The following is a 115,343-nucleotide window of genomic DNA, read 5'->3' as shown; positions in this document are numbered from 1 at the left end:
TGTATGATGCAAATGATAAAGAATCTTTTTGTTCAGGAATTGTTTTAAAAGGAATATTCGGTTCTTTAAACCTGTGCAAAATGGCTTTAGTACTATCGTTTCCTTCCAAAAGAATAGAGTCACCGTAGTTTGTAATCTTAGCAACATAATCTTTGGTAAGGTATTTTAAGGAATCATTTTCTATTTTATAAGGAAGCTTGAACCAGCCCACTTTCTGATTGTAGAAAACTACATTTTGCGAATCAATATCAAATTCGCTATATCCATTTGCTGTGGAAAACCGATGCCATTTTCCGATCAGTGATTTTTTATTTCCATCTATATTTTTAGGATTTGACGTATCGCAGGCGGCGAGGATAAAAATGAAACAAGCAAGGAAATAAAGTATGGATCTCATAGTAACTAATTGTAAAATAATATTAAAAGCATTATTAATCCAGGTAAGTGATCAGAATTACCTGCAGTACATACTGCCGGCAATAGCCGGACAGTATGTGGTTGTGACCTTTTTAAACAAATGTTTACTGTGCCCAAATGGTACAGTTGATATTGCCATTTGTATTAGAGCCCCATGTTTCTGAAACCATAATTGCAGGGATATTTAACTGACCAAGCGTATATCCGTAACTTTGCCATTTGTTGTAGTGGTTGGCAAAAGTAATAACGTGATTTTGTCCGGTAGAAGTTTTTGTAACCCTTGAACTATAAATCTGCCTGAAACCGTCACCACCGTCGATATTTTTACCTGTCATCCATCGGGTCCATACGTTATAAGCTGCACCATCGGAGTTAAATGTTCCCAGGAAAGTACCGCTATGAGGTGAAACCGAACCCCAGGTTTCATTCACATAATACTCATAATAAGGGCTTCTGCTCCATCCGTACCAGCCAAAAGTACCACCTCCGGAGTTTGAATAAGTGCTCAGGTTATAGCCTATCTTATAGGTTTTTGACCCGACCGAATAACCTTTACCGCTGGTAAAATTACCGTTAAACCCGTTCCAGTTAATGCTGTAATTTCCGGCGGCACCATTGGCGTAATTGACTGTGCCTGTTGCGCCATCACTCTTCCAAAGGGACCAAAAGAAGCCGTTATGTGTACCCGATTGGTAGGTTTCTACCGTTGCGCCTGGTTTGGTAGAAGCAATAACTGGCACTGGCGCCATCTTTTCGTCTTTTTTACAGCCTGTTAAACATGTAGAGCTTGCAAACACCAAGGTTGCAGCCATAACAAAAGTAACCTTCCTGGTTACACTTGTCAGTGAGTTTTGTTTTTTCATATAATGATATTGGTTAGGGAAGCAAAGTAAATGTATTTAGGTCTGATGAATGACTAATAATCGACAAATTTGTAATACAAATGTTCATACTTAGATTGTCTTCTTTGTTTTATAGCGCTGTGGCTGTGTTGTCTTGCCGTTACTTGTCATTGATGCAAGCAGATGTGAGCGTAAAATGATAAAAAAGCAAGATTGCTGTTCAAACCGTTGATTATAGGGAAGATTAGCACAAAAGACCAGGATGAAGATCGGTGGAGAGCTTTTAAATTTATACGTTGAAAAAAAAGCTGTACCCGGGTTATGGGTACAGCTTAATTACAAAATTTACTCCGAGAAATAATTTTAATCCAGCAATGTCCAGGTTTTTCTGGCTTGTACCTGTTGTACAACCTGCTGTTCGGCAACCACAATATTTTCTTTGCGCTGCCCGATATATTCTAAACCACTCAATTTATTCCAGAGGGCTACCAACACATTCATAAATTCGTTGGCCATTACCATGCTGTTGTTAATCTGTTTATGATCGTAAACCAATTCAATGGTTTTTGCTAAAAGCTCTTCAAAGTTTCCTGGAGTTACGTCTTTCCACTCGTAAAAATATTTAAGCAGCTCTTCCCGTTCACGAGGATCTATCAGTTTTATGGCTGTAAAAAAAATATGTGCCAAACTGGAAAAGTAACCAGCTAAAACTACAGGCGATTCGCGGTGTGCAATGTTTCGGTATTCGTAAAATAAACCTGCAATATAATCTACAATCTTTTCAGAAATCAGACGGATATTCTTGCCAAGAGGAGTAATATTATCGCGGCCTGCTGTTTTATCTATGATTTTAAAGGCAGCCAACTGCAAATCATTCAATAAAACACTGAATGACTCATAATACCTGATTAATGCTGGATGGCTTGTTATGGTTGAACTTGGCGGGATATAATTATTGTTGATTGATAATCTTCCGTTCTCATAATAAACCTGTCCAATTGTTAGAAAATAGCTGTCTGCTGTTTGCGAACTCATTTCACTTTCTGGCAAAACAACTATAGAATAGCTCTTAGTCAGTTCGGGATAGCGGATAGGGCTCTCTTCAGGATTTGGTGTGCCAGCGGGCGCCCGGTTAAACGGACTCACTACCAATAAAATAACATAGTTACGTGGCTCCGACTGCCCAAAATAGTGGTTGTGTACCAACGTATCCATATTATCTGACTGTACAATATCAATGTGGCAACCTTCGGGTGTAATGGCATTACAATACCTTACCCTTACCTCGATATGGTTAGTTGCTTTTTCGATAATTTCGATATCATGCGAACTTTTATAACCTGCAAAAGGGGGTAAAAATCCGTAATTGCTATTGTTTAAATGTAGAGAGGCGGCATCGCGTACAAAGTCCTGCAAGTAGAGATCACTCAAGGTAAAATGATCACTGGAGAGCTTCATGCCATTAATCCAGTTAATGGATTTATATTTTAGCGGCTTTATCATGGTAGATGTTTTTAATTATAGATTAGATAAAGATAGCACTTTCTCCAACTTCATTTGGTTTGTTTATGTTTTCAGATACCCGTTTAGCGTAAATCGTCATTTTTTCGGTAATGCCGTTTTCAATGATATCCAGATCCGGATCAATAAAGATATTCCGTTTAAAGAAGGAAGTTTTAATAAAGAAAATCCATTTATAATTTTCCATATCGTCGCTCCTGAATTCCACCGGACTTTTGGCAAACTTTAAATTATAATCATCGATAAACTTGTGGAACCAGATACCGAAGTTCATGTTTTCTACCGCTTTTACCTTTACTTTCAAAGGCTCCGGATCACTGCTTTTTTTATAAAGCTCAAGCTCCAATACCAATAAGCGGTTAAAGTCTACATGGTCCATGTTAATATCCAGTGGCGTATCAGGATATCTCCAGATTTTGTAAATTTCAGATGGAATCTCCAATAAGGAAACATAAGCCCACCAAAAAATAAGTGGCACAAAGAAACAGGCAATACTGCCCGCGCCGAACCACCCAAAATTTACTGCACTTAACCAGTTAAAGGCCAGTTGGAATAAATAAACAGATAAAATGGTCGAAATTAAGGTGGCAAAAAAGATAAAAACTTTACGCTCCAGCATATCCTTCGGGTAGTATTTGGTTAACAGGTAAACGAAAACCGTTCCCATTAAAAGGTAAAAGATACAGCAGATAATGTATCCCCAGGGCATAAAATTGAAGTTTAGAAAGCCTAAAAACCCCGGGATGGCCAAAATAATGCCAATTAACAGAACACTTACGATGAGTCGTTTGTTATTGAGAAACTGGTTCTTCTTGTTAATGATAGAAAGCACCGCTGTTGATACCATGAAAATCAGCGGGAATAAGAGAAAGCGGATAAAAAATGATTGAACGTCCATTAAATTTTTATAGATGTGATGTACTACAAATATAGTATCTTAGTATTTGATTATAATTGTTATTTTTTTGATAATTAAAATTTAACCTATAACAAAAATGAAGCCTTAAAGTTTAATGAAAAAAGAAACTTTGATTAATAACGAACTATTTACAGATTATAAGGCCGTTGCCCACGCTGCCGACCTGATAGAACGTAAGGTGGTTGATGCCGATCGGATCGAAATTATCCCATTGGGACCTGATAAACGTGCATTTGCGAAAGATATTGAGGTTGCCACGACCTATTATTCTGAAAAAAGAAGACACGAACGCATTCGTATTAATACCAACCGCGAAGGCTTGTATGATATGCTCCCTGAAGGACTTTTTCACCGTCCACCAACCGGTAGTGCAGGCATGGACGAAGAATCGATGATTAAAGACATCAGAGACAGGAGGGAGGAAGAAAAAGAGGCCAGGTTATTTTTTACGCCTTTTGATGCCGAGATCAATTATGTAAGAATTATGACCGAGCTATATGAGAATATGCTCGATAAAAAAACAACGTATTCCGATTTAAGTCAGATTTTTGAATTTGGTTGGGATGAGTTTACTCTGCTCAATAAAGAGCAAAGTATTATATGGATGCACCTGCTGCCCGAAATCCAGCAGAAAAGAAACAATATTGATTTTGTATCGAAGGTGCTAACTGCATTATTTAACCTGCCCCTTACTATTGTGGATGCCACCGCAAATATTGCCCCGGTAAAAATTGCAGAAGGAATGCAGATGCAGTTGGGCGGGAGTGCGCTGGGTATCGATACCATCATAGGCGATAGTTTTATGCCTGAAAATGAAGCGTATAACATTAATATTGGCCCTACTTTTCCACAGGAATTGATTAAATTTATCCCCGGACAGAAAAACAGGGCCATTCTGGATATGGCTATCAGTTATTTGATGCCTGTTGATGCCGAAGTAAATGTAGAGCTCCTTACCGCAGCCGATTATCAGGAAACAGTATTGAGCGAGGGTGGTGAAAGTGCTTATCTGGGTTATACGGTGTATCTTTAACTAAAGGCGAACTATCTGGATGCCGTCATTTCGAGCTGAGTAAAACGTAGTCGATAAATCTGTCTAGATAGATCTCTCCATTCCACTGCGTTCCAGTCGAGATGACGGTGTTAATTTTAAGTCCTATCATAAAACCTTAAACCACCTTGTATATCGTCGGCTTCAACAGCAAGCGGTAATGTATATTCATGGTACTTCTTAAATTTAATTTTGCCAGTGTCAAACTCAACAGTTCTTCCCAGTCCTGTGTGCTCAGGTTCAGCTGATCTGCAGGCTCGATCAGAATATCGGTAGTTTTAATAAAACCCGCATTCGGTTTATTATCCATAATCAAACCTTTGGCAAGCGTAATGCCCTTTAACTTGTTGCCCAGTTCGTAACGGCAAAAATTGATCACATCGGCCTTGGTAATAATCCTGTCGGCAGTGGTTAAGCCATATTTATAAGCCTGCACCCGGTTGGTGGAATTCAATCGTGACCGGCCGCCTTTTGTTTGGCTTAATAAAAAGATACTTTCAGCATTTACTCTATTGTTATCATATACCACTAAACGGCTACCGGCATTAATGTGGTTGGCTTCTTCGGCTTGGGTAACCCAAATATCCAGAAATAAAATGTCCGCATCATCAATCGGTTTTAATACAATATAGCTTGGTAACTCTTTAATATCTTTCAGCGCCGAACGGCTTTTTTGTTCAATCAGGGCAATATTCTGCTCCAGGTTTTTAAGGATGGTGCTTAAAAAATCAGGCCCATAGGCTGTAAAAGCTGCTTTTTCATCGCGTAAAAGCTCAAAAAGATAATCAACCAGTTCTTTTGCATTCCTGGTATCAAAACGCTCCGTTCCTCCGTAGCGGATCGAAAAAGAACCATCGCCTTTTTCATTCTCGTTGGTGTAGGGGATTTCGTTATAACTTTTCCCTTTATTATCCTTCAGGTTTTCTACCGCGAGCATCTGGTCAAGCGATTCCGTTTTAATCGGGATAATATTTTTCATTGTTTTAAGCCGGTGTTTAATCTGGCTTAACCGTTTATTAACTACGGGGAACGCATTGATATAAATATGAAGCTCGTTCAGCATTTCCTGGTTTATCGCTGCCGGAAAAATTACTTTAAGCCATTTTACCGAATTATCAATCTGGTTTAAAACCGCTGGCTGGAACAAGTTTGAAAATGCTGGAGGTAGTTCTCCGCTTTCGTCGATATTGAAATCGTTAAGATCGCCCAGGGTAATAAACCTATTGCTGTAAAACTGTAAAACATCTGCTTTAATCAGATTAAGCAATTGCTTGTGCTGAAAAGGTGCCTGTACCTTACCCGTTAAAGGCTCGTCCATAAAACGTTCAGTATAGGCCGCGAGTTCGTTATTTTTGTAGAACCATTTTCCCAGTGAGAGCAGGTCATAAGTGTTTTCAGGCACTGAATAGTTTTTCCAGTCGAAAAATAAGTTCAGTTTATTAAAATCCATCCAGTCTTTAATTCCACTAAAACCGATATACATCGTGTTTTTCTCTACCGAAGTACCGGAAAGTGTATTGTGAATGGGTTGTTTACCCAATTGTTCTACATTAAACAGGGTATTTCCCGTAACAATATATTTTATAGCTGCATTATTTACTTTTACGGTGTGCAGCGGACTAAAAAAAATATCGGTTTTTTTTGCCTTATCGTTTTCCTGAGGGATGTTTTTCTTAAATGCAAACTGCGAATAAGGAGAAAGATAATCCTGCTGCTCAATCGGTCTGGCATGCATAATGGCATGAGCAGGTAACGAAGAAGTTAAATGATCGGGGGCTAAAATACGGCTGATCTTATCAAAAATCCTGTTCTCTAAATTTTTAACATCATTGGCAACATTAAAAAGCTCGTTGCTCAAGGCTTCAATAATCAGTCTAACCAGCGGATCGAAGTCATTACTGTCTTTAACATTCCAAAAATCTTCGGCATTTTTTAAAATTCTATTGCGGATTTCATCTTTCGATGAGTAAAAAACTGGTTTCATGTGTAGGATATTTGGGGCGTTTTAGATTAGGTAGATAGCGGGCTGAGGAATAATGCTGTATTGAAAAAATATTTTTCACCTGTGGTTTTTATCAGTGCCCGTACACTAATATCAACCTTTTTTTTGATCTCTGTTATCTTACGCAAAGGATATACATTTTCTACTTCCGTAATGCGTACTTCGACCGAAGTATTATAGATTCTGAACTCATAATCGGTAATGGATTTAAGCAACGATTTGCGGAATTTTTCCTCCCACAGGCTTTCACTCACGATTAATTCGAAATCAAGGTCCCATATCTCACAGCCAAAATCGTTGCGGAACCGGTGCTCCCCATACCGTGTGAAAATGATCAGTTCGATATGGTGCGAAATCGATCTTCCAAGGTCAGTTGGCTGAAGCCCAGTACCTGAGAAAAGAGACTTAAATCTGAAGGGTTTGTTGTAAAAATTTTCAGACATAAAGGGTTTGGCTTAAAGTTTGCTAAATGTAAAAGAAATAAAATCGTTTTTATTATCAAACAACAAATATCAAAAATTGTTATAGACAATGTTAATTTGAAAAAGTTTGAGTGATTTAAGGTGAAAGAGATGTCAGATTAATACGATAACGAATACTATGTGAAAACTATTAATGCTCTATGAAACCAATTAATGCCATCGAAATCAGAACTTCTTATACGAGGTTTATTCTCAACTTTGTATTTCTAACGCTTTTCTCCATTCTCTGTATCTATCTCTTTTTTGCCGCATCCGACTATGAGTATACGCTGCTTGATAAAAAGGTAAAGGAAAGCGATAAACTGTCTTACCTAAGAAAAGATATCAATACAAATTTTGACCTTATTCAGGTCCGTTTCAAAGAACTTGCCCAATATCGCGATTATAATGCAAATGAAATGAGCAAGCAAAGTATCCTGCTTAGTGATATCCAGAGCGCTAATAATAAGATAAAAGAATTAATTTCTAAAAAAACAGAACCAAGTCCAAGTTTCGATCTGTACGGAAAACTAAACAATAATGTTGGTGCAATGGCCGATTTACAAGATTCGCTTTTCCAGTCAAGGAGTGATATACAGCGGTACAAAGAACGTATAAACGAGTGCCAAAAGGCAAACCAATCAGCAGCACAAAAAATTAGAAACGGTAGATACGGCAAGTAATTAAAGCATCATGATTAAAATAAGCATAAAAGAAAGACGTGAACAATTCTTGTTTTTTACAGCGTTGTTCGTTTTTACTGTTGGGCTTTTGAGCTTTGGGATTTTTTATAGCGATAAGTCGAAGTACGAAATTTCTAAAACAGAACTGGAAGTTAAGATTAACGAGAACGAAGCATTCGAAAATATGGTGAAAGAAACCATGCCAACTATTGATACTACGTTTAAACAGATCACACGTTATAACCCAAATGTGCAGGCCGTTTTTTTAAAGAACGATATCCAGCTTTCATTAGGTTCAATCAAAGCTGCGTTTGACCGCAAGGCATCAGATTCACGCTATAAAATCTTTGTTCACACTGCACAGTTATACGATAGATTATTTTACGATAGACAAGAACAAAACAGAAATATTTCAGATATTAAGCTGCATGAAAGACAGTTAGATGATTGTATTACCAACAGACGGCAATTACAGCAAACGATATCTGCAAGATAAAATACCAAAACAACCTATAAAAAACGCTACCTATGTCTGACACAAACACCAAGCAAGTTAATTCAAATTCGCAAGGCTATGTTATTCTCTACATCCTGCTGGCTGTACTGCTCTTAACAGGTCTGATCTTTTTATTTAAAAGTTCATTGTTCGAAAAAAGGACAATTGATGCGAGAATCCTTAAGGATGAAATTTATTTAAACGAAGATTTAGTTTTTACCGATAATACCCCAAAGGCCTCAAAATGGTTATGGGAATTTGGTAATGGCGAAAAGGCCACAACAAAAACAGGTTCGTACCATTACACCAAACCCGACACCTACATTGTACGCTTAACTGTTGATGGGGAACTCCGCCAGGAATTTCCGGTTACTGTACGCGATACCGTTCATACAGCGGCTGTAGATAGTGTGCTAACCATTAGTGGCCCCACCGCTGGTTTGGTTAACGAAGAGATCAGGCTTGAGGGGGATGGAGAAGGAAAAGACTTCGAATGGTCGTTCGGTGAAACCGGCCGTGTTGATGTAAAAGGAAAAACGGCCTTGTACACCTACCGCGCACCAGGGAAATACGTAGTTCGCCTTCGGTCGGATAAAGCGCGTAAGCCCGCTTTTTTAACCATTATAATTACTGATCCAAATGCCGAAATCGTAGATGACCTGGTTGCTCCTGGGGATGGAGAACGTAAAACCATCGATGATATCAGGGCACGACTTCAAGCCATTGCCAACGGAGCCGATTTTAACTCCAATTATTACTATCTCATTAATAAATACATGTGCAGCAACGAGAAGGTAACTGTAAATGTAGAAATGAATGGTAAGAAAAAACAGACTGATATTTATTCGTACTGTATGGGGCTGACTTTTGGAGGCGAAATAGCGGTGGATGAAGCACAATTGACCATTAAGCCCAACTCTACCTGTGCCAGTTTATTAAATATTAAACAACACTCAGGAACGGCCCAGCCTGCAGCAACAGCAACTACTGATGCTCCTGCAAAAACAAAATAGATTAACATCTTAACCTAATTTTAAGCTCATCTACAAAGAATATGAAAAAATATTATGCCTTAACTATCCTGTTTTTAGGAATATCGTTTGCCTATGCACAATCACCGGCATCCTTTGGCAAAAAAGTAAAATACATGCCTAAATCTTATGAAAGGCCAGCTGAAACCATAAATGTTAACGATAACACCCGCAGCAGCAGTTTGCCCTGGATTGTTTTTTCCGATCGTGAAGATAATTATACGACAACAGCGCCGGGTGGAAGCCTGATTATGAAAAAAATCAGCTTTATGGAACCTTTTTATGTTTCAAAAGAGCAAAATGGCTATCTGAAACTGATCAAGTATAAAGCCGGAATGATCAGGGGAAGAAAAATTAACGATAAAAAAAGCGCCATCAGTTATGGGTGGATTGCCAAATCCAAACTACTTTTATGGCAACGTGCGTTTTCTAACCAAAAAACGGGTTACGCTGAAAAGGCCATTGGTATAGTTAACGGAAAAAATGCGTTAACCGAGCCGAAATTCTATTTCGATACTACCGATTCAATTTTGGTTTACAACACGCCTGAACTTAAAGACAGACGCACCAAGGTGAGATTGCACGAAATTGCCTACATCTATAAAAAATCGGAAGATGGCAAAAAATACCTGATCGGTTCTGACGATCAGCTGGTTGCAGATACTGCCTTAAAAAGTATTTATGGATGGGTTTCTGCCGAGGCTATACATAGCTGGGGAGATCGTTTGTACATCACCTCCGTTAAACCAGGCGACTATGATACGGATGATTCAACAGCACTGGCCATTAAAAATGGCATGGATAAAGGAACAACTTTCGTAATAGATCCCTTACTGTCAAGAGAAAACATTATCCTGCGTAGTGTGCCTGTTGTTTCAAATGATGAGGGCGGCAACATGGTAGGTATTGCGGCAGATGTTTACAACAAAAAAGACAATAAGCTATTAACTATTAATGGTTCTTCACTTTCATATCAGGATTACCTGAAACTGCGCAAAAATAAAACAAAAGTAAATGTTGTGTTCGTAATGGATGGCGGAAGCCCGATGACCAAGTATTTCTCCGGAATGACCAATACTATCGCCTCTTTCGAAAATATTATGGGCGATTTTGGTAAAGGAACCAAAGTAAACTTTGGCGGTGTAGTGTATCGTGGTGAAAACGGATGTGGACAACAGGGTATTTTTGTTAGCCCGATCCAGGACGATTACAGGAAATTGATGACTTTCTTGTCAAACCAGGCAAAAAATACCTTAAGGTGTAACGGCGAAATTTCGGAAGAACCGGTTTTTAGCGCGTTAAAAGCAGGAATAAACTTATTTAAAGCGAAAAAGAACGAAACCAACTTAATTATATTGGTAGGTAGTACCGGAAATTCAGGTGGAACTAACAATTATCTAATTAATGAGCTGAGCGAACAGGTTGCCCTTGCCGATGCCCGCATTTTAGCTTTACAGGTGTACAGTGATTTTAACCAGTCGTTTAACGATTTTGTTATCCAATCGCGCAAACTTGTTTCGGAGTCTGCTATCCGTTCTGCAGAATACAGAAAAAACACGATGGTAAAAGGTGAAGGTTTAAAAAGTTTTCAGCCTTATAATACAAGTTTACAGGATTCTATTTCTTATTATTTGGATTATCCTAAAAACAGTTTAATCCAGGGCGGGGTGGTTTTCCCGACCAAAGGATCAGTAAATTCAAACCAGAGTATGACGATCGCCCTGCGCCGTTTTGTAAAAGAAACCAGTTCAGATATCTATAACCAGATCAGTTCGTTGGACAGTGCCTTCCGCTTAACCGGTATATCTCGTAAAAACTTATCTGCTGAGGTGGAAGCTTTATTGCCAGAGCCTGTTGGTGCAGAAGTAGCAGACCGCATGCCGCATAATGCTTTTAAATATTACACTACCGCTAACTTATCTGCTGATGTAGTAAAAAATAACCGCTCCAATTTACAATATGCCATTGTATTAAATAATATGGAGTACAAGCAGATTGTAGATGTATTTTCGATTATGCTGGGGCAAAACCTTCAGGCCGATCAATCTTCTTTTAGAAGGAAGCTGGTTAAAAACTATGTAAGAATGCCTAAACAGTTTTTGGGTATGAAAATACCATCCAGTGATATCAAGGCAATGACTTTAAGCAACTACATTAAACTGGTTACGGGTTTGCCTTTAAACAATGAGTTTTTAGCCAAATACAAGGTAAGTGATTTAAAGAACACTTCTAAAATGCCGCTGGATGAGTTTGAAACTTATATTAAATTATTAAATCAGTCAGTTCAGCAGATTAAAAGAGCTACGCAGATTGAACAACAGTTTATTTCAAACGGCAAAATATACTATTACATTACTGAAAATAATTTTAACCCGGCAGTATTGCCTACAACCAACTAAAGGCTATGGCAGTTACAAACTTAAGCGAATCGGTAAAAACAGCGTTGCACATTGCACAGTCGCTGGCAAAAGAATACAGAAACGAAGTGTTTTCTGCGGCTCATTTGCTTAAAGGATTAATGCATAAAGATGTTGGATTAAGATCATTTATTACTTCCATTGGGAAGGATGAGGAATACATAAGCGAGTGGGCTGAAGTTCGGATTGATGAGCAGCCGAAATCAGCAGGTCTTAGTGATATAGTTAACGGTGCACCAGAAATTGCGGTAATTTTCGAAGAATCGGATAATGTACGTATTAAGCTGGGGCTTGATTTAATTACACCGGTTTGTGTGTTAACCGCACTCGCAAAACCGGGTATCGGTTTTCAGCCTGATCAGCTAAAATCTTTTCCGATCAAAGAACGCGAAATTTTGGATCTCTATGTAAATGATGAAGAAATTTCGAGGGTAGTTTCACCAGATAAAACAACAGCTGGTGCCGAAAATAAAAGTACAGGCAATGCGCTGTATAAATATTGCATAGATCGCTTACAACTAGTTCGGGATGGTAAAACAGATCCCATAATTGGCCGCGATAAAGAAACAAGGCAAATGATGGAAATTCTTTGCCGCAGAACTAAGCCAAATGTAATTCTTACCGGCGATGCCGGCGTGGGCAAAACGGCTTTGGTAGATGGCTTTGCTATTGATATTGTGAATCAGAACGTTCCTGAAAGTTTAAAGCCAGTTCAGCTTTTCGAATTGGATTTAGGTTCGTTAATCGCGGGTGCATCTTACAAAGGAGAAATCGAAGACCGTTTAAAAAACATCATCAAAGAAATAAAGCAGTTTGAAAAAGCGGTGCTCTTTATTGATGAAATCCATACTTTATTAGATAGTAAAGGACCTTTGGGTGCTGGCATTGGCAATTTATTGAAACCAGAACTCGCCCGTGGCGAAATAACGGTAATCGGTGCCACAACTATTGATGAATACCGTAAGATCATTGAGCCGGAACAGGCTTTTAGCAGGCGTTTTGAAGTGCTTCAGGTAAATGAACCAAATGAAGAGAGCACCATTAAAATGTTGCAGAAACTGGCTGTAAAGTACGAAGAACACCATACTTTAAGCATCGAGCCTGATGCTTTGGGCGAATGTGTACGCCTGGCCAAACGTTATATGAAAGATAGAAGGCTCCCTGACTCAGCTTTTGATCTGTTAGACAGGACCATGGCAGCGATGAAAATGATGAATGATACCTCTGACCAGGTAATTGATAGTTTGGAAACAGAGCTGGAAACGCTGAATGCAAGCCTGGACCAATCAGAAGCTGATCGATTTGCAGATTATAAATGGCTTTTTTCATTACTTCAGAATAAGTTAAGCCCGGTTTTATTGGGTCGTTTAACTGATGAGACGCAGACCGATGCTTTCGAAACTGCAGATGAATACCAGGGTTATATCAATAGCAGCCTTCAGGAATTAAAAAAATATGCTGCGGAAAAAAGCGACCGTATAACCAAACAGGATATTGCGTCTATAGTAGCCTATAAAACAGGCATACCTATGGGTAAATTGCAAGCCGGTGAAAAAGAAAAATTGCTCAATATGGAGCAATACCTTAAAAAACGTGTGGTAGGGCAGGACCAGGCTTTAAAGGCTGTTTCTGATGCCATACTTGAATCGCGTAGCGGACTAAACAAAAAAGGACAGCCCATCGGATCATTCTTTTTACTGGGGCCAACCGGAACGGGAAAAACCGAATTGGCTAAATCAATTGCCGAATTCTTGTTTAACGACGAAAAGGCAATGATCAGGTTTGATATGTCCGAATTTAAAGAAGAGCACAGTGCCGCCCTGCTTTACGGGGCTCCTCCGGGATATGTAGGTTACGAAGAAGGTGGCTTGCTGGTAAATAAAATCAGGCAGCAGCCATATTCAGTACTATTGTTTGATGAAATTGAAAAAGCACACCCTTCGGTTTTCGACACCTTTCTGCAAATTTTGGATGAAGGCCACATGCACGACCGCTTGGGTAAGGAAGGTGATTTTAGCAATTCCTTAATACTTTTCACCTCGAACATTGGTAGTGAATGGATTGCCGAACAGATTGGAAAAGGTGTTATTCCCGCATCGAACCAATTGATGGAGGTAATGGCCGGACATTTCCGCCCTGAGTTTTTAGCCCGGATTTCTGAAATTGTTCCATTTGCACCGATTAACGAAAGCAATGTGGTACGCATCTTTGAAATTCAGCTGAACAGTTTAGTGCAATCGCTGAACAAATTGGGTATCGAATTTGAAATAGCAGATGATGCCAAGAAAATGATTGCTTTAGATGGTTTTACACCAAAATATGGCGCAAGGCAGTTATCTGCTGTTATCCGGAATCTTTTACGCCGCCCCATCTCCAAATACATCATTTCGGGCGAACTGAAAAAAGGATCGAGGATTGTGGTAAGCAAGCATCCTGAAGAAGATAAACTCCAATGGGATATTATTCAGCCAGAAGTCGTTACATTAGAACAAAAATTGAGTTAAAACGTTAACTATTATATTATTAAAACAAATTAAATCGTAAACCTAAATCTACATACTATGTTTAATTATGAAATTGGTGGTAACGAGCGGAAAATTGACACCTCAGAAGCTTTCGCAGAAATTGCCCACAACAAAACACTTTTTGTACAAAAACTTACCGATAACGATCCGATAAAGCCTGAAAAAGTTGAAGGATTAAAAACTGTAAAGGATGTATTCCAACATTACAAACCAAATGTAAAGGTTGCTTTCGAAAAGCAGGATGGCTCTACCGTTGGCGAAACCATAAACTTTAACGATCTGGGCGATTTTGGTGTGAAAAACATCATCAACCAAAGTAACTACCTCACCAATGTGAATATTGAGAGAGAAATGTCGCTTAACGTAATCAAACAGTTGAAATCGAACAAAACCTTAAAAGCTACACTTGATGATGAAGAAACTAAATCGGCCTTCATCAATGCTTTGAAGAACTTTGTTGATGAATTGGAGCAGAATAAATAATCTAAACGCTGAAAAAACATGTCAAATCCTCAAGAATTAAAAGCAGACGAAAGTACGTCCCAAGCAGGTTTTAAACCTGCAGAGAGTAAAACGATAGAAAAAACATCACTTAAGGATAACTTAGAAAAACTGGCCAGGGTTGGCGGTTTCGATTTGTTAGAAGCGACCGTTGATGGCCTTCAGAATTTAAATCCTGAAAGAAAAGCACGGAAGCAGATTTTTTTAACCGGCGATGAAAAAAAGAAAGAGCGCGAAGAACTGAAAAAGAAAATCCAGCTTTGGATAGATGTGCTTGAGTCTTCTACCTCTGTGGCTGATATGGTTGAAAAAAGTACAGAAAAACTGAACGCTGCAGAAGAAAACTTAAATAAAAATATTGGTACAGCGCTGGAAAGCACCAGGGAACTGGAGCAGGCCTACCGTTCCGTGCATTTGTTCTATAAAAATACCGAATCTGACAAACTTAAAAACGTAGTGCTCTTAAATGCATCGATGGATCAGATCAAAGATCTTGATAATCCTCGTTTTATAGATTATGTAGATGATGAGTTAAAACAGAATTACGACCGTTTGGATCTCCGTAATAACTATTCGTTAATGGTGGTGCCGGGTTACATGGGCTCTAATAAAGTGGTAGAAAGATGGGGTAAAATTGCGCATAACAACAAAGCCATGTTGGTAACCGATTTTGCAGATCTTGATCAGCCTGATGATGTACTTGATTTATTTACAGCAGCTAACTTTACAGGAGCTGATGCCTTTAGATCGAACGTAATTATGACATGTAACTGGCTTGTTGGCCGCGGTAAGGTTGCCGAAGTGGGCGAGGAGGATGATTTAACTGTACCTGGATCAGCTGCACTTGCAGGTAAAATGTACTATACCTTAATGTCGCAGGTTACTGCAGGTAAAAAACATGGTGCCATAAATGAGGTAGATGGTGTAAAATTTGATTTAAAGAAAAGTGAAATCTCTCATTTGGAAAGAGTAGGTTTGGTACCAATGGTTAATGAATATGGTAAAGTAATGGCTTTTTCTGCCAAAACCTTATTTAATGGCGATAACATCGGTTTACAGACCTATTCGGTTGTACGTGTATTCGATTACATTACCAAAGTATTATTCGATTTCCTAAACAGAAGGGCATTCGAAAACTGGACTTCTAAAACAGAACAGGATTTACGTGGCCAGATTGTGAAATTTTTAGATGGTATCCAGGGTGCTGACCGTTTGATCGAAAGATTTAAGATCATGCGTTTCGAAAGAGATGAACAACAAAAAGACAGAATCCACCTGGATATCCACATTACGCCATATTTTCCCGCCAAAAGTTTTGTGGTAAAACTGGATGGACATAAAGGTGAAGATGAAAGTACCACATGGAGTTCAGAGTATAATCAGCAATAGTTTTTGATAGCTGAAAATAAAAACCCAACCTTAGCGTTGGGTTTTTTTATGGGTTATGCATAACACTTAACAAATTCTTTATAATTTTGTAATGCATCGGCCTGATCAGATTAATCAAAAAAAATGAAGCAAGTACTTATTCTGAATGGGGATATTGAAAAAAACGCATCTACAAATTTCCTGATTAACGCCTATAAGCAAGGTGCAGAAAGTGTTGGCGCTACCGTAAGGGAGTTGGCCATTATCGATCTGATATTTAATTCGAACAAGCTGTTTAATAACAGACAGATTGCCGAGTTAGAACCCGATTTGCAGAAAGCCTTAACGGCGATCAGGCAAAGTAATCATATTGTGCTTTTTTGTCCGGTATACGTAGATCATATTCCCGCAAAAATTAAAGGCTTTTTCGATCGTTTATTTATGCCTGATCAGATTTTTACTACGCAGCAGCAAAATGTAAATAATAATTTTAGCGGCCGTTCGGGAAGAATTGTATCTATTTTAGATGAGGCAACCTTTAAAGAATGGAAAGCAAATAAGAAAACAACTTACCTTTCCATCAAAAAAGTTGTTTTTGAGAAATGCAGAATGAGTCCTGTACTCACCAATACAATTGGCGAATTGCATTCTCTTGAAAATCATTATAGTCAAAAATGGCTGGCCAAGATGGAAAAATTTGGATCACAGTTGATTTAAAGGCAAAATGGTCTGCGACCCTCGCAGACCATCATAGTGATTTAGTATCCAGCTTGTCCTAAAACGCTACACTTTGTGTATAATCTCTACAGTTTTATGAGACACTCTGCATTAATAATGTGTTTGTAATATTAAAGATAGGTTCAGATTTTTCCACATCTTTTCCACAAAAACACAATGTATAACTGCGTTTTTAGGCGATAAACATAAATTTTCTGTTTTTTACTATTTGTTTACCGCTTATTAATGAGCGTTATATCCCAGTTTTGGCCTGATATTTGGTTGAATCAATACAGTAGCAAAGGCTACAATAATCAATTTTTTAACCTTTAAATTTTAAAACTATGGCTTTCAAAGCTAGATTAAATTTTGCGGGCAAGGAGTACGATGTACTTCACTGTGCCTATGCGTTAAACCGTGATGTAGATGCTAAGGGAAGACCTTCTTCCGGAGTTTACGGCGGTACCATCGATATTGAGATCGAATCAACCGAAGACACCTCAATAATCGAGGCGATGGTAAACAACCAGTACAAACCTATTACAGGAACCCTTCTGATCAAGAAAACAGAGGAAGATGCCAAAATGAAAGAAGTTAACTTCGAAGATGGCTACATTGTTAAATATTCCGAAGGGATAAACATTGTTGGCGATCACGCGATGACACTCAAATTTCAGATTTCAGCAAGAAAGCTTAAATTAGGAAGCGCAGAGCATGTTAACGATTGGCCAAAAGCTTAGTTAGGTTTAAGGCCTGAGGTTTAGGGTTTAAGGTATTTAAACGCCAACCCCTATACGCTTAACGCCAAACTCCTCGCAATTAATTTATCTTTCACATTAAAACTTTACTACAATGGCATTCAAAACCCGTTTAAACTTAGGATCAAAAGAATTTGATGTACTACAGTGCAGCTTTTCATTAAATAGAGATGTTGACGCAAAAGGCCGTCCATCGTCTGGTGTTTATGGTGGTACCATCCACATCGAAATCGAATCAACTGAAGATACTTCAGTGATCGAATCAATGGTTAACAACCAATATAAGCCACTTTCTGGAACATTGGTTTTCAAAAAAGGCGAAGAAGATGCAAAAATGAAGGAATTGTCTTTCGAAGACGGTTACATCATTCAATATAATGAAGGTATTGCGGTAAACGACAATACACCGATGACATTAAGTTTCGTAGTATCTGCCCGTAAACTAAAACTGGGTAACGCAGAACACGAAAATGATTGGCCTAAAGCTTAGTCATCAGACATAATTAAACTGAAGCGACTGGTTTACACCGGTCGCTTTTAGTTCAATCCTATTTTTTATCTACCTAACATCTAAAATTAATACTTTTCGGTCCTGCGGCAATTTCCACATGGCATCTCAATTAAAGCTCAATTATGTCTAACCAACGCAAATATTTTGTAGTAAAACACGATTACCACCCAGGTAAAATGTTTGGTTCGGCAGCCACTCACAAAACTTATCTGAACATGCCTACATAAAATGGAATCATTTCCAGGTGTGCATTAAAAAAATCTAAAACTGGATTTAGTTTAGGGCATTTTTTGTGATCAAGATTAATTAATATGGAAAAGAAACTCATTGCAGAAATCAATATAGAGGATAAGGAAATTACCCACTTTGCTTCCTTTAGCCTCACACAGGCTTTTAACGAACACCATTATTTCGAGCTGCGTTTTAACCATGATCAAATGGGTGCGCCTGGCTTGATCAGTTTGGACGATAGCCGGGATTTTGTGGGTAAAACCTTAACCGCATCATTTGGTCATTCGCCGGAAGGCATGCAAAACTTTGTCGGTCTGATTTCTAAAGTCGAACTATCACAGAATCATGGTTATCACGGCATTGTAATCGTAAGCGGATATAGTCCCACCATTTTAATCGATCGCGGACCAGATCTGGGTTCATATCTGGATAAAGACCTGAATGAGATCGTAAAATTAGCAACAAAGGATACACCGGCCAACGATTTAAAAGTCGTGGCCAATGCTGCAAGAACCACACCGATCGATTACATCATTCAATATAGGGAAAGTGATTTTGCCTTTTTAAATCGGCTTTCTGCCGAATACCACGAATGGTTTTTCTATGATGGTAAACAGCTTAATTTTGGCAAGCCGGATGTACAAAAAGAAATCGGTTTATTTTACGGAAGAGATGTTCAGGAAATGCAATATGCAATGGAAATCGCCCCGATTAAAAATAAACGTTTTTCCTACAATCCAAAGCAAAATGAGATGTTGCTGAGCGAGAGTACAGGCAAAGTAGATGGTACTCCTGATTTATCGCATGCCATTAAAGCTTCCAACCTCACTTTCAGTAAAACCTTCAACCAGCCCTCCTTAATACGTGTAGATAATAACGGCGATATTAAAAGCCTGGTAGAAAATGAAGAAAAGGCTAATACCAGCGAGCTATTAAAAGTAACCGCAAGAGGAGACAATGCCGGTTTGAGCATAGGCAGCATTGCCGAAATTACGATGAGTTTAAGAAAAGAACTTTCTTTTTCGACAGAAAGCCTGGGTAAATTCCTCATTACAAGCATTAAACACCATATTGATGAGAATGGTAAATACCACAATACTTTTGAAGGAAAAGTAGCTACTACCGAGCGTATTCTGGTAAAAAATTTCCAAAAGCCTCAACCCGATATGCAATTGGCAGATGTGATCGATAACAACGATCCACAGGGGCAGGGTCGTATTAAAGTGAAATTTAAATGGGAATGTTTAACCAACGATGTGACCGAGTGGTTGCGAGTGGTTACACCAAGTGCCGGTGTAGGCGACAGGGGCAATAACCGTGGTTATTTTGCCATCCCAGAGATTGATGATCAGGTAATGATTGCTTTTGAAGAAGGAAATGTGGCCCGCCCGGTGGTAATGGGCAGTGTTTACCATAGCGCCAGCGTTGATAGCAGCCCTTTAATTAAAAACCACTTGAAGAGTATCATTACCAGAAGCGGGCATTTGCTGGAGTTTGATGATGATGCAAACAGTCAGGGGATAAAAATCACGGATATCCACAATAATATTATTCATATTGACACAAAAGGCAATAATATTACCATTACCGCTTTGGAGAACATGACCTTAAACTGTAAAAACATGCAGATTAATGTAGGGGAAAATATGGATGTGCAGGTGGGGCAAAATCAATCGACAAATGCAGGTAAGGATATTGCCACCACTGCCGGCAATAATTATTCGTTAAGTGCTGTTGGCGATGTTTCTGAAACATCAAACAACAGAACAGAGCTGGCTACAAAGGATTTTAAAAGAACTGCGGATACCTCAAACGAAATTGCTTCAGAGATCAGCATGTTTAGTGCAAAAGAAAACATGACCATGCAGAGCGGTAAAATTGTAGAGCTTAACAGTGCAGAAAAATCTAATCTTTTCTAGCTATGGCAATCATAAAACAGGCAAAGAATATCACGATAGAAGTGATTCAAAAATACGAATTGCGTGTTGGCGTTAAATTGGAAAAGATTGCTCAGGTAATGAATGTTGAAGCTACTTCGCAAAATTTATCATTGGCCAGCAGCAAGAAAATTGTATCAAGTGGTAACAAATCATGAGTTTTAAAAAAAACAGGTATTTATTGCTGGCGTTCATTTTACTGGCGATAACAAGTTGCAAAGGACAAAAAATGGAAGAAAAATTTGAGTGGACAGGTACGGTTTCAGCTCCCGAAGAATATCCGATGGAAGTTTATAAAGGAGCCATCATAGCCAAAGATTTTACCTATGGTTTTGATGCCATTTGGGGTACGCAGAACACTGGATGGGGAAACGATGGCGGTGTGATGAGCGTAACGACCAAACAGATGGAAGCACCGGATTCGTTAAGTTTTACCTGGCTATCGCTGATGGAAAAGAAATTTTATACCGGTAAATGGAAATTAGATAAGGCCCGCATTACCCAGTTATTCCATGACGGATTTAAGGATGACCTGACCAATAAAAAAGATAACTACACGTTGATCAAAATTGGTCTGGCGCCAAAAGGTAAAGTCGTGGTTTGGCTTAGCGGCCCAGGTTTCCAAACTGAAGTGGGTGCTTTTGAGGCCAATGAAACGACTATTTCAAAAGAACAGGCTTATCCCAATGCAAAGTACATGTTGGAACCGAATTTTATCACACTTACACTGGAAGATAAAATGATTATGAAGCCGGAAATTTTAGAACGCATTAAAACTGAAGGCATGCCAGATCCCGTTGTCTATGAACTTTACCGCAAAAAATACCCTTGGCATCCAGAAGTTCATTTACCCGTTGGAGATCAGTTGATATTATGCTATTACAACTTCCTTAACGGTGAAGAAGAAAATCGGTTTGGAGAAGATCTGACAGCTAATCCATACGTTTCCAGGGCCGTACCGAAATACATTACATTGGTTTGGAAAAAGGAAAACGGAACGAAATATGGGCTTGAAATAAAACCTTTTGATGAAAAAGAAACAATGACTTCTTTTGAGAAGCTGGGGAACTCTAGTGAGATAGACCTGGTTGTATCGCTGAATGCAGACGGAAAAGGAGCAAAAATATCGCTAAAAAATAGTACAGAAGAAATTCAGCTTAAAAGAGCGAAAATCGATATCAGTAAAGTAGATTAGTATGACGAGCGTTAAATTGGGCAATTATGTGCCGACAAACGATAAAGTAGAGTATTTAGATCTTTTTGTAGGGGTATTTTTTGATGGAACAAAAAACAATATGAATAATTCTCAAGAGCGTAGAGCCAATACACCTACTTACCAGCGTAACGGCACAGATAGCGATAGCAGCTATCAGAACGATTGGTCTAATGTCGCCAGACTATGGGATATTTATGATAAAAGTCATAGTATTTATTTGGAAGGTATTGGTACTGAAGATAGGCAAAAAGATAGTCAAATGGGCTATGCTTTCGGTACCGGAAGCACAGGGATAAGGGGAAAAGTGAGAAAGGCCTGTGAAAAAATTTTCACCGATAAACTGAAAGTCCCGATAAAAAGCAATGGGAAAAAGAAATTAAGAAGTATTACTTTCGATGTATTTGGTTTTAGCAGGGGTGCAGCAGCAGCAAGAAATTTTGTTTACGAGATTGGTAAAAATGAATATCGGTCAAGTACCATTACAGACCCACACACTGGAATCACGTCAAGATTTGATTCAGACGGGGAAGCAACAAGTTTAGAGGTAATGCCGGCTTGTGGGCATTTAGGCGAAATGTTTAGCGCTGCCGGACTGAAAATATCTCCCAACCAGATTAAAGTAAGGTTTTTAGGTATTTTTGATACCGTATCGTCGTATTCAAAATATTTTAGTGTATCCCCTAATTTCAACGATGTTGAAGAGTTACACCTCAACCAAATTGGTCGTGCACAAAATGTTGTCCATTTTGTAGCTGAAAATGAGCACCGTAAGAATTTTTCTTTAACACATACAAATGTAGGCAGGGAACGGGTTTTTCCTGGAGTACACAGTGATATTGGAGGAAGTTACGAAACAGATACAGAAGTAGTATCGGAATTGGCTACCTCGTGGACGCTTAAAGGCAATCTGGACGCCTTTAAAGCTAAACTTATAAAAGAGGCCTGGTATAAGGAAAATCAATTGAAAGTTACCGGCGGTAATATGTACTGGGCTCTTGAGGGAACGAGGTTTATTTACAAAGAGTATAGTTATATTCCCTTACAGTATATGGCAGAGCATAGTCAAAATCATAATTTGCCACTCGCTAAAAGTAAAACCGAAACAAAATATACCATTAATGGCAATCCCCTGTTGCTTAGAGTCAAAGCTACGCTTAGAGATTATGTAATGGCTAATGGATCACCTTATGTTTTTTCAGCAGAATTACCCAAGGATCCTGTACGAAGGCAACAGCAGGAAGACCTTCACAAATTGAGAAACCAGTATTTGCATTGGTCGGCAGATAGAAAAAGTTCTTACGGTGTCGTACAGCCTATGGCCCCCAATGCCGATGGTAATAGGGTTACTTATTAATACGCTCGGTTATGGAAAAAGTAAATAGCCTTTCAAATTCTGCAGCTCAGGGCAAAATTAAGCTCAATATCGATCATGCGATTGATTTTGCTCCTAGACCACGTTCTGCAAGGAGCTATGGCATTACCATTAAATATTATGACGATGGCAATCAAGAAGCGACAAAAAGATTAGATTACCAGATCCACCTCAAGGTGAACCAATTTAGGGATGAAAATAAAGTTTGGCAGTTATGCTTTGATAAAACGGACCTTTTTATAGACAGGCATGAGCCTGATTTTGTTGGGGAACAACTGGCCAATATGAGCATGGGTGCAATATATCCCCTAAAGGTTGATGTAAATTCCAGGAACGAAATATTTAGAGGGATTGTTAATCACCGAGAAATCCTAAACCGCTGGAAACAGGTAGCCGAAAAGATCTCTGATAAGTATGAAGGCAGATACGCCGAACTATATTTAGAAAAGATGGAGAAAAAGATATCGAATAGTTCTGAACTGGAATATGCACTAAGGGCAGATATGTTCTGGAGTGTATTTTTTCATCCGCAGTATCTGGCCTACGATAGTAACTTATCTCAGCAAAGCACCTTCTTTTTTCCGGTTATCGCTTACCATAGCCTTGCATTTGAAGGCGTTCAAACAGTTGAGCCGAACAATACCGATTATGGTACAATCAAGATGCATTTTTCTTCAGAAAGTGATGTTACTAAGGAACAAAGTACACTATTGAATCGTAAGGGTTCTCTTAAAATGAAGCTAAATGCGACTTTCGATTTAGATCAGGATGGAGGTTTGCTTAAGCACGTCCAAGTTGATTGGAACCTGTATAAAAAGGAAAACAGTGAAGAAATAAGTATAAAACGCATCTTTTTCTCTGCTTATGAAATTGAAAACAGCATTTCGGAAGCAAATCAGCAATCGTTAACTCAAGGGGAGACCGATCATTTTCCTGCTGAAAAGAAAAAGGGATTTTGGGCAAGAATATTGGGTTAAACAACGGAGAAGAGAAATGTCACAAAAAGAAATCATTGTACAAGGTGCCACCTGCCAATGCCAGTTTGGTACCACAACCGATAAATTGAAAGTACTTACCCAGCAAAAGCATTTTGTGAACGATAAAGATGGCGCACAAAAATTAATTGCGTCTCATGTAGATATCGGAATGACTTTTGAAAAAAACACCTTTGGCCAATGTAAACTTCAGCCAACCCCTGGTGGTTTTAAACCCTGTTTGCCTGCACTAACCGAATGGAAGGGCATGTATAAAGATATGGTATTAATTAACAGCGGACAGGTTTTGGTAGAAGATAGCAAAGGTGTTTGTACCATTAGTGGTTCGCCCTGTATCTTTTTTGCCAAAACAGGGCAGAAAGGGCAACCTTCTCAGCAAAATATTGATAATGCTGATGAAGAGCAACAATCGCAGATTAACCCATTGGTGAATATAAAGCAAATGAATGTGCCATCTCCTTATGAATACTTAAATGCTAAGTAAGATGAAAAAAATTAAAAGTTGCTATTACGAAGTAGATGGTAAGAAATTTGTCGTTGGTGATAATTCTTCAGTGCTGATGCTGATAGGAAAAGACCATAAATTTTTTGTGGATTTTGAAACCAATGAGAATTTTGAACCAAATTTTATCCCTACAAAAGAAACAGCTAGAACTCAATTAAAATGGGCATATATTTTAAGTTATTCCTTTTCTAAGCTTGAAACAAATAAAGCTAAACAAGACGTTTGGGGTTATTTCATTAAGGAAAATGGTACGGTTCCGATAAAGAAATACGGGATTGATAAAAACTATATCCAGGGAACCCAAATTTCATTTTCACCTGTTGCACAAGATAGTCCAATTTGGGAAGGTACAGGATATGTGATGCTTTTATTTATAGATGAGCCTGGTGATGGTATCGCTTTTCCTTTTATGGCGGTGAACCAAGCTCCTGAAATTAGGGGCCACTATTTTGACAGACAAAAGAATATCGAAAATAATCCCGAGGTAGGAATTAATGATGGTTTCTATAATTATAATACGACCATCAAGCTGTATTTCTCTACCCACATGCTCCCTATTAAAGGCCTCAATGGCAAAAATCTTATTTCAGCTGGCATTAATTTAGATCTTTCAGCCGAATGGAAAGATTTAAGCCTTACGATTGAACTATTAGATGAAGCTGGTGATGGCCAAACAACGGCAAGTACAATAGCAAGGGCATACAGCTGCGATCCTGAATATAAGTTCATATTAGACAAGCCATTGGTTGAATCAGAATTAAATAAATACGCTGAAGAACAATCGGGTGTTAGTACAAATGCAAATTGTAGTTTTGAAGTGCCTATTACTATAGAATTAGATTGGAAAGATAAATTTCATAAAAATCATAAGGCGGAACCCACAAAAAAATATTATGTGATGATCGTCATTAAAAATAAAAAGAGTGGGAAGATCTATACGTCTATGCCAAAAAACTCGCAATGGGTACAGACGGTCGATAATAAAATAGAGGAAATACCAAGCAGCCATTTTTTTGTCGTAAAGTATAATAGCCTTGATGTAATCTTAAAGGAACTTGAAGCAAAAAAGAACAACCAGATACAATACATTGGCGATGTACAATACACAAGGAAAGAATATGATCCTTGTGGATATTCTATGATCGAAATCAGTGATGTGGCAGATAAAGATAGAAAGCCGTTTGTTATTTTTGACGAAAATAAATTGGCCGATAGTGGAGATAAAACTTCACAAACATTTGATATTATTAGGGGCGATGCCAAAAAAGACGTATTAATTTCTTTAAAAGAATTACATAATAAGGGCGTAATGTGCATGGGGGTAATGTTGCCTAAAAACGAAAAGCACGATAGCAAAGAAAATGTTTTCCTGATGGATACCATATTGGCAGCTAAAAAGTTAGGAAACGATTACGAAAGAGTTGAAGATACAAAACATAAAAAGCAATTACGAAAATCGAACATTGATGTAACAGCAGAAAATGAAAACGATACCGATGTTATAGTTGACGAGCAGCAACCGGCATATGATGTTGAAAAAGTTCAAAATTTAATTTTTGGCACAGATTATGATTATGTAGGAGAGGATAAGTTAAAGCTAAAGCTTAAATATCTTTATAACAAAAGCTATGATAATGCCATCCTCAAAGCTATAGGCTACGAAATTGACGCACAATATTCTGCAGCCAATCTAAAAGTTAAAGAAATTGCATGGGTGGCAAGGTATATTTTTTGGAAAGATTATTTTGTTCAACAGTACTTTGTGCCTGTATCCACTTGCAGATATCCCAATCAATTAGTAAGGACAAGGGTTTTTCCTAATTTGGAATGGTGGATTAATGTGAAATACGAGACGAAAGAACCAGTATATGTAAGGCAAACTCCTAATTATAAATATAGAGAGTTTTTTACGGAAAAAGGTCAAAATAAGAAACTTAAAGAAAGTAGGCTAAAAGAAAAGGAAAAAAACTGGAAGATAAAAAAATATGAATTAGATTTTGAAGCTGGTTTTAAAATTGATGGTGAAGAGAATCCCCTAATTCCCGGAGATGGATTCCCGCTTTTAAATGCTATAAATTTTTTGTTGAAGGCCTACGAAATATTTAAAGAAATTACTTTTGCTGATGAAGCAAAAGAAGGAGAGGCCGCTATTGCAAGCGGAACTGCAAGAACTACAGATGGCTCGCCTTCTAGTAAAAAGATGGCGGCACGTTGGAAGCTGAGGAAAGGAAGGGGGCTTCCATTCAGAATAGAAGTATCCACACCTGCATTTAGTGGTGGAATACAAGGTAAGTTTGCTCAGAGTAAATCTAAACCGAATGAAATTGGGGCGTTTTATTTTTTAGAGTTTGCTGCAAAACCACTTTTCGGAATCAAAGGCGAATTAGATTTGTTATTCTTTGCTCAGTTTATTGGACCTATTGGCCAAGCGATGTATAGATTGTCACAAATAGTTAAAAAAGTAAATTATTTAACTTTAGGAGCTGTAAGGATTGATTATTATATAAATGTAGGGGCAAAAGTTGATTTTAATGTAGAAATTAAAGCATTAGAATACCATAGCGTTGATGGCTGGGATGGTGGTGAGGTGCAAATTTATATTCCTATTGAAATATATCTTAATGCAGGTGTTGATGTAAATGCAAGTATAGAGGGAATTGGTTCCGCTTCCGCCGACGCACGTATAGAAGGAAAAGCCAAATTCGAGGTTAGGGCAACTCATGATAAAAGAAATAATAAATGTCCAGCTTTGCTGAAATTTGAAGGACTGACGGGTAAAGTCTGGTTAAAATTTAGTATTAAAGATAAAACTAAACAAGATACAGGAGAACCGGAAGAGGAGCCTGATCATAAATTTTCAATAATAGACCCCAAAGATCCATGGAAAATAGATATTATATAAAAATTAGTTTAACCTTATTAGCAATTTTATTGATTTTTTGTAATTGCGAACAAAAATCACAAAATAGGAATAACCCTAACTCTGAAAAGATGAATAGACAAGAAAGCGCTCATTCAACAACAGGTAAAATAGGCTATATAGCTCACGTTAATGCACTATCTCCTTACGAACTTTATTTGGATGATATACTTATTGATTTCTACTATGGAAATAACATAAGTAATACAACTGAATTGAATCCTTACTTATTAGGGAATGGAAAACATACCTTAAAAATCAGATTTCTTCCTAAAGAAGATTCCGTCGATAAAATGGTATCGCCAAAAGATATCATTTTTAACGAAACCGCAAGATGGCACATTTATTTTTCCAAAATTGTTCCAAACAAAGATGTTCCTTTAGGCTATTCAAATGAAATAGACTATGCCAAAAGCGAGTTGAAGCTTTATGCCCCTTCAAAAAAAGTTCCCTTTTGGGAGCAAACTTGGGAGGTAGATGTTAAAGGGTTGCCTTACCGAGTAAAAGGTTGGAGTGAAAGTCAAGATTTGAAAAAAATAGATAAAGATATTTTGCAAAAAGAGGTAGTTGAATATTTTTCTTATTTAAAAGATTTGCTCAATGAGGGAAAAATTGATGAATTCCTTAAATTATGTAAAAAAGAAGATGAGGAATTGGACATTGTTACCTATACCATACCTGAAGATTCAAAGATTGATTATCAAAACAATAAGGAAAAAATGTTGAAACTATGTCCTGGAAATATGCAACCTTTTGATAATTATGAAATGAAAATCTATGGAAATGGCAAGTTAGTCACACTGGTTATACCCAATGGTAAGTACAAAAACTGGAATGCTTTGATGAGCAAAACACCTAAAGGAAGGATAACAACTTGGGGAGCAATATTACACAAACCTAAAGGTTCAAAAACTTTCGAAGTTATTAGAAAATAACATAAAAACAGAATTTGAATCAGCAAGTGCCTATCGAAAATTATCAAATAATATTTTTAGGTGGAGGAAAGTTAGTTGCAATTAGAATTCCAAATGAACCAATCGGATTAAAATTTATTTCTGATGATGAAACGGAAAGTGTAGTCTACGAACAGGCAATCTTTCATAGAAAAAATAAAGGGGGAAGCACTTTCTTTAATAAGATAAATTTATATTGTAGAATATGTTCTATAAAATTTATTTGGAAAACAACGATCTGATTATTGAAACATTCTTTTTAAAGGAGAAAATCGCTATTGATTCAATTGATGACATCATTATTTTCTATAACCGAGGTTTTAATAAACATAAATTATATACTTACTTTAATAAACCAATACAATATGAATTAACCAGAAAATCCTGGTTTTATCAAATATTATTTGAAATATTTTTAGCGTTTAATACAGAAAAGTTTAGGATTTACCGCCTTTATGAAAACGAAATCATTACCCTAATGTTCAGTTTGTTAAAGCCGTACCTTCCTACACTCATTGAAACAAAAGATCTGGATTTAGCCAATAGTTTTATATGGATGACTTATGATGAGGGTGGACAATTTAAGCAAATGAAACTTGTTTATAGTAGGGAAGGCTTAGGTTTGAAAAGAGTAATGTTGAAGCATAAGATATTATTGGAAAAATAATAAATAGTTTGGAGTGGATAAAATAGGCTTAAATTAGTCTCTTAATTTGATGGAAATAGCTATTAAAGTATGATTGCCAGAAGAATTTCAACTATTCTATTCTGCTATTTCCTACTTTTTAGGCTCTATGTTGTTTGCTCGTTATTCTATTTCTTCATTACCCAAGAAACTAACGAAAGCTTAATCAGGAATACAAACGATGGTTATCAACTGACTATTTTCCAGCTTGAATTTTATTTTTTCCTTATCGTTTTATACAGTTTCAGACCATCACGGTTTAATAAAACCATTATTAAAAGCTACAAAAAGGGAGGAGCTGAAAAGTTATCGAAAAAATATTTTTTTTGGATCGTTTATATAGGAGTACTACTTGCCGTCTTCGGGATACCATTATTGATTCTCAAAAATGCATTAGGAAATGTACTTGATGTAATTACAAAAGCCAACTATTACATAATTGAAAATACAAGCTTATTGATGATAGCAATTATGTTTTTAGGCCTTAATATGTTGGGCTTTTACTACGATTTTATCAATGCTTTTGATCATGCCAAAACCCAGTTTTTCCGATTTTTATTCGCATTTATGTTAACGGTTCCAGTTTCGGCATTTCTATATTTAATTTCTGTTGTACTTCAGATAAAAGCTGATGCCTTGATAATCATCTGTTTGGCATTTAATCTTTCTTTTCTTTTTCTCAGTATTATGGGCTATTCGAATAAAAATAAATTAAAGGCTGTTAGAATTAATTCTAAGTAATGGATTCTTTAAAGATTGAATCCGAGATCTTTGTTGAGGGATTGCAGATTAATATTTTTCCGGATTTTCCAAATACTGCATAAAGAATCTAAATAAGAAAACAGATTTTTAAATTTAAATAAAGTAGAAGATGAATAAGCTAATAAAATTAATTGTAATAGGAATTTACATAAGTTTAGAATGTTGTGCACAGAACAAAAAAGATATAGCAGCTGAAAATAGAATCCTGGAAAAAATAGAATATCAAAAAGAGGGTATGTTGTTTAAACTAAAGTATGAGCATTTAGATTGTTCGTACGAAATATTATTGAATGATATGCCGATCATTACTTATTTTGGATTAGGTGAGAGATCGGGTTTGACGGTTGATATTAACCAATATATTCTAAAGCCTGGAAAACAGGAAATAACAATAAAAATGTTTCCTGCAAAAAAAGAGGAAAACCTTTTTGTCTCATCTCTTTCTAAGAACTCCTTTATTAAAATAGATATTACAAAAAACAAAGAGCCAATGACTATGCTCGATCAGTTAAATGCTAAAGGTAAAGGAAACGAATATAAGTGGGAAACATTAGTATATAAAACACCTCAATTAGAGAAGCCTATGTCATATTCAGAATATAAAACTTCATTTGAAGTAGATGCTAAAGACATTAATTGGAAAATTGTGGGTTGGAGTAAAAGTAAAAAATTAATCAATGATCCAAATATCCGTAGAGAAGTTGATGAGTTTTATGACAATTACAAAAAAGTATTGGAAGAAGGCAATCAAAATAAATTTCTTTCATTAGTTAGAAATACAATTTATGAAGAAGCAGCATCAAAACCCTGGAATAAAGAAATTGAAAATCAGCTTACAAAGAATATGAGCGATTATGCCGTTGAGAAAAGAAATTTTATATATCCATGTAAGAAGGCAGAGTTAAAATTTTTTGGAAATGGGAGAGTGGTAACTTTAGTGTGTGCAGATACACTTACTTTCGGATATTCTCCGCTGATTTCTAAGACTGCTAAAAATATGATGCCCAAATCACACACCTTCTATCTGCATAAACCCGAAGGTAGCGATAAACTCGAAATTATCAGATGATAAAGGATAGGTTGATTTTTTTTATGTTCCTTTTTATGGGAATTGGTCTTTTTATCTCCAGTATCGCACTATCATATAGAAGCTTAAATGTTCCTTTTACGTATGAAGTAACATCTGGAAAATTAATAGATTTTGCTGAGAAATTAAAAAAGGATAATAAAACAGGTTTCAGTACACAGTTCTTTTCTCCACTTTATCAATTTTAATTTCTATCTTTTTTTTGTATTGTCTGCTTAGGCATGGCTTATGTATTCAGAAAACCAGCTGTTCCATTTCGTTAATAAAAATCCTACTGTAGAATAAACATATTGTTAATTTTTTTTTGATTTCCTTCCTTCCAGAAAACCACATCAACATTAAAAATTTAGTCATTAAGCAATTCTACCTGTTGCAAAAAGTAACAACTTGCCCTAAAATGCTACAATACTTTGCTCTATTGTATCTAGTAAAAATAAGACGGAAATTTATTTTGAAAAAAATACACTTTTTTTTCTTCACAATAATCTGCGTTTCCTATAGCGTGAGCCAAGATTTTTAAGTTTTATAGACTCTGTTACTCATTATATATGAGTGAGATACACAATAATTGGCTTAATATTTGGTTTATACTTAATGTAGCGGAGGCTACGAAAAATCCAATTATTTAACCTTTAAATTTTAAAACTATGGCTTTCAAAGCTAGATTAAACTTTTCAGGCAAGGAGTACGATGTACTTCATTGTGCCTATGCGTTAAACCGTGATGTAGATGCTAAAGGAAGACCTTCTTCCGGAGTTTACGGCGGTACCATCGATATTGAGATCGAATCAACCGAAGACACCTCAATAATCGAGGCAATGGTAAACAACCAGTACAAACCTATTACAGGAACCCTTCTGATCAAAAAATCCGAGGAAGATGCCAAAATGAAAGAAGTTAACTTCGAGGATGGCTACATTGTTAAATATTCCGAAGGAATCAACATTGTGGGCGATCATGCGATGACGCTCAAGTTCCAGATTTCAGCCCGCAAGCTTAAATTAGGCAGCGCCGAGCATGTTAACGATTGGCCAAAAGCCTAGTCTAAGGTTGAGGGTAGAAAGGTTGAAGGTGTAAGGTTTAAAACGCCTAACACTAATCACAATGCTCCTCGCCCTACGCTAAACGCTCACCGCAATTCATTCTTTTCAAAAACATTAAACTTTATTACAATGGCATTCAAAACCCGTTTAAACTTAGGATCAAAAGAATTTGATGTACTACAGTGCAGCTTTTCATTAAATAGAGATGTCGACGCCAAAGGCCGTCCATCGTCAGGTGTTTATGGTGGCACCATCCACATCGAAATCGAATCAACTGAAGATACTTCAGTGATCGAATCAATGGTTAACAATCAGTACAAACCACAGGCTGGTAGCATTATCTTCAAAAAAGGCGAAGAAGATGCAAAAATGAAGGAACTTACTTTTGAAGATGCCTATATCATTCAATATAGCGAGGGTATTGCAGTAAATGACAATACACCGATGACTTTAAATTTTGTGGTATCTGCCCGTAAACTAAAACTGGGCAATGCAGAACACGAAAACGATTGGCCAAAAGCTTAATCTGATATAAATCGTTATTAGTTTCCGGCTAAGCTGGCACTAATAACGATTTTTTTGTTTTGTGGCATGATAAAAAGAGCTACCTATGGCTACCGATTTAGAATACATAAACCTGTTCAATTCCTGTACAATTTCTCCGTTAAAAACTGCAGAGATCAACCGGATTATTAATGATAAAATCTTAAATCATAAATCAAGATATCAGGCGGTAAGAAATAAACTGCTTAATTTAACCGAATATACTTATCGCAATGCCTGCTTTCTAACCGAACCGGAAGATAGCTTTCTTAAAAAGAATCCAAAAATTGCAAATGGCTTTTTTAACAGGTCATTTTCAGATACGGGTCTTTTCTCTGAAACAACTGGTATACCATGGTATTTTATTGCCTGCGTACATTATAGGGAAAGCAATTCTGATTTTACCAAACACCTGCACAATGGCGATCCACTAAGTGGCTTTACCAGGCAGCACCCTGCAAACCGACCAAAAATTAGTCATGGTCCACCATTTACCTTTGAGGAAAGTGCTGTTGATGCTTTAAAATTACGCGGTTTGGATAAGGAAACAGTATGGTCTTTGCCCAAGGTTTTACTTCGTTTGGAGCAATATAATGGTATAGCGAAAGCTTATCAAAATAATAAAATTAATTCGCCATATCTGTGGGGTGGCTCTAACCTTTATACTAAAGGAGGTTTCCCAAGGGATCATGTTTTTAGCCTCGATTATGTAAATAAACAAATTGGAACAGCTGTTATTTTAAAGGCTATGGAAAATAGGGGATTAATCAATATACCAAGGCAATAATATGAAAATAGCAGGCATTTTATTTTTTTCTTCGGTATTCCTGTTTTTTTCATGTGGTGCAAAACATGAAGATAAAAGGCAAAGTACAGCATACTCGGCCGATTCTATAATACAGGATAATAAAAGTACAAAGAATACCGAAACAGACTCGCTTGAAAAATTGGCGGCTAAAATGGTTGCTTCAAGAGAGAGTTACCTCAATGATGGGGATACCAAAGCTGAAGAAATTTTTATCAAAGCATTCATCAGCGCGCTCGAAAAGCCAAATGCTTTTGAAAATGATTTTGCTTCGTTAAAAGCTTACGAAATTAACGTATTAATTGCCGACGATAAAAATCTTAAGGTGTTTTACTGGCTTTCTCCCTATTCGGGCTCTATGTGGCATGTACAGAACATCGTTCAGTATAAAAACGAAAACAATGTCCCTACCGCAATCTCATTTAACGACCTTTATAAAGATAAAGACGATGAAGGGAGTCCAACTCCATTTTTTGAACATATATACCGTTTAGATACCGCTCCTCAAAAAACATATCTCTTTACAGGCTATGGCCAAATGAGCGGAACAGAGCCCTATAGTGTAAGCCATACATTAGTAGTTAATCATTCAGAATTTAGCATTGAAAAGCCATTGTTCAAACTCGGGAAGGTAGTTAAAACACAATTGTTTGCTTCTGCCGATCTTAAAGAAGGTGGGGATAAAGAAAAACTTACGGCCCAATTGGCCATGAAATATACCCCTAAAGATAAAACCATCAGCTATCCCGAAGTTAACGAAACAAAAAACGGAGCTGTTTTTAATGGAAAAAGAAACGTTTTAACCTTTCGCGATGGAATGTTCAGGTAGTCATAAACTATTATTGAGTTGATATGGAAAAGAAATTAATCACCGAAATAAATATAGAAGATAAGGCAGTTACCCATTTTGCCTCTTTCAGCTTAAAGCAGGCCTTTAATGTCCATCATTATTTTGAGCTGCGGTTTAACCATGATCAGATGGGGTTGCCTGGAATGATCAGCTTAGATGATAGTCGCGATTTTGTAGGGAAAACCCTTACCGCTTCTTTCGGTTACGACTCAGGCGGTTTACAGGAATTTGTCGGTCTCGTAACTAAGGTAGAACTGGCACAAAGCCATGGTTATCATGGTGTGTTAATCGTGAGTGGGTATAGCCCAACAATTTTGATCGATCGGGGGCCTGATTTAGGCTCTTATCTTGATAAAGATTTAAATAGCATTGTAAATCTTGCCACTTCAGATGTGCCTGCAAATGATATTAAAATCGTAGCCAACGCAGCCAGAAAAGAACCTATTGATTACCTGATTCAATATCGTGAAAGTGATTTCGATTTCCTGAACAGACTTTCGGGCGAATACCACGAATGGTTTTATTATGATGGCAAACAGCTGAACTTCGGTAAGCCTGACGATCAGAAAGAAGTTGCCCTGGTGTATGGCCGCGACGTGCAAAACCTGCAGTATGCCATGGAAATTGCGCCGATTAAAAACAAACGTTTTGCCTATAATCCCAAACAGGACGAAATGTTGCAGAGCGAAAGTAGTGGCGCTAGTGATGGATCACCAGACCTGGCACACGCCATAAAAGTGTCTAACATGATGTATAGCAAAACCTTTAACCAACCTGCACTTATCCGTGTTGATAATAGTAATGATATTAAAAGCCATGTGCAGAACGAAGAAAAAGCACACATCAGCAACCTTTTAAAGGTAAATGCCAGTGGCGATAATGCTGCTTTGGGTATTGGCAGTATTGCCGAAATTACCATGAGTATCAGAAAGGAACTTTCATTTTCTACGGAGAGTCTGGGAAAATTCCTGATCACTACTATTAATCACGATATTGATGGTACTGGAAAATATTACAATACTTTCGAAGGCGTGGTAGCCACAACAGAACGGCTTTCGGTGAAAAACTACACTAAACCAAACCCTGATATGCAATTGGCAGATGTGGTTGATAACGCCGATCCGCAAGGCCAGGGCCGTATTAAAGTGAAATTTAAATGGGAATGCAAAACCAATGATGTAACCGAATGGCTACGGGTAATTACACCAGATGCCGGAAGCAGCGATAAAGTGAGTAAAAACAGGGGCTTTGTATTTATTCCGGAGATTGGCGACCAGGTAGCGCTAACTTTTGAGGAAGGAAACATTGCACGTCCGATTGTACTGGGCTCGGTATTTCATGGCAAAAGCGGAAGTGGTGGCAGCGCAAGCAACAACAGCAAAAGTTTAACTTCTAAAAGCGGGCATACTGTACAGTTGAACGATGGTGGTGGCATTACCATTAAAGATAAAACCGGCGGTAACCATATCGTGGTTGATGGCAATAACAAAGTAACGGTAACATCTTCTCAAACTGTAGTACTTACTAATGGCTCGTCCTCTATAACGTTGGAAAAGGATCAGATTCTAATACATGCTGATAAGATTGAAATTGCACAGAAGGACGGGGCAAAATCGAGCAAGATAGATATTAATGGCACAGCAACTAATTTAAATACGCAGGACATGAAGATTACATCTAAAACCAACACCATTACGGGATCTAGCAACACAATTACAGGAACCAATCATGTTACCGGTGGAAATACTAAAATAGACGGAGGTGACGTATTTATAAACTAGATAATGGGACATAAAATCATAACAGAAGAGGATTTTTGGATTTGTTCTGAAGGCGCAATGCCTTCCCCATTTCAAGGTAACAGGGAAAGTCTTCACGATAGTTCAGGGCATAAATACATTACAAAATCTGATACCAGCACCATCACTTGGATAGATTTCGGATGTAAAAAATATATGCTGTTAATGGCGCTCATTGCTGCCATTGCAGTTGTTGTGGCTGTGGCGGTTGGGGTCCTTACTGTTGCTACCGGTGGGGCAGGATTAATTTTACTCGGCGCGGTTGCAGGACTTGTTGGAGGTGCTATCGGTGCCGTTATTGGCGGTTTACTTTGTGGTCATAAAATGGGACCGGCCAGATCGTGGGATAGTAAAAAACCGGATATGATTTTACAGGGTACACCTGTTATAACTGGCGGCTGTACCATGACCTGTAAAGCTGGTGGAACCGTTCAATATGCGCCCAATATTAAAAGTTGGATGGGCGCCATCGGTTACGCCAGTCTTAGTTATGGTAGTGAACTGGTTAAGTGTGCTTTTGTTGGGGCGGCAGTAGGTACTGTAGGGTCGCTTTTAGGCGTAGGCAGTGTTACTGTAGCAGGAACTGGGGGATCGGTAGGGACTGGCATTAGCTTATCAAGGGCAAGTATGATTTTGGCCAGGCCAACCGTTGCCAGTGTTTTGAGCAATATAGGTACAAGTTTTGGTATAGGTGCCGGATGGACCGGCGCAGGTGTTGCTTTAGGATCCAGGGGAATATTTGGTGCCGAATCTGCAGCTAAAACTTATGCAATTGATGCGGTAGACGAAAATGGAGAACCATTAAGTGTAGGAGATAGTTTTGCTAAAGGTGCTTTGCCTGAATATGAATTAGGTAGCCGAATTGCAGATAAAGGTGTAAGCGGTTTACAGTGGTCTGATGCATTATTGGGCTTATATTTCCTTCATCTCAAAGTAGATCCGCCAGGTACATTTAGAGACGCGAACGGAACGCTCAGAAACTCCAGAGGTAATCCTAATGGGTTAAAGCCGGGAACTACCGCAACCGATCCGAGAAAGGTAAAAAGTGGTGGAACGGGAAAAGCTTATGAGGACGGACAGACAAATGGAAACAGACCTAGTTGGCGTCAGAGCGAACTAGATGCTGAAGGGGGGTATCCTGGTTATGATACCCAAAAAAGTTTCATTAATGGAGAGGAGGTGCCTTATGGAACGGAGGGTAGCACGCGACCAGATTTATATAATCCAGGGCATAGCGTTGAAGTGAAAAATTATGATATTGAAAGTTCTGCTGGAAGAAGTAATTTAAAAGCTGAACTGACGAGACAATACAACGAAAGAGTTACGCATTTACCACAAGGAGATAAACAAACAGCAATAATAGATGTAAGAGGGCAAAACGTGCCTCCAGAAACATTAATAAAATTAGAAGAAGATATTTTGCAGAATTGTCCAGATATGGAAATTATATTTAAATTATAAAAAAAATACAAATATTTATGACAGGATTAAAAGTTGGGCCTATTTTTTATGGAGTTGGTACAGGAAGTTTTTTACATTGTTTCTTTTCAAATATAGCTTACCACCTTGAGGGTAATAGGTGGGGTAGTAGATATCCTACTTTAATGAATAAATTATATAAAGGAGAATTACCAAATAAAGACATTAATAATGCAAAAAACGAATTGGAAGAAATAAAAGAAAGGTTTAAAATGATAATGCCCGATCAGGTTATTTGGGATATTGAGAATCCTAAGCAGAGGCCTCCATGGGGAGATAAAATAGCGGGAAGGATAACTAATCTTTCTAATTATTTTTATACTAGTGATGGTAAGGATTTATTTGATGTTTTATTTACAAGTTTAGAAACAGCGTTGAAAGTAAAAAAAGATATATCTATTAAAAGTTTATAATTCTACTTTGTATGGAACTTTGGTGCAGTATTTTAAAAATGAAAAACAAAATATTCTCTTTATCGATGGACGGAAAAGTTCAGGAATTGGAAAACGAACTCAAGAATGATACCCAAGGAATTAATGATAAAGCAGACCTAGATTATTCTCCTTTGGCTATAGCTGTGGCTAGAGGGCATAAAGATGTTGTAAAATTACTGCTTGCAAATGGAGCCGTAGCGAACACCCAAGACCAAAAAGGTAATACGCCTTTACATTATGCCAGTGAAAATAATAGCATGGAAATTGCGGAACTATTGCTGGCGCATGGAGCAGATTTAAATATTCAAAACAATTCAGGCAACCAGGCGCTATGGACAGCAACATTTAGCGCTGCGGATGGTGATCAGAATAAAATACCTTTAGTTAAACTTTTATTGCAGAATGGAGCCGACAAGCAACATCTCAATAACGTGGGGAAAAAACCTGTGGATATTGCGAATAAAATTGGCGTTCCGGCATTAATAGAACTTCTTGCATAGTTGTTTTAATAAGATATTGTCCTAAATTAAAGAACGCCGACATTAATAGAATGAGCCCTTTTGCCTATGGAAAACAACCTTATAAAACTTGCAATAGGCGGAAAAACAGAAAAGATAGCAGAATTATTAGCCCGATCTTCAGTTGATATCAATATAAAAGATAGCGTAGGTTTTACTGCATTGGCAACTGCTGTGGCGCTTAATCATTATGATGTGGTAAAATTGTTGCTTGAAAATGGAGCCAATCCGAATATTCCTAACGATAAAGGGAATACCGCACTTCATCATGCAGCCGAAAATAATTTGCTTGAGATAGCAGTTTTATTGCTAAACCATCATGCTAATCTTAACGCAACAAATAGTTTTGGTAACCAACCACTCTATGGCCGGCTGTTTTTTACGTTCGTGGCGATAAAAGAAGACATGCTATTGTGGAACTTTTTTTAGATCATCATGCCGATCCTAATCATAATAATAATGCAGGAGCTAGTCCGTTATCTTTTGCCGAAAAAGTGGGCAATACAAAACTAGTAAATCTATTGAACAAAACGGTCGCATAGGCCTGACTGAGCAACTGAAAATAAATTATTTAATTTAAAACCGTTAATGAATACCAAAAAGATTTTTTACAACGATTACGATAAGCTAAGCGGAGAATCGTTTTTGGATATTGACCAAATACTGGACTTATTCAAATCCTTGAATTGGCAAAAAAGCACATTTCTTTATTTTGATATTAATGAAACAGAGACTTTTCAAATATTCTATCAGGAAGAAGCACTTTACTTAATAGAAATTGCTAACGATAGCGAGGATATGGTTTACCTCCAAAAATTTGCTGATGGAGAGCAGGCTCAAAGTCTTATTCAATATTATTTTGAACATCAGGTTGTTTCAACTGATGGTTTTTATGCCGTTCCGATAGAAACAAAAACCTTATCGGATGTGATCAGAGAAACGAACTAATCAATTTTAAATTTATTTATGGAAAGATCAAATATCAGTATAAGCGAAAAATTTCAGGCCCAGTATATGCTTTCCATTGAAATGGAATCGATGCTGGTGAGTGCTTTAATGAAGTCGAAGACAGAAATCAGGTATGATTTTTCGATATTGAATATTGATGAAGAGGGGTTCGAATGCAGACTGGTACAATTGGATATTTTTATTCAGGAGGCGAATAGTAATCTGATCCATGAAGTGGCAGAGCTAACAGGTGCATTTAATCGCATGTTCAACGAACTTCATTTAAAATTAGATCATACCGGAAAAGTTCTACAGGTTTTAAATATCGAATTGATTTTATCAAAATGGAAACAGACTAAGCAACTGATGCAACAGGCGGCAAATAAGAGTGATGACTTAAAAGATTTGATTGCGCTTAGTGATAGTATGTTTGCAAGTCCGGAAAAAATTCAGCAGGCCATACAGGCTAACGAATTTTTACAAACCTATTTTGGCTACATTTATGGAAGCGAGGTGCCATTTTCTAAATCTGATCCCAATCGGACAAATTTTTTAAATACGTCATATCTGCCATTTAAAGTAAGCTCAACTATTGATCAGCAAACTGCAAGCCAGAAGAATATTAAAGTACTGACTAGCTCGGTACCCTATGTTACGCTGGACATGAATTTTAAAAAAAATGCTTACAAGAGCTTTGAAGATAAAATTGATCTAAAATCTATCAAACCGGAAATTACTGAAGATACTGTTCATTTAATTGAGGTGAAAACTGGAAAGTTGTTGCATACCAATGTTGTAAAAAAAGAAATTGCAGATGATCAAAAGTTATATATCATCAACCAATATACTATGGTTATAGATGGATTTGGAAGCATCTTTAATCCCCCTAAAGACAAAGCCGCTGAATCGTCAGAAAATACTGGTACACAGGGTGATAAAAGTAGATTTAAATTTTTCTAATAATGGAGAATCTGGAAGTTGAAAAATCGGAATATGGAATATTAAAAACATTCTTTGCGAAAACCATTTCTATTGGTAAATACTCCTTGTTGTTCAATATCGATCAAGCCTCCAATAGCAAAGCAAAACGTTATGTTTTTACTTTTAGAAAATTGGTTAAGAAAGTAAATGGTGACCTTCGCGCTCAAGGTATCTCATCCAGAGGGATCTTTATCGTTTCCCATTTAAGGAATATTCGCTTGGGCTTTTTTAATAGATATCAAATCATAGAAAAACTAGATTAAATGATTGGAAATTTTCACCCAGATGTTAAAAAATTTGATTCAAGATAATAGAATCTTAAACCTTATCCTGCAACAACAGTTTAATCACATTTTTTAAAGTCGGGTTACGGTTAGATTCTTTCCAGATCATATAAAGTTCTGTTCTTTGCGGAATGTGGGTAAGCTCTACAAACTTTACGTTTTCCTGGTAACCATATTGCAGGGCGGTGGGAACAATGGCAATGCCCAAACCTTCTTCTACCAGTTTATAAATAGTAAGCGCGTTAACCGATTTATGGTAGGTTTTGGGTTTAAAACCGTGATCTTCGCAAATACTCATCATCAGGTCGTAATAGAATGGACTGTCATCGCTTGAGAAAAAAATGAAAGGCTCGTTACCCAGTTTTTTTACCGCTTCAAAACTTGCTTTTTCCATTGGATGACTTTTGGGTAATACGAGAGAAAAAGTATCCTGGTGGATCATGTGTTTAGAAATGCCCGGTTTAAACTGCTGCATCCGCACAAAACCCATATCAATCATATCTTTTTCCAGTAATTCGATCTGTAGTTTATTGGGCATTTCGTCCAGATTGGTCCTGATTTCAGGAAAATCTTTATTAAGCTTAAAAATAACTTCCGGTACAATTTTTTGTGCTGCTGAACCTAAAAAACCGATCCGGAGTTCGCCTTGTTTGCCTTCTGTAATATTGGTCAGCTGTTTTTTAATATTCTCGATATGACTGAACAGAAAATCTACCTCATCTTTAAGGTAGAGGCCAGCTTCTGTAAGTGTTACTTTTTTCTTGTTCCGATCAAAGAGTGGTGCGTTAAAAATTTCTTCCATCTGCTTAATCTGCCGGCTTAAGCCCGGTTGCGAAATAAACAGGCGGTCGGCAGCTTTTCTAAACTTCAGTTCTTCTGCCAAAACCTGAAAATATTTTAAATGCCTAAGCTCTATCTGATAACTCATGGTTATTACATGATGATGTAATTGGTATTTATAGGTATCAAATATAGGGCTTATTTTTGTTTAAAACCTTTATGATATGAGTGAGCAACAGATTTTTAATTACGGAACAGACCATTTAACCGCTAAACTGGCTTTGGCTATCATTAGTGGTGAAGTGAAAGGCATATTAAGCGAAGGCACACGGGCAAAAGTGCTCGAAAGCAGCAAGGTGGTAGAGCGTATTGCAATTTCTGGCAAGGCTGTTTATGGAATCAATACGGGTTTCGGACCTTTGTGTACCTCCATGATTTCGGCAGTTGATACCCGTAAACTACAGGAAAATATTTTAAAGAGTCATGCTGTTGGTGTGGGCGAGCCGATAGATAGCGAAATATCAAAACTGATGTTGGTTTTAAAACTGCAGGCTTTAGCTCAGGGCTACTCGGGCATTAAAATCGAAACACTTGACCGGATGATCTGGTTTTTAGAAACCGGTGCCACTCCTGTTGTGCCTAAACAAGGTTCTGTTGGTGCCTCTGGCGATCTTGCACCACTTTCTCATCTCTTTTTGCCTTTAATTGGCTTGGGTAAGGTGCATTATAAAGGCGAAATTATTGCCACAGCTCAACTTTTAAAACAACATGAGATACAGCCTTTGCAATTAGGGCCTAAAGAAGGTCTGGCTTTAATTAACGGAACGCAGTTTATTGCTGCGCATGCCGTTAAGGTAGTACAACGTTTGGAAAATGTGCTGAATTCTGCTGATATTATTGCTGCATTGATGATTGAAGGTTTGCAGGGATCGGAAAAACCTTTTCATGCACAACTTCATCAACTAAGACCATACCCCGCAAATATTGCCGTGGCAGAACAGGTACGGAAGCTGTTGCAAGGTTCTGAAATCATGAAATCACATGCCGATTGTGCCAAAGTACAGGATCCTTACTCTTTAAGATGCATTCCGCAGGTGCATGGCGCTTCCAGAACGGCATGGATGCATTTAAAAGAAGCATTGGAAATCGAACTCAATTCAGTAACCGATAACCCTGTCATATTTAATGATGATTTAACCATCAGTGGAGGTAATTTTCACGGTCAGCCATTGGCTTTACCGCTTGATTATGCCTGTTTAGCGGCTTCAGAGATCGGCAACATCAGTGACAGAAGGATTTACCTCTCTCTGGAAGGAAATACGCCTGGCGTGCCGAAATTGCTGATGAAAGAAACCGGATTAAATTCTGGTTTTATGATTGTTCAATATACCTCGGCAGCTTTGGCCAGCGAAAATAAAGGCCTTTGTTTCCCGGCCAGTGCCGATAGTATACCAACCTCATTGGGTCAGGAAGATCATGTAAGCATGGGTTCCATCAGTGGTCGTAAAGCCTTACAGGTAATCGAAAACGTAGAAAAAATCCTCGGTATCGAGTTGTTCTGTGCCGCACAGGCCGTTGATTATCATCATCCATTAAAGCCTGGGAAAATTTTGGCTGCGGTACACGATTTTGTGCGTACTGAAATCGATCATTTTGAAGAAGATCAGATTATGTACGATAGGATGGAAAATGCGATACAAATGGTACAGCAAGGAAAAATTGTGGCCACCGCAATCAGGGCAGAACAGGATTTATAAGAGTTAAAATTACAGAAAATGGATTTTAAAGCACAGCTATTGGCAGGTATTCCTTCGGCTTTACCCGCAAAAAAAATAAGAAATGCGCAATTAAGTCATGCGCCGGTAAGGAGAGCAGTATTAAATGCTGCGGAAAAAAAACTGAGCATTAAAAATGCACTGCGTTATTTCCCCGAAGCATGGCACCAGGAACTCGCGCAAGAGTTTTTAAGTGAACTGGAAAACTACGGACACATTTACATGTACCGTTTTATGCCCGATTATGCCATTTATGCACGGCCAATAAGCGAATATCCTTGCCGTACACCACATGCTGCCGCCATTATGCTCATGATCCAGAATAATTTGAATCCGGCCATTGCGCAGCACCCTGAAGAGCTGATTACTTATGGGGGGAATGGCAGTGTATTTCAAAATTGGGCGCAATATTTACTCACCATGCAATACCTTGCCACAATGACTGATCAGCAAACGCTGAATATTTACAGTGGACATCCGCAGGGATTATTTCCTTCCAGTACTGCTGCGCCGCGGGTAGTGGTAACCAATGGTATGATGGTGCCGAATTATTCTTCGCCTGAAGATCTTGAAAAATTTAATGCCTTGGGGGTAACTCAATATGGGCAGATGACCGCCGGTTCGTATATGTATATTGGACCACAGGGGATTGTTCATGGTACGGCGATTACTTTGATGAATGCTTTCCGTAAAAAAGGTTTTTATGGAAAAGATACCGCCGGCAAAATTTTCCTTACAGCCGGACTAGGTGGAATGAGTGGAGCGCAAACGAAAGCTGGTAATATTGTGGGTTGCATCACGGTATGTGCAGAGGTAAACCCAAAGGCAGCAACCAAAAGGCATCAGCAAGGTTGGGTGGATGAGCTGATCGATAATTTGGATGAACTGGTGAAAAGGGTTCAATTGGCTCAACACGAAAAACAAACAGTCTCATTGGCCTACATTGGTAATGTGGTGGATGTTTGGGAACGTTTTGATCAGGAAAATATTGAGGTTGCGATTGGTTCCGACCAAACTTCGCTTCATAATCCTTACTCTGGTGGCTATTATCCCGTAGGTTTAAGTTTTGAAGAAGCCAATGAAATGATGGCCAACGCAGCTGAACAGTTTAAAATTAACGTTCAGGATTCATTAAAAAGACATGCTGCCAGCGTTAACAAACATACTGCTAAGGGAACCTACTTTTTTGATTATGGAAATGCTTTTTTACTGGAATGCGGTAGGGCAGGTGCTGATGTAATGGCACCTAATGGAATAGATTTTAGGTATCCCTCCTATGTAGAAGATATTCTAGGCCCACTATGTTTTGATTATGGTTTCGGTCCCTTTAGGTGGGTTTGTGCATCGGGCGATGAAAAGGATCTTGATCTAACCGATCGCATGGCGAAAGAAGTAATGGAAGAAATCAAACTTACTGCACCCTTAGAAATACAGCAACAGTTACAGGACAACATCAACTGGATTACGGCAGCAAAAGAAAACAGGTTGGTAGTTGGTTCAAAAGCACGCATCCTATATGCTGATGCCGAAGGACGTGCAAAAATTGCTTTACGTTTTAACGAGGCTATTAAAACCGGCGAATTATCTGCTCCTGTAATTTTAGGCAGGGACCATCATGATGTAAGCGGAACAGATTCGCCTTTCAGGGAAACGAGCAATATTTATGATGGAAGCAGGTTTACCGCCGATATGGCCATTCATAATGTGATTGGCGATAGCTTTAGGGGGGCAACCTGGGTTTCGATCCATAATGGTGGTGGCGTAGGCTGGGGTGAAGTGATAAACGGTGGTTTTGGAATGGTGCTTGATGGAACCGAACAAGCTGCAGAAAAATTGCAGAACATGCTTTTTTATGATGTAAACAATGGGATTGCCAGGAGAAGCTGGGCCCGTAATAAGGAAGCCCGTTTCGCCATCGAACGCGAAATGGAACGGACAGGGACTCTAAAAGTTACGTTACCAAATTTGGTTGATGATGAAGTGCTGGATGGCTTGGGAATAGTGTAGGCTTTTTACGACAGAGGTTTTTGTTGTCGTTCTGAACGCAGTGAAGAATCTTTAGCGCTAAGAAGAAAGATTCTTCGTTTCACTCAGAATGACAAATCTCTCTTTGTTTAGCCACGGAGGCACTGAAAACACGGAATATCCTCCGCGTATTGTCACCCTGAGCGTAGTCGAAGGGTTAGTTCGTTAGCCTCGAAATTGATCGCTTTTCTTAAAAAACCTCTGCGCCCTCTGCGGAAATCTCTGTGTCCTTTGCGGTAAAAACATAGATAATTACCTTAAAGGCAAAGTAAAATGAAACACAGAGCCTTTACCTTCTTCGCTTTCAGCCCATATCCTGCCACCATGCCGCTCAATAATTTCGGCGCTTAAATAAAGCCCGATGCCGAAGCCCGAGATTGTATGATTGCCCTGAACACGGTAATAACGTTCAAAAAGCTTGTCAATATCATCAGGTTTTATCCCTATTCCCTCATCTTTAATCTGAATTTCAACCTCAGCATCAAGTAGTTTGCAGGTTATTTCGATGCGCGTTCCATTATCGGAGTATTTTATTCCATTACTGATCAGGTTAGAAATCACATTCCCGATTTTATCCCGATCGGCGTTAATGTTAACCTCGCAGGTTGGATTTAATGTAATTTGATGTGAAGATTGTGAGATATAAGTTTCTTCGATGGTTTCCTTCAACAACTCATCTAAGTTAAAGTTGATTTTTTCGATAAGCAGCTTACCAGATTCCAAACGTGATACATTTAAAAAACCATTGATCATGGTACTCATTTTTCTGATCTGGCTATGTGTTTTTTCCAGAGCGATCATTTCATAATTGTCCTGATCTTTTTTAGCCTTGCGCTGCAAAACCTGAACAAAGCCATTAATGGCTGTTAATGGCGTTTTTAATTCATGACTGACCATCCCGATGAAATCATTTTTTCGAAGTTCATCTAGTTTTTGCTCCGTAATATCAATAAAAAGACCGGAATACTCTGCCGCATTACCATACTGGTCTACAAATACCCTCCCGGTTGCTCTAACCCATTTTTCTTCGCCGGTGATTAAATTATTTATTGGAAATTCATTATCACTTGAAGAGTGGCTGTTTAATGCATTTGTTAAAGATGCATTCAGTATATCATGATAATCGGGATTGATTGCGCTCATGATGACGTCCATTTTAGCAGGCTCATCAAGTGGCAAGCCGAGTAAATTTTTAACAAATCCCGACACGGTAATTTCGAGTGTTTTTGGGTCTACGCTCCAGGTACCCATTCTACCAGTATCAATAGCCTGAAGTAGCCTTTCTTCACTATCGGCCAGCTTTTTGGTGTATTGGATCAGGTCTTCATGTGTTTGGGCAAGTTCTTCGTTGGTAGTGGCCAATTCTTCATTTGCTGCCGCCATTTCGATGTTGATATCCTGAAGCTCTTCCTGATAAAGTTTTCGATCTGTAATATCCGGACTTACCGCAGCAATCGCGGTTATTTTATCTGTTTCCTGATCTTTTATAGCGAAACCATTCCATTCGATCCAAAATGGATTTCCTGTTTTTTCGTTCCAGAAGCGGATTTCCTGTTTAAAATTGATGCCCTGCAAAACTCCGGGTAAAAGTTTTTGGGCGGCGGGTCTGTCTGCAGGGAAAACACAGTCTACTATATTTCGGTTCGTAATATTAACCCAGCCTAATTTTCTTAATGCTGCAGGGTTCAAATATTGGATAGACATATCTAAACTGACTAAAGCGATAAACTCTGAACTGGCTTCGATGAGTTTATTTAAATTTAACCGTTCTAATTCGATTAATTTTCTTTCGGTAATATCAATACACGAACTGATGTAACCGGCAAAAGACCCGTCGGCGTGGAAACGTGGAGGGCCGCTTGCAAGCAACCATCGGTAATCCCCTTTTTTAGTCAGGATTCTAAATTCGCCTGTAAATGGTTTTTTCTCTGCCAGTGCTGAAAGATAAATGTTTAAATATCTCTCGCGGTCTTCAGGGTGGATCAGATCAGCCCAGCCAAAAGAAAGGAGATCCTTCATTGATCTGCCAGTTAAGGTAATCCAGGGTTTATTAAAGTAAATCGCATTTCCTTGCTCATCACCAACGGCAATAAAAATATCAGTTCCTTCTGCCATGGTTTTAAAGCGTTTTTCACTTTCCGACAGTTGGTTAAACCGTTCTGCAACCCTTAATTCGAGTTCGTTATTTAAAACGTGTAAGGTTTCTTGTGTTTCCTGTAATTCTTCATTAGTGGCCACCAGTTCCTCATTGGTAGCTGCAAGTTCTTCTACTGTGGCTGCAAGCTCCTCGTTCAGTACCTGTTCGCGCTGTAATGCTTCATCCTTTTCTTGCTCCCTTTCTACAGCTTCCTTCCTCAATACACGCTCGCTTACATCAATCGCGGTATGTAGGATACAGATGGTCTTGCCTTCGTCGTTTTTTATGGCCCGATATTCAAAATCAAAATAAAAGGTCTTTAGCTCACCTTCAATAATAATGTCGGCGGCAGTATCCTTTCCCGAAATCACAAGGCCTTCCAACCAGACTTTTCTGAACATCTCAATAAAAGGTTGACCTTTTAGTTCAGGCAGGGCATCTTCAAGCGATTTCCCGATCACACGCCTGTCTTTTCCCCAAATCCGCAGCATCGCATCATTTGCGGCCTGTATAATGGCCGTTTCTCCAACGTGAACAGCCGTTGCCGTATGGGTTTGATTAAAAACTTCTACTAGTTGATCATTACTTAAAAGCGGACTGGATTGACTCATTCTGGAATTTTAGGACGTGATCTAAATAATTATCTAACTTAAGTTTCTACTGAAAATAGACTTAATCAGGTTATTTTCAATAGAAACTATATACTAACCATAACCTCTTTAAAAAGTTTTTTGATTATATGAATTTCTGATGCATATTGCGTATTTTTTCTACAACCAAAGTATAAAGTGTTGGTGAGCTTTGAGGTACCTTCCCAAATAACCTTTACTTTTTCTTCTTCAACTTCTTTTTTGCAAAGAAAATCGGGGATAATTGCCAGGCCTTTTCCACCAGATAAGCAGCGGACAATTGAATTGAGATTAGGCACAATGTAGTTAGGGCGGAAATCGGCATGCTTGCCGAAGTTAAGCTGCCAGAAACGTAAAAGGTGTTCCATATCACCTGCAGTACCATACCATTTTTGGTTTTTTAACCAGGCCTCCATTCCTGCCAGATCTTTCTTTTTAACTAACGAATCAAAAGTTCGCCCGTCAGTTTCTATTCCACCTACTAAAACAATGGTTTCGGAAGAAAACGCTTCATGTTCCACATTTGGTGAGTTCCCTTTTTGTGGAGTAATAATAAGGTCTAAAATGCCTTTATCCAATTGATCGAGCATTTCTGGATATTCGCCAAAACGGATAATTACATTAAAAGGAAGGGTAGAAATATATTGTTCGAGCGTAATCTGAAAAGTTTCGAAACACATGCCTACGCTAATGGTTGGGGTATGCTTCTCCGTACTTTTCTGGAAATGTTTTTCTGCATCCTCCAGTTTGGTCAAAGGCTCCACAATAAAGTTATACAATACTTTCCCTTTTTCGGTAGGGAGCATTTTCCTGCCGGTTCGCTCGAAAAGCTTGTAGCCAACATAACTTTCTAAAGAACTTAAATGCAAACTTACCCCAGGTTGCGATATAAACAGATTTTCTGCTGCACCAGTTAAGGTTCCTGTTTTATAAATCGCCTTAAAACTCCTATACCATTCTAAATTAACCATAAAGATGTATTATAATTCTGATGCAAAGCTATGAATTAACTTGTTTTAATAATAGATGAAGGCGCAGTAATTTTGTGTTATCAAATAGAAAAAACGAAATGACAAAAATATTCATTATCAACGGAGGACAAAAATTTGGTCATTCTGGTGGCAGGTTTAACGAGACAATAGCTAATGCAACAGTCGATTTTTTTACTTCAATGAAAGAATTTGAAGTAAAAACAACCAATATCAACCAAGATTATAACCCCAGTGAAGAGGTTGAAAAATATGTTTGGGCGGATGTTGTAATTTACCATACCCCAATCTGGTGGTTCCAGTTGCCACACGGATTTAAAAAATATATTGATGTGGTATTCACCGAAGGTCATAAAAAAGGAATTTATGTTAGCGATGGGCGTAAGGCGGATCATCCAACCAGAAATTATGGTACAGGTGGTATGTTGCACGGACGGAAATATATGGTAACATCATCATGGAATGCACCAAAAGAAGCTTTTACTTTGCCTGGAGAATTCTTTATGGAAACCAGTGTGGATGATGGTGTCTTGTTTGGTTTCCACAGAATGAATGCCTTTACCGGAATGGGGCGAATAGATGGCATCCATTTTCATGATGTGGAAAAGAATGCAGATATTAGGAGTGCACTTAAATTATACCAGGAACATTTAACCCAAAATTTTTTAAATACAGAAGTATATGAGCATTTACTTAACAGCAATAGTTAAAAGCAAACAAGAAACCACCGTGGCATTAAGAACGATGCTGCTGGATATGGTGGTAAATTCGCGTAAGGAAGAAGCCTGCATTCAGTACGATCTGCATGAGTCGGCAGTTGATCATACCTTTATTTTTCAGGAAGAGTGGAAAGATCAGGCAGGTTTAGATCTGCACAATAAGCACCCATATATTTTAGCCTTTGTAGCACAGGCTGATCAGTTGACAGATGGTATTGTAATTTATAAAACAGAAAAACTGGCCTAATTATTTTTCGTGCGCCTGGCTGTTAATGAAGAACCTGCTGAAGCAATGACAACAAAAGCCACGGCAAAACACTCTTTTAATGTGAGGTATTCTTGTAAAAAAACAAGTGCGGCTAATGAGGCCATAGCAGGTTCTAAACTCATTAAGATACTGAAAGTCCGGGCTGGAAGCTGTTTAAGGGCTCTCATTTCCAGGGTAAAGGGAATGGCGCTTGATAGTAGTGCAAGTGCTGCTCCTAAACCCAATAATTTCGGGTTTAGCGTGCTTAAACCGCCGCCATAAATTCCAAAGGGCAAAATTACTATTGCAGCAAATAACATCCCGATAGCAACGGCATCACCACCTTTCATTATTTTGGAAATTCTACCTCCCAAAATAATATAGCCTGCCCAGAAAACGCCGGCCAAAAGTGCCAGCAGTACGCCAGCTAGATTAAGTCCTGTGCCTGTCCATGGCGTAATCAATACAATACCGGTAGCAGCAAGTACCACCCACAGAAAATCAATAGGTTTCTTCGATCCAAAAATGGCTAGTCCTAAAGGTCCTACGAATTCTAATGTTACCCCTAAACCGATCGGAATTCTTGCTATGGCCATATAAAAAACCAGATTCATTACTCCCAAACACACACCGTATAGGATCACGTATTTCCATTGTTTAGCATTAAGTTTAAATAGGTTTGGTCTAAAGGCAATTAGTAGGATTATCGCAGATAAGCCGATCCGTAAAGATGCTGTTGCAGCAGCCCCAATTTGCGGGAAAAGCCCTTTTGCAATTGCCGCTCCACATTGCACACTGATAATTGACAATAAAACTGCAGGTATGGGGGGAATATTGATTTTGCTTTTCATTAAGGGCACTCGTAAATTGAGGCGCAAAATTAGGGAATTATAACCCGCTAATATTTTAAAATAAAAAAAGGGAGAATCAGATTACGCTGTTCTCCCTGTATCATGTTTTTAGATTATTAACTGAATAATTCCTGCTCGTCTCTGTTTTCAGTTGGGATCTTTTTTAAGAAATCGTCAAAAGATGGCCCGTCGTTATCCGAATAGATGCCATAAGCGTCTAATATATATCCAATATTTTTATCCTGATCTTCCAGAAGATACAATACGGAATTATCAGCAGGGTCTGAATCTCCTTCAAATCGATAGGTCTTAACAATTGTTAAATCCTCAGGTTTATAAATTTTACCCAACGATTTACTTTGCATCTTACCGTGGTCAGACATTTTTAGTTCGTTATCTTTTCCTTTCAGCCTCAATTTCTCCAGAATTTGACTCAAAGTGTTCATTGCAGTTGGCTGTTCCATAGTTATACGATTTTATAATGATTAAACAAGTGGTATTCGAAATGGTTTTAACCGGATCTGTTTTAGATCAAACTAAATGATTGTCAATGTGTTTAGTATGTAAACTAAATTTTAATAAAATGAAAAAATATCTTTTAAGCATAGCCATTGCAGGCCTTGCATTTTTAAGTGCCTGTACTAAAACCGACAAAGAAATTGCACAGGCAACATTAACCGAAACGGCCGATAACACCAAAACCATTGGAACGGCAAAATTTTACGAACTGAGCGACGGGAAAATTAAGATGGATATCGAGATGAATTTTGCTGCACGTGCTGATAGCAATGTTGCCGTCCACTTTCACGAGCATGGCGATTGCGGCAATATGGGCGAAAATACACATGGCCACTGGAATCCAACGAAAGAAGTACATGGGAAATGGGGATCTGCAGCTTACCACAGTGGCGATATTGGTAATATCATGTTAGATAGTAAAGGCCATGCCACACTTTCGGTTACTACAGATAGATGGAGTATAAAAGATGGCGATGTTAAAAATATTATCGGACGAGGAATTATTGTACATGGAGGTACAGATGATTATACCACGCAACCTACCGGCAACTCCGGACCACGGGTGGGCTGTGGTGTTATTGAAGCAGTGAAATAATTTGTATTAAAATGATCGTCATTGCTGACCTTCTTAAGCGGCTAAATTTTTAGCTGCTTTTTTTATGCAATTTGATCAAGGTTGTCATCATCATTAAAAACCTAATCATTATGGCAACTCTAAACGAATCTCAAAGCGGCAAGGCCGTAAAAGGAAGAACCAAAAAAGCAGCACCAAAAGTAGATCTTACTGCGATGGTAGACCTGATGTTCTTATTAACTACATTTTTTATGCTTACCACAACATTGAGCCAATTAAATGCTGCAGATATTGCTAAGCCTGTTAATGAACATGATATTGATCTTGCACCTTTCCCCGAATCGCGTACCATGACCATTGTACTGGGTAAAGATAACAAGGCAGTTTCTTATATGGGAACTATTGAAAAGGCCAATATGAAAGTGATCCCTATGGGAAGTCTCCAAAAGGAAATTAAGTCGAATAAGCTATTGGTGGCGGCTACCCATCAGAACAGTTCATCAAAGTACATGATCGTGATCATCAAACCGGGCAAAACGGCCAAGTTCCAAAATTTTGTTGATGCAGTTGATGAAATGAAAATTGCGGATATTAAATCTTATAGCATAGACGATGATCATTTCGACGGGAAAGAGTTATCGTTTATGAAAATGAATGGCATATAGATCAATGATTTTAAATAGATATAAAATGTTTAGGGCTAAAAAATAAATTGAATATAATAAAGGTCAATTGATTTCTTTTATTTTGGAAAGCAATTGTAGTAAGTCTTTTTAATGTTAGTCCTGCTTTTTGCTTGTAGTCCCGATTAGAAAAAAATCGGGAGCTACCCGCTTCAATCAGGTTTAGATAGGCTAGGTTTTTGCAACTATCTTAGGTTGTGCAGGTGTGCCAGAAAAACTTACGAAGTCGGCCCCGGCTAAGCGAAACTTCGTAAGTTTGGCCTGTTAGCACCAAACCCAGGTTAACTAAACCCGACAGCAGCGGACACCGAACGCAGAGAGGTAAAGCGAATGGCGGGGCTTTCGGAACCGATAAACACAGGAACCTGCTTTTCAAAAAACGTTGAGAATTCAAATTATCTAATGTCAGATGGAAACATCAGACACCACATCAAAAAACTTACGAAGTTGGTCCCGGCTTGGGCTAAGCGAAACTTCGTAAGTTTGGCCTGTCAGCACCAAGCTCAGGTTAGCTAAACCTGACAGGAGCGAACACCGAACGTAGGGAGGTAAAGCGGATGGCAGGGTTTTCCGACCCGATGAATGCAGGACTCTGCTTTTCAAAAAAACATCAATGATTTTTCTACTGTTTGTTGAGCCACCACACATGGTGGTGTTGGATGTTACCATCCGACATAGATTTTTACAGTCAGATGGTAACATCTGACTTCACGATAACAAAAAAGGCGTTCTGCAATGCTGCAAAACGCCTTTTCTGAAAATTTATTTTGATTATATGCCGAAAGCAGCTTTAACCTGATCTACGTAATCCAATTTCTCCCAGGTAAACAAATCAACCGTAACCGTTTTTTCTTCACCGTTTGGTGTTCTGAAAGTTTTGGTAACCGTTTCTGGCGTACGGCCCATGTGTCCATAAGCAGCAGTTTCGCTGTAAATTGGGTTTCTTAACTTTAAACGTTGCTCAATAAAATAAGGACGCATATCAAAAATTGATTCAACAATTTTAGCAATCTCGCCATCAGTTTTACCTACTTTACCCGTTCCGTAAGTATTGATGTAAATACCCATTGGTTTTGCAACACCGATAGCGTAAGATACCTGAACCAAAATTTCGTCAGCAATACCGGCAGCCACTAAGTTTTTAGCGATGTGACGGGTAGCATAAGCTGCACTTCTATCTACCTTACTTGGATCTTTACCAGAAAAAGCGCCACCGCCGTGAGCACCTTTACCACCGTAAGTATCAACAATGATTTTTCTACCAGTTAAACCAGTATCGCCATGCGGACCACCGATTACAAATTTACCGGTTGGATTAATGTGGTACTCAATTTTATCGTTAAATAAATGTGCGTAAGCCGGGTTGTTTTTGATGATTCTTGGAATCAGGATATTTACCAGATCAGTTTTGATTTTGGCCAACATGGCGGCTTCTTCATCAAAATCATCATGCTGTGTAGAAATTACAATGGCATCGATGCGAACTGGTTTATTATGATCATCGTACTCTAAAGTAACCTGGCTTTTTGCATCCGGGCGTAAATAAGTGATTTCGTTATTTTCGCGACGTAAAACAGCCAATTCCTGTAATAATTTATGAGAAAGGTTTAATGCCAGGGGCATGTAATCTTCAGTTTCGTTAGTTGCATAACCAAACATCATGCCCTGATCGCCTGCACCTTGCTCTTCTTTGCTGCTTCTATCTACACCCTGGTTAATGTCTTGCGACTGCTCGTGTATGGCCGATAAAATACCGCAAGAGTTGGCTTCGAACATGTATTCACTTTTGGTGTAACCAATTTTCTTGATTACATCACGTGCAATCTGTTGTACATCTAAATATGTTTTAGATTTTACCTCACCTGCTAAAATAACCTGACCAGTAGTTACCAGAGTTTCGCAAGCTACTTTTGATTCTGGATCGAAAGCCAAAAAATTATCAATTAACGCATCCGAAATTTGATCGGCGATTTTATCTGGGTGACCTTCAGAAACAGATTCTGATGTAAATAAATATGACATTTATTAAATAATTAATGATAAATAAACAAATTTACAATTGCCAAACCCCTTGGAAACAGGTGTTGAAATGATTGAAAGGAGGCATTAGCAATTTTTTTAAGTGGTTGCAATCCGGTCCCGTGGTATCGGGATAGCAAATCAATCCACTTTTTTACTGCCGCAAAATTAGCATATTTTCTTTATTTCAAAAATTATAGATTATTTTGTGCACTCAATCTTACACTTTGCACACAAAGATCAATATTCTCTTTATCATAAATCCTATCTCTGGTGGGAGGGGGAAACTGCGCATTCCAGATTTTATCGATAAATACCTGGATAAGGAAAAGTTTAGTCCCAATTTCGTTTTTAGCGAATATGTGGGGCATGCCGGCGAACTGGCAGACGAAGCGTCTATCAAAAACTTTGACGTAATTATAGCTGCAGGTGGCGATGGCACCATAAACGAGGTAGCCACAAAAGTGTTAAAGCACAATAAAATTTTAGGGATTTTGCCGCTGGGATCAGGCAATGGACTTGCCCGCTTTTTAAGTATTTCCAAAAACTTAAGGTATGCGCTATCTATTATCAATAATTTTAAGATTGATGAAATTGATACGGCTGAATTTAACAAAAAATGTTTTTTCAACCTGGCTGGAATGGGATTTGATGCCCACTTGAGTTCAGTTTTTTCGAAAGACAAAAAACGCGGATTATCAGGTTATGTAAAACTGGGTTTTAAAGAGGTTTTTAACTATAAGGCGCAAACTTATCATTTGAATATCGACGGTACCGAATATACCAGAAAAGCCTTCGCCATCAGCATTGCCAATTCATCGCAGTATGGAAACGATGTTTATATTGCGCCAAATGCTTCGGTAAAGGACGGGTTGCTGGATGTTTGCATTATTAAACCCTTCCCGATAATAAAACTGCCTGTTTTAGGTTATGTAATGTTAAGGGGCAAAGCAGAAAGTTCTGATATGATTGAAATTATTAAAGGAAAAAATATTAAAATTATAAGGGAAACGGCAGGAGCGGTGCACGTAGATGGCGAGCCATTGCAAATGGGAACAGAGATAGCAGCGGTGGTGAACCCGCTCTCGTTAAAAGTGATTGTTCCTTGAGTATAGCGCTAAGCGTAAAGCGGTTGGCGGAGATGATCTATTGATCGGCTATTAAGCCATGAACGATTAAACTATCAACCATGAACCAATCACTAATGAACCCTTTTTATAAAACATGAAACCAAAGAAAAACAGTTTAAGCGATCTTGGCGGAATTATGTATTCTACCAATCCCGAATTCGAATACGAAGAAGAAGTTGATGATACCGTTACCTCGCCGAATAACCAGCAGGATTTAAGGGTAATGCTTGATAAAAAGAACCGAGGCGGTAAAGCTGTAACGTTGATTACAGGTTTCAGGGGCCGCTCAGAAGATTTAGAAGTATTGGGCAAAATGCTGAAGACCAAATGTGGTGTAGGCGGCTCAGTTAAAGATGGCGAAATTATGATTCAGGGGGATGTTCGTGATAAAGTGATGGGTATTCTGCAAAAAGATGGCTATAAAGTGAAAAAGGCCGGGGGATAATTGAAAAAGCTGTCATCCTGAGTGCAACGAAGGATCTTTTTCTTGTTCATCGCGAGCATAAAAGATTGCTTCCCCAAAAAGTCGGAATTTCTCTTCGCAATTGCGAAGTACAAAGCAATCTTAAAGCACTCGCACGTATCGGTCGTTGTAAGATTGCTTCGTCGTTCCTCCTCGCAATGACGAATCTTTGTTTTTAAACCTTACATTTTTGTACTTTTGCGGCTATGTCAGTTATTAAACCCTCATTAGCAAAAGGAACCCGCGATTTTACTCCGGTTGAAATGGTAAAACGCAACCTTATTTACGATACCATTAAAACGGTATTCAGGAAATATGGTTATGCTGAAATCCAGACGCCAAGTTTTGAAAATCTTTCTACCCTAACCGGAAAGTACGGCGATGAAGGTGATAAACTGATTTTTAAAATTTTAAATAGTGGTTTCTTTTCAGATAAGGTTATTCTAAACAAGGAAACTATTACGGAAGTTGCAGGTAATCTTGATTTATATGTGGGAAATAAGGTTCCTATGAGAGCATTAAAGAATGAAAATCAATTACTGAATGAAATCTCTGAAAAAGCTTTACGTTACGATTTAACAGTGCCTTTTGCCCGTTATGTGGTGATGCACCAACATGAGATTACTTTGCCTTTCAAACGTTTCCAGGTACAGCCCGTTTGGCGTGCCGATCGTCCGCAAAAAGGCAGGTACCGCGAATTTTATCAGTGTGATGTGGATGTGGTAGGATCTGAAAGTTTGTTGAATGAAGCTGAATTTATTTTGATCTACAATGAAGCCTTAAGCAAATTGGGACTAAAAGATTTCAGCATAAAAATTAATAACCGGAAAATTTTATCAGGTATTGCTGAGATCATTGGTAAACCTGATTTGATAATCGATATGACTGTGGCCATTGATAAACTGGATAAAATCGGTTTAGATGGTGTAAGTAAAGAATTGTTGGAACGTGGTTTTACCGAAGCTGATTTAGAAAAACTCCGCCCGGTAATTTTATTGGAAGGTACCAACGAAGAAAAACTGACCAGTCTGAAAGAAGTTTTAGCCCAATCCGAAACCGGTTTGAAAGGCGTTGCCGAGATTGAACAGGTTTTTGAATATGTAGATAGCCTGATTTCTTATGGCTTACCGTTGGTTGCTAAATTAGAACTCGATATTACTCTGGCCCGAGGCTTAAATTATTATACCGGCTGTATTTTCGAGGTTAAAACCAATGAAGTGGCTATGGGCAGTATTGGTGGTGGTGGTCGTTATGATGATTTAACAGGCATGTTTGGTTTAAAAGATTTAACCGGTGTGGGTGTTTCTTTTGGTGCCGACCGTATTTATGATGTATTGGAAGAACTTAACCTTTTTCCTGCTTCAGCAGAGGTTGGAACAAAAGTATTGATCAGTAATTTTGATACGGAAGCCGAAAAATATGCCTTGCCGATTGTTCAGCAGTTTAGAAATGCCGGTATTTCAGCTGAATTATATCCAAGTTCGGCCAAACTGAAAAAACAAATGGCCTATGCCGATGCCAAAAATATCCCCTACGTAATTTTAATAGGAGGCGATGAAATTGCTAGTGGCGAACTTACATTAAAAGATATGCAAAGCGGAGAGCAGAAAAAACTAACTGTTTTAGGTATACTGGAGTTGTTGAAGTAATCTCTGTTTTTTACCGCAAAGTACACAAAGGTTTTCGCAAAGAAACGCAGAGGATCGGTTATGTACCCCGCTTTGTGCACTTTGCGCTTCCTTCTTTTCTTTGCGGTTAAACCTATTGTCCAACCCGCAATAAAATCGGGAAATGAACATCTTTCTCTGCATCATCACCCCAGGCTTCTTTTAGTTCGGTAAATAGGTATTCGAGTGGATTCCGCTCGTTGGCTTTTTTGTAGTGTTGCAAGGAAGACCAGGTATTTAAATAGCCAATTAACTGGTTAAAATTCCAGGTGGTTTTGATCTGAAAATGTGGTGCAACTATTTCTTCGAAAGGGAATGGAATAGTTTTATAACCTTCTTCAATGTAGCGGCGTTCACTGTCCCAGTATTTGCCTAATATATCTTCATAAAGTTTATGGATAACTTTATCTACTTCTTTATCGATAGACATAATCCCATAACCAATTGCCGCAAAAAGCCCGTCGGGTTTTAGTGTTCGCTTAACCTCTGCATAAAAGGCTTCGAAGTTAAACCAGTGGATGGCTTGCGCTACCACAATCAGATCAAAACTGGCATCGCCAACTGAAGTTTGTTCTGCCGGCTCCACTTTGTAAGTGATATTTGGCAATTGTAAAGCGTTTTTTAATTGATTTTCGCTAATGTCTGTTGCATAAACCGACCCGAAATGCTGAGCCAATACACGCGCAACCTGGCCATTGCCTGTGGCACAATCCCAGGCAGTTTCTTTGTTTTTTAGCAGACTAAAAAGATAATCGTACAATTCCGGCGGATATGTTGGTCGGTATATGGCATAATCGGCAGATTGGGTAGAAAAGTTATCTTTCATTTTTATTAATGATTGAATGTTGAATGGCGGAAGGAGTAAATGTAATCGCGATGAAAATAACTCCGCTCTTTCTTTATAAAATTATTATATTTTTGATTAACAACTGGGGTTAATTTAAGTTTCATATTGGGTTATTGAATTACTCATTCATTCATTCAATCACTTACTCACTCTCTCATTCAATATTATACTATGGAAAAAACAGGACAAAAAGACGAAATCAAGGGCGTAGAATACCGGCTGAAATCTATTTTTGGTGGTTCGGTTGGCAATCTTGTTGAGTGGTACGATTGGTACACCTATTCTGCTTTTGCACTTTATTTTTCTCCGGCTTTTTTTCCGAATAGCAATCCAACGGCCCAGTTATTGAATACTGCAGGCATTTTTGCCGTGGGATTTTTAATGCGCCCTATTGGAGGTTGGTTATTTGGTAGCATTGCTGATAAATTAGGCAGAAAACGCGCGATGACACTTTCTGTGTTAATAATGGCTATAGGCTCGTTGATTATCGGTTTAACCCCAGGTTACAAACGAATCGGTATAGCCGCTCCGCTGTTGCTTGTGTTTGCAAGATTGATACAGGGCTTGAGTACCGGTGGCGAATATGGAACCTCTGCTACTTATCTAAGCGAAATGGCCACCAAAAAGCACCGTGGCTTTTATTCAAGTTTTCAGTACGTAACGTTGATTGGCGGACAATTATTAGCTTTAGGGATTCAGCTGATTTTGCAGAACTGGTTACTTACTCCTGCCCAGTTACACAGTTGGGGTTGGCGAATTCCTTTTTTTATTGGTGCTGTTCTCTCTTTTATTGCGTTATATCTGCGTAGACATATCAATGAAACGGCGGCCTTTAAAAGTAAAAATTCAAAAGACAAAAAAGGAGGCATCGCTGTATTATTGAAATATCCGAAGGAGATTTTTACGGTTGTGGGTTTAACTTTGGGCGGTACAATTGCCTTTTACACATTTAGCACCTATATGCAAAAGTTTCTTGTGAATACGGTTCACCTGAGTAACGAAACCTCTACAATGTTATCATTCATTTCGTTGCTGGTTTTTGCCATTATGCAGCCTTTGTTTGGTTTGTTATCCGATAAAATCGGTAGAAAGCCCTTGTTAATCGGCTTTGGGGTATTGGGCACTTTATGTACCTATCCAATTTTAACAGGCTTGGCAGGCGAAACCAATACCACAATTATTTTTTTATTGATGATAGGTGCCTTGATTATTGTAAGTGGCTATACCAGTATTAACGCGGTGGTAAAAGCAGAACTTTTTCCTGCTGAAATCAGGGCTTTGGGTGTAGGTTTGCCTTATGCCTTAACTGTTGCCATTTTCGGTGGAACGGCAGAATATTTTGCGCTTTGGTTTAAAAATATTGGTCACGAAAATTATTTCTACTGGTACGTAACCGGATGTATTTTGATTTCGCTGGTTTTGTATACGACTATGAAAGATACGAAGCACCACTCGAAGATTGAGGATTAGTCTTTCTTATTTGGGTACACCACCTAAGTCATCTTAGAACAGTTAAGTTTTATGCATCCTAAATAGTCCTCGTTTGTAACGAGGATTATAGAGATTTGCATTTGTAATGCAGTTAAGCAAACTAAATGGCGATAAAATCGCCTTTCTCTTTTATCCTCGTTGAAAACGAGGACAATGAAAGTTTTATGCACCTAACTAAGATGATCTCAGGTGACTAAGATGGTGAATAAAAAATGAACAGCTTTAATAAATGAAAACTACAAATAATTACTCACCTCAATTAAATTCATATCCGGATCGCGCAAATAAATAGAAATAATTTTACCATTTGCTCCCGTCCGTTCTACAGGCCCTTCTTCAACCTCTATACATTTTTCTTTCAGTTCATGCATCACCTCAGGAAGTGGAAAATCGGTAATAAAACATAAATCGGCCGTACCCGGCATCGGTTTAAATGCTTTTGGCTCAAACTCACTTCCATATTGGTGAAGATTGATTTTTTGATTACCAAACTTCAGCGCTTTTCGGTTTTTACCAAAGTCAATAATTTCCATTCCCAAGGCAAGACTGTAAAACCTGCAGGTACTTTCTAAATTAGCAACCGTAAGTACAAGATGGTCTAAGTTTTTAATGTTCATAGTAATAAATTAGAACTAAAGCACTCGTCCTTTTGTTTTAGCTAAAGGATTTTATAATCCTGACATTTGGTTAGCAGATTATCGACCAACAAAATAACCAATTTTTATATATTTACGATTATGCAAAACCTGCCTCCTTTAGCCGAACGTATGCGCCCTCAAAATCTCGATGAATATGTAGGGCAAAAACATTTAGTCGGACTGGGAGCGGTGTTACGCAAAGCCATTGAAAGCAGTCAGCTGCCATCCATGATTTTTTGGGGACCTCCGGGAGTAGGGAAAACCACTTTAGCCTATATCATTTCGCAGGCATTAGACCGGCCCTTTTTTAACCTGAGTGCCATTAACAGTGGCGTGAAAGATATCCGAGAGGTAATCGATCGGGCTGCGCAGCTAAAAGATAGCTTTCTGGGTTTGCCCATTTTGTTTATTGATGAGATCCATCGGTTTAGCAAATCGCAACAGGATAGTTTGTTGGGCGCAGTTGAACGGGGTTTGGTTACTTTAATCGGTGCAACAACCGAAAATCCATCCTTCGAGGTTATTTCCGCTTTGCTTTCCCGTTGTCAGGTTTACATTTTAAAATCCCTTACAGAAGAAGAATTAGTCGGTTTGTTGCAAACAGCCATTAAAAAAGATGCTGTTCTTGCCGAGAAAAAAATCACGATAAAAGAGCACGAGGCCTTAATCCGGTTATCTGGTGGCGATGCACGAAAGCTCTTAAACGTGCTCGAAATCGCCATCAATGGCATTGGTGGTAATAAAATAATACTCACCAATGAGAATGTACTGGCGCATGCACAACAAAACCTCGCGCTGTATGATAAAGCAGGAGAACAGCATTACGATATCATTTCTGCATTTATTAAATCAATCCGTGGTAGCGACCCCAACGCTGCGGTTTACTGGTTAGCCAGGATGATAGAAGGCGGAGAAGATCCTTTATTTATTGCCCGCAGGTTATTGATCTTATCTTCAGAAGATATCGGAAATGCTAATCCAAATGCACTTTTGTTAGCCAATAACTGTTTTACGGCGGTTAATGTAATCGGATATCCGGAGGCAAGGATTATCTTATCACAATGTGTAACCTATCTGGCCAGTTCGCCAAAAAGCAATGCCTCTTATGAGGCCATTAACAAAGCGCAGGCTTTGGTTAAACAGACCGGGAATCTACCTGTACCTTTACATATCCGCAATGCACCGACCAAACTGATGAAAAATATCGGTTACGGGAAAGATTATCAATATTCGCACGGATACGAAGGTAATTTTTCGCCCCAGGAATATTTTCCGGAAGAATTAAGCGGCACAAAGCTCTACGATCCGGGTAAAAATGCTGCAGAAGAGAAACTGCGCGAAAAGCTAAGACAAAATTGGAAAGACAAATACAAATATTAATGTAACATTTTTCCCCGAATGAGTACTAATAGGTATATTGACTAAAAATCAAACACCTAAACTAAATATGCTGAGTATTTTTTTAAGCCATCAAAGAAAATCTTTTTGGCGTTCGCGGAACAGAGGCAGTAGTATTGCTGGCCAGATTGTTTTGGGTTTCTTTATGTTGTACTTTTTTTCTTTGGCACTTGGTGCCGGTCTGGGTATGTCTCATTTATTGGCTTACTTTTTTCCAAACCAAGATGTAATTAAAAGTTTCAACGGTATCATCCTTTATTATTTCGCGTTTGATTTTATCATGCGCCTGCAGTTTCAGGAGCTGCCAACCTTAAGTATTATCCCTTATCTGCATTTAAGGATTTCGAGAAGTAAAATCGTCAGGTTTTTAAATGTTAAGGCGCTTTTTTCAGCATTTAACCTTTGGCCGTTTTTTATTTTTCTGCCATTCTGTTTTATTAAGATTTTGCCTGAATATGGAGCACTGGCTATGCTGATGTATATCGTTTCGATATTCTCGGTGATGGTTTTCAATAATTACCTGGTGTTATACATTAAGCGGAAATCGATCACCAATACTCTTTATACCTTTTTCGGACTGGTTGTAATTGCTGCTTTTGCTGCTTTAGAGTATTATAAGGTTATTTCGATTATGGCCGCTTCCGATTTTGTGTTCCGTGCCATTGCTGCGCACCCTTATTATGCCTTTGCATTTACCCTGGCAGCTGTAGCTATATTTTACCTTAACTCTACTTTCTTGCGTAAAAACTTGTATGTAGAAGAGTTAAGTAGTAAACAAGAGAAAAAAGGCAGTACCGATTATGCTTTCCTTAACCGTTTTGGGAAAGTTGGCGAGCTGGCCGCTTTAGAGTTAAAATTAATTCTCCGTCACAAACGCCCGCGCTCAGCGGTGATTTTGGGTTTCTTTTTCCTTTTTTATGGATTTATCTTCTATAAGGAAAAGGCAATCAATAGCGATGCTTTTGGTCAGATGATGTTTGGTGCCATTTTTATGACTGGCGTTTCTATCATTATTTATGGTCAGTTTATGTTTGCCTGGCAAAGTGCCCATTTTGATGGCATATTGGCCAACAAAATCAATTTTAAAGATTATATCAAGGCTAAATTTTTGCTTTTTACCATTGGCTGTACCATTATTACGGTTTTGGCAAGTTTTTATGGTTTTTTAAGCCCGAAATTATTGCTCCTGCACTTGGCGGCTTATTTCTATAACATTGGCTTTGGAACTGTTGTCGTGCTTTACCTGGCTACCTTAAACTATAAACGCCTGGATATAACCAAAGCCGCAAGCTTTAATTACCAGGGAACCGGTGCTACCCAATGGCTTTTAATGTTCCCTTACGCACTTACACCTATTTTAATGTATGTACCCTTTGGCATATTAAATAAACCTTATTGGGGATTGGCTGTAGTAGGCATATTCGGTTTGATTATGCTGTTGATGCGGGGCTTCTGGGTAAACTACATTGCAAAAAGACTTGAAAAACAACGATATAAAATTGCCGAAGGCTTTAGAGAATAATTATGATTTTAGAAGTTAAAAAATTACAAAAAGTTTATGGCGATAAAACCGTTGTAAACATCGAAGATCTACAGATTGCTGCCGGAGAGACCGTGGGTTTAGTAGGAAATAACGGTGCAGGTAAAACTACCTTCTTTAGGATGCTTCTAGACCTGATCCGCCCAACCACAGGCGAGGTTTTATCCAAAGGCCAAAATGTTATGCAGAATGATACCTGGAAAGATTATACCGCATCATTTCTGGACGAAGGTTTCCTGATCGATTATTTGACGCCTGAAGAATATTTTATTTTTATCGGCAGTTTACACAATTTAAGTGTCGCTGATGTTTCTGCATACCTTAACCAATACGGTGAGTTTTTTAATGGCGAAATCCTCAATAGTGGTAAATACATCCGCGATTTTAGCAAGGGAAACCAGGTTAAAGTAGGTATTGCTGCCGCTTTGATGCAAAAGCCCGAGATCTTAATTTTGGATGAACCTTTTGCCAACCTCGATCCAACCACGCAGATCCGCTTAAAGAATTTGTTAAAAGCACAGGCAGGCAACATGACAACTTTTATCTCTAGTCACGATTTAAACCATGTTACCGATGTTTGTAGCAGGATTGTTCTGGTAGAAAAAGGGAAAGTGATCAAAGATTTTAAAACGGACGAAAATACTTTAAAAGAATTGGAGAGTTATTTCTCTGCATAGTTTTTGTACTAAGAATGATACAATGTATTTGGGTTCAGATTTATCTGAACCCTTTTTTTGTATACGAAATTGCCATTTGTAGCTAAATTGGTCAAAAAACATGATTCCAATAGTTTTTGGCATTGTGTTTGAATATGTCGGTTAGAAATTATAAATCTTTCATATCATGAGTATTTCAAAAGTAAAAATAGCAACATTAAGTATAGGGTTAGCAGTAGGTTCGATGGCATTCCAAAGTTGTGATAGTTTAACTAAAACACAAAAAGGAGCTGGTATTGGTGCTGCAGCTGGTGGGGTTATTGGTGCATTAATCGGTAAAAAAGCCGGTAATACAGCAGTTGGTGCTTTAATTGGTGGCGCTATTGGTGGTACAGCGGGTGCTTTTATCGGTCGTAGAATGGACAGACAGGCAGCTGAAATCCAAAAAGCCATACCTAATGCGGAAGTTATTCGTGAAGGAGAAGGTATTATTGTAAAATTTGATAGTGGTATTTTATTCGATTTCGATAAAACTGCTTTAAAAGATGCAGCTAAAACCAATATTCAGAGCTTAGCTTCGTCACTAAACCAATATCCTGATACAGATATCAAAATTATCGGCCATACCGATAGCCGTGGTACGGAACAATATAACATGGGACTTTCAGAAAGAAGAGCAGCTGCTGTGAAAGCTTACGCCGTTTCTCAAGGAGTTCCATCATCAAGATTAGTTACTATGGGTAAAGGTTTTGCGGAACCGATTGCAGATAACACTACTGACGCAGGCCGTGCAGCTAACCGTCGTGTGGAAATTGTAATCGTGGCTAACGATGCATTAAAAGCATCAGCGCAAAAACAAGGATAATATCGCACATTCCCTCTACCTATGAGGTCATCATATATGCAGCCCTGGTGTACATTCACCGGGGTTTTTTGTGTTTAAGCGTTGGGTTGTGGTGTCTGATGTTTCCATCTGACACTGCTAGTTTATATTCTCATCTTTTTTTGAAAAGCAGGTTCCTGTTTGTATCGGTTCCGAAAGCCCCGCCATTCGCTTTACCGCTCTGCGTTCGGTGTCCGCTACTGTCGGGTTTAGTTAACTTAGGTTTGGTGCTGGCCATGCAAACTGACGAAGTTTCGCTTAGACTAGGCCGGGGCCAACTTCGTAAGTTTTTCCGGCGCACCTGCAACCCCAAATAGCTGCACAGGCAGAATTTTTTAAACGGGATTGAAGCGGCATACCCGATTTTTCATCGGGATATAGCGAAAAGCCCGACTAACATCAAAAAAAAGCAGAAGACCTTGCTTTCCAAAAGACTTAAATTGAGCTTTAAACAGGCTTATATCGGAAGGGAATAATACTGTGCAGTCTGATGTTACCATCTGAATGAGTAGATCTGTGTCAGATAGAAATATCTGACAACAAGGATGATGGAACGATAAAATTTAGTCTGCAGAATAAATATCTTCGAAATAACTCACCACCAGCGATTTCATCAGCATTTCCTGCTCCAACATGGTATAAGGCGGAATCGCTTTAATTAACTTCCAGTGCGGCCAACCATCCTGATCCAAGCCCTCTAATTCATAAAAGCCCATTTCGCTCAATAAACGGCAGGTAGCAATGTGCATCAGTTCTTCTTTCTGGCGTTTACTGTATTTCTTCGGACCTTTGCCCAATTCCTGAACGCCGATGAGAAAAAGCATCACCTTTAAATCAGGAAAATCGGAATCAAATTCAGTTGAAATCCTTTCCTGTAAAACTTTCCATTTGGCATTAATCTCCGACGGTTTCATATCTGCAAAGATAGTGTAAAAACGTGTAAGCCTTAAGTAAAACGTTTAGGCTTTTTAACACTTAAGCTTGAATGGTAATGGTATTTTTGGTTACATTTATAACCTATGGATACGAATATCAATAAAACAATTAACGCAGGTTTATTAGCTTACGGCATGTCAGGTAAGGTTTTTCACGCGCCATTCCTAAATGCACACGATGGTTTCAATCTAAAGGCCGTAGTTGAGCGAAGCCATAAAAATGCAGTTAACGATTACCCCAATATTATTAGTTACAACAGCGTTGATGAACTTTTAAACGATGAAGAAATTGATTTAGTGGTGATTAATACCCCAAATAATCTTCATTACGAACATTCGAAAGCCGCATTAAATGCACATAAACATATTCTGGTTGAAAAACCTTTTACCGCTAACACTGCACAGGCTAAAGAACTTTTCGAACTGGCCGATAGCGTTGGCAAACAGATTTTCTTTTACCAGAACCGCCGTTGGGACAGCGATTTTACTTCGGTAAAAAAAGTGCTCGATAGTGGCAAGCTGGGTAAGCTGGTTGAAGTTCATTTGCGTTACGATCGTTACCGCAATGTAATCGGACCGAAGGCATTTAAAGAAAAGCTGGTAGAGGCCAGCGGATTGTTATACGATTTGGGCCCACACTTGTTAGATCAGGTGATCAGTCTATTTGGCAAGCCATTGAATTTTCATAAAATTTTGGGTAAAAACAGGGCAGGTACCTTGGTTGACGATTATTTCTCGATTCAATTGAGCTTTCCTGATAGCGTAAATATTTTTGTAACCTCGAGTATGTTGGTGGTTAACCCACAACCAGGCTTTATATTACATGGCGTGAATGGTAGCTTTATTAAACACAGAACAGATATTCAGGAAGAACAATTGCTGGCGGGCATGAAATTAACTGATCCGGGTTACGGTGTTGAGCCGGCAAATAAGGATGGTTTATTAACCACCATTGATGTAGGTGGGAACAAAACAGAAGAAATCATCAAATCGGAGGTAGGAAGTTATCTGCCCCTTTTCGAAGCTGTTTATCAGGCGATAACCAATAATCAGCCATATCCGGTTACCAGGGAAGATGTTCTCGCTCAATTAGAAATCATCGAAAGCTAACCTCCAATTTGTACAATCTATTAAATCGGTGTAATCACCTTAAATCCGCGTAATCACTTTAATCTGTGTAATCACTCATGAACTCGTTGCCATTTGCTTATTTAATCCCTATTTTTTTGATCGCTCTTTACCTTATCCTTAAAAAAAAGAAGGTTGCTGTTGAGCCTTTGACGGATGTGGACAAAAAGATTCTGGATGATTATGTTGCTTATTATCATAATCTTGATTCGACTGATAAACTTAGGTTTGAGCAAAAGGTAGCTGCATTTTTTAGTACGGTTAAAATTGAAGCAGTAGGTTTGGAAATGACAACTTTAGATGAATTGCTGATTGCTTCGAGCGCCGTGATTCCGATTTTTGGTTTCGATGACTGGCAATACAAAAACTTAACCAGCGTCTTATTATATCCTGATACTTTTAACAAGGATTTTCAGTTTGATGGCGGGGAAAGGAATATTATGGGTATGGTGGGTACAGGTTATATGAACGGACAGATGATTTTATCGCGTTCGGCGCTGCGCCATGGTTTTTCTAAAAGTGCCGGGAAAGAAAATACAGCAATACACGAATTTGTTCATCTTTTGGATAAATCGGATGGGGCAACTGATGGTGTTCCTGAAAATTTATTGGCACATGAGTACACTTTACCATGGATTAAAATGATGCATGAAGAAATGGAAAAAATTGAGGATAACAAGTCGGATATCAACCCTTATGCTATCACTAATCAGGCTGAATTTTTTGCCGTAGTTTCAGAATATTTTTTTGAAAAGCCTGAGCTGTTAAAAGATAAACATCCTGAATTGTATTTTCAGTTAAGTCGCATTTTTGCGCAACAGCCTGCCGGTTAAAATGAATTATCGAATGAGAATATTGGCAACCATAATCTGTAGTCTGATTTCGATCAGCAGTTTTGCGCAGAAAACTTATGTATTAAGGCAAAATTATCCGACAGGTTATCGGTATGATTTCTCCATTAACTCTGATCAGATCATCAATCAGAAAATTGGCGGTCGGGATGTGCATTTAACCCAAAATATAGGCACGGATTATACTTTCGATATTACGGAAGGCCATAATGGAGAAAAAGATGTGAAAGTAACCTACAACAGGATTTTTATGAAATCGGTTGCGATGGGCACTACAATGACCTATAATTCGGATGAGCAGGACAGCACCAAGAAAAATCCATTTAGTGGCTTAAAGGGCGCTTCTTTTTTTATGACGGTAACGCCAGACGGAGGGATAAAAACCGTTGCGGGCATTGATAAAATGCTCGACAATATGGCGTCAAAAATGACCACAGATACCAGCCAGGTAAAACAGATCAAAAATGCCTTAAGCAAACAGTTCAGCGAAGAAATGGTGAAACAGACCATGGAATCATCGTTTAAAATATATCCGGAAAGAGCTGTTAAAATTGGCGATAAATGGACGGTTGATACAAAACTGCAAATGAGTATGCCTATAGAAACCATTACGGAATACACTTTGAAAGAAGTGAAAGATGGGATTGCTACCCTGAGCGTAAAAGGTGCATTAGTATCAAAAGGAAGTTTTGAGGCTATGGGCAATAAAATGGAAACCGATTTAAAAGGGACCAACTCAGGGGAAACATCTATTGATATTAAAACTGGGATCGTATTGAATAGTCACCTGCGTATAGAGTTGTATGGGAAAATGAAATCGATGGGGCAAGACATTGATTTTGACATGCAAGGGATTAATAAAATCGTAGGGAAAGAGGTGAATTAATTAGGTTTATAGTTGGGTCGTCATCTCGACTGAAGAGCAACGAAATGGAGAGATCTATTTTTACTGGTTCATTTTCTTTTGACCACCTAAGCCAGCTTAGCGCATCTAAGTGTTAGATTTTATCTGGACTTTCATAGATATTAGACCTCGCAGGTATTTAAAACCTGCGAGGTCTTTTAAAATTACAAACTTCCCGTTAATGCCACCAGGAATTCCGTTGGAATTTCGATATGCGGAATATGTCCGCAGGCATCAAATTCGATAATTTTAGCCCCTATAATTTTAGCAGCTGTCTGTTTGCCTAAAAATTTGTACTGGCCGTGTAAAGCTTGCTGATCAGGTGTAAGTAAGCCTTTGCCCACAATGGTTTTATCTTCTTTGCCGATAAATAAAACGGTAGGTACCTTTAAATTCTGAAATTCATAAACCACAGGCTGTTCATAAATCATGGTGTAAGTTAGCGCGGCAACTTTAGCCCAGCGCGGGTAATCGGCACTATTGGTTACCCCTCCGGCAATATCAACCAGGTATTCATATTCTGGTTTCCAATACGTAAAATAAGAGCCCTGATAATATTTCCTAACACTTTCGGCCGTAGTTTTTAACTCAGTTTGGTATTGCTGTGCGGTGGTAACGTAAGGAACAAAAGTTTTATAATCTTCTAAACCGATCGGGTTTTCGAGCAGTAGTTTTTGGGTTGTTTCGGGGTACATTAAAGCAAAGCGCGTGGCCAGCATACCGCCCATACTATGGCCTAAAACCACCGTTTTTTGAATGCCTAAGGTGTCCAGGAGTTTTTTGTTCCAGGTGGCCATCTGATGGAAACTGTAATGGATAAATGCCTTTGATGATTTTCCAAAACCAATCTGATCAGGAACAATAACCCGATAACCAATGTTGGTCAATGCTTTGATGACGTTGCCCCAATAATAACCGCCAAAATTTTTTCCATGGAAAAGAATTGCTGTTTTGCCGTTTGCATTTGCTGTAGGTGCAACATCCATATAGGCCATTTTAATGTCCTGGCCTTCGGTATGAATAGGAAAATATTTAACCGGATAAGGGTATTTAACGTTCTCTAAAGTGATAGAAAGGGTATCTGTTTTTTGTGCCTTTACATGGCTAAGAACAAATAAGCTAATGGAAAGTAAAAGGAAGTATCTCTTCATTGGTGGGCTAATAATGTAAAAAACTAATTGGCTCAAGTTAAACTTTTGCCAATTAGTTAGCTTAAAAATCATGCCTTTTTTACAAAATCACAATAACCTGCAATTACTTATATGATAATAAACGTTATTTGAGCAATTGTTTTAAATTAACGGTAGGCATTTGGATACTTGTTTCATCAGAAAGATTTCCACTTGTTTTGTTAATCTTTACATGCTGAAAATTCACATCGTTTTTACCTGTACTATTCAACAAGAGGGTTTCTATGGGTGCAATAATTCTATTTTCTTCATTCTTGAATTCTGCTTTTGCGTCTTTCAATCTTAAATCGACATTCCGGAGCGGTGTATTGTTTACGGTTAAATATGCTCCATTGATATCAACCCGAAGATTTTCTATTTTTGCATCTTCAATGGTAATGCCGGGTATCACCACATTTTGTTCTTGATATATAGTCTTCCTTACCAGGTTCAGGTTTTTGATTTTCATATCCTCCCCAAATCTGTAGTTAACACCTTTGGTGATCTCCACATTTAAGCTATCGGTATTAACCGATAATTCATCAACGGATACATTATTAAAAGTAATGCCTTTTAAGTTTGGTGAAAAGATCAGTAGTGTGCCATGCTGGTAGTTGCGTTCTGCTTTTAAGGATATGTTAAGTTTTCCATCTTTATCTACCTTATATTGGATGGAAGGGGCAAGATCGTTCGTTGCTTTAAGCAAAAATTTATCGTTTGCAATGATTTTTATATTAAGGTAAGATGATTCTGATCCATTAATTACCACTTGTTGAAATGCCTGGACAGGAAATTTTTTAATAAACCGATCAGCTTCACTATCTATAGTTTCGGCTCCTGTTATCATTTTATCATAAGTCTTATTATCGATCCGGTTTGCGTTGGCAATTAAGATCATTACTGTTAATGGAATGATCAGCAGTGCAATTGTCAGTCCCATTAATAATTTATTGCTTGTTTTCATTTTTTAAAGCGTTAAAGTTTTGTGATACAAAAGTTTGATAGCGGGATTTTAACTCATCGAAATCGATTTCCAATAGATAAAGATTTCTGAAAAGGTTTGGGAGTTCATCGTCAATGAAACTGGTTTTTCGATATTGTTTTACCTGATCAATGGCATCATCAGCCAAAAAGAAACCAATCCCCCTTTTATTGTTAAGGATATGTTTACCCTGTAACAATTCGTATGTCCGCATTACCGTATTGGGGTTTACTTCCATTTCTACCGCCATTTCCCTTACCGATGGGATTTTTTCGTCGGCTTTCCATTTACCCAATAATATCTGCTCGCAAACGTATTCAGCTATCTGTAGATAAATGGCCTTGTTGTTATTAAATTCCATTTAAGCCTCCTTTTCTTTTAAACGTATAAATGAGATAAACCAGAATAGTAATGTTAATAATATGCCGGTTAAACTCATTATGAGGAAGATATTACGCTCGTCTTGCCAGTAGTGATTTCCAACCCAAACAGTATTATTAGTTAATTTTTGCATCACAAAAATTATTGAAGTAACCCAAAGCACTCCAAATATCATTACAGAAATTGCTGTTTTAACATAATGGAAACTCTTGAAAAATATAGAACCTAACAAGAAAACACCATTGATTAAAGGGGGTACATAATAAAATGGATAAAAATCTTTAACTGTTTCGGTTGAAAAAAAATAGGCTAAATGATCAATAACTACTTTTTTGCCCTGGTAATCGTTGTAACTTGATGTCAGTGTATGCGTTGCCCTAACGGAAGAAACAAAGGCAAAATCAATAACATAAAAGCACAACAGATAACTTGGGATTGCAATGATTAATGTATAGAATATAGCACTTAGGAATTTTTCAGTGGTAGATGCCGGGATTAAAATGTTGATAATTGCTTTAGGTTTTTGTCCTAAGTGCATAAAATAACTGTTCGCTATAATACTTGCGAAGAGAAAACCTGTAATTAGAAATAGCGGATATCTAAAATTTAAAGTGTTAGAAGAGATGTTTTTTAAACTATCACTCGTTAAACTTATGCTATAAAATAGAGCCAAAATCCCAATCAATACACCAAAACTCATCAGGTAAATTTTCCCAAAATCAAGCCATTGTCTTTTAAGCAATAAGCCAAATCGATTCATATTAAATGTGTTGTTCATCGCTTAACTAAATAGAGGTTTAAATTTGATTTTTTCTGCGAGTATGGCATTAAAAAGTAGCTCCATATCTAATTTGCTTTCTTCCTGGTGGTAGTTCGGCATTACAGCGTTATAACCAGAGAGGGATGGTTCAGCATAAATAATGCTGTCGTCAATTTCTTTTACTTTTTTAAAGGTTAGTTTTGCGGTAATTTCTTCCACTGTTGCTTTAAGGGCAATATCGTTCTCATCAAGCATAATTACGGTGTCGATCAGGTTATCCAAATCCCTAACCTGATGCGTAGAAATGATAATGCAGCGTTCATCCGTCATGGCTGAAGCCATAATTTTCCTGAACTGTGCTTTGGATGGAATGTCTAAACCATTGGTAGGTTCATCCATAATCACGAGTTTAGCTTGCGTAGCCAGACCGAAGGCGATAATTACTTTTTTCTTCTGTCCATAGCTCATATTAATGAGTTTCTGTTCTACCGGAATATCAAATTCTTTGATGAGATCAGTGAAATAATTGTGGTCGAAGTTTTTATAGAAAGGAGCGTTGGCTTTTATATAGGAATCAATTTTAACCGATGGCAAATAAAATTCTTCTGGGATAAAACAGATCTGCTCTAAAAGTGCGGGCTGTCTTTTCGCAGGATCATAACCCATTACATCCAATGTGCCACTTTGTGCATATACCAAACCGGCGAGGTTTTTTAGTAATGTTGATTTGCCGGCGCCGTTTTTACCGAGCAAACCATAAATATGGCCGTTGCTTAACCGCATACTCATATTTTTAAATAATGGCTTATGCTTACTGTAGCCAAAATTAAGATTGTTAACGTTGATCATATCTACTGTATTAGTTAAATAATACACTAAAGTATGGTGTTGTTTTGTTATCTCCAAATTTTTGGAGAAAAAAGTTTAGCGCCATTCATTTCCAGTCTTACGCCCAACGCCCAACGCTCTCCGCTCTTCTCCCTCTGCTCTCCGCCATTGAAAGGTAAAATATCAGTCTAATAATTGTTGCATTAAAACATCCTTAATGCGGAGATTGTATGTTTGTAGTATATCGATATTTATGGATACAAAATGGGCATATTTACTTAGCCGCCTAGCCATTGGTTTAAGTTTTTTCGGACATGGTTTGGTACGTTTACCTAAGCTTGCTGGTTTTAGTAAATGGATGGTCGGGCAATTTTCAAAATCGTATTTGCCTGATGCACTGGTTATTCCTTTCAGTTATATTTTGCCTTTTGCTGAATTTATTGCAGGCTTAATGATTATCTTAGGTTTATTTACCAGACAAGGTTTATTGTTGGCCGGAGTAATATCCTTAGCGCTGATTTTCGGAACAACGTTAATTGAGAACTGGGAGGCACTGCCTTCTCAACTCATCCATGTCGCATTTTTATCAGTACTACTCGCTTACTTGCCGCATAACAGTTATGCGGTTGATAAAATCATTAGAAAATAATTATGGAATACAGAAAAATTGGAAATTCAGATTTAGAACTTTCGGTAATCACATTTGGCGCCTGGGCTGCTGGCGGCTGGATGTGGGGAAGCACAGATAGAAACGATGCAATTAATGCAATTAAAGCCGGTTATGATTTAGGGGTTACGTCAATTGATACGGCACCAATTTATGGTCAGGGCGATAGTGAAGAAATTGTAGGCGATGCAATAAAAGGGATTTCACGTGATAAATTACAACTCGTAACTAAATTCGGGATGCGTTGGGATCTGGCCAAAGGTGATTTCGGCTTTAAGAGTAAAAACAACGATGGAAAAGAAATCGACATTTATAAATATGCCGGAAAAGAAAGTGTGATTTATGAATGTGAGCAATCTTTAAAACGTCTGGGTACCGATTATATCGATCTTTACCAGATCCACTGGCCAGATTTAACCACACCGATCAGCGAAACTTTCGAAGCAGTGAGCAGGTTGATTGAACAGGGAAAGGTGCGTTATGCAGGCGTATGCAACTATGATGCAGCACAATTAAAAGAAGCAGATCAGACTTTAGAAATTATTTCTAACCAGATCCCATTTAGTATGGTAAACCGCGGTGTTGAAGAAGAAACTGTTCCATATTGCATCGAAAACAATAAATCGGTTCTGGCTTATAGTCCGATGGAGCGCGGTTTACTGACCGGAAAAATGACTGCTGATTATAAGTTTGAAGAAGGCGATCACCGTCAGGGTAATAAATTTTTCTCACCGGAAAGTATCGAAAAAACAAATGCGTTTTTGGCTAAAATAAAACCGTTGGCCGATGAGAAAAATGCTACCTTATCTCAATTGGTCTTACGCTGGACGGTTGAACGCCCAGGCATAACCATAGCTTTGGTTGGCTCAAGGAATGAAAAACAAGCGGTACAAAATGCAGGAGCGATAAACGTAAAATTAAACGCTGAAGAAATTAAGTTCATTAATACCGAATTAGAGAACGCCGGTTTTTAAACTTCAACCGCAAAGAAAAGAAGGAATACGCAAAGGGCACAGAGGTTAAGGTCTTCAATTTCTTTGCGAAAAAACTTTGCGTCCTTTGCGGTTAAACAAACAAGATATGTCTAAATTATTTTCTCCTTTTACCATAAAGGATGTAACCTTAAAAAATAGAATTGTGATTTCGCCCATGTGCCAATATTCTGCTATTGATGGCTTTGCCAACGATTGGCACCTGGTGCATTTAGGAAGCCGTGCCGTTGGTGGTGCAGGTTTAATTATCCAGGAAGCTTCTGCAGTAACGGCTGATGGAAGAATCACGTATGCCGATCTGGGCATCTGGAAAGATGAACATGTTGAAAAACTGAAACAGATTGTTTCTTTTATTCATCATAATGGTGCTATCGCGGGAATCCAGTTGGCACATGCAGGCAGAAAAGCCAGTTGTGAGGTGCCATGGAATGGTGGCGAACAAATTACTGCTGGCGAAAACAGCTGGAAACCGGTTGGTCCATCGCCAATCCCTTTTAAACAAGGACAGGTTGAACCACACGAATTAACGATATCAGAAATTCAGGATATTGTTTTTGCGTTTAGGGCAGCAGCTAAACGTGCAGTTGATGCAGGCTATAAAGTAGTAGAAATACATGCTGCACACGGTTACTTACTACATCAGTTTTTTAGTCCGCTGAGTAATAAACGTACAGATGTTTATGGTGGAAGTTTCGAAAACCGGATCCGTTTAGTCATTGATGTGGTTGAAGCTGTGCAATCGGTATGGCCCGAAACCCTGCCATTATTTGTCCGCATTTCGGCGACCGACTGGACGGAAGGTGGCTGGAACGAAAATGACTCTTTGCAATTGGCGGCGGTATTAAAAGATCGCGGTGTAGATTTAATTGACACCTCTTCGGGTGGAAATGTACCTGATGCTTTTATCCCGGCCGGACCAAATTACCAGGTTCCTTTTGCAGATAAAATCAGAAATGAGATCGGCATTTATACTGGTGCAGTAGGGGTAATTGTTGAGGCACATCAGGCAGAAGAAATTTTGGAACAGGAAAAAGCCGATTTAATTTTTATTGCCCGCGAATCGTTGCGTGATGCTTATTTTCCAACACATGCAGCACAGGTATTAGGCGATAATACGGAATGGCCAAATCAGTATGTAAGGGCAAAAAGGGAGAAGTTTAAGAAGTAGTTGAGGACTTCAAGTAGTAACGTCATCTGCGTTACATTCTGCTTGAAATCGTCATTCCCAACTTGATTGGGATCTTAATGCAATAAGCTTTAAGATTCCCGCCTGCGCGAGAATGACGGCTGCATTATAGAATCTGTCTTAATGACGATTAATCTTAGTTGATGCAAGTATAAACCAAAAAGCGGAGTGATCTCATCGATCAACTCCGCTTTTTGGTTATAAAGAAATTAATAATCTTATTTAACTACTTGGAAAGGAATGTACAATCCGAAAGTGATGTTTCTACCTGGGTTATAAACACCTAAATTAAGGTTTTCTGAATCTAAACGACCAGGTTTTAATCTACTCAATGCATCATAATATTTCTGGTTTAATAAGTTATTGGCCGAAACCGATAGTTTAACCGGTTGTTTGCCGAAATTAAATGTAGCGCCGATACCTGCGTTGAGCAAGGTATAGCCGCTGGTAGGCGTTTCAAAAACATCATCCACACGGGCCTGTTTAAATGCTGAGTTAATGCCTACAGAAAGATATGCATCATTTGTTCCTTTAAATTTAGGCTCGAAACGCAGCTCATTTCTCAATGTTCCGGCCGGTATGAAAGCCAGTGGCTTATTTAAGCTATTGTTTCGTGCATGAACATATCCAAAAGTATTTTCAAAATGGATAAACGGAAGAGGGTGAATGGTTAAACTCGCTTCAGCTCCATATAAATTAGCATTAACTTGACCGTAGCGGTAAACTGGATAATTATTACCTTCTGCATCTATTCTTTCTCCGTTGGTTGAAGCGTAAATAAAGTTGTGAATGTAATTATTATAAATACTTGCACTTGCACTCACAATTTTTCCTTCATATTCTAAAGCGGCATCCACCTGATAACTGCGTTCGGGCATTAAATTGGAGTTACCTATTTCATAGCGGAAAGTTCCTTCATGTACACCATTTGATGCTAATTCAGCTGGATTTGGTGCACGGAAAGCCGAACCTGCGTTGGCTTTAAAGTTTAACTCTTCATTGAATTGATGCGTAAAACCTAGTGCACCACTCACGTTAGAAAATTTATTCTGAAAAGGTGCAAATTGCTCTTCATTATCTACGAATAATTGTTTCCCATTATTCTTTCTATAATCGTAACGGGCACCAATACTAAAAGTACTGTTCTCCCAGTTTTTCTTTGCATAAGCAAAAACACCAATACCATAAGTATTATAATTTGGTATCAAAAACTCATCATTTGCTTTGTTTTCACTGTGACCTGCATCAGCGCTTACACCAAATACAGGTTGCCATCCGTTCGTTTCGTGGATATAGTATTTTAAATCGGCATTGTAGGTTTTAAGATCGAAGAATAATGATGGATCTGGACCGTCTTCCAATTCTCGGCGCTGGTTCTGTTGATAACCAAAATCCGCTTTTAAATTGCCATTTCCGATAATGAAATTGTTGTTCAAGGCAATTTTAAAGTGCCTGATATCCTGACGTGGATATTCTAAAGTACGGCTTTTGAAGTCGTCCGGGGTAAATGCACTACCATCCTCCCTTACGAAATTTCCATTCGCATCCAATGTAGGGTCGTAAAAACCGATGTTATTATGAAAATTAGAAACATTTAAGTGAGTATAACCCCAGCTTTTGTTTAAGCCCACCATACCGCTTAAATCGGTTTCGTTAAAGCCTGAATTTGGGAAGTAACCTGTAGGCGTTTTAAAAGAATAGGCATTTTTATAGGTTCCACGGGCTCTCCAAACAAAGCCATTTTCGTTACCGTTTAACATTAATGAGTTGGCGGTAAGTCCGTTGTTGGTAGAGTAATTGCTAATAAATTCACCTTTTACCTGTCCTTCTGGTGGTGAACTAGGCTCTAATAAGTTAATTACACCTCCGAGTGCGTCAGAACCGTACATTAATGATGCCGCACCGCGTAAAACTTCAATACGGTCTGATTTAAACTGATCGATTTCGATACCATGTTCATCGCCCCATTGCTGGCCCTGTTGTTTAATTCCGTCATCTAAAGTTACAATCCTGTTGTAGCCTAAACCCCTTATTACCGGTTTGGAAATAGAAGGTCCGGTAGTGATCTGCGATACACCAGGGATTTTAGTTAATGCATCAATTAAATTAGTAGAAGGCTGCAAAAGCTGATCTTTGCCTACTATCGCCGATGAAGCACTATTTCGTTTACTCGTACTGCTGATTAAACTTCCTGTGATTACGATCTCCTTTGTTTCTATTGCAGTAGGCTGTAAAGAAAATTCTAATCCGGCTGCGCTGGCAAAATTTACCACTTGTGTAGCGGTTTTGTAGCCTACGTAATGCACTTCAACCAGGTAACTTCCTCTCGAAGGAAGGTTATTCAATGTAAATTCCCCATCATTGTTGGTTACGGCCGAAACCTTTAAATCCGGAATAAAAATGGTAGCACCTGGTAATGTTTGTTTTGTACTGGAATCAATAACCTTACCTTTTATATCTTTTAGTAGGGCCGCGAAAGCAGTATTGCTTAATAAGGTATATAGAATTACCAAGCCAATAAGCTGTAATTTTTTCATGTGTTGTGTTTAAATAAAAATGATCGGAAAGCCCCAATAAATAGCCTTTTTGAAGCTGTTTTTAGGTTTCCTGTAAATAATTTTGATCAGCGCAGATGCGCCATAAGAAAAAATTAAGCTAATGGGGGACCGCGTAAGCAAGTGCGCTTTATTTCGGTAAAAGCATTCTTTAACGTAGGTTCGGTACGGTTAAAGATTTTAGCTGATAAGAAGATTTTGTAAATGTGGTGCGTTTGCACATAGTTTTTTTCAAAACTCGCATTACAGATTAAACAGGTATCGCCATGGGCCTGTACGTGGCTAACATGTTTACAGTTAACCTCTTTCTCCACAACCGGAAGAGGATTATGGTGGTGAAGTAAACTCCATGGAGTTAAAGCAATAGCAAATACGATCAGCATAAATACCGATAAATATTTTTGAATGTTTTGTCTATGCTTTTTCAACAGGCCAAAAGTAGTAATTCTTAAGCAATTATATATATTTACAAAGTAAGATTGTTTTTATAGTGTTATGACCCTTTATTTAATCGATAGTTTAACGTAAGCGGTACAATAATCTTAGCATAAATTATTCAAATATCAATTGCAAACCTATTTTGTTATGATTTGCGCTACAGAAAACAAATAATTAATGAAGTTCATCAGGAAAAATATATTAAACGCTTTATTTGTCATTTTCCTATTGGTAATTGTTTTTGTACCCGATGCAAAAGCATTTTTTATTAAAGGATTGATGGAGATTGGTTTCTATAAGCCTACTGTTGAAACACCTAAAGAAAATGTTGCAGGTCTCAACGGGATCCGGTTTAAAGATGTTAAAGGAAATCTGATTGATCTGGGAGATTTAAAAGGTAAGATTATTTTTCTCAATTTTTGGGCAACCTGGTGTCCGCCATGTAGGGCCGAAATGCCTTCAATTAACAAGCTTTATACACAATTTAAAGAGGATAAAGATATAGTTTTCATTTTTGCGGATGCTGATGGTGATTTTGCTAAATCGGGCAAGTTTATGTCCGACCGTAAATATGCAATGCCAATTTATAAAGTAGATAGTGATATTCCGGAAAAAGTATTTGCGGGCGCCTTGCCCACAACTGTCATTTTTGATAAACAGGGCAGACTATCTTTCAGGCATGAAGGCGTGGCAAATTATGCCGATCAAAAGATCATTGATTTCATTAATAAATTAAAAAGTAGCCGCTAGTTTCTATCTATCTTATCAACTTTAAAATTTTAATCAATAAAATTTGATGCTGAAATGATTTCTGTATTTGAGCGAATGTGAACAATTGGTTGAAGAATGGCTATGTGATTTTTGAGTAAGGTTAACCAATCATTTTGTTATTTTTGCTGCTATGATTTCATTTTTCGAGGCTTCGCTTAAGCAACTTTCCATCCACCATACCGGTAATAAACTGGTTGAAGAGTATTATAAATTATCTGATGCCCCTTTAAAAATCGAGGATGAACTATTAGGAAACCTGCTGATGCAGTATTTCTTGAAGCCTTTCGAAAAGGTTAATGAAGTTTACCGTTTTTATCATCCCAATGATAATTTAGCGCTGAACGAAGTATTCCACTTTGCGAATGAGATTTTTGAAAACAATGCGCTTTTTCATGAAGACTCTCAACAACTGGCCAAATATTTATACGATGTGGCTAACCATCCAAAAATTAAATCGGGTGAATTGTATGTTGCCTATTTCGAAAAAGTGCAGATAGAAGGGGAGCAACTGGATGTTTTGGGAATTTTTAAATCTGAAACCAAAGATACTTACTTAAAGGTTTATCCAGAACTTGATGGCTTTAATATGAGCTATGAGCAAGAGGCGATCAGCATTAACAAATTAGATAAGGGCTGCCTGATCTTTAACGTAGACAAAGAAGAAGGCTATAAAGTTGTTGTGCTGGATCAATCGAAAAGTAGCAACGATTCTGCCGTTTATTGGAAGGATGAGTTTTTGAAGCTGAAAATCAGGAACGATAGTTATAACCAAACCAATAACGTTTTAGGAGTTTACAAAAACTTCGTTACGCAAAAACTCGATGATGATTATGAAATTAGCAAAGCGGATAAAATTGATCTTTTAAACCGTTCGATGAAATACTTCAAAGAAAAAGAAACCTTTGATATTGAAGAATTCGGGAATGAGGTAATCGGTAATGCCGAAGGGATCGAATCGTTCAAGAATTATAAGAAAAACTACGAAGAAGAGTTCGAAAGTCCGATAGCTGATCATTTTGAGATCGCCGAATCTGCCGTTAAAAAACAGGCTCGGGCTTATAAAAGTGTCTTAAAACTGGATAAGAACTTCCACATCTATATCCATGGCAATAAAGACATGATCGAAAAAGGTTACGACGATGATAAATCGATGAACTTTTATAAGGTGTATTTTAGGGAAGAAGAGTAAGGTTAGTTCGGAGTCAGTAGTCTTAAGTCGGGAGTCTACTGGCGATTGCTTATTTTGGATTGATATCAAAATTCTGATTCCCCGGTCTGTGTCCCCACAGACCGAAACAAATCTTTGTTTAACAGATTCCAATTATTGGTAGTTATTTGATTATTGGTCTGTGAGGACACAGACCAAGGGGGCTTGGCGGTGTCGATTTTGGACTGATTTCAAAAAACCGATTCCCCGGTCTGTGTCCCCACAGACCGAAACAAATCTTTGTTTAACAGATTCCAATTATTGGTAGTTATTTGATTATTGGTCTGTGAGGACACAGACCAAGGGGACTTGGCGGTGTCGATTTTGGACTGATTTCAAAAAACCGATTCCTCGGTCTGTGTCCGCACAGACCGAAACAAATTCTTCATTTAACAGATTTCAATTCTTAGTAGTTATAGGTTATTATTCTATGAGAGCAAAAAACAAGGATAAGTGTGTATTCTCATTGAAAGAAATTGAAGTTAATTTTCTATTTTTAATAATGGAAAATGACATCTTCAGACAAGATCGTAATTCAAAGATGCTTTTGGAAGAAGTTTATTTTTGGACGGATACGGTTAAAGATTGGAAGAAGATATTTTCCGTTGACAAGTATAAAATAGTAGTAATTGATACTTTAAGGGAATTAGTCAATAGAAAAAAGATTACTGTATATGCTTTTGTGATTATGCCAAATCATTTGCATTTGGTATGGCAGATGGTCGAGGAGAATGGAAAAGAGATGCCTCATGCAAGCTTTAATAAATTTACTTCCCATCAGATTTTTCAGGATTTGAAGGTTCATCATCCAGATATATTACCATATTTCAAAGTATCAGATACAGAAAGAAATTTTCGTTTATGGCAGCGAGATCCTTTGGCTATTCTCATGGATACGCAGGATAAACTTGAGCAGAAAATAGATTACATCCATCTCAATCCCTTACAGGAAAGATGGCTATTATGCGAAAAAACCGAAGATTACGAATGGTCATCTGCCAGGTTTTATGAAACGGGAATTGACAATTATGATTTTTTAACCGACTATAGAAATCTCTTGTAGGTTTCGGTCTGTGGGGACACAGGCCGAGGGTAAGGATTTTGGACTACAGACTAAGGACTCTATACTATATCCTCTGTTGTGCCTTCAGTGCCAGGTATTGATTAATAACATTAACCGTAAGCTTTTGTGGTGGGGTAAGAATAGCCAAAATGCCATGTTTGTTCAGTTCTTTAACCATCAGTTTTTTCTCGTAGATAAACTTTTCTGCAATCGTTTTATGGTAAATGCCTTCTACATCTTTGGCCGGATCGGTGCTTAATCCTTTAAGTTCGGTGTTTTCGAAAAATACAACCACCAATAAGTGGTACTTAGCGATTCTTCTTAAATAGGGTAACTGACGTTGAAGTGCTGATAAACTTTCGAAATTGGTAAAGAAAACCAAAAGTCCGCGTTGTTTTACTACCGAACGGACTGTAGTATACAGGATTTCTAGATTGCTTTCCAGGTATCTTGTTTTCTCTTTATAAAGCACGTTCATAATACTGCCCAGCTGCGAAGCTTTACGGTCGGCTGGTACTATTGAACCGATGGTTTCGGATAGGGTAATTAATCCGGCCTTATCTTCTTTAAGCATGGCCACCTTTGAAAGTGCAACCGTGGCATTTATGGCATAATCAAGTAGGCTCAAACCTTCAAAAGGCATACGCATTACCCGCGATTTATCGATGATGCAATAAATATTCTGCGATTTTTCATCCGTATAGGTATTCACCATCAAACCGCCTTTTCTGGCGGTAGCTTTCCAGTTTATGGTACGGATATCATCACCGCCTACATAATTTTTAATCTGGTCAAATTCGCTGCTCTGCCCAACTTTTCTGATTTTTTTAATACCAAATTCGGTTAAATAGCGAGAAACGGCCATCAATTCGTACTGACCAAGATTGATAAATGAAGGATAAACGGGGAGAACTTTCGCTCCATCGAAATTATAACGCCGACTGATTAAACCCAATGGAGAACTAATATATGTTCTGATAAACCCGAAATCATATTCACCGCGTTTGGTTGGTCGTAAATTGTAATGGATTGATTTTATTTCTGCCGGTTTTAAATGGAGTCTAAAATCTTTATCACGGATCTGAAACTGAAAAGGTATTTCGTCGATTACCCTTACATTTACCCCGAAACCATAACGATTTGCGATTTCAATCTGGATCGGATTTTCATCGCCGTTGCTCAAACGCTTCGCCGTAAATCTTTTGACTTCAACTCCCTTACTGTTACGGTACAGAATAAAAAGATCGATAAAAAACAAAACAGCTACCGCTCCAGTTGCAATTTCAGGGATATCGCCCAGCCAGGCAAAAAAGAACTTCAGCAAAAAAAGCACAATACAAAAGCCTAATGCCGTAAATAAACGATCGGTTAGGAATAGGTTGCTATAATATTGCTGAAAGAATTTTTTCAATGGTAGAGATTGTTTAATTGCTAAATTGTTTAAAATGGTTAACCGTATTACAAATTGTTAACTGAAAATTGGCAGCTCTTTTAGTTAATCGATTACCCTTCGACTCCGCTCAGGGTGACTTATTAATGGTAATTAAGACTAATGACTACAGACTCAAGACTGTGGACTTACCTCGGTACTTCAATTTTTTTAATAATCTGGGTTACAATGTCGCTAGTGGTTAAGCCTTCCATTTCTTTTTCTGGCGATAACAATATCCGGTGAGCTAATACAGGGCTAGCAACGGCAATGATATCATCCGGTGTAACAAAATCGCGGCCCTGAATGGCAGCAAAAGCTTTTGCACTATGTACAATGGCTAATGATGCCCTTGGCGAAGCACCTAAGTAAAGTGATGAATTGTTGCGCGTTTCGGTTACAATTTTGGCGATAAATTCTAATAGCTTCGGCTCAACAAATAAATTGCGGATAATTGCCCTGGCCTCTTGTATCTGTTGCACGGATAATACCGGTTTTACCTCGTTTAATAACGTTTTGTTAACCAAAGTATGTTGTGCTGTTAAAATTGCAGTTTCTTCCTCCAGAGAAGGGTATTTAACTTCAATTTTGAAAAGGAAACGATCTAGTTGAGCTTCGGGCAAACGGTAAGTTCCTTCCTGCTCAATCGGGTTCTGCGTAGCCAACACCATAAAAGGCTCATCCATCATATAGGTTTGCCCGTCAATGGTTACCTGGCGTTCTTCCATCACCTCGAAAAGTGCAGATTGGGTTTTGGCCGGTGCACGGTTTATTTCATCAACCAGAATAATATTACCGAAAATAGGACCTTTTCTGAATTCAAAATCGCCGGTTTTGGTATTGAAAATCGGAGTGCCCAACACATCCGACGGCATTAGATCAGGCGTAAACTGTACCCTCGAAAATTGAGCATCTATTGATTTGGCAAGCAGTTTTGCGCTTAACGTTTTTGCTACACCCGGAACGCCTTCAATTAAGATATGTCCATCGGCAAGTAAACCAACAATCAAAAAATCGATCACCTGTTTTTGGCCTACTATGATATTTCCAAGTACGGTTCTAATCTGATTTACAGCTGCATTTAATGCACTTAAATCGGTACGTGGGTTAAACTGTTCTTGTTCCATTGCTTTGCGTAATTTTATAAAACTGTTCTATGCTTTCGTTTAGATTGATCAATTGTGTATCACTCAGGTTGCCCATTTGAGGCATTTCGATAAAATATCTGGTTAACGTTTTGGCAAGGGCTTCATTAATCCCTGTTTTTTCCTTTAACAACTGGGCAAATTTATTGTCGATATCGTTGGTTTTAAGGTAATACCTGCTCCGCAGATATTCCATAAAGTAGTTGATTTTTTTCAAGGCTATATCGAGGTTATTCCGCTCATGATAATAAACACTACCAACCACATGAACAAAGGCCAATGACGAATTGGTAAGCGGGTCGGCAATGGGAATAATCCTTTGCCTGCGTTTGATATCGTAGAATACAAAAATAATCAAGCTGAAAATGCTCAGATAATAAGCATATTTAAGTTCGGGGTGTTTAAAAAATACCCTGAGCATATCAGTTGTAGTATTTTCCTGTCCGGCAAAATATTCATCAAAAATTACCTGGGTATTTCCCTGCAGGTAACTCAGGGTTTTGGCAGCGTATTCGGCCCCATATTTATCCAATAGGTTAAAATTGGTATAAAACCCCGGCTCCGCAATTAGGTATAGATTACCTTTCCCATAACTGTAGCGGATGAAGTTAGGTTTCCCATCCCCGTTTACACCGAGCACAGTAGCCTTATTGGTGTCAAGTTTACTGTAATATTGACTACCAATTCCCCTGTCGAAACCATAGTTTGCGTCAGTTTTTAAGTTTGGGTTGGTAAAATTCAGTGTGCTGCCTTCGGCCGACATGGTGCTTACTGCTTGTATTTTAAGGTTCTTTTCTATCTTGCCAAGATCGTAACTGGCAATAAAGGCATCATTACCAGCCTGCATGTATTTAACCAGCTGATCGAAATCCGTTTTGCTGATTTCAGCCTTTTGAGCAACGATCAAATAGGCCGTTTTGTTAAAGTTTTTGGTCTTTAAAGTATTGTAAATGGCGCTTTTAGATTGATGAATCGTTGCCTTTGGTAAAATATCCTTGATCCGATGGTACAAGATGTATGTTCCATACGGAATTTTATCCTTTACGGCATAAGTTGGTGCCCAGTTTGTTGGTGTGGGTTTGTTGTATTGGGCAACTAAATAAAGGAGGATCAGGATTGAACCAATAATCAGATATGTTTTATAACCTTTCATTTAATCTGGTTGTTAAACTGGTTAAACGACTGGTTAATGGGTTCAAATTTCACTTCATCGATAGGGAAATCGCCGTACCAGATGTAATCGAACTGTAGGGTAAGTCTACTGAAATCATTTCTGAGTTCGGGTTTATCGATTTCCATTAAATAATTGTAATTGGTTTTATCGGGCTGCCAATTGATGATTTCGGCATCGCTTAATTTTTTTAGCGCCCTCAAATATAAAAGCCTAACCGCAAGGCGGAATTTCCTTTCTGCAACTAATCTTTGCAGTTCCTGTTCATAATCAATCTCATGGATGTTTTCGGTAATTACATCATAAGGAAGAATAGTTTCTTTTGATTTTTTCCTGAATATATTTTCAGCTCCGATGGTTTTGATCACGATATACAGGATAAGCGCTATACCTAGCCCGATAAAAACATACCTCGAAATTAAATTAGAGGTTGCCCCTTGAATCAATGACCCGATTAAATTCCAAAACCACATCCAGAATTTATCCCACCAGGAAAGCTGTTGCTGGCCAATTTCATCATATTGGAATTCTCTTTGCTCTTTATAACTGCTGATCGAATCCTTGTCAAATTTTGATGAGGTAATTTTAGCACTATCAATCCTGAGTTCCTTAACAATAGTTTTCGGTTTAACAGCTTGCGCCTTGCTGATTACCGGAATAAAAAACAAAAGGGAAACGAGAAGATATCGGATAAAAATACACTGCATTTTAATATTCTTCAGGTCTGGTATCTACAGGTTTTTCGGTATTGCCAAAATTGGAAATGCGTTCCATTAGTCCTGGGTTTTCTTTTTGTTCAACCAAACTAAAATACGTAAGTGAAATGGTGATGATCGGTATTATGGTAAAAACCTGGCAGATGGATTGTAAAACGGTGGTAATCATGGTTAATGTTAACGACATGCGAGGTGTTTTATGTGTAAACATACCGATCATATTGAATAAAGTGGTTGGTAAAACCACCATACTCATGCAGGCATATACAATAATCCATACCACAATGAGGGTTCCGAAAGTAACCCAGAAATTATCTTTGATTACAGCAAAACTTCTGGTGAAAGAATAACCCAGCGAACCATTTTCGATGACCATGATCGGAAAGATCATGGCTACGTACGGGAATAGCCAAAAGAATGGTACAACACAGAAGAAAAAAGATATAATGAGCATCAGGATCAATAAAAGCGAACTGCCAAAAATCCTGAAAAAATAATATTTAAAATAACCCCAAACCTCGTCAGTAGTGGGTGTTTCATTACCCTTTTTAACGTACACGGCGATATAAGAAAGTATGGCTACGCTCATACTTGCGTAAGTGGCCAGTGAAAATAAAATGGATAAAAAATACTCTATGGTATATACCGATGAGAGGCCAAACTTGTTTGTATTTCCTTGAACACCAATGGTATTGAAAATATTAACCAATTTATATTGTTGCAACAGCATGGTAAGCATACTGGCCAATACGAACAAGCCGCAAAACGTAAAATATACCTTAATCAGCGGTTTAAAGTTTTGCCGCATAAAGGTAAACGTATCGTTTATCACCTGTCCGAAATCTCTTTTTTTTCTAAATTCTAATTTCCCGATCATGTTAATCTAGTGTGACTTGTTTACGTTGAATTTTAATGGGATAAATAAATACATACCATATCATAAAGGCTGCTGATGATAACAATATCAACATGCTTAGCCCTAACGGCATTTCGGTATGGCGGGTAACAAAACTTTCGAAAAAAGCAGCGACAATAAAAATCGGAATCAGGCCAATTACAATTTTTAACCCATCTTTTGCCCCTTTTTGTATGGATGCCATGCGGGTGTAGGTTTTGGGAAATAAAAAGCTATTGCCTAAAATTAAACCTGCCGCGCCAGCCAGTACAATGGCAGAAATTTCGAGTGTGCCATGGATCCAGATCACCAGAACAGATTGAAAACCCAGGCCCTTGCTGAAAAAGAAATATTGGAAAGAGCCGAGCATAATTCCGTTCCTAAATAGGGAAACGATAGAACCAAATGAAAATAAGATGCCCAGAACAAAAGTATATAAGGCAACGAAGATGTTGTTAGAGCCGATCTTTAAAAACATCATGAACTCGTTATCCTGTTTGTATACGCCAAACGGATCGCCTTTGGCGATGTTTTCATTGGTCATGTTTACGTAACCATCGCCCATAATTAAACGGACAAAGGTATCGTCGTATTTGGCTGATAAGGCACCGATGGCGCAGGAAACCAGGAAAAAAAACAAAGCATAAAATACTTGTTTCCGGTGCGCTAAAAATATAAGAGGCAATTCTGTTTTCCAAAAATGGATAAAACGGTTCGATTTCTCTTTTTTGTTTTTATAAACCGATTGGTGCAGTTTAGCTGCTAAACCATTTAAATAAGCTGTTGTTTTTGAGTTGGGATAAAAAGTTTTTGAGTAAGCAAGATCGTTGGTGATTTCGATAAACTGATTGGCCACGTCGTCGGGATTGGCTTGTTGCATGGAATCATAATGCTGCCATTTCTCCGAATTCTGTTTAACAAATAATGCTTCTCTCATTTAAAGGCGTTACCAAATCTGGCGTTAAAATAGTTAATTTTTTATGGAAATAAAACCACGATTGATCATACCTGCAAAACAAATGCCATCTAAGTTAAATATCTAATAAAACTTTAGTTGTAAAAAATTACGAGTTGACATGCCCCAACTATCTTTAAAAAAAATTATGTTTGGAATATGGATAGCATCAGAATTAGCACGGCTCAAAATATTGATATTGATTATGAAATAGCCGGACTCGGAGAGCGCATCGCAGCAAGGTGTATTGACCTGGCCGGATTTGCGGTAATTGCTATGATTACCATGGTAGTGATGGGCGCAGTTTCAATAGGTATATCGGGAAGTGCAGGCATGATTGTCCTGTTTGTTTTCATTGCAATTTTTGCTTTTTACGACCTGGTTTGCGAAATCACCATGGATGGGCAAACATTGGGAAAAAAGGCGTTAAAAATAAAAGTAATCAGTATAGATGGCACCCAGCCAACATTCAGTCAGTATATTTTTAGGTGGCTGTTCAGGATAATCGATTTTGGCTTCCCGTTTGGATGGGGCGTTGTAGCACTGGTATCGGTAGCGGTAACCAAAAACCACCAGCGTTTAGGCGATATATTGGCTAAAACCACATTGATTAAAACAAAACCACGTACAGCGTTTGCCAATGTCGCTTTTAGCTTTAAACTGCCTGAAGAGTATGAACCAATGTTTAAAGAAGTATTACATTTAAACGATCGGGATATAGAACTGATCCACGAAGTATTAACTGGTTATTATCAGACCGGAAATGCTGAACTAATTTATACGATGGCAGCCAAAACCAAAGAACATATTGTTGTAACCATCCCAAGTGGCATGAACGAGTTGCAGTTTTTAGAAACCGTATTAAAGGATTATAATCACCTTACAGCTAATATGAGTGTTTAGTTAAAAAACATTTTGTGTACATAGCTGAACATTACAAAATTACCAATTACGATAACCAATACCCTAAAAATAAGGGAACGTTGTTTGAACTGAAACTGATATAATATACCCGCTGAGATAAATAAAAATAACAAGGGAATAGTAGGTGGATAAAGCGACCAACTTTTTGATAAATCACCTTGGACAAGGGCTAAAAAAGACCTTTGAAAGCCACAACCCGGACAATCGATTCCTGTTAAAGCTTTAAATGGGCAAGTGATTAAATGATTTTGCAGCCAATCAACCAGGTTGATTAAGCTGCAAAATATAAATAAGATAAACATTCTGAATTAAACTACCGGTGGAGGAGTATCATTTGGAGTGTCCTGATTACCAGATGGTTTGTTAAAAGGGTTGTTGGGGCTGTTAAACGGGTTGTTTGGATTGTTGAAAGGGTTGTTTCCAAAACCGCCATTTTGTGCTTCTGCAGCCGATGGGCCTAGGTATTTAGCATCGCCAAAGCCTAAAATTGGCAAGAAAACATATGGGAATATGATCATACCAACGGTAAAACCTTCCGATTTGCCAAAGCTTTTGCTTAATAAGTTTAATGCCCAGATTCCGAATACAAAGTTTACGCAAGGGATGAGTAACCATAAAACCCAGATCATTGGCTTGCCAATAATTTCAATTAAAACAATGGCATTGTAAATAGGGATAAGAGCTGCCCAGCCTGGTTTGCCAGCTTTTTCGAACGTTTTCCACATGCCGGCAATCATCAAAACAATTATCGCCAGGTAAATAATTCCGCCTACTACGCCAATGCCTGCGGCTAATCCGCCTCCTTCATACTCATTCATAATTTTAACTGTTTTTTAAAGGTGATTAATTTAAATTGTTGAACTAAAGTAATTTTTTTAATTCAAAAACAGAATAAATAATGAGTTAAATTATTTCAACGTGGGGGCTACTTTTCTTAGTAAGGCCTCGGCCCATTGGCCATACATTTTGGCACTTGGATGCAGGCCATCATCAGCAATTAGTGAAATATCTGTAGTCGCATTTCTGGATGCTGGAGTAATATTCGTATAGTTTATGCCTGCTGCAAGCGTTATTTCCTGGTTTGCAGCGTTAAAATTATCAATCTCGCTTGCTATGGTTTGCGGGTTTCTTCCTGAGTTTTTACCAAAGGGAGTAACACCCCAATCGGGAATAGAAACCACAAAAACCCTGCTTTTATTACCACCTGCATAATTAATTGCCATTTGTAACAATTCTGAGAACTCTTTTTTGTAAGTAGTGAGCGGATAACCACGGTACTGGTTGTTTACGCCAATCAAAAGCGTAACAAAACTATAGTTTCCGCTTAAGTTTTCCTTTTTAATGGCTTCCTGGAGCTCATCCGTAGTCCAACCTGTAGTGGCAATAATTTTAGGATTGGCTACGTTGATGTTTTGATTTTTTAATAGGCTTTGAAGCTGATAAGGAAAAGATTCTGTTTGTTTAACAGCTTCACCAATCGTATAAGAATCGCCTAGGGCTAAATAAGTGAAATTTCCTGTTCCGTTTGATGGATTTGAGATTTGATTGATTGCTGGCTCGTTAATCATTGGTGCTTGTTTTGTACAGCCCGAAGTTAAGAAAGAAAATAAAATGGCGCTTAATAGAATCTTCATAGGGTAATCTACGAAGTAGCGTTTGGCTTAGTTTTACCCAGCCGATTAAATCAGTTGCATTTTAAAGAGTCCGGCAATGTGGTTTTTCAGTTTACCTTTTACTTCATCCATATCTAATTGATAACCCAATTCGCTTGCTAAAGAGGTTACCGCTTTATCATCAATACCACATGGCACAATGTTTTTAAAGTAATCTAAATCTACATTTACATTAAAGGCAAAACCATGCATGGTAACCCAGCGACTGCAGCGCACGCCCATGGCACATATTTTACGTGCCTTTTCATTATCAGCATCTAACCAAACCCCGGTAAAGCCAGGATAACGTCCCGCTTCTATCCCATAATCTTTTAAAGTAAGGATAACGGCTTCTTCCAGGGTACGTAAATATAAATGGATATCAGTAAAGAAGTTGTCAAGATCAAGAATAGGGTAGCCCACTAGCTGCCCCGGCCCATGATAAGTAATATCGCCACCCCGGTTTATTTTATAGTAGGTTGCTTTTTTATCTTTTAATCCCTGCTCATCCAATAATAAATTTTCGGGATGCCCGCTTTTACCTAAAGTATAAACGTGCGGGTGCTCGCAAAATACGAGATGGTTCGGAGTAGGCTTATTCGTGTTGTTTATACGGTTTTCTGTTTTAATGGCTACCGTTTTATTTAACAAATCTTCCTGTTTATCCCAGGCTTCCTGATAGTCTGTTAAGCCCCAGTCTGCAAAAATAGTTGGCTTTAAGTCTGTTGCAATTGCTTTTTCCACTGTCTCGTTCATCTCCGTTTATATTAAGAATTGCTGGCTACATAGCCAAGCATGTAACCGTCTTTTGTTTTAAAGTAATTAATGGTTAATTCCCGCGTACCGGCTGGCAATTCAACCAACGCATTTAATGAACCTTCATTTCTCAGTTTGAATGGTTTAATATGGATATGCTGTTTAAACTCCAGTCCTTTTTTGCCATGCCACTTATAAATGGCCTCTTTAGCACACCAGGCTACGTATAAACCATCGGTATTATCTCCGATTTGCTTTTGGGCAAGTTCTACATCACTTAAGAACTTGTTTTTAATGCTTTTTATTTTGTGTTTAATCAGTTCAATATCAATACCAACAGGATGATCTTTGCTAATCATCACGGCTGCATAATCATAAGAATGACTTAATGAAATATGGTAATCGAAATTAACCAGATAGGGTTTGCCATGTTCATCAAACTGGCAGTCAATATATTCGGTTGTATTCAACATGGTTCTCAACAGCAGCCTCGTACTTAACCAGTGCAGTAGCCGCTTGCCACTATTTAAGGATGAAATAATATCATGTTCATGCTGCTTAAGCTGCAGTCCGGCCAACAACTCTTCTTCTGTTTCCTCAATTTTCCAAATTGCTAAAACAGAATGCTGATCAATATTTTTGTGGTAAATTATTGGCATTGACTAAATTGGAGATTACATGCAAAATTATCTTAAATAAATGATAATTTAGGCCAAAAATACGTATAAAAATGATATTATCTGATAGCAGGATATTAGAGGAAATTGAGAAGGGAACAATCATCATTGAGCCTTTTAAGCGCGAATGTTTAGGAACCAACTCGTATGATGTTCATTTAGGGAAATATCTGGCTACATATAAAAGCCGCGTGCTTGATGCAAAGGCGCACAACGAAATCGAACATTTCGAAATTCCTAAAGATGGTTATGTCCTTCACCCGGGTACGCTATATCTTGGTGTTACCGTAGAATACACCGAAACACACGGGCATGTACCCTTTTTAGAAGGCAAAAGCAGCACCGGCCGTTTAGGTATCGATATTCATGCAACAGCAGGTAAAGGTGACGTTGGTTTTTGTAATACCTGGACATTGGAAATATCGGTAGCACAACCTGTAAAAATTTATGCCGGAATGCCTATTGGCCAATTGATTTATTTTGTTGTTGAAGGTAAAATTGAAACAATGTATAATTCAAAAGGTAACGCTAAGTACAACAATAAAACCACCAGGCCGGTAGAAAGCATGATGTGGAAGAATAAATTTTAACAATTTGTTTAATCTGTTGGTAGCCTGCAGTCAATTCGTTTTCTCTTTTTTTGGAAATGAAAGCCGCCGCTGCGCTGTGGAGTTTGTAGTCCCGCCATTCGCTGTGGTCCCGATGAAAGAATCGGGAGCCGCCGCTGCTGTCGGGTTTATGATTGACGGTCTGTTCTCAGGACACTAAACATCGTTCCTAAACCCGATTAAAGCGAACACGGAGCGCAGCGGAGTAAAGCGTAAAGCGGGGCTGATGCCGCCAAACGCTCGGAACCCCTCATTTCCAAATCACCTAACTAAAGAAATATTTTTTTTGGAAATGAAATCCGTATTTATCTGTGCTCATCTGTGGTTAAAAATTCTTAACTTATGATATTGATTCTAACCCTGTAAATTTGTAATCAAGCGTTTTTATAGCGGTTAACTAAAAGCTTAGAAGTCAGGCTAAATTTCATGCTAACTTCATAAAAGTATGCCTTAGGTTTTGTACCTTGACACGTATTTATTTGTTAATAACCACATGAAACTCAAAATTACTCTCGCAATCACTTTTCTATCTCTGCTTATTGTTTTTGGCGCATTCAAAATGGATGATGATCCATTTAGTCAGCTTTTGCAAAAACTAGAAGATTATACCAGCAAGTATCCCCAAGAAAAAGTCCATCTTCATTTAGATAAGCCTTATTATGCCATTGGAGATGATATTTGGTTCAAAGCCTATGTGGTGGATACCAAGACTTCGGCTCCTTCTGGCATCAGCAAAATCCTGTATGTAGAGCTGATTAATGAAAAGGATTCGCTAAAAAAAATGGTTAAATTACCCATTATGGGTGGAATTACCTGGGGCGATTTTAAGCTCACAGATTCACTGGCCGAGGGCAATTATAGAATTAGGGCCTATACCAATTACATGCGGAATTTTGGTGCCGATTTTTTTTACGATAAGACAATTAAGATCGGAAATAGCTGGGCTAACAAAGTTTTTACAAAAACCACCTATAACTTTACAAAAGAGAATAACGCTGATAAAGTTACAGCCACAGTTCATTTCGAAGATAAAAATGGTGTAGCTTATAGCGGAAATGAAGTGAGTTATGATGTACAGTTAGATTACCGCTCGGTTAGCAAAGGAAAAGTTAAAACCAGTTTAACGGGCGATGCGGTGATTAATTTTACTAATAATCAGCCGTTTCAAAATAAATCTGGAAAAATCATTGCAACCATAACGCTTGATAATAAACAAAAGGTGATCAAATCTATCCCGATTACTTCAACCTCTAATGATGTAGATGTACAGTTTATGCCAGAAGGAGGAGCGCTTGTTGAAGAACTGCCACAAAAAGTGGCTATCAAAGCCGTTGGCGCTAATGGCCGTGGTGAGGATATTCAAGGTAGCATTCTGGATGAAACTGGAAATGAAGTTACTTCTTTTTCTACCAATTATCTGGGCATGGGAAATTTCGTATTTAATAGTCAGGCAGGTAGGTCTTACACAGCAAAAGTTAAGTTTAAAGATGGATCTGAAAAGGCAATTAAACTTCCGGTAGCCGTTAAAAGTGGGTATGCACTTTCTGTAAATGCTTTAGATACCGGTAAAGTGATAGTTAAAATTATGGCTAGCGCTGATCTTGTAAATGGAGCTGAATTAAAGGTTGTGGGGCAGCATGGAGGCAATGTATATTATGGCTCTAAAGCTAAAATGGATAAACAGGTGCTGGTAGCCAGTATTCCAAAAAAGAACCTCCCCGCCGGTATTGTTCAGTTTACATTGTTTTCGGGCAGTAATCAACCTTTAGCAGAACGCCTGGTTTTTATAAACAATAAGGCCGGGCTGATTGATGTATCGCTTAATGCATCTGAAGTAGCTGCCTCAAAAAGAGGAAAAGCAGCTTTTACTTTCAATGCAAATAATGAGAATAAGCCTGTTTTAGGTAGCTTTTCAGTTGCGGTTACCAATGCAACAAAAGTTAGCCCTGATGAAAACAATGAATCGAATATACTCACGTCATTGTTGCTTACCTCTGATCTGACCGGATACGTAGAGAATCCCAACCATTATTTTTTAAAAGACGATCTTCAAACACAAAAAGAACTCGATAACCTCATGCTTACCCAGGGCTGGAGAAGATTTCTTTGGAAAAATATTATCAATAATGTTGGGCCGAATATTACCTATAAGCCAGAACAGTCTATCAGCATTAGCGGAACGGTGATGAAAGGCAATAAACCTGTACCCGGTGGTAAAGTAATGCTGATGGCCACAAAAGGAACCATGTACATTTTGGATACGGTAACAAATGCAGAAGGAAAATTTGTTTTCGATAATTTAAGTTTTGGCGACAGTACAAAATTTGTGGTTCAGGCAAGAACTAAAACCGAGCGGAAATTTGTAGATATTAATCTTGATATTGTTCCCGGCCAGATTGTAACCAAGAATAAAAATGGAGCCGATATTGATATCAATGTGAACAATACTTTGATGAAGTATATTAAAGAAAGTGATAATTATTTTAATGAGATGACCCGTTTAGGCTTGCTGGAGCGAACCATTAAACTCGAAGAGGTAACCATTACTGAAAAGAAAAACCCCGCGAAAAATTCATCCAATTTAAATGGTGCCGGTAGGGCTGATTTTATTATGACTGCCGATCAGTTATCTACTTGTGTTACCTTATCTCAATGTTTGCAGGGCCGTTTACCAGGCGTAATATTTAGAGGGAATGTGCCATATTTAATGCGGAGTCAAGACACACCAATGCGTATTATTGTTGATGGGATGCAAATGGAGGCCGATTTTCTGGATAACGTTACGCCTAACGATGTAGAATCTATCGAGTTACTAAAAAGTATCGGTAATACCGCGATTTATGGTTCGCAAGGTGGTGGAGGTGTAATTATTATTACCACCAAACGTGGTGACGGTGGCAGAAGCACCGATAGATATGCGCCAGGAATTGTAACCTTTAATCCAAAAGGATTTACGATCTCAAGAGAGTTTTATTCGCCAAAATATGATGCAACAAGCTCAAGCAGCAAGACCGATTTAAGAACCACTATTTATTGGAACCCACAGGTTGTTACAGATAAGGATGGAAAAGCAAAATTCGAATTTTATAATGCAGATGAGCCTGGAACTTACCGCGTAGTTATAGAAGGAATAGACGCTTTAGGGCATTTAGCAAGAAAAGTTTACACTTATGATGTGAAATAGATAAAAATAGATAAATTTGAATTAGTATGCATGCATAGTTTATGCTGCGGTATATTAATCTTGATACCCGATACTTAAACCTTGATACTGAATATTCAAATCTTGATACTATTTAAATATGAATACAATAAAAGTAAGTGTTAAAGATCGCCTGGCAACCATTACGTTAGATAGAGGTAAATCGAATGCCTTAAACCGCGAGCTCATTACCGAACTTGATGATATGCTTAAAAATATTACCGCTGATGATAACATTGGCGGTGTAATTTTAACGGGAACAGCACCTTTCTTTTCTGCTGGACTGGATTTGGTAGAATTATATAATTACAACGAAGAGGAGGCTAAATCTTTCTGGCAGTTGTTTCTGGGCTTTACTGCTAATATGGTTTCGTTTAAAAAACCAATGGTAGCCGCAATTAGTGGCCATAGCCCGGCTGGCGGATGTGTAATGGCATTAGCCTGCGATTACCGGGTAATGGCAGAAGGACAATATATTATTGGACTTAATGAAGTTCCGGTAGGTATTATTGTGCCGAATAGTATCTTTCAGTTGTATGCGTTTTGGCTAGGTAAAGCTGAAGCAAGCCGCAGTTTACTTTCGGGTAAACTTTACAGTCCCGAAGAAGCGCTACAGGTTGGTTTGGTAGATGAATTGGTAAAGAACGAGAGTTTGTTAACAGCAGCCGAACGCAAGATTAAAAAATACATGGAGCTCGAAAGTAATACCTGGTCGCAGAGTAAAGTGAATATTCGCGAAGAACTCATTGCTGCCGTATCTGCTGATCAATCGGCTACTTTAGAAAAAATGTTAGCACAGTGGTGGTCGCCTGCTACGCGCCATATTTTAAAAACAATTTTAGCTAACCTGCAAAGAAAGTAATCAGTTTGCAGTTGTCGGTTTCCTGTTAACAATTTACGAACCTCTACAGTTAGCCAATCACAACAATTAACCGATTAACCATTCCCAGCAATTTAGCAAGAAAACAATCTAAACAATTAACCAGTTAACCAAATATTATGTTCAATTATAATTCACCCATGCTCAGAGAAGATGCTTTAAAAGGAAAAACCATTGTAATTACAGGTGGAGGAACGGGACTTGGGAAAGCGATGGGCGTTTATTTTTTGAAGTTAGGTGCTAATCTAGTGATCACCAGCCGTAAGCAGGAAGTATTACAAAAAACTGCCGACGAAATGGAAGAAAAAACCGGTGGCAAAGTATTGGCTGTAGCCTGCGATGTGCGGGAGATTGAACAGGTAGAAAACGTATTGACGAAAACTTTAGAAAGATTTGGCTCGGTAGATGTATTATTGAACAATGCTGCGGGTAATTTTATCTCACCAACAGAACGGTTATCCGCAAATGCCTTTTCATCCATTATCGATATCGTTTTAAAAGGAACGGTTAACTGTACACTTACCTTTGGTAAACATTGGATTAAGGAAAAACAAGCGGCAACAGTTTTAAATATCATTACCACTTACGCTTTTACAGGTTCAGCCTATGTGGTACCATCGGCTTGTGCCAAGGGTGGTGTTTTAGCACTAACAAGATCTTTGGCCGTAGAGTGGGGTAAATATGGTATCCGTACCAATGCTATTGCTCCGGGGCCATTTCCAACCAAAGGTGCATGGGAGCGTTTATTGCCTGGCGATTTGGCCAAAAAGTTCGATTTTAAAAACCGTGTTCCCCTAAAAAGAGTTGGCGATCATCAGGAACTCGCCAATTTAGCGGCATTTCTGGTGAGCGATTTTTCAGGCTACATTAACGGAGAAGTAATTACCATTGATGGCGGCGAATGGTTGCAGGGGGCAGGCCAGATGAATGGTTTGGAAGCCATCCCGAACGAAATGTGGGATATGCTTGAGCAAATGACGCGGAGCGCTAAATAATGCAATATGGTAACCGTAATCAATTGCAAAAACCAATTATTAATTAGAAAAATACTTGTTTGGTTTATCGCATTAGTTTGGCTTGCAAATGGATTGTTTTGTAAGGTATTAGGCCTTGTTCCTCGCCATGAACAGATTGTTGCCAGGATTTTAACCTCCACCTATAGCCATAGCTTAACAATTCTTATCGGCATATCAGAAATTGTGATGGCTATCTGGATTTTAAGTCGTTTCAAAACCAGGCTAAATGCTATTGTTCAGATTGTAGTAATTGCCACAATGAATGTTATCGAATTTATTTTTGCGCCAGATTTATTGCTTTGGGGGAAATTTAATTCACTTTTTGCATTTATATTTATTCTGATTGTTTTTATTAATGGGTTTTATTTAAACAAAAAATAATACAGCAAGCAGCATGTTCTCATTTCTTAAAAACCACCCCTTTGCAGTCGATGCATTTTTTGAAAATTCCCTTGTATTAACGTTTGCTGTCCCAAAAGCAGCGCTAGAACCCCTTATTCCGGAATGCTTAACATTGGATACCTTTGAAGATAAATGGGCTTTCCTTGCCATAGCAATGGTTCAGACCAAAAATTTGAGGCCCAAAGGCTTCCCCCAATTTATGGGTAACGATTTTTTTCTTATTGGATACCGAGTATTTGTGCGTTATACAAACAAAGCGGGTAAAAGTCTGCGTGGTCTCTATATTTTAAAATCAGAAACAAATAAAAAGAAAATGGAGTTTATGGGTAATATTTTTACACATTATAATTATACCACGACGGATATTACAATAATTGACAGAGAAAATATTAAAGAAATTACTTCCACCAAGTCTAATTTTAAAATCATAATAGATAAAACAGATCCTAAAGTTGCTTTGCCCGAAAATTCGCCATTTGCCGATTGGAAGGAAGCCAGAAGATTTGCCGGGCCATTACCCTTTACTTTTACCTACAATAAAAAAAACAAAGAAGTTTTAATTATAGAGGGCGTTAGGCAGAACTGGCAACCAGCCCCGATTAAAATTGTCAATTATAACTTTGGGTTTTTAAATTCTTTGAATCTAAAAGATCCGATTTTGGCAAATGCCTTTGACATTCAAAATATTCCTTATTATTGGAAGAGCGGAAAAATTGAAAAATGGAAGTAAAAAGAAGAAAATTTCAGGGTATGTTAAACATTTTAAGTTTTAACCGGCATTTTTACCTATTTGGTTTTGTTGCTTTATTGTTAGTGATAATTAGTCAAATATTAATACCATGGCCTGTTGTCTTATTTTGGATAATCATTTTAGCTTTTCTTTACGGTCTTTTAATTCCATTAATCGTATCTGCATATGTTTACGATTTTTCTGGATATTATAATTTCGATTGGCTAAAGAAAATAGGTATTTCCAATTCCAGTCCAGATTTAATCTTAAATATTAACGCCGGGTTCGATGAAACGAGTTTCATTCTAAAAGATTATTTTCCGCAAGCAACTTTAAAAGTTTTCGATTTTTACAATCCAGAAAAGCATACCGAAAAGGCAATAACCAGAGCGAGAAAAGTAAGTTTACTATTTCCTGATACAAAGCAGATCACAACGGATTTGATTCCTTTGTCCGATAAATCCGTCGATATCATATTTCTGTTGTTGGCAGCGCATGAAATAAGATCTCAACAAGAGAAGATTGTTTTTTTAAAAGAATGTTATAGGCTATGCAAACCAACGGGCAAGATAGTTATGGTAGAACATTTACGTGATTTGCCCAATTTTATGGCTTTTTCTATAGGTTTTACTCATTTTTTCTCAAGGGGGATTTGGCAAAAAGCATTTAAAGCGGCAGGTTTTTCTTCGTTCTCTGAAACTAAACTCACCCCATTTATGTCTATTTTTAACTGTTGCCCTTAATGCAGATACACTTATTAATAGTTGGTGTTGTTCTGGTTGCATTAGCACTCATTCACGTCATTTTCCCGAAATATTTTAATTGGCAAACTGAACTTAAATTACTGAGTTTAATAAATAGGCAGATGATGTTGGTGCATACATTTTTTGTTGCCCTTACCGTATTCCTAATGGGACTACTCTGTTTAACCTCATCAAACGAATTAATATATACCGATCTTGGAAGAAAAATATCGCTCGGTTTGGGTTTATTTTGGATTACGAGATTCTTTATTCAATTCTTTGTTTATTCCAAGGACTTATGGAAAGGTAAGCTATTCGAAACCACCGTCCACGCCATGTTTTCTATTCTTTGGGCATATTTTAGTTTCGTATTCCTCTTCATTTTTTTTAAATACTGAACAGTTTAAAGCAAAAGTGCTTTATCGTAAAGTCTTACCTCTTCATACTGGGCTACTTGATGGTAAAATATTATCTTTGCCGATATGAATATCTTACTTTTAGGTTCAGGCGGCAGAGAAAGCGCATTCGCTTGGAAAATGAGCCAGTCTTCGCACTGCGATAAACTAATTATTGCTCCAGGTAACGGTGGTACAGGGGCTTATGGCACAAACATCAACATCAATGTAAACGATTTTGATGCCATTAAAAAAGTAGTGCTTACCGAAAACATCGGACTTGTTGTAGTAGGCCCTGAAGAACCGCTGGTAAATGGTATTCATGACTTTTTCCTTGCCGACAAAGCCATTGCACACATTCCTGTTATCGGACCTAAAAAAGAGGGCGCCATTTTAGAAGGAAGCAAAGATTTCTCTAAACAGTTTATGGAGCGCCATGGTATTCCTACTGCGGCTTCAAAATCTTTTACGCCCGAAACTTTGGAAGATGGATTGGCTTATCTGCAAAACCATGCTTTACCAGTTGTTTTAAAAGCAGATGGTTTAGCAGCAGGTAAAGGGGTGTTAATCTGTACCGAGACCATCGAAGCTCAGGAAGAATTAAAACTGATGCTTGGCGGTAAATTTGGTGCAGCTGGCGCAACTGTGGTCATTGAAGAATTTTTAAGCGGGATAGAACTTTCGGTATTTATTTTAACTGATGGTGAAAATTATATTACACTGCCCTCTGCTAAAGATTATAAGAGAATTGGCCAGGGCGATACCGGCCTAAATACTGGTGGTATGGGCTCAGTTTCTCCCGTTCCTTTTGCCACACCAGAATTTTTAGCTAAAGTTGAAGAACGCATTATTAAACCAACGGTTGATGGGTTAAAGAAAGATAATATCGATTATACAGGTTTTATCTTTTTCGGACTGATTAAAGTAGGAGAGGAGCCTTTTGTAATTGAGTACAATGCACGTATGGGCGATCCTGAAACAGAGAGCGTGATCCCCAGAGTTGAAAACGACTTGGTAGAGCTGTTTTTAGCTACAGCTAATAAACAATTAAATCAGGTTAATCTGGTTATTTCTGAGCAAACAGCCGCTACTGTAATGATTGTGGCAGGTGGTTACCCGGGTGATTATCTGAAAGGTAAAGCCATTTCGGGCATCGAGAACCTACGTCATTCGAATGCATTTCATGCCGGAACATTGTTAGAAAATGATGTAGTGAAAACAAATGGAGGAAGGGTAATTGCAATTACCAGTTTACAAAAAGATTTGTTTACGGCTTTACAATCGGCAACTGCAGATGCTGGGAGAATTTATTTCGACGGGAAATATTTCAGGGAAGATATTGGGTTTGACTTGATTTGAAAGAATATAAGTTGAAGAAAATACTTAAGAAGATTTCCGAAACGGCGATTAAACAAGGAGAATTTAGTTTTACAACTGAGCAGATCGAAACAAAGTGGCTGGGCAATCAACCCGCCACCTCAGCCGAAATACATGAAGCTGAAATAAGGCTGGGAGTAACGCTTCCCGCGGATTATCAAGAATTTCTGTTGCTTACCAATGGATTTACCACGCCAAATGAAAACGTTGATCCATCGTTTTCTAAAATGAGCGATGTGGCATTTCTAAAAGACGTTGACCCACAGCTAATCGAAATCTGGACTGAGCAGATAGAATTGCTTGATGTAGGAATTAAACTGGCGAGAAGTATTGTAATCGGTGGCTTGACGGAAGAACAATATTTCCTTTTAATCCCACCGGTAATCGAAAATACAGATTGGGAATACTGGAAATTCGCATCATGGATTCCTGGAGAAGACCCTTACCAGGGACTTGAAAATTATTTCATTAACGTATTGGATTTCTTAAAATCTGCTTAATAAGCTTTCCTGTAAAACAAAGAAAGTCCCAATTTTTAGTTGGGACTTTCTTTGTTTTTAATGCTTTTTTTATTTCGATTTACTTCCTAATAATTCTTGAAGTTTATCTTGTAAAGCTTGTTCTCTTAAGCCTTTAGCAATAATTTTACCTGTTGGATCAATTAGGAAATTGGCTGGAATTGAGCGGATACCATACATTTGCGCTACCTCGTTATCCCAAAATTTTAAATCAGAAACATGTGTCCATGTTAATTTGTCGTCAGCAATTGCTTTTAACCAGGCATCTTTTTTACCAGGACGGTCTAAAGAAACACCTAAAACAGTAAAGCCTTTATCTTTAAACTTGTTGTAAGCTACTACCACATTTGGATTTTCCTGACGGCATGGTCCACACCATGAAGCCCAGAAATCTACCAGTACATATTTTCCTTTAAAATCAGATAATTTAACGGGTTTACCATCGGGGTCATTCTGGGTAAAATCCATAGCCATCACACCTACAGCTGTTTTTCTTCCTGCTTCGAATATTTGAGCAATTTTTTTGCCCGTGTAAGTTGCCTTAAGTTCAGGTGAAAGTGCATTAAAAGTTTTCTCTGCTGCAGCCGCCTGATCTGGATCTGAAGCCAGCTCATTAATTGAATTTAAGCTTATAAATGATTTTGGGTTGCTGTTAGCAAACTGCAATAACAATGGTGTCAATCCTGCAGCTTCTTTTTCATAACGAGCGCCTAAAGCCTCCATAACGGCCTTATCTTGTTTTTGCTCTGGTGTATAAGCAGCATATTCTGCATTAATTGCAGCAAGTTTATCTGCTACAGGTTTAGTTAATGCTTTTAATTTAGCTGCATCAGCATTAACGGGAGAGCCGGTAATTGTTGCTTTTTTTAATGAATCTGCTGCAGATAGCTTTATATTTCCTGGCTCTACGTATAGCGATAATGCATCTAATTTCTCACCCTGTGCCGGACGATTAACATAAGGATTTTTGTTTAAGAAAAGGCTACCCTGAGCAGGGCTGGCTAATGTTCCTTTAAAAGCAAAAGCACCGTTTGCTACAATTGCAGAGTCGGTAATGCTTTTACCTTCTGTTTGATATATAAGGTAAACCTTATCTCCGGTTTTTAGGCCCTTTATGTCGCCATTAACTGTAAATGGCTTCTGTGCCAATGCTGCAAGTGGCAATAAAGCCATTGCTGATAATAATAATTTTTTCATCTGTATAAAATTGTTTTCATTAGTTAGTTATCATGATTTGTTGATTTTACTTTTTGATTTTGAAAATCATGATGTTTTTATGAGGTTGGTTTAATCCTGTTCAAATATAGAATTCTGTATGGCTAAAACGTAAATAGCTGTGTAAAATTATGATAGACTGCTCATAAGCGTGTAATCCTTTATGCTGGTTTTCGGTGAAAAATGAAAAACTCAACACTAACTTTGAAATTACATAGAATTTTAATTCAGTTTTTGATAGGTTCTCCACCATAAATCGGGCATTTCACCATTAACGGCAGTCTGATAATCATCATACCTGCAAGGTACAAGGTGGTAACGTTCATTTTTAGTTTGGCCAGACGGATAAGGTACCTGCATCCACCAGCGGTCTGATTTTTTGCTTTTTACAAACATCATTTCTCCCGAACCATCCTTTAAACTGGTTCGATAAATTATAAACTGCGATTTAGGTGTAAGCGGAAAATCCTTTTTACGAGCGTAATAGCCCTCCACAAAATACCATACCATTTGGGCAAGTAAGAAAGCTGTTTGTCCGTTGTTGTCATAAGCAGGATTAAACTCATAAAAACCAATTGAGGTCAATTTATCATTCATGCCTGCATAGCGGGCAATGCGACAGGCTTCTTCACCATCAAAACCATTTGGCGTGGTGTTCGCATTTGCTGCAGCATCGGCAGAGCGGATGGCGCTTATATCAAAGCTTATCATGTTTGCATTGCGGATAATGGGCTCTGTTAAGGTAATATCCTGGGCAAACTCACCCAAACGGTGTACATCAAAATATAATTTATCCATAACACTCAAACTTTCTTGATTTACAAAATAAGTTTGATAGCCTACATTGCTAAAATTGAAAAGGTAATTGGGTTGATGTAAGAAAATTTTGTTCAGGTAACAATCCGATCGGGTAGCAATTCCCTCATTGTCGTCATCACCAATATCAAATTGATTATCTATAATAACGAGATCTACTTTTTGCTCTAAATCTTCATACCCCAGGTATTGACCGTATGTTAAATCTTGTCCGCCACCAATAATGATTGGAATAATGTCTTTTTTGATCAGTTCTGAAACCACCATTTTGATGGCGATGTAAGTATCGGAAATGGTTGCACCATGTTTAATATTACCTAAATCTACAATCCGACTACTAAAAGCGCCTTCATTAAGTTTGTAAAATTTCTCTCTAAAATAATCGGGTGCCAGGGCACAACCTTCATTGTTAACGGCACCTCTTCCATCCAGTACGCCAAAAATGGCCAGATCGTAAGTATGTTCTTCAAAATCGGGAAACGATTCGGTGTAAATCTGCGCTTTTAATCCCAGCTGACTTGTAAAAAATCCTTGTTTTGGCGTAAAACTATCGGGGTTTATTGGGGAAAAGAAATCCGTTAATGACATATATTTAAAACTCTCGGCTCAAATATCTATTTTTGAATGCGTATTTTCACATATAGCCCGAAAAAAAATAAAATGATACTGGTAACCGGAGGAACTGGATTTTTAGGATCTGAATTAATTAAGCAGTTAACCAACAATGGTTTAACGGTTCGGGCGCTGAAGCGGGAGAAATCTAAAATCCCTGCGTTGATCGAAAATAATCCTTTGATTGAATGGTTCGAAGCCGATATTAATGAACTTGCTACTTTAGAAGATGCTTTTACGGGGATTACTAAAATTTACCATTGCGCCGCATTTGTATCGTTTAACCCGAAACATAAAAAGCAGCTTTTTCATGTCAACATAGAAGGTACATCGAACGTTGTAAACCTTTCTGCCGAAAATAATTGCAGACTATTGCATGTAAGTTCGGTTGCTGCCCTGGGCAATGCAAAAAAAGGACATAAAATTACCGAAAAAGACTTTTGGGAGTATGATGCAAAAGCACACGCCTACGGTTTGTCCAAATATGAAGGAGAAATGGAGGTTTGGCGTGGCATCACAGAAGGATTAAACGCTATTATTGTCAACCCATCAGTCATTATTGGTAAAAATGCGGGTTTTGAAGGGAGTGGAGCAATTTTTAAATTGGTAAAAGATGGTTTTCCATTTTATACTGATGGAGCTTCGGGTTTTGTTGATGTTGAAGATGTAGTTAAAGCGATGATCCTGCTAATGGACGCCGAAGTCTCGGGAGAGCGGTATATCATTTCTGCCGATGATTATCATTATAAAGATTTGTTCAGCGAAATTGCGCAGGGTTTTAACGTTAAAGCACCAACAAAAGAAGCCAAACCATGGATGCTCGGAATAGCCTGGAGGGCACTAAAATTTGTGTCTATATTTACTGGTAAACAGCCTTCTATCACCAAAGATGCTGCAAAGAGCAGTTTAACCCTAAGTTATTACAATAACCATAAAGTAAAAACGGCAACAGGTATTACTTTTAAGCCGGTTGCTGAAAGCATAAAAGAAATTACCCAACATTTAAGATAATGCCCAAAGAAAAAGCCTATTACATCATCGATTTTGATAGTACCTTTACACAGGTAGAAGCACTTGATGAACTTGCCCGAATTTCGCTAAAGAACCACCCGGATAAAGAGGCGATTTTCCAGAAGATTGAAGATTACACCAATTTCGCCATGGAAGGAAAACTTTCCTTCTCAGAAAGTTTAGCACAACGTGTTAAGCTACTTGAAGCCAACGAAGATCATTTAAAACAACTTATTAAACATTTAAAAAAGAAAGTATCTACTTCCTTTTCGCGTAATGCCGAGTTTTTTAAGAAACATGCCGATGAGGTACTGATTGTCTCTGGTGGATTTAAGGAATTTATTACGCCAGTAGTAAGTCAATATCACATCAAAAAGGAAAATATTTATGCCAATACCTTTGTAACCACTGGTGATGGTAAAATTATAGATTACGATCATGCCAATCCTTTAAGTGAAGAAGGTGGTAAAGTAAAACTGCTTCAGCATTTGAAACTCGAAGGCGAGTTATTTGGTATAGGTGATGGTTATTCTGATTTCCAGTTGCGCGAAAGCGGGATCATTAATAAGTTTTTTGCATTTACAGAGAATATTGCCCGTGAAAGCATTGTTTCCAAAGCAGACCATGTAACGCCAAGCTTCGATGAGTTTTTGTACGTAAATGATCTGCCGCGTGCAATTTCTTATCCAAAAAACAGAATTCTTTGTTTGGTAATTGGAGATGTTGACCCTTTAACCATATCCATTCTTAAAAATGACGGTTTATCTATTCGCCATAAAACCTCATTCGAAGAGAAATATGTAAAAGATGTGGGGATTATCTTGCTAGCCGATGGCGAGAAAATAGATAAAGAGCAGTTAAAAAATGCAGCTAAACTTAAAACCATCGGATATTTGGGAAATGCAAAGAATAAGATAGATCTTAATCTTTGCACCAAACTAGGGATTGTGGTTTTCGATGATCCGAAAAATAATCCGCGCAACATCGATTTTATCCCGAAACGGGTTGCCGATTTTATGAATACCGGAGCAACTTATCTGAGCAGCAATTTCCCGAACTTACAATTGCCAAAAATTGAGAAATCGCACCGCTTAATTCACATTCACAAAAACGTTCCGGGTATTATGGCGAAAATCAATACTGTTTTTGCCAAACACGATATCAATATTGTGAGCCAGTTTTTAATGACCAATCCTGAAATTGGCTATGCTATTACCGATATCAATGCACAGTACGATAAACAACTGTTTAAATCGCTTAAAAAGATTGAGCAGACCATAAAGTTTAGGGTGCTGTACTAGATGTAAAATGTAAGAAGGATGACCTAAATATCTTCATTTTGATTGGAGTGCAACGAAGTCGAGAGATCTGTCCAGATAGATCTCTTTTCCGAAAATTCGGGACTGCGTTCCAATCGGGAGGATGAATTTTATATAGGGTTCTGTCATTCTGAGTGCAACGAAGAATCTCTGCGTTTCTTCTATGAGCCTTCATAAAGCATCTTTCTTCAGTGCTATCTGAGTAACAGATTCTTCACTGCGTTCAGAATGACAATAATGCTTTTTTCTGTACGCCCGGCGCCCCACGCACTTCGCTACCTCAAAAACTGATGCCTTTTCAATAACAAATGTTTAGGTGCGCCTATCGTTTGCGAGCGATAAATCCCCGTATGGCCAGAAAATAAATAGGCAGTAACACAAGCTAAGGCAATATAAATTCCTGATGACGTACCAAATAATTCTATACCCATAAAAATGCAGGCCAAAGGCGTGTTGGCAGCCCCTGCAAAAACAGCTACAAAACCCATACCTGCCAGCAGGCTAAGCGGTAAAGGGATAAAGAAACTCAAAAAGCTGCCTAGTGTGGCGCCAATGAAGAAAAGTGGAGTAACTTCGCCTCCCTTAAATCCAGCACTCAAGGTAAATGCAGTCAAAAATAATTTAATTGCAAAGGTATAATATGCTTCTCGCTGCATAAATGATTCTGAAATAACCGGAATGCCCAGTCCTATGTATCGTGTATTTCCAATCAGATAAATAATGGCAACTAAAATGATTCCACCAATAAATGGGCGTAATGGTGGATATTTAATTTTGGCGAAAAGGCTGGATAGTCCATGGTTTAACGCAGAGAAACATCTCGCCGTAAGACCAAACAAAATTCCTGTACCTAAAGATAATAACAGGTTTATCGAATCCACTTCTGGTACAGCGGTTATAGAATAATGGGTATGGCCAACGCCCCAGGCTTTGCAGGCATAATCGGCGATGATTGCCGTTATAAATGAAGGAAGTATTGCACTATACGTTAAACTGCCAATTACAAAAACCTCCAATCCGAATACAGCACCCGCCAATGGTGTTCCAAAAACAGAAGCAAAACCAGCACTGATCCCGCAAATGAGGATCACTTTTCGATCTCTGGCTTTAAGTTTAAATAGTTTCGTAAACTGGTCGGCAAAGGCTCCTCCAATTTGCACCGCTGTGCCCTCTCTTCCAGCCGATCCGCCAAATAAATGGGTTATAATTGTGCCCGCAAAAATGAGCGGCGCCATAATCAGGGGAATTACATTCTTAGGAGATTGTAATTCCTCAATCAATAGATTGTTTCCTTTAACAACCTTTGCCCCCCAATAATGGTAAGCCAAACCAATGATTATACCAGCCATTGGTAAAAAAGCAATAATCCAGAGGTGTTGCTCACGATAATCGGTTGCCCAATTTAAAGTTTCTAAAAACAGGGCAGAGGCAGAGCCGATAATTCCACCCAATATTGCAGAAATCAATAGCCACTTTAAAGTGCTCATTAAGATTAATCCGAAATCGAGTTTAATAAAGTGTTTGATAGACAGAAGAAATCCTTCTGTTAGTTTTTTAACAGGCATTTGTATTCAATTTTAAATAAAAATCGTAGGAGTCATCAGCCTGTTTGGGCGGTTTTGGCGGTACCCCATCGCCATTGAGCCAAATATATAAAATTTAGTTATTTGTTGCAAAATCTTTATCACCTTTGTGCAGCTAACTTTAAACCATGGACTTTACACCCGAAATAAAAGACAAACTACACCAACTACAGGAAAAATATACGGCAATGGGGCAAGATATGGCATCATACCTTGATGGACTATTATATGCCGATTTCTTAACCTATTGGGATTACATCCATTTGGATACTTTGCTGAGCTTGCAGAGCCCTAAAACACCAATACCTGATGAAGAGATTTTCATCATGTATCACCAGATTACTGAACTTTATTTTAAGCTTGTACTGCACGAATGCAGACAGATTGCAGAGCATGAAAATTTAACTGTCGAATTTTTTACTGCACGGATAAAACGGATCAATGCTTATTTCAACGCCTTAACCACTTCTTTTGAAGTGATGGTTGACGGTATGGAAAAAGAACAGTTTTTGAAATTCCGTATGTCGTTATTGCCTGCCAGTGGATTCCAGTCAGGCCAGTACCGGATGATTGAGATCTGTGCTACGGATTTTATCCGATTGGTAGATAAAAGCAAACGCGAAGAATTAAGTACCGCAACAATAGACGAGCAATTCGAAAATATTTACTGGAAATTCGGTGCAACAGAACTGGCTTCAGGCAAACAAACCTTAACCTTAAAGCAATTTATTAAAAAGTATGCGGCACAGTTTCTACAACTGGCAAAAGACCGTACTTTAACCAATTTCTCAGCTTTATACCACAAATTACAAGCCAATGGAGCAGATGTTTCTGCTCTTGCCGAAGAACTACGTAAGCTGGACCTGTATGTAAATGTAGAATGGCCTTTATCGCATTACAAATCGGCTGTACGTTATCTGGAGAAAGATCCGATTGATATTGCGGCAACAGGTGGAACCAATTGGCAAAAGTATCTGCCTCCGCGTTTTCAGAAAAGAATCTTTTATCCATTTCTATGGACTGGTGAGCAAATGGAAGAGTGGGGCAAAGGCTGGGTGCTTAGTGTACTTAAAACACTCAAAAACAAAGATTAATATTGCAAAAAGCTATTAAAAAAGGCTGTTTTTTCTTAATTTGCACGAAATAATTAATGACAGAATGAGTGAATTATTGAATTAGAGAATGAGCGGGTAAAACACTCAATCATTCGAACGTTCATCCATTCAAAATTCAAATACAATGACCGAGACATTAGATATAAAAATCACAAAGGCAGATCAAACACGTTTGACTGTTACTGATTTTTCACAATTACCGTTCGGTAAGGTTTTTACCGATCACATGTTTACTGCCGACTATGAAGATGGCGAATGGAAAAATTTACAGATTCTTCCTTATGGCCCGATTCCAATGAGTCCGGCAATTTCCGCGCTTCATTATGGACAGGCGATTTTCGAAGGATTAAAAGCTTATCGCCAACCAGATGGAAAGATCAGTGTATTCCGTGCTGATAAAAACTTCGAGCGTTTTAACAAATCAGCTGCAAGGATGTCGATGCCAGGTATTCCTGAAGAAATTTTTATGCAAGGTTTGGCTGCTTTGATTAATGTTGATGAGAAATGGGTGCCTGATCAGGAAGATTACGCTTTGTATATCCGTCCGGTAATGTTCGCCATGGATCCTTATTTGGGTGTTAAGGCATCTGATACCTATAAATTTGCTTTACTAACCACACCAACCGGCCCATATTATAGTAGTGCATTAAAGGTTAAAATTGAAACTGAATTTACACGTGCGGATGAAGGCGGTGTCGGCTTTGCCAAAACTGCCGGAAATTATGCACGTTCGTTATATCCTTTCGAACAAGCTAAAAAAGAAGGCTACGATCAATTGATCTGGACAGATTCAGTAACCCATGAATTTATCGAAGAAGCCGGAACAGCCAACTTAATTTTTGTAATTAATGGTAAACTAGTTACGCCATCAGTACGCAGTACTGTTTTAGATGGTGTTACGCGTGATACCATTATTAAACTGGCTAAAGAGGCCGGAGTAGAAGTTGAAGAACGTCGGGTTTCTGTTAAAGAAGTAATTGAAGGAGTTGAAAACGGAAGCTTAACCGAAGCTTTTGCCGCAGGAACTGCAGCTACAGTAACGCATGTAGGCGAAATGGGCTATAATGGTCAGATCTATAAATTGACCGATCCGTCAACCAGACATATTTCTAATGGCATTGCAAAAAAACTGAACGATATTCGTTATGGCTTAGCACCCGACGAATTTGGTTGGAACTGGGTTTTATAACCTCAAACCCATAAAAGATAAACCCCGATACAGAATCTGTATCGGGGTTTATCTTTTGTTTAGAATGTCGTCATTTCGAGCGGAGTGCAACGCAGTCGAGAAATCTATTATAGATCTCCCCATTTCGCTACGCTTCAGTAGAGATGACGACTTTCCTATAGGATATTATTATTGGTAATTTATTTAGTAAAATTTAGCTCTTTAGACTTCCGACCTCTGGACTTCTTCTCCTCTTACTCCTTGTTATTTATCCAAAATCACCACCCCTTTAGCTTCAAAAGCCAGTTCCTTTTTAGGATCGGTAATTTTAGCTACTTCTTCAGGAGTTTTTTTAGCGTCTTCAGCATAATGGCGTAAAGTTTCTACAGAGATTGTTTGTTTTTTTGCTAAGCCATCCAAAACTACTTTTTTGCCAACAATATCCATAGGCATAAAGAAAGCATAATCTTTAAAAGTTACCCGCATTGGATCACCATTAGGCATTTCTAATGTCATCCAGCAACCCTTTTTCTTACATACATCTACCACTCTGCCTTCAATTTTCATATCGACAGTTTTTTTGTCGCCCATTGCAGCTTCCATCCTGGCAGCTGGTTTTACATCACCTGGTTTAACTTCTTCTCCAAATTTTTGACCTGTGTATGCGGTTTGAGCAAATGAAAGTGCCGTCAAAAGACAAAAACTCAAGCTTAGAATGATTTTTTTCATGAATTTATAATTATCCGGTTATGATCTAATCAAAGTTATTTAAAATTTTTCTAAATACTGAAAACAAAAAACCTCGTTAACATCCGTTAACGAGGAAAATCATCCCTATAATTGTGTAGATCAAATGCTATGATATACATCTAACTTTATGGCAAACCAGCAACCAAAACGAAAATATTCCTTTTAGTTTTGTGTAATTATCTTATATTCAGTATTTTATATTTCGTGTAATAGTTTTATTGATAGCAGATAAAATTGTAGAAATGTAGAATATTATCTTCTTTATGAGGAATGTTGTTGAGTTATTTCCCCACTTCTTATTTATCCAAAAACAAGACCGAATACTTCTTCTATTTTACTTACAGCTTTAATCTCAAGATTGTATTTTTCTATGGCAATTCCTTTTAAATTGTATTTAGAGATATAAATGGTTTCGAAACCCAATTTATCTGCTTCAGCAATGCGTTGTTCGATTCTGTTTACCGCTCTTATTTCTCCTGACAAACCTACTTCTGCAGCGAAACAATTTTTGGAAGATACGGCAATGTCCTGATGCGATGATATGATGGCAATTAATACAGCCAGATCAATTGCAGGGTCTTCTACTCTAATCCCCCCAGCAATATTTAAGAAAACATCCTGTGTACTTAACCTAAAGCCACAGCGTTTTTCTAAAACAGCCAGGAGCATATTCATTCTTTTGGTATCAAAACCTGTTGCAGAGCGTTGAGGGGTTCCGTATGCTGCCGAACTTACCAGGGCCTGTGTTTCAATTAACATCGGCCTGGCGCCTTCCAGGGTTGCAGCTATAGCTATTCCGCTCAGCTCCTCGTCACGCTGCGACAACAAAATCTCAGAAGGATTGGAGACTTCTCTTAAGCCGCTTCCCTGCATCTCGTAAATGCCCAATTCTGCCGCTGCTCCAAATCGGTTTTTGATCGATCTTAAAATGCGATAAACATGGTGCCTGTCGCCTTCAAACTGCAAAACCGTATCAACCATGTGTTCGAGTATTTTAGGCCCTGCAATGGCACCATCTTTAGTAATGTGGCCAATAAGGAAAACTGGTACACCGGTTTCTTTTGCAAAACGCAATAATTCGGCTGTACATTCTCTTACCTGCGATACGCTGCCTGGAGTTGAATCTATATGAGAGGAGTGCAAAGTCTGGATAGAATCTACAACTAAAATCTCTGGCTCTAAAATTTCAATCTGTTTAAAAATGTTCTGCGTTGAAGTTTCTGTCAGGATATAACAGTTAGAAGATGGGCTTTCCTGAATCCTTTCGGCCCGCATTTTGATTTGCTGTTCGCTTTCTTCTCCCGAAATATATAATAACTTTTTCCCTTTTATATTTAAGGCCAACTGTAGCATTAAGGTCGATTTCCCAATGCCAGGTTCGCCACCGATCAATACTAAAGATCCTTCTACCAAACCGCCGCCTAAAACACGGTCGAGTTCTTTGTCGCCCGTTAATATTCTCCGCTCGGTTGACGATTGGATTTCATCAACCTTGCTTGGCTTGCTTAGCTTACGGCTTGCGGTGTCGCTTTTCCAGGTTGGAACAGATGCTGAGCTTTTTTCTACAATTTCTTCTACGAAGGTATTCCATTGGTTACATGACGGACATTTACCCAACCATTTTGCCGATTCGTAGCCACAGCTCTGACAGAAAAATGCACTTTTTGATTTTGCCAATTGATTAAAATTTTAGATTACGAATTTAACCTTTCAGGATTGAAAGTGTTTTTATTTTTTTGAACAATTAATCGTTTGCCCGAATCGCGTTTTACGTTAAACCTCGTAGCTTTTCAAAACCTGCGAGGTTTGAAACATCACTATGAAATGAAGAACCTTTGTTGATAAACCTGATAGAACGGAAAGCCCGGAGCGAAGAATGAGTGAGGACTTGGAGGGATAGCAGGACTAAGTGACCAAAATGCACTAGACAGTTATTTTCCAAAAAAAATGACCATCTAAGTCATCTAAGCACAACTTAGTAAGGCGCTTAATTAATATTTTAGGTTTAAATTTACTTAAACAAAAAAGCCCGGATTAAAATCCAGGCTTTCAGTTAATTTTTTAAGTTATAATTTAATCTCTTCGTCTTTAGCAGAGATAAAGTGAAACTCAGTTAAATGGTACGATGACTGCGCTTTAACTTTAATCCATTGGCCATATTTAAAGAACCAGCGGCGTTGAAGGTTGAAAATGCCTTTTGTAATATAAGCTTCAATGTATGGATGTACACAAAGTGTAACACCTTTTTCATTTTGCTCTCTTAAAATATAATTAAGGTTGTTTTCAATATCATCCATTAAAATGATACTCGCTTTAATTTCTCCGGTCCCATCGCAGGCGGGGCATTTTTCTACCGTAACAATATTCATTTCCGGACGAACACGTTGTCTGGTAATTTGTACCAAACCAAATTTGCTAGGAGGCAAAATAGTATGTTTGGCCCTATCCAATAACATCAGCTCACGCAAATAATCGAATAGTATTTTACGGTTTGTTGGTTTGTGCATATCGATAAAATCGATTACCACAATACCGCCCATATCGCGCAAGCGCAATTGACGGGCAATTTCTTTAGCCGCCTCTTTGTTTACCTGTAAAGCATTCTCTTCTTGATTTTCTTTACTGGCAGTACGGTTTCCACTGTTCACGTCTATTACGTGCAGTGCTTCAGTGTGCTCAATAACAAGGTAAGCACCACCTGGTAAATTTACTGTTTTTCCGAAAGCATTTTTAATCTGCTTTTCTACACCGAAATGATCGAAGATGGGTTCTTTCTGTTTGTACAGTTTAACGATTTTTTCCATTTCAGGAGAAATATCGTGAACATAAGAACGGATATCATCGTACAGCTCTGGTGTACTTACGTAAACGTTTGTAAAATCAGGGTTCAGAATATCACGAATTAACGTTGATGATCTGTCCATTTCTCCCCAAACTCTTTTAGAAGGTTCGGTAGAAGGCATTTTTTTAATGAAATTTTCCCATTTAGCAATTAAATCTAAAAGATCTTTTTGCATTTCGGCAACTCCTCTGCCTTCAGAAACGGTTCTGATAATGACCCCAAAATTTTGAGGTTTAATACTTTCAATAATCTTCTTTAGACGATTACGTTCGGTATTACTTTTAATTTTTTTTGATACAGATATGGTATTGGAGAATGGCACCAGTACCACATACCTGCCGGCAATCGAAATGTCGGAACTTAAACGCGGACCTTTTGTAGAAATTGGCTCTTTGGCAATTTGTACAGGTAGGAGCATGTTTTTACTGAGCACATCAGAAATTTTGCCTGCCTTATTAATATCGGCTTCCAGCTTTAAATTGTCTAATAATGTGCCTGTAACCGAGCCATTACGCTTGATCTTCGTTAGCTTAATTAAAGATTGCACCTGTGGGCCCAAATCAAAGTAATGCAAAAAAGCATCTTTTTCATAACCAACATCCACGAAAGCAGCATTCAGGCCGGGCATAATTTTTTTAATGCGGCCTAAATAAATATCGCCTACAGCGTAGTTAATA

At 38.2% G+C, this 115,343-nt stretch carries 109 protein-coding genes and 1 riboswitch (2 of these 110 running past the window's edge); of the genes, 70 read left to right on the top strand and 39 right to left on the bottom strand.

What is annotated here, in order from left to right:
* From BCL90_RS13925 to BCL90_RS13910, 4 genes are all read right to left on the bottom strand, one after another.
* A protein-coding gene (locus tag BCL90_RS13925) for a hypothetical protein (protein WP_121284550.1) crosses the window boundary here: on the bottom strand, positions 1–397 show its 5' portion. It extends 128 nt beyond the left edge of the window; 397 of the gene's 525 nt are visible here — the first part of the coding sequence; the start codon lies at positions 395–397; its stop codon lies off the left edge, out of view.
* A 124-nt stretch (positions 398–521) separates the two neighbouring features.
* A complete protein-coding gene (locus BCL90_RS13920; protein ID WP_121284549.1) occupies positions 522–1,280 on the bottom strand; it encodes a glycoside hydrolase family 11 protein in 759 nt (252 codons plus the stop codon).
* A gap of 342 nt (positions 1,281–1,622) precedes the next feature.
* A complete protein-coding gene (locus BCL90_RS13915) occupies positions 1,623–2,762 on the bottom strand; it encodes a hypothetical protein (protein ID WP_121284548.1) in 1,140 nt (379 codons plus the stop codon).
* A 22-nt stretch (positions 2,763–2,784) separates the two neighbouring features.
* Complete coding sequence (locus BCL90_RS13910; RefSeq protein ID WP_121284547.1) at positions 2,785–3,678, bottom strand: TssN family type VI secretion system protein; 894 nt, start codon at positions 3,676–3,678, stop codon at positions 2,785–2,787.
* A gap of 115 nt (positions 3,679–3,793) precedes the next feature.
* Between BCL90_RS13910 and BCL90_RS13905 the strand changes: the two genes are divergently transcribed.
* Positions 3,794–4,732 carry a type VI secretion system baseplate subunit TssG gene (locus BCL90_RS13905; protein ID WP_121284546.1) on the top strand — a complete coding sequence of 313 codons (939 nt, stop codon included), beginning with the start codon at positions 3,794–3,796 and terminating at the stop codon, positions 4,730–4,732.
* Between the two features lie 136 nt (positions 4,733–4,868).
* Here BCL90_RS13905 and BCL90_RS13900 read toward each other — a convergent pair whose 3' ends face one another.
* Entirely contained in the window at positions 4,869–6,734 is a 1,866-nt protein-coding gene (locus BCL90_RS13900; protein ID WP_121284545.1) for a type VI secretion system baseplate subunit TssF, read from the bottom strand.
* Positions 6,735–6,760: 26 nt separating this feature from the next.
* Positions 6,761–7,195: a GPW/gp25 family protein gene (locus BCL90_RS13895; RefSeq protein WP_121284544.1), complete on the bottom strand. Its 435-nt coding sequence runs from the start codon at positions 7,193–7,195 to the stop codon at positions 6,761–6,763.
* 179 nt (positions 7,196–7,374) lie between these two features.
* On the opposite strand from BCL90_RS13895, the gene tssO reads away from it, so the two are divergent.
* The 32 genes from tssO (at position 7,375) to BCL90_RS13725 (ending at position 40,546) form a co-directional block, all read left to right on the top strand.
* Positions 7,375–7,896, top strand: a complete 522-nt coding sequence (gene tssO / locus BCL90_RS13890; RefSeq protein ID WP_121284543.1) for a type VI secretion system TssO — start codon at positions 7,375–7,377, stop codon at positions 7,894–7,896.
* Between the two features lie 10 nt (positions 7,897–7,906).
* Positions 7,907–8,392, top strand: a complete 486-nt coding sequence (locus BCL90_RS13885; RefSeq protein WP_166792096.1) for a type VI secretion system transmembrane protein TssO — start codon at positions 7,907–7,909, stop codon at positions 8,390–8,392.
* Positions 8,393–8,424: 32 nt separating this feature from the next.
* A complete protein-coding gene (locus tag BCL90_RS13880) occupies positions 8,425–9,405 on the top strand; it encodes a PKD domain-containing protein (RefSeq protein ID WP_121284542.1) in 981 nt (326 codons plus the stop codon).
* Positions 9,406–9,446: 41 nt separating this feature from the next.
* Complete coding sequence (gene tssR, locus BCL90_RS13875) at positions 9,447–11,822, top strand: type VI secretion system protein TssR domain-containing protein (protein ID WP_121284541.1); 2,376 nt, start codon at positions 9,447–9,449, stop codon at positions 11,820–11,822.
* Between the two features lie 5 nt (positions 11,823–11,827).
* Complete coding sequence (locus BCL90_RS13870) at positions 11,828–14,344, top strand: ATP-dependent Clp protease ATP-binding subunit (RefSeq protein WP_121284540.1); 2,517 nt, start codon at positions 11,828–11,830, stop codon at positions 14,342–14,344.
* Between the two features lie 57 nt (positions 14,345–14,401).
* On the top strand, positions 14,402–14,848 hold the full coding sequence (locus BCL90_RS13865; protein WP_121284539.1) for a hypothetical protein: 447 nt from the start codon (positions 14,402–14,404) through the stop codon (positions 14,846–14,848).
* An 18-nt stretch (positions 14,849–14,866) separates the two neighbouring features.
* Complete coding sequence (locus BCL90_RS13860) at positions 14,867–16,255, top strand: DUF5458 family protein (RefSeq protein WP_121284538.1); 1,389 nt, start codon at positions 14,867–14,869, stop codon at positions 16,253–16,255.
* 123 nt (positions 16,256–16,378) lie between these two features.
* Positions 16,379–16,951 carry an NAD(P)H-dependent oxidoreductase gene (locus BCL90_RS13855; protein ID WP_121284537.1) on the top strand — a complete coding sequence of 191 codons (573 nt, stop codon included), beginning with the start codon at positions 16,379–16,381 and terminating at the stop codon, positions 16,949–16,951.
* A 344-nt stretch (positions 16,952–17,295) separates the two neighbouring features.
* Positions 17,296–17,691 (top strand): type VI secretion system tube protein TssD, encoded by a 396-nt coding sequence (tssD, locus tag BCL90_RS13850; RefSeq protein WP_121284536.1) that lies wholly within the window; start codon positions 17,296–17,298, stop codon positions 17,689–17,691.
* A gap of 112 nt (positions 17,692–17,803) precedes the next feature.
* Positions 17,804–18,199, top strand: a complete 396-nt coding sequence (gene tssD / locus BCL90_RS13845) for a type VI secretion system tube protein TssD (RefSeq protein ID WP_025141860.1) — start codon at positions 17,804–17,806, stop codon at positions 18,197–18,199.
* A 332-nt stretch (positions 18,200–18,531) separates the two neighbouring features.
* Complete coding sequence (locus BCL90_RS13840; RefSeq protein ID WP_121284535.1) at positions 18,532–20,370, top strand: type VI secretion system Vgr family protein; 1,839 nt, start codon at positions 18,532–18,534, stop codon at positions 20,368–20,370.
* 2 nt (positions 20,371–20,372) lie between these two features.
* Positions 20,373–20,546 (top strand): hypothetical protein, encoded by a 174-nt coding sequence (locus BCL90_RS25730; protein ID WP_158554356.1) that lies wholly within the window; start codon positions 20,373–20,375, stop codon positions 20,544–20,546.
* A gap of 71 nt (positions 20,547–20,617) precedes the next feature.
* Positions 20,618–21,583, top strand: coding sequence for a DUF2931 family protein (locus BCL90_RS13835; RefSeq protein ID WP_244214195.1), 966 nt, complete (start codon positions 20,618–20,620; stop codon positions 21,581–21,583).
* 1 nt (position 21,584) lies between these two features.
* Entirely contained in the window at positions 21,585–22,958 is a 1,374-nt protein-coding gene (locus tag BCL90_RS13830) for a T6SS phospholipase effector Tle1-like catalytic domain-containing protein (RefSeq protein ID WP_121284533.1), read from the top strand.
* An 11-nt stretch (positions 22,959–22,969) separates the two neighbouring features.
* Entirely contained in the window at positions 22,970–23,953 is a 984-nt protein-coding gene (locus tag BCL90_RS13825; RefSeq protein WP_121284532.1) for a hypothetical protein, read from the top strand.
* A 16-nt stretch (positions 23,954–23,969) separates the two neighbouring features.
* Positions 23,970–24,455, top strand: a complete 486-nt coding sequence (locus BCL90_RS13820) for a PAAR-like protein (RefSeq protein ID WP_121284531.1) — start codon at positions 23,970–23,972, stop codon at positions 24,453–24,455.
* A 1-nt stretch (position 24,456) separates the two neighbouring features.
* Positions 24,457–27,378 (top strand): hypothetical protein, encoded by a 2,922-nt coding sequence (locus tag BCL90_RS13815; RefSeq protein ID WP_121284530.1) that lies wholly within the window; start codon positions 24,457–24,459, stop codon positions 27,376–27,378.
* The gene (locus tag BCL90_RS13810; RefSeq protein ID WP_121284529.1) at positions 27,357–28,331 is read left to right on the top strand and encodes a hypothetical protein; all 975 of its coding nucleotides are present in this window, start codon (positions 27,357–27,359) and stop codon (positions 28,329–28,331) included. Before BCL90_RS13815 ends, BCL90_RS13810 begins: the two co-directional genes overlap by 22 nt.
* A 223-nt stretch (positions 28,332–28,554) precedes the next feature.
* Positions 28,555–29,016: a hypothetical protein gene (locus tag BCL90_RS13800; RefSeq protein ID WP_121284527.1), complete on the top strand. Its 462-nt coding sequence runs from the start codon at positions 28,555–28,557 to the stop codon at positions 29,014–29,016.
* A gap of 889 nt (positions 29,017–29,905) precedes the next feature.
* Positions 29,906–30,865 carry a hypothetical protein gene (locus BCL90_RS13790; RefSeq protein WP_121284525.1) on the top strand — a complete coding sequence of 320 codons (960 nt, stop codon included), beginning with the start codon at positions 29,906–29,908 and terminating at the stop codon, positions 30,863–30,865.
* Positions 30,866–31,530: 665 nt separating this feature from the next.
* The gene (gene tssD / locus BCL90_RS13780; RefSeq protein ID WP_121284523.1) at positions 31,531–31,926 is read left to right on the top strand and encodes a type VI secretion system tube protein TssD; all 396 of its coding nucleotides are present in this window, start codon (positions 31,531–31,533) and stop codon (positions 31,924–31,926) included.
* Between the two features lie 129 nt (positions 31,927–32,055).
* Positions 32,056–32,451, top strand: a complete 396-nt coding sequence (gene tssD, locus BCL90_RS13775; RefSeq protein WP_121284522.1) for a type VI secretion system tube protein TssD — start codon at positions 32,056–32,058, stop codon at positions 32,449–32,451.
* 85 nt (positions 32,452–32,536) lie between these two features.
* Positions 32,537–33,256 (top strand): hypothetical protein, encoded by a 720-nt coding sequence (locus BCL90_RS13770; protein WP_121284521.1) that lies wholly within the window; start codon positions 32,537–32,539, stop codon positions 33,254–33,256.
* A gap of 1 nt (position 33,257) precedes the next feature.
* Positions 33,258–34,103, top strand: a complete 846-nt coding sequence (locus BCL90_RS13765; RefSeq protein ID WP_121284520.1) for a hypothetical protein — start codon at positions 33,258–33,260, stop codon at positions 34,101–34,103.
* Between the two features lie 23 nt (positions 34,104–34,126).
* A complete protein-coding gene (locus tag BCL90_RS13760) occupies positions 34,127–35,905 on the top strand; it encodes a type VI secretion system Vgr family protein (protein WP_121284519.1) in 1,779 nt (592 codons plus the stop codon).
* Between the two features lie 3 nt (positions 35,906–35,908).
* Positions 35,909–37,384 carry a hypothetical protein gene (locus BCL90_RS13755; protein ID WP_121284518.1) on the top strand — a complete coding sequence of 492 codons (1,476 nt, stop codon included), beginning with the start codon at positions 35,909–35,911 and terminating at the stop codon, positions 37,382–37,384.
* A 17-nt stretch (positions 37,385–37,401) separates the two neighbouring features.
* Positions 37,402–37,815, top strand: a complete 414-nt coding sequence (locus BCL90_RS13750; protein ID WP_121284517.1) for an immunity 70 family protein — start codon at positions 37,402–37,404, stop codon at positions 37,813–37,815.
* Between the two features lie 38 nt (positions 37,816–37,853).
* Positions 37,854–38,336, top strand: a complete 483-nt coding sequence (locus BCL90_RS13745; protein ID WP_166792097.1) for an ankyrin repeat domain-containing protein — start codon at positions 37,854–37,856, stop codon at positions 38,334–38,336.
* 66 nt (positions 38,337–38,402) lie between these two features.
* Complete coding sequence (locus tag BCL90_RS13740) at positions 38,403–38,783, top strand: ankyrin repeat domain-containing protein (protein WP_121284515.1); 381 nt, start codon at positions 38,403–38,405, stop codon at positions 38,781–38,783.
* Positions 38,784–38,942: 159 nt separating this feature from the next.
* Entirely contained in the window at positions 38,943–39,302 is a 360-nt protein-coding gene (locus tag BCL90_RS13735; RefSeq protein WP_121284514.1) for a hypothetical protein, read from the top strand.
* An 18-nt stretch (positions 39,303–39,320) separates the two neighbouring features.
* Entirely contained in the window at positions 39,321–40,262 is a 942-nt protein-coding gene (locus BCL90_RS13730) for a hypothetical protein (RefSeq protein WP_121284513.1), read from the top strand.
* 2 nt (positions 40,263–40,264) lie between these two features.
* Complete coding sequence (locus tag BCL90_RS13725) at positions 40,265–40,546, top strand: hypothetical protein (RefSeq protein WP_121284512.1); 282 nt, start codon at positions 40,265–40,267, stop codon at positions 40,544–40,546.
* Between the two features lie 55 nt (positions 40,547–40,601).
* Here the strand turns inward: BCL90_RS13725 and BCL90_RS13720 are convergent, their stop codons facing one another.
* Positions 40,602–41,495, bottom strand: a complete 894-nt coding sequence (locus tag BCL90_RS13720; protein WP_121284511.1) for a LysR family transcriptional regulator — start codon at positions 41,493–41,495, stop codon at positions 40,602–40,604.
* A 76-nt stretch (positions 41,496–41,571) separates the two neighbouring features.
* On the opposite strand from BCL90_RS13720, the gene hutH reads away from it, so the two are divergent.
* Entirely contained in the window at positions 41,572–43,104 is a 1,533-nt protein-coding gene (gene hutH / locus BCL90_RS13715; RefSeq protein ID WP_121284510.1) for a histidine ammonia-lyase, read from the top strand.
* 18 nt (positions 43,105–43,122) lie between these two features.
* Positions 43,123–45,129 carry a urocanate hydratase gene (locus BCL90_RS13710; protein ID WP_121284509.1) on the top strand — a complete coding sequence of 669 codons (2,007 nt, stop codon included), beginning with the start codon at positions 43,123–43,125 and terminating at the stop codon, positions 45,127–45,129.
* A gap of 270 nt (positions 45,130–45,399) precedes the next feature.
* Here BCL90_RS13710 and BCL90_RS13705 read toward each other — a convergent pair whose 3' ends face one another.
* Entirely contained in the window at positions 45,400–47,895 is a 2,496-nt protein-coding gene (locus BCL90_RS13705) for a PAS domain S-box protein (RefSeq protein WP_121284508.1), read from the bottom strand.
* An 86-nt stretch (positions 47,896–47,981) separates the two neighbouring features.
* Positions 47,982–48,884 (bottom strand): LysR family transcriptional regulator, encoded by a 903-nt coding sequence (locus BCL90_RS13700; RefSeq protein WP_121284507.1) that lies wholly within the window; start codon positions 48,882–48,884, stop codon positions 47,982–47,984.
* 98 nt (positions 48,885–48,982) lie between these two features.
* Between BCL90_RS13700 and BCL90_RS13695 the strand changes: the two genes are divergently transcribed.
* Together BCL90_RS13695 and BCL90_RS13690 are read left to right on the top strand one after the other, a co-directional pair.
* Positions 48,983–49,612, top strand: a complete 630-nt coding sequence (locus tag BCL90_RS13695) for an NAD(P)H-dependent oxidoreductase (RefSeq protein WP_121284506.1) — start codon at positions 48,983–48,985, stop codon at positions 49,610–49,612.
* The gene (locus BCL90_RS13690; RefSeq protein ID WP_121284505.1) at positions 49,584–49,868 is read left to right on the top strand and encodes a putative quinol monooxygenase; all 285 of its coding nucleotides are present in this window, start codon (positions 49,584–49,586) and stop codon (positions 49,866–49,868) included. The genes BCL90_RS13695 and BCL90_RS13690 overlap by 29 nt, the downstream gene beginning before the upstream one ends.
* Here BCL90_RS13690 and BCL90_RS13685 read toward each other — a convergent pair.
* The gene (locus tag BCL90_RS13685; RefSeq protein ID WP_121284504.1) at positions 49,865–50,719 is read right to left on the bottom strand and encodes an EamA family transporter; all 855 of its coding nucleotides are present in this window, start codon (positions 50,717–50,719) and stop codon (positions 49,865–49,867) included. The two genes, BCL90_RS13690 and BCL90_RS13685, sit on opposite strands and share 4 nt — an antisense overlap.
* A 116-nt stretch (positions 50,720–50,835) precedes the next feature.
* Positions 50,836–51,183: a hypothetical protein gene (locus BCL90_RS13680; RefSeq protein ID WP_121284503.1), complete on the bottom strand. Its 348-nt coding sequence runs from the start codon at positions 51,181–51,183 to the stop codon at positions 50,836–50,838.
* A 119-nt stretch (positions 51,184–51,302) separates the two neighbouring features.
* Here BCL90_RS13680 and BCL90_RS13675 point away from each other — a divergent pair, with 119 nt between their 5' ends.
* Together BCL90_RS13675 and BCL90_RS13670 are read left to right on the top strand one after the other, a co-directional pair.
* Positions 51,303–51,833, top strand: a complete 531-nt coding sequence (locus tag BCL90_RS13675; RefSeq protein ID WP_121284502.1) for a superoxide dismutase family protein — start codon at positions 51,303–51,305, stop codon at positions 51,831–51,833.
* 110 nt (positions 51,834–51,943) lie between these two features.
* Positions 51,944–52,477, top strand: coding sequence for a biopolymer transporter ExbD (locus tag BCL90_RS13670; protein ID WP_121284625.1), 534 nt, complete (start codon positions 51,944–51,946; stop codon positions 52,475–52,477).
* Between the two features lie 789 nt (positions 52,478–53,266).
* Here the strand turns inward: BCL90_RS13670 and metK are convergent.
* Positions 53,267–54,517, bottom strand: coding sequence for a methionine adenosyltransferase (gene metK / locus BCL90_RS13665; protein ID WP_121284501.1), 1,251 nt, complete (start codon positions 54,515–54,517; stop codon positions 53,267–53,269).
* 224 nt (positions 54,518–54,741) lie between these two features.
* Between metK and BCL90_RS13660 the strand changes: the two genes are divergently transcribed.
* The 3 genes from BCL90_RS13660 to hisS all read left to right on the top strand — a co-directional run bounded on the left by BCL90_RS13660 (position 54,742) and on the right by hisS (position 57,756).
* Complete coding sequence (locus tag BCL90_RS13660; protein WP_244094984.1) at positions 54,742–55,623, top strand: diacylglycerol/lipid kinase family protein; 882 nt, start codon at positions 54,742–54,744, stop codon at positions 55,621–55,623.
* 115 nt (positions 55,624–55,738) lie between these two features.
* Complete coding sequence (locus BCL90_RS13655; protein ID WP_090504011.1) at positions 55,739–56,089, top strand: translation initiation factor; 351 nt, start codon at positions 55,739–55,741, stop codon at positions 56,087–56,089.
* Positions 56,090–56,313: 224 nt separating this feature from the next.
* The gene (gene hisS, locus BCL90_RS13650; RefSeq protein WP_121284499.1) at positions 56,314–57,756 is read left to right on the top strand and encodes a histidine--tRNA ligase; all 1,443 of its coding nucleotides are present in this window, start codon (positions 56,314–56,316) and stop codon (positions 57,754–57,756) included.
* Between the two features lie 112 nt (positions 57,757–57,868).
* Here hisS and BCL90_RS13645 read toward each other — a convergent pair whose 3' ends face one another.
* On the bottom strand, positions 57,869–58,600 hold the full coding sequence (locus BCL90_RS13645; protein ID WP_121284498.1) for a class I SAM-dependent methyltransferase: 732 nt from the start codon (positions 58,598–58,600) through the stop codon (positions 57,869–57,871).
* A 192-nt stretch (positions 58,601–58,792) separates the two neighbouring features.
* On the opposite strand from BCL90_RS13645, the gene BCL90_RS13640 reads away from it, so the two are divergent.
* Positions 58,793–60,091 (top strand): MFS transporter, encoded by a 1,299-nt coding sequence (locus BCL90_RS13640; RefSeq protein WP_121284497.1) that lies wholly within the window; start codon positions 58,793–58,795, stop codon positions 60,089–60,091.
* 257 nt (positions 60,092–60,348) lie between these two features.
* On the opposite strand, the gene BCL90_RS13635 is transcribed toward BCL90_RS13640, so the two are convergent.
* On the bottom strand, positions 60,349–60,729 hold the full coding sequence (locus tag BCL90_RS13635; protein ID WP_121284496.1) for a VOC family protein: 381 nt from the start codon (positions 60,727–60,729) through the stop codon (positions 60,349–60,351).
* A 120-nt stretch (positions 60,730–60,849) separates the two neighbouring features.
* Here BCL90_RS13635 and BCL90_RS13630 point away from each other — a divergent pair, with 120 nt between their 5' ends.
* From BCL90_RS13630 to BCL90_RS13615, 4 genes are all read left to right on the top strand, one after another.
* Positions 60,850–62,130: a replication-associated recombination protein A gene (locus BCL90_RS13630; protein WP_121284495.1), complete on the top strand. Its 1,281-nt coding sequence runs from the start codon at positions 60,850–60,852 to the stop codon at positions 62,128–62,130.
* Positions 62,131–62,197: 67 nt separating this feature from the next.
* The gene (locus BCL90_RS13625; protein ID WP_121284494.1) at positions 62,198–63,670 is read left to right on the top strand and encodes a DUF5687 family protein; all 1,473 of its coding nucleotides are present in this window, start codon (positions 62,198–62,200) and stop codon (positions 63,668–63,670) included.
* A 2-nt stretch (positions 63,671–63,672) separates the two neighbouring features.
* Entirely contained in the window at positions 63,673–64,365 is a 693-nt protein-coding gene (locus BCL90_RS13620; RefSeq protein ID WP_121284493.1) for an ABC transporter ATP-binding protein, read from the top strand.
* A gap of 166 nt (positions 64,366–64,531) precedes the next feature.
* Positions 64,532–65,209 (top strand): OmpA family protein, encoded by a 678-nt coding sequence (locus tag BCL90_RS13615; protein WP_121284492.1) that lies wholly within the window; start codon positions 64,532–64,534, stop codon positions 65,207–65,209.
* A gap of 581 nt (positions 65,210–65,790) precedes the next feature.
* Here the strand turns inward: BCL90_RS13615 and BCL90_RS13610 are convergent.
* On the bottom strand, positions 65,791–66,141 hold the full coding sequence (locus BCL90_RS13610) for a hypothetical protein (protein ID WP_025143454.1): 351 nt from the start codon (positions 66,139–66,141) through the stop codon (positions 65,791–65,793).
* Between the two features lie 105 nt (positions 66,142–66,246).
* Here BCL90_RS13610 and BCL90_RS13605 point away from each other — a divergent pair, with 105 nt between their 5' ends.
* The 3 genes from BCL90_RS13605 to BCL90_RS13595 all read left to right on the top strand — a co-directional run bounded on the left by BCL90_RS13605 (position 66,247) and on the right by BCL90_RS13595 (position 69,027).
* A complete protein-coding gene (locus BCL90_RS13605) occupies positions 66,247–67,272 on the top strand; it encodes a Gfo/Idh/MocA family oxidoreductase (RefSeq protein WP_121284491.1) in 1,026 nt (341 codons plus the stop codon).
* 77 nt (positions 67,273–67,349) lie between these two features.
* Positions 67,350–68,123: a M90 family metallopeptidase gene (locus BCL90_RS13600; protein ID WP_121284490.1), complete on the top strand. Its 774-nt coding sequence runs from the start codon at positions 67,350–67,352 to the stop codon at positions 68,121–68,123.
* Between the two features lie 13 nt (positions 68,124–68,136).
* On the top strand, positions 68,137–69,027 hold the full coding sequence (locus tag BCL90_RS13595) for a DUF6263 family protein (protein WP_121284489.1): 891 nt from the start codon (positions 68,137–68,139) through the stop codon (positions 69,025–69,027).
* A 182-nt stretch (positions 69,028–69,209) separates the two neighbouring features.
* Here the strand turns inward: BCL90_RS13595 and BCL90_RS13590 are convergent, their stop codons facing one another.
* The 5 genes from BCL90_RS13590 to BCL90_RS13570 form a co-directional block, all read right to left on the bottom strand.
* On the bottom strand, positions 69,210–70,196 hold the full coding sequence (locus BCL90_RS13590) for an alpha/beta fold hydrolase (RefSeq protein WP_121284488.1): 987 nt from the start codon (positions 70,194–70,196) through the stop codon (positions 69,210–69,212).
* 124 nt (positions 70,197–70,320) lie between these two features.
* Positions 70,321–71,178, bottom strand: a complete 858-nt coding sequence (locus BCL90_RS13585) for a hypothetical protein (protein ID WP_121284487.1) — start codon at positions 71,176–71,178, stop codon at positions 70,321–70,323.
* The gene (locus tag BCL90_RS13580) at positions 71,162–71,557 is read right to left on the bottom strand and encodes a GntR family transcriptional regulator (protein ID WP_121284486.1); all 396 of its coding nucleotides are present in this window, start codon (positions 71,555–71,557) and stop codon (positions 71,162–71,164) included. The genes BCL90_RS13585 and BCL90_RS13580 overlap by 17 nt, the downstream gene beginning before the upstream one ends.
* Entirely contained in the window at positions 71,558–72,355 is a 798-nt protein-coding gene (locus BCL90_RS13575) for a hypothetical protein (protein WP_121284485.1), read from the bottom strand.
* A gap of 3 nt (positions 72,356–72,358) precedes the next feature.
* Entirely contained in the window at positions 72,359–73,243 is an 885-nt protein-coding gene (locus BCL90_RS13570; RefSeq protein ID WP_244094985.1) for an ABC transporter ATP-binding protein, read from the bottom strand.
* A gap of 175 nt (positions 73,244–73,418) precedes the next feature.
* On the opposite strand from BCL90_RS13570, the gene BCL90_RS13565 reads away from it, so the two are divergent.
* The 3 genes from BCL90_RS13565 (at position 73,419) to BCL90_RS13555 (ending at position 75,992) form a co-directional block, all read left to right on the top strand.
* Positions 73,419–73,814 (top strand): DoxX family protein, encoded by a 396-nt coding sequence (locus BCL90_RS13565; RefSeq protein WP_121284483.1) that lies wholly within the window; start codon positions 73,419–73,421, stop codon positions 73,812–73,814.
* A gap of 2 nt (positions 73,815–73,816) precedes the next feature.
* A complete protein-coding gene (locus BCL90_RS13560) occupies positions 73,817–74,806 on the top strand; it encodes an aldo/keto reductase (protein ID WP_121284482.1) in 990 nt (329 codons plus the stop codon).
* 106 nt (positions 74,807–74,912) lie between these two features.
* Positions 74,913–75,992, top strand: a complete 1,080-nt coding sequence (locus BCL90_RS13555) for an NADH:flavin oxidoreductase/NADH oxidase (protein ID WP_121284481.1) — start codon at positions 74,913–74,915, stop codon at positions 75,990–75,992.
* A 236-nt stretch (positions 75,993–76,228) separates the two neighbouring features.
* Here the strand turns inward: BCL90_RS13555 and BCL90_RS13550 are convergent, their stop codons facing one another.
* A complete protein-coding gene (locus tag BCL90_RS13550; protein ID WP_121284480.1) occupies positions 76,229–78,547 on the bottom strand; it encodes a TonB-dependent receptor in 2,319 nt (772 codons plus the stop codon).
* Between the two features lie 113 nt (positions 78,548–78,660).
* On the bottom strand, positions 78,661–78,948 hold the full coding sequence (locus BCL90_RS13545; protein WP_121284479.1) for a hypothetical protein: 288 nt from the start codon (positions 78,946–78,948) through the stop codon (positions 78,661–78,663).
* A 232-nt stretch (positions 78,949–79,180) separates the two neighbouring features.
* Here BCL90_RS13545 and BCL90_RS13540 point away from each other — a divergent pair, with 232 nt between their 5' ends.
* From BCL90_RS13540 to BCL90_RS13530, 3 genes are all read left to right on the top strand, one after another.
* Positions 79,181–79,753 (top strand): TlpA family protein disulfide reductase, encoded by a 573-nt coding sequence (locus BCL90_RS13540; RefSeq protein ID WP_121284478.1) that lies wholly within the window; start codon positions 79,181–79,183, stop codon positions 79,751–79,753.
* 151 nt (positions 79,754–79,904) lie between these two features.
* On the top strand, positions 79,905–80,963 hold the full coding sequence (locus tag BCL90_RS13535) for a nucleoid-associated protein (RefSeq protein WP_121284477.1): 1,059 nt from the start codon (positions 79,905–79,907) through the stop codon (positions 80,961–80,963).
* A 448-nt stretch (positions 80,964–81,411) separates the two neighbouring features.
* Positions 81,412–82,044, top strand: coding sequence for a transposase (locus BCL90_RS13530; protein ID WP_208529777.1), 633 nt, complete (start codon positions 81,412–81,414; stop codon positions 82,042–82,044).
* Positions 82,045–82,108: 64 nt separating this feature from the next.
* Here BCL90_RS13530 and BCL90_RS13525 read toward each other — a convergent pair whose 3' ends face one another.
* The 6 genes from BCL90_RS13525 to BCL90_RS13500 all read right to left on the bottom strand — a co-directional run bounded on the left by BCL90_RS13525 (position 82,109) and on the right by BCL90_RS13500 (position 88,337).
* The gene (locus tag BCL90_RS13525) at positions 82,109–83,455 is read right to left on the bottom strand and encodes a DUF58 domain-containing protein (protein ID WP_121284476.1); all 1,347 of its coding nucleotides are present in this window, start codon (positions 83,453–83,455) and stop codon (positions 82,109–82,111) included.
* Between the two features lie 167 nt (positions 83,456–83,622).
* Complete coding sequence (locus BCL90_RS13520) at positions 83,623–84,600, bottom strand: AAA family ATPase (RefSeq protein WP_121284475.1); 978 nt, start codon at positions 84,598–84,600, stop codon at positions 83,623–83,625.
* A complete protein-coding gene (locus BCL90_RS13515; RefSeq protein WP_121284474.1) occupies positions 84,581–85,771 on the bottom strand; it encodes a DUF4350 domain-containing protein in 1,191 nt (396 codons plus the stop codon). Before BCL90_RS13515 ends, BCL90_RS13520 begins: the two co-directional genes overlap by 20 nt.
* A complete protein-coding gene (locus tag BCL90_RS13510) occupies positions 85,768–86,496 on the bottom strand; it encodes a DUF4129 domain-containing protein (protein WP_121284473.1) in 729 nt (242 codons plus the stop codon). Before BCL90_RS13510 ends, BCL90_RS13515 begins: the two co-directional genes overlap by 4 nt.
* Position 86,497: 1 nt before the next feature.
* On the bottom strand, positions 86,498–87,382 hold the full coding sequence (locus BCL90_RS13505; protein ID WP_121284472.1) for a hypothetical protein: 885 nt from the start codon (positions 87,380–87,382) through the stop codon (positions 86,498–86,500).
* Between the two features lies 1 nt (position 87,383).
* Entirely contained in the window at positions 87,384–88,337 is a 954-nt protein-coding gene (locus tag BCL90_RS13500; RefSeq protein WP_121284471.1) for a stage II sporulation protein M, read from the bottom strand.
* A gap of 177 nt (positions 88,338–88,514) precedes the next feature.
* Between BCL90_RS13500 and BCL90_RS13495 the strand changes: the two genes are divergently transcribed.
* The gene (locus tag BCL90_RS13495) at positions 88,515–89,258 is read left to right on the top strand and encodes an RDD family protein (RefSeq protein WP_121284470.1); all 744 of its coding nucleotides are present in this window, start codon (positions 88,515–88,517) and stop codon (positions 89,256–89,258) included.
* On the opposite strand, the gene BCL90_RS13490 is transcribed toward BCL90_RS13495, so the two are convergent.
* From BCL90_RS13490 to BCL90_RS13470, 5 genes are all read right to left on the bottom strand, one after another.
* Positions 89,255–89,581, bottom strand: a complete 327-nt coding sequence (locus tag BCL90_RS13490; protein ID WP_121284469.1) for a DUF2752 domain-containing protein — start codon at positions 89,579–89,581, stop codon at positions 89,255–89,257. The genes BCL90_RS13495 and BCL90_RS13490 overlap by 4 nt on opposite strands.
* Before the next feature lie 6 nt (positions 89,582–89,587).
* Entirely contained in the window at positions 89,588–90,097 is a 510-nt protein-coding gene (locus BCL90_RS13485; protein WP_121284468.1) for a DUF5684 domain-containing protein, read from the bottom strand.
* A 90-nt stretch (positions 90,098–90,187) separates the two neighbouring features.
* Positions 90,188–90,913, bottom strand: coding sequence for an SGNH/GDSL hydrolase family protein (locus BCL90_RS13480; protein WP_121284467.1), 726 nt, complete (start codon positions 90,911–90,913; stop codon positions 90,188–90,190).
* A 45-nt stretch (positions 90,914–90,958) separates the two neighbouring features.
* A complete protein-coding gene (lipB, locus tag BCL90_RS13475; RefSeq protein ID WP_121284466.1) occupies positions 90,959–91,687 on the bottom strand; it encodes a lipoyl(octanoyl) transferase LipB in 729 nt (242 codons plus the stop codon).
* A gap of 11 nt (positions 91,688–91,698) precedes the next feature.
* A complete protein-coding gene (locus BCL90_RS13470; protein ID WP_121284465.1) occupies positions 91,699–92,346 on the bottom strand; it encodes a 4'-phosphopantetheinyl transferase family protein in 648 nt (215 codons plus the stop codon).
* Between the two features lie 71 nt (positions 92,347–92,417).
* On the opposite strand from BCL90_RS13470, the gene dcd reads away from it, so the two are divergent.
* The 9 genes from dcd (at position 92,418) to BCL90_RS13420 (ending at position 102,217) form a co-directional block, all read left to right on the top strand.
* Entirely contained in the window at positions 92,418–92,954 is a 537-nt protein-coding gene (gene dcd / locus BCL90_RS13465) for a dCTP deaminase (RefSeq protein ID WP_121284464.1), read from the top strand.
* Positions 92,955–93,465: 511 nt separating this feature from the next.
* The gene (locus BCL90_RS13460) at positions 93,466–96,156 is read left to right on the top strand and encodes a carboxypeptidase-like regulatory domain-containing protein (protein WP_166792098.1); all 2,691 of its coding nucleotides are present in this window, start codon (positions 93,466–93,468) and stop codon (positions 96,154–96,156) included.
* Positions 96,157–96,274: 118 nt separating this feature from the next.
* A complete protein-coding gene (locus tag BCL90_RS13455; RefSeq protein WP_121284463.1) occupies positions 96,275–97,036 on the top strand; it encodes an enoyl-CoA hydratase/isomerase family protein in 762 nt (253 codons plus the stop codon).
* Positions 97,037–97,173: 137 nt separating this feature from the next.
* On the top strand, positions 97,174–98,049 hold the full coding sequence (locus BCL90_RS13450) for an SDR family oxidoreductase (protein ID WP_121284462.1): 876 nt from the start codon (positions 97,174–97,176) through the stop codon (positions 98,047–98,049).
* A gap of 6 nt (positions 98,050–98,055) precedes the next feature.
* The gene (locus BCL90_RS13445; RefSeq protein WP_121284461.1) at positions 98,056–98,451 is read left to right on the top strand and encodes a DoxX-like family protein; all 396 of its coding nucleotides are present in this window, start codon (positions 98,056–98,058) and stop codon (positions 98,449–98,451) included.
* Positions 98,452–98,464: 13 nt separating this feature from the next.
* Complete coding sequence (locus tag BCL90_RS13440; protein ID WP_121284460.1) at positions 98,465–99,202, top strand: DUF2071 domain-containing protein; 738 nt, start codon at positions 98,465–98,467, stop codon at positions 99,200–99,202.
* Positions 99,193–99,945 (top strand): class I SAM-dependent methyltransferase, encoded by a 753-nt coding sequence (locus BCL90_RS13435; RefSeq protein WP_121284459.1) that lies wholly within the window; start codon positions 99,193–99,195, stop codon positions 99,943–99,945. The genes BCL90_RS13440 and BCL90_RS13435 overlap by 10 nt, the downstream gene beginning before the upstream one ends.
* 482 nt (positions 99,946–100,427) lie before the next feature.
* Complete coding sequence (gene purD, locus BCL90_RS13425; protein WP_121284457.1) at positions 100,428–101,699, top strand: phosphoribosylamine--glycine ligase; 1,272 nt, start codon at positions 100,428–100,430, stop codon at positions 101,697–101,699.
* 11 nt (positions 101,700–101,710) lie between these two features.
* The gene (locus BCL90_RS13420) at positions 101,711–102,217 is read left to right on the top strand and encodes an SMI1/KNR4 family protein (protein WP_121284622.1); all 507 of its coding nucleotides are present in this window, start codon (positions 101,711–101,713) and stop codon (positions 102,215–102,217) included.
* A 69-nt stretch (positions 102,218–102,286) separates the two neighbouring features.
* On the opposite strand, the gene BCL90_RS13415 is transcribed toward BCL90_RS13420, so the two are convergent.
* Both BCL90_RS13415 and BCL90_RS13410 read right to left on the bottom strand, forming a co-directional pair.
* The gene (locus tag BCL90_RS13415; RefSeq protein ID WP_121284456.1) at positions 102,287–103,432 is read right to left on the bottom strand and encodes a TlpA disulfide reductase family protein; all 1,146 of its coding nucleotides are present in this window, start codon (positions 103,430–103,432) and stop codon (positions 102,287–102,289) included.
* A 240-nt stretch (positions 103,433–103,672) separates the two neighbouring features.
* The gene (locus BCL90_RS13410; RefSeq protein ID WP_121284455.1) at positions 103,673–104,854 is read right to left on the bottom strand and encodes a formimidoylglutamase; all 1,182 of its coding nucleotides are present in this window, start codon (positions 104,852–104,854) and stop codon (positions 103,673–103,675) included.
* Positions 104,855–104,926: 72 nt separating this feature from the next.
* On the opposite strand from BCL90_RS13410, the gene BCL90_RS13405 reads away from it, so the two are divergent.
* Together BCL90_RS13405 and BCL90_RS13400 are read left to right on the top strand one after the other, a co-directional pair.
* Positions 104,927–105,889, top strand: coding sequence for an NAD-dependent epimerase/dehydratase family protein (locus tag BCL90_RS13405; RefSeq protein ID WP_121284621.1), 963 nt, complete (start codon positions 104,927–104,929; stop codon positions 105,887–105,889).
* Positions 105,889–107,190: an HAD-IB family phosphatase gene (locus BCL90_RS13400; protein ID WP_121284454.1), complete on the top strand. Its 1,302-nt coding sequence runs from the start codon at positions 105,889–105,891 to the stop codon at positions 107,188–107,190. Before BCL90_RS13405 ends, BCL90_RS13400 begins: the two co-directional genes overlap by 1 nt.
* Positions 107,191–107,483: 293 nt before the next feature.
* Here the strand turns inward: BCL90_RS13400 and BCL90_RS13395 are convergent, their stop codons facing one another.
* Positions 107,484–108,773 (bottom strand): voltage-gated chloride channel family protein, encoded by a 1,290-nt coding sequence (locus tag BCL90_RS13395; protein ID WP_121284453.1) that lies wholly within the window; start codon positions 108,771–108,773, stop codon positions 107,484–107,486.
* Between the two features lie 19 nt (positions 108,774–108,792).
* A riboswitch (Fluoride riboswitch) is annotated at positions 108,793–108,855 on the bottom strand.
* Between the two features lie 64 nt (positions 108,856–108,919).
* On the opposite strand from BCL90_RS13395, the gene BCL90_RS13390 reads away from it, so the two are divergent.
* A complete protein-coding gene (locus tag BCL90_RS13390; RefSeq protein ID WP_121284452.1) occupies positions 108,920–109,885 on the top strand; it encodes a tryptophan 2,3-dioxygenase family protein in 966 nt (321 codons plus the stop codon).
* Positions 109,886–110,030: 145 nt separating this feature from the next.
* Positions 110,031–111,095, top strand: coding sequence for a branched-chain amino acid aminotransferase (locus BCL90_RS13385; RefSeq protein ID WP_121284451.1), 1,065 nt, complete (start codon positions 110,031–110,033; stop codon positions 111,093–111,095).
* Between the two features lie 243 nt (positions 111,096–111,338).
* Here the strand turns inward: BCL90_RS13385 and BCL90_RS13380 are convergent, their stop codons facing one another.
* From BCL90_RS13380 to BCL90_RS13370, 3 genes are all read right to left on the bottom strand, one after another.
* Positions 111,339–111,803, bottom strand: coding sequence for a DUF4920 domain-containing protein (locus tag BCL90_RS13380; RefSeq protein WP_121284450.1), 465 nt, complete (start codon positions 111,801–111,803; stop codon positions 111,339–111,341).
* A gap of 321 nt (positions 111,804–112,124) precedes the next feature.
* Positions 112,125–113,501, bottom strand: a complete 1,377-nt coding sequence (radA, locus tag BCL90_RS13375; protein ID WP_121284449.1) for a DNA repair protein RadA — start codon at positions 113,499–113,501, stop codon at positions 112,125–112,127.
* Positions 113,502–113,890: 389 nt separating this feature from the next.
* Positions 113,891–115,343: the 3' portion of an Rne/Rng family ribonuclease gene (locus BCL90_RS13370; protein WP_121284448.1), read on the bottom strand. Its footprint extends 98 nt past the window's final position; only the last 1,453 of its 1,551 coding nucleotides appear in the window; the start codon falls outside the window, past its right edge — the gene reads right to left on this strand; its stop codon occupies positions 113,891–113,893.

The organism is Pedobacter alluvionis (assembly GCF_003664035.1).
GTDB classification, from domain to species: domain Bacteria; phylum Bacteroidota; class Bacteroidia; order Sphingobacteriales; family Sphingobacteriaceae; genus Pedobacter; species Pedobacter alluvionis.
The sequence above is the reverse complement of the archived record's forward strand: the minus strand, read 5'-3'. Positions and strand labels throughout refer to the sequence as shown.

What these genes read in the sequence shown, in the direction of transcription:
- BCL90_RS13920 (WP_121284549.1), bottom strand. Translation starts at nt 1,280, where the DNA reads ATGAAAAAACAAAACTCACTGACAAGTGTAACCAGGAAGGTTACTTTT.
- BCL90_RS13915 (WP_121284548.1), bottom strand. Translation starts at nt 2,762, where the DNA reads ATGATAAAGCCGCTAAAATATAAATCCATTAACTGGATTAATGGCATG.
- BCL90_RS13910 (WP_121284547.1), bottom strand. Translation starts at nt 3,678, where the DNA reads ATGGACGTTCAATCATTTTTTATCCGCTTTCTCTTATTCCCGCTGATT.
- BCL90_RS13905 (WP_121284546.1), top strand. Translation starts at nt 3,794, where the DNA reads ATGAAAAAAGAAACTTTGATTAATAACGAACTATTTACAGATTATAAG.
- BCL90_RS13900 (WP_121284545.1), bottom strand. Translation starts at nt 6,734, where the DNA reads ATGAAACCAGTTTTTTACTCATCGAAAGATGAAATCCGCAATAGAATT.
- BCL90_RS13895 (WP_121284544.1), bottom strand. Translation starts at nt 7,195, where the DNA reads ATGTCTGAAAATTTTTACAACAAACCCTTCAGATTTAAGTCTCTTTTC.
- tssO (WP_121284543.1), top strand. Translation starts at nt 7,375, where the DNA reads ATGAAACCAATTAATGCCATCGAAATCAGAACTTCTTATACGAGGTTT.
- BCL90_RS13885 (WP_166792096.1), top strand. Translation starts at nt 7,907, where the DNA reads ATGATTAAAATAAGCATAAAAGAAAGACGTGAACAATTCTTGTTTTTT.
- BCL90_RS13880 (WP_121284542.1), top strand. Translation starts at nt 8,425, where the DNA reads ATGTCTGACACAAACACCAAGCAAGTTAATTCAAATTCGCAAGGCTAT.
- tssR (WP_121284541.1), top strand. Translation starts at nt 9,447, where the DNA reads ATGAAAAAATATTATGCCTTAACTATCCTGTTTTTAGGAATATCGTTT.
- BCL90_RS13870 (WP_121284540.1), top strand. Translation starts at nt 11,828, where the DNA reads ATGGCAGTTACAAACTTAAGCGAATCGGTAAAAACAGCGTTGCACATT.
- BCL90_RS13865 (WP_121284539.1), top strand. Translation starts at nt 14,402, where the DNA reads ATGTTTAATTATGAAATTGGTGGTAACGAGCGGAAAATTGACACCTCA.
- BCL90_RS13860 (WP_121284538.1), top strand. Translation starts at nt 14,867, where the DNA reads ATGTCAAATCCTCAAGAATTAAAAGCAGACGAAAGTACGTCCCAAGCA.
- BCL90_RS13855 (WP_121284537.1), top strand. Translation starts at nt 16,379, where the DNA reads ATGAAGCAAGTACTTATTCTGAATGGGGATATTGAAAAAAACGCATCT.
- tssD (WP_121284536.1), top strand. Translation starts at nt 17,296, where the DNA reads ATGGCTTTCAAAGCTAGATTAAATTTTGCGGGCAAGGAGTACGATGTA.
- tssD (WP_025141860.1), top strand. Translation starts at nt 17,804, where the DNA reads ATGGCATTCAAAACCCGTTTAAACTTAGGATCAAAAGAATTTGATGTA.
- BCL90_RS13840 (WP_121284535.1), top strand. Translation starts at nt 18,532, where the DNA reads ATGGAAAAGAAACTCATTGCAGAAATCAATATAGAGGATAAGGAAATT.
- BCL90_RS25730 (WP_158554356.1), top strand. Translation starts at nt 20,373, where the DNA reads ATGGCAATCATAAAACAGGCAAAGAATATCACGATAGAAGTGATTCAA.
- BCL90_RS13835 (WP_244214195.1), top strand. Translation starts at nt 20,618, where the DNA reads ATGGAAGAAAAATTTGAGTGGACAGGTACGGTTTCAGCTCCCGAAGAA.
- BCL90_RS13830 (WP_121284533.1), top strand. Translation starts at nt 21,585, where the DNA reads ATGACGAGCGTTAAATTGGGCAATTATGTGCCGACAAACGATAAAGTA.
- BCL90_RS13825 (WP_121284532.1), top strand. Translation starts at nt 22,970, where the DNA reads ATGGAAAAAGTAAATAGCCTTTCAAATTCTGCAGCTCAGGGCAAAATT.
- BCL90_RS13820 (WP_121284531.1), top strand. Translation starts at nt 23,970, where the DNA reads ATGTCACAAAAAGAAATCATTGTACAAGGTGCCACCTGCCAATGCCAG.
- BCL90_RS13815 (WP_121284530.1), top strand. Translation starts at nt 24,457, where the DNA reads ATGAAAAAAATTAAAAGTTGCTATTACGAAGTAGATGGTAAGAAATTT.
- BCL90_RS13810 (WP_121284529.1), top strand. Translation starts at nt 27,357, where the DNA reads ATGGAAAATAGATATTATATAAAAATTAGTTTAACCTTATTAGCAATT.
- BCL90_RS13800 (WP_121284527.1), top strand. Translation starts at nt 28,555, where the DNA reads ATGTTCTATAAAATTTATTTGGAAAACAACGATCTGATTATTGAAACA.
- BCL90_RS13790 (WP_121284525.1), top strand. Translation starts at nt 29,906, where the DNA reads ATGAATAAGCTAATAAAATTAATTGTAATAGGAATTTACATAAGTTTA.
- tssD (WP_121284523.1), top strand. Translation starts at nt 31,531, where the DNA reads ATGGCTTTCAAAGCTAGATTAAACTTTTCAGGCAAGGAGTACGATGTA.
- tssD (WP_121284522.1), top strand. Translation starts at nt 32,056, where the DNA reads ATGGCATTCAAAACCCGTTTAAACTTAGGATCAAAAGAATTTGATGTA.
- BCL90_RS13770 (WP_121284521.1), top strand. Translation starts at nt 32,537, where the DNA reads ATGGCTACCGATTTAGAATACATAAACCTGTTCAATTCCTGTACAATT.
- BCL90_RS13765 (WP_121284520.1), top strand. Translation starts at nt 33,258, where the DNA reads ATGAAAATAGCAGGCATTTTATTTTTTTCTTCGGTATTCCTGTTTTTT.
- BCL90_RS13760 (WP_121284519.1), top strand. Translation starts at nt 34,127, where the DNA reads ATGGAAAAGAAATTAATCACCGAAATAAATATAGAAGATAAGGCAGTT.
- BCL90_RS13755 (WP_121284518.1), top strand. Translation starts at nt 35,909, where the DNA reads ATGGGACATAAAATCATAACAGAAGAGGATTTTTGGATTTGTTCTGAA.
- BCL90_RS13750 (WP_121284517.1), top strand. Translation starts at nt 37,402, where the DNA reads ATGACAGGATTAAAAGTTGGGCCTATTTTTTATGGAGTTGGTACAGGA.
- BCL90_RS13745 (WP_166792097.1), top strand. Translation starts at nt 37,854, where the DNA reads ATGAAAAACAAAATATTCTCTTTATCGATGGACGGAAAAGTTCAGGAA.
- BCL90_RS13740 (WP_121284515.1), top strand. Translation starts at nt 38,403, where the DNA reads ATGGAAAACAACCTTATAAAACTTGCAATAGGCGGAAAAACAGAAAAG.
- BCL90_RS13735 (WP_121284514.1), top strand. Translation starts at nt 38,943, where the DNA reads ATGAATACCAAAAAGATTTTTTACAACGATTACGATAAGCTAAGCGGA.
- BCL90_RS13730 (WP_121284513.1), top strand. Translation starts at nt 39,321, where the DNA reads ATGGAAAGATCAAATATCAGTATAAGCGAAAAATTTCAGGCCCAGTAT.
- BCL90_RS13725 (WP_121284512.1), top strand. Translation starts at nt 40,265, where the DNA reads ATGGAGAATCTGGAAGTTGAAAAATCGGAATATGGAATATTAAAAACA.
- BCL90_RS13720 (WP_121284511.1), bottom strand. Translation starts at nt 41,495, where the DNA reads ATGAGTTATCAGATAGAGCTTAGGCATTTAAAATATTTTCAGGTTTTG.
- hutH (WP_121284510.1), top strand. Translation starts at nt 41,572, where the DNA reads ATGAGTGAGCAACAGATTTTTAATTACGGAACAGACCATTTAACCGCT.
- BCL90_RS13710 (WP_121284509.1), top strand. Translation starts at nt 43,123, where the DNA reads ATGGATTTTAAAGCACAGCTATTGGCAGGTATTCCTTCGGCTTTACCC.
- BCL90_RS13705 (WP_121284508.1), bottom strand. Translation starts at nt 47,895, where the DNA reads ATGAGTCAATCCAGTCCGCTTTTAAGTAATGATCAACTAGTAGAAGTT.
- BCL90_RS13700 (WP_121284507.1), bottom strand. Translation starts at nt 48,884, where the DNA reads ATGGTTAATTTAGAATGGTATAGGAGTTTTAAGGCGATTTATAAAACA.
- BCL90_RS13695 (WP_121284506.1), top strand. Translation starts at nt 48,983, where the DNA reads ATGACAAAAATATTCATTATCAACGGAGGACAAAAATTTGGTCATTCT.
- BCL90_RS13690 (WP_121284505.1), top strand. Translation starts at nt 49,584, where the DNA reads ATGAGCATTTACTTAACAGCAATAGTTAAAAGCAAACAAGAAACCACC.
- BCL90_RS13685 (WP_121284504.1), bottom strand. Translation starts at nt 50,719, where the DNA reads ATGAAAAGCAAAATCAATATTCCCCCCATACCTGCAGTTTTATTGTCA.
- BCL90_RS13680 (WP_121284503.1), bottom strand. Translation starts at nt 51,183, where the DNA reads ATGGAACAGCCAACTGCAATGAACACTTTGAGTCAAATTCTGGAGAAA.
- BCL90_RS13675 (WP_121284502.1), top strand. Translation starts at nt 51,303, where the DNA reads ATGAAAAAATATCTTTTAAGCATAGCCATTGCAGGCCTTGCATTTTTA.
- BCL90_RS13670 (WP_121284625.1), top strand. Translation starts at nt 51,944, where the DNA reads ATGGCAACTCTAAACGAATCTCAAAGCGGCAAGGCCGTAAAAGGAAGA.
- metK (WP_121284501.1), bottom strand. Translation starts at nt 54,517, where the DNA reads ATGTCATATTTATTTACATCAGAATCTGTTTCTGAAGGTCACCCAGAT.
- BCL90_RS13655 (WP_090504011.1), top strand. Translation starts at nt 55,739, where the DNA reads ATGAAACCAAAGAAAAACAGTTTAAGCGATCTTGGCGGAATTATGTAT.
- hisS (WP_121284499.1), top strand. Translation starts at nt 56,314, where the DNA reads ATGTCAGTTATTAAACCCTCATTAGCAAAAGGAACCCGCGATTTTACT.
- BCL90_RS13645 (WP_121284498.1), bottom strand. Translation starts at nt 58,600, where the DNA reads ATGAAAGATAACTTTTCTACCCAATCTGCCGATTATGCCATATACCGA.
- BCL90_RS13640 (WP_121284497.1), top strand. Translation starts at nt 58,793, where the DNA reads ATGGAAAAAACAGGACAAAAAGACGAAATCAAGGGCGTAGAATACCGG.
- BCL90_RS13635 (WP_121284496.1), bottom strand. Translation starts at nt 60,729, where the DNA reads ATGAACATTAAAAACTTAGACCATCTTGTACTTACGGTTGCTAATTTA.
- BCL90_RS13630 (WP_121284495.1), top strand. Translation starts at nt 60,850, where the DNA reads ATGCAAAACCTGCCTCCTTTAGCCGAACGTATGCGCCCTCAAAATCTC.
- BCL90_RS13625 (WP_121284494.1), top strand. Translation starts at nt 62,198, where the DNA reads ATGCTGAGTATTTTTTTAAGCCATCAAAGAAAATCTTTTTGGCGTTCG.
- BCL90_RS13620 (WP_121284493.1), top strand. Translation starts at nt 63,673, where the DNA reads ATGATTTTAGAAGTTAAAAAATTACAAAAAGTTTATGGCGATAAAACC.
- BCL90_RS13615 (WP_121284492.1), top strand. Translation starts at nt 64,532, where the DNA reads ATGAGTATTTCAAAAGTAAAAATAGCAACATTAAGTATAGGGTTAGCA.
- BCL90_RS13610 (WP_025143454.1), bottom strand. Translation starts at nt 66,141, where the DNA reads ATGAAACCGTCGGAGATTAATGCCAAATGGAAAGTTTTACAGGAAAGG.
- BCL90_RS13605 (WP_121284491.1), top strand. Translation starts at nt 66,247, where the DNA reads ATGGATACGAATATCAATAAAACAATTAACGCAGGTTTATTAGCTTAC.
- BCL90_RS13600 (WP_121284490.1), top strand. Translation starts at nt 67,350, where the DNA reads ATGAACTCGTTGCCATTTGCTTATTTAATCCCTATTTTTTTGATCGCT.
- BCL90_RS13595 (WP_121284489.1), top strand. Translation starts at nt 68,137, where the DNA reads ATGAGAATATTGGCAACCATAATCTGTAGTCTGATTTCGATCAGCAGT.
- BCL90_RS13590 (WP_121284488.1), bottom strand. Translation starts at nt 70,196, where the DNA reads ATGAAGAGATACTTCCTTTTACTTTCCATTAGCTTATTTGTTCTTAGC.
- BCL90_RS13585 (WP_121284487.1), bottom strand. Translation starts at nt 71,178, where the DNA reads ATGAAAACAAGCAATAAATTATTAATGGGACTGACAATTGCACTGCTG.
- BCL90_RS13580 (WP_121284486.1), bottom strand. Translation starts at nt 71,557, where the DNA reads ATGGAATTTAATAACAACAAGGCCATTTATCTACAGATAGCTGAATAC.
- BCL90_RS13575 (WP_121284485.1), bottom strand. Translation starts at nt 72,355, where the DNA reads ATGAACAACACATTTAATATGAATCGATTTGGCTTATTGCTTAAAAGA.
- BCL90_RS13565 (WP_121284483.1), top strand. Translation starts at nt 73,419, where the DNA reads ATGGATACAAAATGGGCATATTTACTTAGCCGCCTAGCCATTGGTTTA.
- BCL90_RS13560 (WP_121284482.1), top strand. Translation starts at nt 73,817, where the DNA reads ATGGAATACAGAAAAATTGGAAATTCAGATTTAGAACTTTCGGTAATC.
- BCL90_RS13555 (WP_121284481.1), top strand. Translation starts at nt 74,913, where the DNA reads ATGTCTAAATTATTTTCTCCTTTTACCATAAAGGATGTAACCTTAAAA.
- BCL90_RS13550 (WP_121284480.1), bottom strand. Translation starts at nt 78,547, where the DNA reads ATGAAAAAATTACAGCTTATTGGCTTGGTAATTCTATATACCTTATTA.
- BCL90_RS13545 (WP_121284479.1), bottom strand. Translation starts at nt 78,948, where the DNA reads ATGCTGATCGTATTTGCTATTGCTTTAACTCCATGGAGTTTACTTCAC.
- BCL90_RS13540 (WP_121284478.1), top strand. Translation starts at nt 79,181, where the DNA reads ATGAAGTTCATCAGGAAAAATATATTAAACGCTTTATTTGTCATTTTC.
- BCL90_RS13535 (WP_121284477.1), top strand. Translation starts at nt 79,905, where the DNA reads ATGATTTCATTTTTCGAGGCTTCGCTTAAGCAACTTTCCATCCACCAT.
- BCL90_RS13530 (WP_208529777.1), top strand. Translation starts at nt 81,412, where the DNA reads ATGAGAGCAAAAAACAAGGATAAGTGTGTATTCTCATTGAAAGAAATT.
- BCL90_RS13520 (WP_121284475.1), bottom strand. Translation starts at nt 84,600, where the DNA reads ATGGAACAAGAACAGTTTAACCCACGTACCGATTTAAGTGCATTAAAT.
- BCL90_RS13515 (WP_121284474.1), bottom strand. Translation starts at nt 85,771, where the DNA reads ATGAAAGGTTATAAAACATATCTGATTATTGGTTCAATCCTGATCCTC.
- BCL90_RS13510 (WP_121284473.1), bottom strand. Translation starts at nt 86,496, where the DNA reads ATGCAGTGTATTTTTATCCGATATCTTCTCGTTTCCCTTTTGTTTTTT.
- BCL90_RS13505 (WP_121284472.1), bottom strand. Translation starts at nt 87,382, where the DNA reads ATGATCGGGAAATTAGAATTTAGAAAAAAAAGAGATTTCGGACAGGTG.
- BCL90_RS13500 (WP_121284471.1), bottom strand. Translation starts at nt 88,337, where the DNA reads ATGAGAGAAGCATTATTTGTTAAACAGAATTCGGAGAAATGGCAGCAT.
- BCL90_RS13495 (WP_121284470.1), top strand. Translation starts at nt 88,515, where the DNA reads ATGGATAGCATCAGAATTAGCACGGCTCAAAATATTGATATTGATTAT.
- BCL90_RS13490 (WP_121284469.1), bottom strand. Translation starts at nt 89,581, where the DNA reads ATGTTTATCTTATTTATATTTTGCAGCTTAATCAACCTGGTTGATTGG.
- BCL90_RS13485 (WP_121284468.1), bottom strand. Translation starts at nt 90,097, where the DNA reads ATGAATGAGTATGAAGGAGGCGGATTAGCCGCAGGCATTGGCGTAGTA.
- BCL90_RS13480 (WP_121284467.1), bottom strand. Translation starts at nt 90,913, where the DNA reads ATGAAGATTCTATTAAGCGCCATTTTATTTTCTTTCTTAACTTCGGGC.
- lipB (WP_121284466.1), bottom strand. Translation starts at nt 91,687, where the DNA reads ATGAACGAGACAGTGGAAAAAGCAATTGCAACAGACTTAAAGCCAACT.
- BCL90_RS13470 (WP_121284465.1), bottom strand. Translation starts at nt 92,346, where the DNA reads ATGCCAATAATTTACCACAAAAATATTGATCAGCATTCTGTTTTAGCA.
- dcd (WP_121284464.1), top strand. Translation starts at nt 92,418, where the DNA reads ATGATATTATCTGATAGCAGGATATTAGAGGAAATTGAGAAGGGAACA.
- BCL90_RS13460 (WP_166792098.1), top strand. Translation starts at nt 93,466, where the DNA reads ATGAAACTCAAAATTACTCTCGCAATCACTTTTCTATCTCTGCTTATT.
- BCL90_RS13455 (WP_121284463.1), top strand. Translation starts at nt 96,275, where the DNA reads ATGAATACAATAAAAGTAAGTGTTAAAGATCGCCTGGCAACCATTACG.
- BCL90_RS13450 (WP_121284462.1), top strand. Translation starts at nt 97,174, where the DNA reads ATGTTCAATTATAATTCACCCATGCTCAGAGAAGATGCTTTAAAAGGA.
- BCL90_RS13445 (WP_121284461.1), top strand. Translation starts at nt 98,056, where the DNA reads ATGGTAACCGTAATCAATTGCAAAAACCAATTATTAATTAGAAAAATA.
- BCL90_RS13440 (WP_121284460.1), top strand. Translation starts at nt 98,465, where the DNA reads ATGTTCTCATTTCTTAAAAACCACCCCTTTGCAGTCGATGCATTTTTT.
- BCL90_RS13435 (WP_121284459.1), top strand. Translation starts at nt 99,193, where the DNA reads ATGGAAGTAAAAAGAAGAAAATTTCAGGGTATGTTAAACATTTTAAGT.
- purD (WP_121284457.1), top strand. Translation starts at nt 100,428, where the DNA reads ATGAATATCTTACTTTTAGGTTCAGGCGGCAGAGAAAGCGCATTCGCT.
- BCL90_RS13415 (WP_121284456.1), bottom strand. Translation starts at nt 103,432, where the DNA reads ATGAAAAAATTATTATTATCAGCAATGGCTTTATTGCCACTTGCAGCA.
- BCL90_RS13410 (WP_121284455.1), bottom strand. Translation starts at nt 104,854, where the DNA reads ATGTCATTAACGGATTTCTTTTCCCCAATAAACCCCGATAGTTTTACG.
- BCL90_RS13405 (WP_121284621.1), top strand. Translation starts at nt 104,927, where the DNA reads ATGATACTGGTAACCGGAGGAACTGGATTTTTAGGATCTGAATTAATT.
- BCL90_RS13400 (WP_121284454.1), top strand. Translation starts at nt 105,889, where the DNA reads ATGCCCAAAGAAAAAGCCTATTACATCATCGATTTTGATAGTACCTTT.
- BCL90_RS13395 (WP_121284453.1), bottom strand. Translation starts at nt 108,773, where the DNA reads ATGCCTGTTAAAAAACTAACAGAAGGATTTCTTCTGTCTATCAAACAC.
- BCL90_RS13390 (WP_121284452.1), top strand. Translation starts at nt 108,920, where the DNA reads ATGGACTTTACACCCGAAATAAAAGACAAACTACACCAACTACAGGAA.
- BCL90_RS13385 (WP_121284451.1), top strand. Translation starts at nt 110,031, where the DNA reads ATGACCGAGACATTAGATATAAAAATCACAAAGGCAGATCAAACACGT.
- BCL90_RS13380 (WP_121284450.1), bottom strand. Translation starts at nt 111,803, where the DNA reads ATGAAAAAAATCATTCTAAGCTTGAGTTTTTGTCTTTTGACGGCACTT.